Origin of the sequence: Streptomyces sp. NPDC000075 (assembly GCF_040301925.1) — a bacterium.
Classification (GTDB): domain Bacteria; phylum Actinomycetota; class Actinomycetes; order Streptomycetales; family Streptomycetaceae; genus Streptomyces; species Streptomyces polychromogenes.
In genome coordinates, this window is sequence record NZ_JBEPFL010000035.1 from 1 (window position 1) to 92,464 (window position 92,464).

Here is a 92,464-nt window from a genome sequence, read left to right on the forward strand (position 1 = left end):
GCGTCGCTTCGCGATCGCCTGCGGCGACCCTTGACAGACCGTCCCGCCACGGAAAAACGAAGACTGCCGGGAAACCCCCAAAGGAACGGGACGGACGTTCCTTGGGCATACGGCCGTGTCAGGGATCAGCCGGGCAGGCCGGGGGCCGCCTCGCCGGGCATCCGGCCCCCATCAAGCATTAAGCAGCAATCGGTGCCAGCCCACGCATCAGATCGCTACGCGCTGCCCATATTTCGGCGTCTGTCGGCCGTCTGGGGCCGCTACCTGCGGCAAAGGGCGACGGAAGCGTCCTCCGGTGCCGGGAGGCGCGGCAGATCGCTACGCGCTGCCCAGGTTGCGGCGTCCGGCGGCCGTCTGGGGCTGGTCATAGGCGGGCACGACGTTTTCGGCGGCGGTGGTGAATTCTCGGCCGGATGCGGCGCGGATGTAGGCGAGTTCCATCCAGCGCTCGTAGGTGTGGCAGTCCGAGACGTTCTCGTTGATGACGGCCATCAGCTCCCCCTCGGCACCGGAGGCGATGTCCCGGACGCGGCGGCGCAGGAGGCGGTGGGGGACGTACTCGTACTGCTCACTCATCGGGCGCTCCCTCGAAGGTGTCGAGGAAGCGCTCCCAGCCGGCCTGTGCCCGGTCGAGCAAGTCCGAGCTGGGTTGGAACGCCAGGGGCGCCCTTGCCGTAGGCATGCTGTGGCCATCTGTGCCTGCGCAAGGTGGGGCCGCAGGCTTTGAGGTCGATGGTCGGACGGGAGGGTGACTCATGCGCCCACTCCTCTATAGAGGCTGAACTCCATCACTCATGTATAGGAGTGATGCGAAGAAGAGTGCCTCACTCCTGCACATGAGTCAACCCACCGTGAAGGAGACCTCACGGTGGGTTGTCCTCGGGAGGTTCTCAGTTGGTTGCGGGGATGCGGAACTCGAAGACGAACTGGTCGGCTGCCATGAGGGTGTCGCAGACCTCCACGACGCGGCCCGAGGTCGTGACGGCATTCCTGAGGAGGTGTACCACCGTGGCTCCGGGGCTCAGTGCGAGCTCGGATGCCTCGGCCTTCGCGGCCGGGCGTGCCTGCAGGGTTTCCACGAACTCGTGGAAGACGTGACCGTGTTCCTCAAGGCGGGCGTAGATGCCGCCGTCTCCGGGGTTCTCGGCGAAGAGTTCGGGGATGTCGCGCACCACGTCCCAGGGCAGGTACGACGTCGCGGTCTCCACGGGTGTGCCGTTGCGGAAGTACAGGCGGCGCCGCGCCAGTACCTTGGTGCCGACATCTACGCCCAGGCGTTGGGCGATTGTCTCCGGAGCGTCGACCGGCCCGATGTGGATGACGCTGACCTTCGCCGTGGCGCCGGACTGCTCCGACTCGGCGAGGTAGGCGGCTTTGCCACCCTGCCTGAATGAGCGGCGGAAGCGGTCCGATGACCGGTGGCGCACCGGCGGCCGGGCCTTCACGAACGAGCCCTTGCCGTGCCGTGTGTCGACGAGGCCGCTGGCGCGGATCTCCAGCATGGCCTTGCGAACGGTCCCGCCCGAGACTCCATAGCGCTCGACCATTTCGGCTTCGCTCGGCACCTGGTCCCCGGGCTGCAAGACGCCGGTGCGGACCTGCTGAACGATGTCCTCGGCGATCTGCACGTACCGGGGCACGGCCCTGCCCTCTCCTACAGCTGCTCCCATGGTCCTTCGCTTCCTCCTATGCTCATGTACATGAGTAACAGCGCCTCGCCGAGCAGGTCAACGCCACGTCACTCCGTGTCGGTGGCCGGGGCCGTGGTGCGTGATGACGGCCGCCTGCTGGCAATCCGCCGAGCTGACAACGGCACCTGGGAGCTGCCAGGCGGAGTGCTGGAGCTGGCGGAAACACCCGAGGACGGCGTGCGGCGGGAAGTGCTGGAGGAGACAGGCATCCACGTCGAGGTGGACCAGCTCACCGGCGTGTACAAGAACATCACAGCAGGGGTGGTTGCCCTGGTGTTCCGCTGCAAGCCCTCGGGCGGCACGGAACGCCTTTCCGGTGAAAGCACAGCGGTGCGGTGGCTCACGCGAGACGAGGTCGCAGCTCTCATGTCCGAGGTCTACGCCGTCCGTCTCCTGGATGCCCTCGACGGGAATGGCCCCCACGTCCGGAGCCACGACGGACGGCAACTCCTCGCAGACCAGCCCCAGACGACCGCCGGACGCCGAGATCTGGGCAGCGCGTAGCGATCTGTGGCGCCGCCCGGTCCTGGAGGACGATCCCGTCGTCCTTTCCTGCAGGTATCAGCCCCAGACGGGTCGCGGCCGCCGAGAAAAGAGGAGCGCGTAGCGATCTGATGCGTGGGCCGGCCCCGATTGCCCCCGCCAGCGGCCCGGATATGTGGTCTGCCGTGTCCCGACCTCCCCGACTGATCCCTGACACGGCCGCATGTCCATCTCCGGTCCGTCCCGTTCCTTTGGGGGGTTCCCGGCAGTCTTCGGCATTTCGCGGCGGGTTGGCCTGTCAAGGGTGGCCGAAGGCCATCGCGAAGCGACGCGACGAAGGAGCGCCCTTGACAGGGCGGCCCGACGCGGAAGGACGATGAGACTGACGGGAAACCCCCAGGCCATCTCTGAGACCGCCCACCGGGACCCCGCCCTCCCGGTACCGGTCGGCTGTCCGGCCACCGCCCGGCGGGACACCGCCCCCGCCCCACCCGCCCGCACCCGGGGAGGCGGGTGGGCAAACACCGCCCAACCCCTGCCCCCTCGAGGGGGAGATGGCGGGCCCTCACGCCGCCGTGGCCGGCTCCGGCTCCGGCTCCGCCCGTACCCCCCGCACCCGGGTCCACCCCGCCGCCGCCTTTGCCGCCGAGCCCGCCGCCAGGCCCCAGGCGGCGCCCGTCACGCCCCACGCCGCGTAGCCGGCGAGCAGCAGGGCCACCGACAGCAGGGAGAAGACCACCTGGAGCGAGAGGGTCGCCTTCGGGTTCAGCACCCGCAGGGTCAGCAGCGCACACGTTCCCAGCCCCATCACCGCGTACTGGGCCCCCGTCGCCGGGAGCAGCGCCGAGGCCGCCGTCCAGGTGTCACCGAGCAGGTGCCGGCCCAGCCCGTCCGGCAGGGCGTACAGCACCGCCGCCCAGCCGGCGCCGAGCAGCGCGAGGGCCGCGCCCATCAGGGCCGTCAGCCGGACCACGCCCCGTTTGCCGGAGGCCCGGCCGACGATCGGCGGGCCGAAGGCGTTCGCCGAGTTGAACAGCACGTTCAGCGGCCCGAACAGGGTCGTCGCCCCGCGCAGCGCGCCCACCGCCAGCGGGGTCGCGAAGGCGCCCAGCCCGAGCACCGCGAGCTGGCTGGAGCCGTTGCCCACCGCGAACTCGACCACGAACCGCTGCCCGAGGTGCCCCCGGCGCAGGTACGGCCGGACGTCCGCACGCGTCCCTCGCACGTACGGCCGCAGCAGCCACAGGCCCAGCCCCAGCGCGGGCAGCGCGGACAGCCCCCAGACCAGCACCAGACGCCCGGCCGAAGCGCCCTGCGGCTGTACGGCCAGCGCCGCGACCACGCACACCAGCCGCAGCGTGTCCGCGGCCAGCGCCCGCTCGGGTGCCCGCAGGGCGGAGAAGCAGTACCGCAGCCCGTCCTGGACGAGGACGAGCGGCAGGACGAGCCCCAGTGCGAGGAAGGCCCACCCGGAGGGCATCACGAGCGACACCACCCCGAGCACCAGCCCGGCCACCACCGCCGCCCCGGCGGTGAACAGCACCGACGACCGGCAGGTCACCCCCAGCCGTCCGCCCGCCTCCTTCTCCAGCACCACCGTCTGGCCGACGTAGGCCATGTTCAGCCCGAGGAGCACGCTGAACGTCACGTACACCATCGAGAAGTCGGCGAAGCCCGACGCCGAGGACAGCCGGGCCGCCAGGACCAGCACCAGGATGTTGGTGGTGCTGGAGGCGGCCTGGTCCAGGACCGAGGAGACCGCGGCGAGGCCCCGTCGGCTCACCGCCGGCCCGAGCGGACCGTGCGCAGGGCGACGGTGTCGCCGCCCTCGCCCGGCAGTCGTCCGCCGTCCTCGCCCGGCGCAGGCGCCGGCGGCTGGACGGGGCCCGGCGCCGAGCCCTGCCGCTTCGATTTCTGCCCCGGCAGCGGGGAGTGGAGTACCGCGCCCAGCACCGTCCCGCCGGCCCCGCTGATCAGCTCGCGGATCCGGGACAGGTCGCTGCGGTGGACGGCGCGCGGGTCGCAGACCACCAGGACCCCGTCGACGCGGTCGACGAGCGCGAGCGCGTCGGCGTACGAGAGCACCGGCGGCGCGAGCACGACCACGGTGGAGTTGGGGGAGTCGGCCTCGGAGATCAGCCGGGTGGCGCGCGCGGAGGTCAGCGCGCGGGCCACGTTGCGCACCCGGTCGCCCGGGATCAGGTCGAAGGCGCCCGACTCCCCGGCGTCCACCACCAGCTGCCGCCCGTCCGGCCACTCGGACTCCCCGGCCCCGCCGCCGAACTCGCTCCCGAGACCGCCCGGCAGCTGGCTCCAGCGCGGCCGGCCGGCCGCGTCCGTGGGCAGCTGGCTGGCCAGGACCGGCGTGCGCAGGTCGGCCTCGATGAGCAGGACGTCCTTGCCGGTCTCGGCGAAGGACGCGGCGAGGTTCACGGCCACCGCGGCGGCCGTCTCGCTGCTGCCGCGCGGGGCGACGACCAGGAGCCGGCGCCGGTCGGCGAAGCGGGAGTCGTAGGCCAGCCGGAAGGCCACCGAGCGGTACTCCTCGGCGAGCCGGGGGTCGGCCTCACCGGCCGCGAGCAGGGGGCCGCCGCCCGTCTTGTCCCGGGGCAGGTAGCCGAGTACGGGTGCGCGCAGGGAGCGGGCCACGTCCCCCTCGGAGCGCGGCGCCGGGTCGAAGACCAGCCGCACCCAGGCGGCGAGCAGGCCGAGGGCCAGACCGGTGGCCGCGCCGAGCGCGAGCGACATGGGGATGCCCGGCCCGTCGGGCGCGGCGGGCGGGGTCGCGGGGCTGGTGACCCGGCCCGGGGTCATGTCCAGGGCCTGGAGCTTGGTGATGTTGTTGTTGAGGGTGTTGACCTTGCTCTGGAGGTCGGTCTTGGAGCCCAGCGCCGCGTCGCGTGCCGCGCCCGCCGGCATGGCGTTGATCTGCTTGGCGAGGTCGTCGAGCTGCTTGGCGACGGGGTCGCGCTGGCCCTCGTACCCCTTGACCATCTTGTCGCGGGTGACGTCGAGGGCCTCCTGCCGCTTGGACAGGTAGGCCTCGGCCATCCCGTTCGCCCGCTTGGCGGCCTCCTTGGGGGAGGAGGCGGTGTAGGTGAAGCGGAGCACCATCGTCTGCGGCGGGTTGGTCACCTGGAGGCCGCGGCGCAGTGCGGCGACGTCCTTGTCGGCGACCCCGAGCTTCTTCGCGGCCTGCTCGGCTATGGAGCTGGAGAGGGCGACCTGCCGCTCCGAGCCGATGTTGATCGCCTTGTCGGGCGCCAGGCTCGGGTTGAACGGGTCGTCGGTGGGGGCGCGCAGCACCACGTCCGCGACGGACACGTAGGTGTCCGCCGTGGAGATGCCGAGGTAGACGCCGCCCAGCAGACCGACGGCCAGGCCGGCGCCGAGCAGCCGGCGGTAGCGCAGCAGCTGCTTGAACTGGTCCCTGAGGAGGTCCGGTTCGTCCTCCCCCGGGGCCGCTGCCGGGCGGTTCGTCTCGGTCACGACTGGGGACCCCCAAGTGCTTCGTCGATCAGTGCGTCGATGCGGGCCAGGCCCGCCTCACGGCTCAGGTGGGCCGCCACGTGGACGGGACCGGCCGCGCCCAGCGCGTCCGCGCCCTCGGGGTCCTCCGCCAGGGCCCGGACGGCCCCCAGCAGGGCCTCGGGGTCCTCCGGCGGTACGAGCACCCCGGCGCCCGAACGTTCCACCTCCTGGGCGGTCCCGCCCAGCGCCGCGACGGAGGCGACGACGGGCCGGCCGGCCTGGAAGTAGGAGGTGAGTTTGGACGGAACGCTCATGTCCATGACGGCCGCGTGCTGCGTCACCGCGAGCACGTCCGCCGCGGCGAGGATATCCGGGAACTCTCCGTCGGCGGCAGGGGGGATGATGTCCAGGTTGGGGACGTCGGCGGCGAGGGCGGCGAGGGCCGCGCGCTGGCTGCCGTCGCCCATCAGGACGAAGCGGACGCGGGGGTCGAGCCGGGCGGCGCCGACGAGGACTTCGAGCCCCTGCTTGAGGCCCATGTTCCCGGAGTGCAGGACCACGGTCTGGTCCGGCGCCCAGCCGAGGTGGTGGCGGGTCTCCCCGCGCGGCTTGGTGGGGCCGGGCACATGTGACCAGTTGGGGACGACGCGGATCCGCTTCGGGTCCACGCCCATGCCGACGACCCGGTCCACGAAGGTCTCGTGGATGACGCCGACCAGGGCGGCCCGCTTGAGGGCGTAGGCCTCCGCCCGTCCGGCCAGCGCGGCCGCCTTGTCCCCGCCGCTGATCCCGCTCTGCGCGGCCGCGGCCCCCATCAGGTCCTGGACCACGGGGACGAACGGGACCTTCCAGCGGGCGGCGAGCCGTGCGGCCAGGACCCCGCCGGCCAGGCTGGGCATCTGGGCCATCACGGCGTGCGGGCGGGGCATCCGGGGCGGGGCCACGGCGCCGTGCAGCAGAATCGATCCTTCGAATAGGGCCCGCTTCACGGCGGTCTGGTGCGCCGGCACGGTGTGCGCGCGCCGGTGCACGGTGACCCCCGCGCGCCGTTCCGTACGCCGCAACGCCCCCTTGTACTCGGGTTCCAGGGACCAGGCCGGGTAGTGCGGCATGCCCGCCAGGACGTGGGTGTCGTGGCCCGAAGCCGCCCAGTGCTCCGCGATCTGGGTGGCGTACGGACCGATGCCCGCGTGCTCCGGCGCGTAGTTGGTGGAAACCAGCAGCAGTCGCCGGTGGCCGGATGTGGACACTGGACGTCCCCTTCTCCCCTGGATGATGCGCACGTCACCCTATGCGTTCACCGACGGGCTGTGGAACGTGCGCGCTATTGTCTGCTAATCCGCCGCGCCGGGGGGCGCGGCCTTGGGGGGTAACTGATGACGGAGCACCAGATGTCCGACGCCGCACCGGTGGCGCGCCGGCCGTACCGGGTCGGCTACGCCCCCGGTGCCTACGACCTGTTCCACATAGGCCACCTCAACATCCTGCGCCACGCCCGCAGCCAGTGCGACTACCTGGTGGCCGGAGTGGTCTCGGACGAGATGGCCGAGCTGGCCAAGGGTCGCCGCCCGATGATCCCGCTGGTCGAGCGGCTGGAGATCGTCCGCAGCGTCAAGTACGTGGACGCCGCCTTCGTCGAGACGGTCCCGGACAAGGTGGAGACCTGGAAGCAGGTCCGCTTCGACGTCATCTTCAAGGGCGACGACTGGCGCGGGACCCCCAAGGGGGACAAGCTGGAGCGGGACTTCGCCGCCCACGGGGTCGACGTCGTCTACTTCCCCTACACCGTGCACACCTCCAGCACCCAGCTGCGCCGCGCCCTGGACGCGCTCGCCCAGCCGCAGACCGTGCCCCTGCACCAGCCGCTGGCCGAGCCCCTCACCGCCGAACGGCGCTGAGCTCCCGGAACCACTTCGCCAGGAACGCCAGCAGGAACAGTGCGGCGACCGCGCCCAGCCCCGCGTACGCCCAGCGGAACAGCGTCCCGCCGCCCAGCAGCAGGAACACCAGGCAGAACACCCCGTAGTCCACGGGCAGGAGCGCCACCGCGCGCAGGGTGGACGGCGCGGCGGCGGGGCTGCCCGGGGCGGCCCTGGGCTTGAGCTTCTCGGTGAGCAGCCCGCCGAAGAAGGTCACCACCGCGGCGAACTGGAAGCCCAGCGGCACCAGCAGCCAGCCGTCCGATCCCGTGCCGTAGGCGTCGGGGAAGCGGAAGAAGGCGATGAGCACGCAGGCGTGCAGCGCGGTCAGCTTGGCGGCGTCCACGACGTGGTCCAGCCATTCGCCCGCCGCACTGCCGCCGCCGCGCAGCCGGGCCAGCTGCCCGTCGGCGGAGTCGAAGGCGAAGCCGAGCGCGAGCGCGGCCCACACGGCGAGGCCCAGCCCCCACGAGGGGGCGGCCAGGGCGACCGCCGCCACGGCGGCGAAGCTGAACGCGGCGCTGACCAGCGTGACCTGGTTGGGCGTCAGGCCCAGCCCGTACGAGACGGCGGCCAGGTACCGGCCGGCGGGCCGGTTCACGAACCGGGAGTAGAGCGACACGCCCTTCGCCGACTTCTGCGCCCCGCGCAGCTCCCGCAGCGCCGTCCCCACCCTCGCCATGCGTACTCCCGTTCGTGTGCCCATGTGTTCGTATGTTCACGGAAAGGGCACATCATCGCAGGGCGAACGGAGCCCTTCCCCGGGCCCGCCCCCTCAGCCCGCCCCCCTCAGCCCGCCACCCGCAGCAGCAGCACCGACCGGGCCGGCACCGTCACCGGCGTCCCGCCCCGGTACCGGGTCCCCGGCGCGGCCTCCTGCTCCTCCCGCGAGGTGTCCAGGACCAGCTCGTACTCCCCGGCCCACGGCGGACCCGGAAGCACCCACTCCACCGGCCGGTCCCCGGCGTGCAGCAGCGCCAGGAAGCTCTCGTCCGTCACCTGCCGGCCCCGCTCGTCGCGCCCCGGGATGTCCCGCCCCGACAGGTACATCCCCACCGCGGCCGCCGGCGCGTACCAGTCCCGCTCGGTCATCTCCGCCCCCGCCGGGGTGAACCAGGCCAGGTCCCGCAGCCCGTCCGCGCCCTGGGGCCGCCCCGAGAAGAAGGCCCGGCGGCGCAGCACCGGATGGGCCCGGCGCAGCGCGACCAGCCGCCGGGCCAGTGCGAACAGCCCGCTCCACGCCGGGTCGGACAGCAGCGACCAGTCCACCCAGCCCGTCTCGTTGTCCTGGCAGTACGCGTTGTTGTTGCCGCCCTGGGTCCGCCCGAACTCGTCCCCCGCCACCAGCATCGGCACGCCCGTCGACAGCAGGAGCGTGGTCAGCAGGTTGCGCAGCTGCCGCCGGCGCAGCGCGGCGATCCGCGGATCGTCCGTCTCGCCCTCGGCCCCGCCGTTCCAGGACCGGTTGTCGTTGGTGCCGTCCCGGTTGGCCTCCCCGTTCTCCTCGTTGTGCTTGCGTTCGTACGACACCAGGTCGCGCAGGGTGAAGCCGTCGTGCGCCGTCACGAAGTTCACCGAGGCGTACGGCCGCCGCCCGCCCCACGCGTACAGGTCGCTCGACCCCGACAGCCGGTAGCCCAGGTCCCGGACGTCCGGCAGCGCGCCCCGCCAGAAGTCCCGCACGGCGTCCCGGTAGCGGTCGTTCCACTCCGTCCACAGCGGCGGGAACGCCCCCACCTGGTAGCCGCCCGAGCCCACGTCCCACGGCTCGGCGATCAGCTTGACCCGCCGCAGCACCGGGTCCTGGGCGATCACCGCCAGGAACGGGGAGAGCATGTCCACGTCGTGCATCGACCGGGCCAGCGCCGCCGCCAGATCGAAGCGGAACCCGTCCACCCCCATCTCCGTGACCCAGTAGCGCAGCGAGTCGGTGATCAGGCGCAGCACGTGCGGCCGCCCGGCGTGCAGGGTGTTCCCGCAGCCCGTGTAGTCGGCGTAGCGGCGCGGGTCGGACTGGAGCCGGTAGTAGCCCCGGTTGTCGATCCCGCGCAGCGACAGGGTCGGGCCGAGCTCCCCGGCCTCCGCCGTGTGGTTGTAGACCACGTCGAGGATGACCTCGATCCCGGCGGCGTGCAGGGCCTTCACCATCCGCTTGAACTCGCCGACCTGCTGCCCGGCGGTCCCGCTCGCGGAGTACCCGGCGTGCGGGGCGAAGTAGCCGACCGAGTTGTAGCCCCAGTAGTTGCGCAGCCCCCGCCGCAGCAGGTGGTCCTCGTGCGCGAACTGGTGCACCGGCAGCAGCTCCACCGCCGTCACCCCCAGCCCGGTCAGGTGCTCCACCGCCGCCGGATGCGCCAGCCCCGCGTAGGTGCCGCGCAGCTCCGGGGGAACACCCGGATGGCGCATGGTGAACCCGCGCACGTGCAGCTCGTAGATCACCGAATCGGACCAGGGCGTCTTCGGCCGGACGTCGTCCGCCCAGTCGTCGTCATCGTGGACGACGACCCCCTTCGGTACGAACGGCGCCGAGTCCCGGTCGTCGCGCACGGTGTCCGCGATGTACTGCTGGGGCCAGTCCCGCACGTGCCCGTACACCTCCGGGGGCAGCGAGAAGTCCCCGTCCACGGCGCGCGCGTACGGGTCCAGCAGCAGCTTCGCCGGGTTGTACCGGGCCCCCGTCCAGGGGTCCCAGCGGCCGTGCACCCGGAACCCGTACCGCTGCCCGGGGCGTACGCCGGGCACGAAGCCGTGCCAGATCTCGTGCGTCAGCTCGGTCAGGGCGGCGCGGGTCTCCGTGCCCAGGGCGTCGAACAGGCACAGCTCCACCGCCTCCGCGCCCTGCGCCCACAGGGCGAAGTTGGTGCCCTCGACCCCGCCGGGGCCCGTGTGGAAGCGGGCCCCCAGCGGATGCGCGGAACCGGGCCACACCGGCGGCCCCGGGTGCGCGGCCGCCCGTAACACCCGGGCCTGGACCCGCTCCCGTACGGAGTCCATGTCGGGGCCGCCCCGTGGGGCGGCCCCGGTGGTATCGCTGGCGGCGGTATCCACCGCCTCTTGCTCGGCTGCGCTCGACACTGCCCGCCTCCACGGCTCCTGGGTACCGGCGGGGGAGCGCGGCCCGGCGTCCCGGCCGGGTCCCGCCCCCGTCTGGTCCTTCACACTGTTCTGCCCGGACTGCCGTACCCGGAACGTGTCCGGCCCTCACGTTTCCCCCGGAGGGCCCCCGTCGTTGGACGGGGCGTGACACTTCTGACGAGGCGGGCAGGGGCGGGCTTGGCCGCCGTGGCGGTGTGGGCGGGCCTGCTGGGCGGGCTCACCGGCTGCACCGGGGACGGCAAATCCCCGGTCGAGGTGCAGCTGCCCGGCAAACCCCGCTCGCCCGACGAGGCCATCCGCATCACCCCCGACGACAACGCCAAGGGGGTCCCGGCCGACGGGCCGCTGCGGGTCAACGTCCCCGAGGGCCGGCTGGAGCGGGTCACCGTCACCAAGGTCGAGGACGCCCAGCAGGAGCAGGTTCCCGGGTCGATCGCCGCCGACGGGCTGAGCTGGAGCCCCGACCCGGAGGCCGGGCGGCTCGCACTCGCGGCGAAGTACACCGTCGACGCGGTCGCCGTCGACGGGCACGACCGCCGCCAGGCCCGCCACACCACCTTCACCACCTACGTCCCCGAGGAGCGGTTCATCGGCTACTTCAAGCCCGAGAACCGCTCCACCGTCGGCACCGGCATGATCGTCTCCTTCAACTTCAGCCGGGCCGTCAAGAACCGCGCCGACGTCGAGCGGGCCATCACCGTCACCTCCGAGCCGGCCGTGCCCGTCGTCGGCCACTGGTTCGGCTCCGAGCGCCTGGACTTCCGGCCCAGGGAGTACTGGAAGGCCGGCACCCAGGTCACCGTGCGGATGAAGCTCCGCGACGTCCAGGGCGCGCCGGGGGCGTACGGCATCCAGGACAAGACCGTACGGTTCACCGTCGGCCGCTCCCAGGTCTCCACCGTCGACGCGGCCGCGCACACGATGGAGGTGCGGCGCGGCGGCGAGCTGCTGTCCACCATCCCCATCAGTGCGGGGGCGCCGAAGAACACCACCTACAACGGCAAGATGGTGGTGATGGAGATGTTCGACGTCACCCGGATGAACGGCGCCACCGTCGGCTTCACCAGCGAGGACGGCAAGGGCGAGTACGACATCCCCGACGTTCCGCACGCCATCCGCCTCACCGCCTCCGGCACCTTCCTGCACGGGAACTACTGGGCCAGCCCCGACACCTTCGGCACCACCAACACCAGCCACGGCTGCGTGGGCCTGCGCGACGACAAGGGCGGCGGCTCGGACACCCCGGCGGGCTGGTTCTTCGACCGCACGCTGATCGGGGACGTGGTGGAGGTTGTGAACTCCCAGGACAAGACCGTCGCCCCCAACAACGGACTGGGCGGCTGGAACATGTCCTGGGCCGACTGGGTCGCGGGCTCCGCCATCAGCTGACCCGCGCTGCAATCGAGTGATCGTCACACCGGAATGACGTAGCCGGGGAGTGTCGTCCGTCCGCCACGCCGGGGCCCGCCCGCAGCCTGGCAGGGCCATCAGCGCAGGCGATGGCCCGATTTCCTGGACGGAGCGTCATGTCAGCAAGGAACTGGACCCTCGGGCTGGCCGTGGGAGCCGTACTCGCGGCCACCGCCGGGGCCCCCTCGGCCCTCGCGGCCGGCCCCGGCAGCGTCCCGCCGGCACCCCGCGCCCTGCGGGCACCGCTGCCCGGCGGCCTCGGTCCGTGCATCCCCGGCGGCACCGGCCCGGGCCAGGGCTGCCCGCCCGTCTGGCCCGACCCCAACAACCTGCCCTTCACCGGCCGGGACAACGGCATCAACCTCTTCGTCGGCGGTGACATGCGGGTCCGCCGCGGAGCCGCCGAGGCCGAGGGCAAGGTCGTCGTCCTCGGGGACTTCGACATGAACAAGTCCGCCGGCGGCAACGTCTACAACGTGGGCATCGCCGGCGTCGGCTCCCGGGTCCCCCCGGCCGACGGGTCGGACTTCCTGACCACCGGCGACGACATCACCGTCGCCACCGGCCAGCGCCTCCTCGCCGACGGCGGGGTCGTCCGCTACGGGGGCACCCTCACCGGCACGGTCACCGGCACCCTCACCCACGACGCGAACGCCGCCGCCCCCTACACGGCCCTGCGCGGCCAGCTGACCGCGGCGAGCACCTGCTACGCCTACCCGCAGGGCGCCCCGCGCGCCGCCACCGGCCGCGCCGTGTGGAGCGCGCAGGAGACCGTCTTCACCGGCGACGGCGTCTCCATGCTCCAGGTCTTCAACGTGGACTTCGACCTCGCGGGCACCGGCACCGGCCAGCAGTCCATCCGCTTCGCGGGCATCCCGGCCGGCGCCACCGTCCTGGTCAACGTCACCGGCGAGGCCCGGACGCTGCGCGTCAACAACGTCATGCTGCCGCCCGGGCTGCGCGAGCGGCTGCTGTGGAACTTCCCCGACGCCTCGGCCGTCGGCCTGGCCGGCTCGGCCCAGCTCGGCGGCAGCGTCCTGATCGGCCAGGACGCCTCCCTCGCGACCGTCTCCGTCATCGGTCTCAACGGCCGCTTCTTCACCGCCGGCAGCGTCACCCACACCAGCCCCACCGAGACCACCGGCCTCGGCGCCGAGTTCCACGCCTACCCCTTCGACGGCGACCTGCCCGACTGCGCCCCCAACCCGCCGGTCACCGGGCGCGTCTCCGTGCTGAAGACGGACGGGGAGGGCCGGCCGCTGGACGGAGCCCGCTTCGAGCTGTGGCGCGAGACGAACGGCGTCCCGGGCCTCCAGACCGACGGGGCGAACCCCGACACCCGGGTCAGCGACTGCACCACCCCCGCCGACGGCACCTGCACCCGCGAGGAGGAGCTCGGCACCTACTACTGGCGCGAGACGGCCGCGCCTTCCGGGTACGACCTGCCGGTCAACCCGGTCTTCCAGCTGGTCCTGACGCGGGAGAACGCCGAACAGGGCGCACGGGTCGTCGCGGAGAACCGCCGCACCACGCCCCCCGAGCCCAGCGCCCGCGTGGTGCTGCGCAAGGTCGACCTGGAGAGCGGCGACCCCGTGCCCGGCGGCCGCTTCGAGCTGTGGCGCGAGACCAACGGCGTCCCGGACCTCCAGACGGGCGGCCAGGACCCCGACACCCGCCTCGGCGGCGTCTGCGTCACCGACACCCAGGGCACCTGCACGGTGGAACTGCCCGTCGGCGAGCGCTACTACTGGCGTGAGGTGGGCGTCCCCGACGGCTACGAGCGCCCCGCCGACCCCGTCACCGCCTTCGACCTGGACGAGGGCGACGTCGCCCAGGGCGCCGTCGTCACCATCCGCAACCAGCGCAAGGACGTCGAGCACCCCGGCTCCATCAAGGTCGTGAAGAAGGACGCCAAGACCCGCAAGCCCCTGGCCGGAGGGGTGTTCCAGCTGTGGAAGGAGACCAACAACACGGAGGGCCTGCAGACCGGGGGCCAGTACCCCGACGAGCGGATCGGTGAGCCCTGCACCACCGGCGGCAACGGGGCCTGCGCGTTCGACGGGCTGGTCCCGGGCTCGTACTACCTCCTGGAGACCGCGGCCCCCGAGGGCTACGCCCTGCCCGCCGACCACGTCACGGGGCCGCTGCTGGTCCGGGGCGGCGCCGATGAGGAGATCGTCGTCCCGGTCCTCAACAAGCGGGACAAGCACGGCAAGCCGGACCACCACAAGCCCGGCCACGACAAGCCGGGTCATGAGAAGCCGGGTCACGAGGAGCACGGCGAGCACGACGGTCCCCACGGGCCGGGCCACGACAAGCCGGGCCACGGCGAGCACGACGGCCCCGGCCTCCCGGGCCTCGGCGGCGACTGGACCGCCACCCGCGCCCGGAACTGACGCACCGGCCGGACGGGCGCCGACCTGCCCGTCCGGCCCTGCGGCCGGGCCGTCAGTTGGGACGGAACGGTGACATGAACGTTTCTATTCGTAATCTCCCCATGTGATTTCCTGTCGGCAAGCGCGCGACTGTCCGTGCGCGGGGGACATGGGGAGAACACGAGTGAACGTGCAGCCGATACGCGGCCGCGTCCGCACGGGCCTGCCGGCCCTGATGCTGGGTGCGGCCCTTCTGCTCACCACGGCGTGCGGTGGCGGCGGCAACGCCGGGGGCGGCGGCGGTGGCGACAACGGCAAGCCGGCGGCCGGGGGCAACGCGGCCAAGGCCAACACGGAGGCCTCGAAGGCCGTCGTCAGCGTCAAGCCGGACGACGGCGCCAAGGAGGTCGCGACCAGCGGCGTCCTGAAGGTCACCAGCACCGGCGGAAAGCTGACCACGGTCACGGTCGCCGACACCAAGGGCAACGCGGTCGAGGGCAAGCTGACCCCCGACGGCGCCGCCTGGGAGCCCGCCCGCAACCTCGCCGCCGCCACCGAGTACAAGGTGCACGCGGTCGCCAAGGACGAGGCCGGCCGGGAGTCCGCGAAGGACACCACCTTCACCACCCTCACCCCGCAGAACACCTTCGTCGGCCACTACACCCCCGAGGACGGCTCGACCGTCGGCGTGGGCATGCCGGTGTCGATCAACTTCACCCGCGGCATCACCAACACCGAGGCCGTCGAGAAGGCCATCCAGGTCACCGCCGAGCCCTCCGTGCCGATCGAGGGTCACTGGTTCGGCAACGACCGCCTCGACTTCCGCCCCGAGAAGTACTGGGCCGCCGGCACCAAGGTCACCGTGAAGCTCGCCCTCGACGGCGTCGAGGGCCGCCCCGGGGTCTACGGCAAGCAGACCCGCACGGTCACCTTCACCGTCGGCCGCTCCCAGGTCTCCACGGTCGACGCGACGGCGAAGACGATGGAGGTCGTCCGTGACGGCCAGGTCATCAAGAACCTCCCGATCACGGCCGGCGCCCCCGCGACGACGACCTACAACGGGCAGATGGTCATCAGCGAGAAGTACAAGGTGACCCGGATGAACGGCGCCACCGTCGGCTTCGGCGGCGAGTACGACATCTCGGACGTCCCGCACGCCATGCGCCTGTCGAACTCCGGCACCTTCGTCCACGGCAACTACTGGGCCTCCTCCAGCACCTTCGGCTCGGAGAACGTCAGCCACGGCTGCGTCGGCCTGGAGGACGAGCGCGGCGCCGGGGACCCCAACACCCCCGCCGCCTGGTTCTTCAACGAGTCCCTCATCGGCGACGTGGTGGTCGTGAAGAACTCCAAGGACAAGCAGATCGCCCCGGACAACGGCCTCAACGGCTGGAACATGGACTGGGCGGAGTGGAAGAAGTGAGCCGGTCGGCTCCCTGACCCGGTGGCCCGGTGCTGTGACCCACAGCACCGGGCCACTTCGCGTTAACCGCCGCTAACCTTCCCCGTATGACCATCTCTCTCGAAGTCTCCGAAGGCGTCGGCACCATCCGCCTGGACCGCCCGCCCATGAACGCCCTGGACATCGCCACCCAGGACCGGCTGCGCGAGCTCGCCGTGGAGGCGACCGACCGCGCCGACGTGCGCGCCGTCATCATCTACGGCGGGGAGAAGGTGTTCGCGGCCGGCGCGGACATCAAGGAGATGCAGACCATGGACCACGCGGGCATGGTCGCCCGGTCCCGTGCCCTGCAGGACGCCTTCACGGCCGTCGCCCGCATCCCCAAGCCCGTCGTCGCCGCCGTCACCGGCTACGCGCTCGGCGGCGGCTGCGAGCTCGCGCTGTGCGCCGACTACCGGATCGCCGCCGACAACGCCAAGCTGGGCCAGCCCGAGATCCTGCTCGGCCTGATCCCCGGCGCCGGCGGCACCCAGCGGCTGTCGCGGCTGATCGGTCCCTCCAGGGCCAAGGACCTCATCTTCACGGGCCGGATGGTCAAGGCCGACGAGGCCCTCACCCTCGGCCTCGTGGACCGGGTCGTGCCCGCCGCCGAGGTGTACGAGCAGGCGCACGCCTGGGCCGCCAAGCTCGCCCAGGGCCCGGCGATCGCCCTGCGCGCGGCGAAGGAGTGCGTGGACGCCGGTCTGGAGGCCGACATCGACACCGGCCTGACCATCGAGCGCAACTGGTTCGCGGGCCTGTTCGCCACCGAGGACCGCAAGCGCGGTATGCGCAGCTTCGTCGAAGAGGGGCCGGGCAAGGCCAAGTTCGTATGAGCGTGGTCGGTGAACCCTTGCGGGTGGATTAGCCAGGCCTTAAGGCAGCCTTAAGGCGAAACGGTTGGTCGACTCACGGTGATCACCGTGCAGCAGATCGTCACCGCAGGTCAACGTGGCCCGGTGGGCGGTCGGTTGCCCGTCGCATATGCCGGTACGCCCTCTCGGAATTCTTGATTCCGGGGGGCGTATTCGCGCGGAACGGCCCGGGCGGGCGCGGCGGCCGTCCATGATGGGTGCATGGCGGGCCTGGAGGGTGTGGAACAGCCGCGGCAGCGCGGCAGCGCTATGGCCGTACGGCTCACGGCGGCGGTCGAGGAGGAACAGGGCCTCAAGGCGCTGGAGTTGTACGGCAACCCGGCGGAGGTGGAGGTGACCCTCCCGTCCATGCCGGAGTCCGCGAGCACGGCCCGCCGTCTCACCCAGAGCGTGGTGATCCGCTACTGGGGCCTGTCGCCGCAGATCGCCGAGCACGCCGTCCTGCTGGTCTCCGAGCTCGTCGGCAACGCCGTGCGCCACACCGGGGCCCGCTCCTTCGGTTTACGGATGCTGCGCCGCCGCGGCTGGATCCGCGTGGAGGTGCGCGACCCCTCGCGCGGGCTGCCGTGCCTGATGCCGGTCCACGAGCTGGACACCACCGGCCGGGGGCTGTTCCTCGTCGACAAGCTGTCCGACCGCTGGGGTGCCGATCTGCTGCCGCGCGGCAAGATCACCTGGTTCGAGATGCGGGTCGCGGACCGCTGACCCCCCGGAAACGCCGGAAACCCCCTGTCGCCTGAGTGGGGCGCTGCGGGGGTTTCGTGGGCGCCGAGGACCGATGGGGTGTGTGGTCCTCGGCGGGTGGGCTTCGCTCGGGTCAATGGGAAGCCGTGGTTCCGACTATGGCAGACGAGGGCCCAAACGCCAAAAGTCCCTACTCGGACATAAGTGTGCATATCCTAAGAGTTTTCATCTAAATCTTAGGTGAGGTGGGCCACTCGCCTCGTAATCCATGAATGACTATCCACCGCTCTGCGTAATTCGTTGATCAGATAGCGGACGGCCGGGCCTCGATCCGCCACTACCGAAGGTCCCAAATTGGGTCAATCAATACCTTCGGGGACGTTAACCACTTAAATGGGCAGGTGCTCTGTTATCCAGACCGCCGTACCGCCCTGCGCGCCACGGCGGCGGTCGCCGCCGGCGCCCTCACCGCGGCCTGCGGCACGGGCGGCGGCCCGTCGGCGCCCCGGCCCGTCCAGGCCGCCCCCGCCAAGCCCGCCCCGGCGGCCGCCCCCGCCCCCCGCCGCTTCCCCGGGCAGCCCGTGGAGATCGCGCACGGCCCGCGCGAACGCGCCGCGGTCGCGCTCACCTTCCACGGCAACGGGGACCCCGCCACCGGCCGCGCCGTCCTCGCCGAGGCCGAGAAGGCGGGCGCGCGGATCACCGTCCTGGCCATCGGAACCTGGCTCGACGACCACCCCGACATGGCCCGCCGGATCCTCGACGGCGGCCACGAGCTCGGCAACCACACCCAGCGCCACCTCGCGATCAACTCCCTGCCCGAAGCGGAGGCCTACGCCGAGATCACCGGCTGCGCCCACCGCCTCAAGCGCCTCACCGGCTCCATCGGCACCTGGTTCCGCCCCTCGCAGACCCAGTACGCCAGCCCGCTCGTCCGGAAGCTCGCCCAGCGGGCCGGCTACCCGCACGTCCTCTCGTACGACGTGGACTCCCTCGACTTCACCTCGCCCGGCGCCGCGGCCGTCCTCCGCAACGTCACCGGGACGATCCACGGCGGATCGGTGGTGAGCCTGCACTTCGGCTACGCGGACACGGTCGACGCGATGCCCTCCCTCCTCGAAGAACTCGCGCGCCGCAAGCTGCGCGCGGTGACCACCACGGAGCTGCTGACCCCATGACGACCACCCGCCTTCCCCGGAAGGCCACCGTGCTGCTGGCCGGTCTGGTCCTCGCCGCCCTGGCCGGCTGCGGATCGGCCGATAAGGCGCCCGCCGAGGCGCTCGGCTCCAAGGGGCCGGCCGACCCCGTCAAAGCCGTGCCGGCCGTGCCGCCCGGGCTGGCCGGGATGCCCCCGGTGCTCGACCCGACCGACGTGTACGCGGCGGACCGGCCGAACAAGCTCTCCCCGGTGGTCAAGGACTTCCCGTCGCGGGTCTACGTCCCGAACACCAACTCCAACACGGTGTCCGTCATCGACCCGGCCACCTACAAGGTCATCGACACCATCCCCGTCGGCGTCCAGCCCCAGCACGTGGTGCCCTCGTGGGACATGAAGACCCTGTGGGTCAACAACAACCGCGGCCACACCCTCACCCCCATCAACCCGGCCACCGGCGAGGCGGGCGAGCCCGTCGAGGTCCACGACCCCTACAACCTCTACTTCACCCCCAACGGCAAGTACGCCGTCGTGATGGCCTCCATGGACCGCGAGCTGGTCTTCCGCGACCCGCACACCATGAACCGGGTCAAGACCGTCCCCGTGACCTGCTTCGGCGTCAACCACGCCGACTTCTCCCTCGACGGCCGCTACTTCATCGTCAGCTGCGAGTTCTCCGGGGAGCTGCTCAAGGTCGACACGGAGAAGATGGAGGTCATCGGCCAGCAGAAGCTGCCCTTCGAGGGCGCGATGCCGCAGGACGTGAAGGTCTCGCCGGACGGGAAGACCTTCTACGTCGCCGACATGATGGCCCACGGCATGTGGGTGCTCAGCGGCGACAAGTTCGACACCCCCAAACTGCTGCCCACCGGCAAGGGCTGCCACGGCCTCTACGTCAGCCGCGACTCCCGCGAGATGTACGTCTCCAACCGGGGCGAGGGCAGCATCTCGGTCTTCGACTTCAAGAAGAACCAGCTCACCAAGAAGTGGGAGCTGCCCGAGGGCGGCAGCCCCGACATGGGCGGGGTCTCCGCCGACGGCAAGGTGCTGTGGCTGTCCGGCCGCTACAACTCCGAGGTCTACGCCATCGACACCACCAGCGGCAAGGAGCTGGCGAAGATCCCCGTGGGCAGCGGCCCCCACGGCCTGGCCGTGTACCCGCAGCCCGGCCGCTACTCCCTCGGCCACACCGGCATCTTCCGGTAGGCGCCGCCCGCCCGCCGCGCCCGGACGCGACGGTCCCCGGGAGCCCGCACGGCTCCCGGGACCCGTGGGCGGGAGCCGCCCCCGGTACGGCTACCCTGAGCCGGTCAACAAGCACCAGGAAGGGGTGGCCCCAGTGGCGGACATCGACAAGGCACGCGAGACGTTCGACCGGTTCGACGCGAACGGCGACGGCGTCATCACGGCCGACGAGTACAGCGCGGCCATGAAGGCGATGGGGGACCACTTCGTCACCCCCGCGATCGCCGACGCGATCATCGCGGCGAAGGACCTCAACGGCGACAAGCTGCTGAGCTTCGACGAGTTCTGGGCCGACCTGAACAAGTAAGGCCCCGGCGAACGGGCGCCGCGCCCGCCTCCGTCCCGCCCGGCGGGGCGGGGGCGCGTCAGGCCTCCGTTGCGGCGGCCGTCATGTCCTCGACCTCGGCGAGGGCCTCCTCCAGCCAGCTCAGCCAGAAGCCCTCCAGGGCGATCCCCCCGTGCAGGACGAGCCGGCGCAGCCGGTCCGGGTCCGCGTTCCGCTCCGCCGGGAAGTCCTTCGCCTCGATGGCCTCGTACTCCGCGAGCTGCGCCCGGTGCAGCTCCAGGTGCCGCCGCAGCTCCGCGCCGAGCCCCTGCGGCCCCACCACCGCCGCCGCCCGGATCCGCAGCAGCAGCGCGTCCCGCATCGGCTTGGGATCCTGCCGCTCGTCCACCCAGCGGGCCAGCTCCGCGCTGCCGCCGGGCAGCACCTCGTACTGCTTCTTCTGCCCCCGTACGGGCACCTCGCTGGGCAGCGCCCGGATCAGCCCGGCCTCCTCCAGCCGCCCCAGCTCCCGGTAGATCTGCTGGTGCGTCGCCGACCAGAAGTAGCCGATCGACTTGTCGAACCGCCGCGTCAGCTCCAGCCCGGACGAGGGCTTCTCCATCAGGGCGGTGAGAATGGCATACGGCAACGACATGCGGCCATCCTAGGTGTGGGCAATCGTCCCGCAGGGCGGGACGGGTGGGCACACCGGGACACCCCGCCCCGCGGCTCCGACCCCGCCCCGGCCCCGCCCCCGACGCCGCTCAGCCCAGCGCGGCCAGCTCCTCCGGCGTGCGCGGCCCCGGCACCCCGTCCGGCAGCATCCCCTTGGCCCGCAGGAACGCCCCCACCACCGGCGCCCACGCCATCCGCAGCCCCGCCGACGCCAGCAGCTCGGGATCCGACAACAGGACGGGAGCGGCCCCCACCCGAACCCCGGAGGGCGTGAGCACCGCCGCATCGTCCGCCCACCGGACCGCCAGGTCCACGTCGTGGGTGGCCATCACCACCGTCGTGCCCGCCGCCCGCAGCCCCGCCAGGACGTCCAGCAGCCGCTCCTGCCCGTCCGGGTCGAGGCCCGCCGTCGGCTCGTCGAGGATCAGCACGCGGGGCGCCATCGCCACCGCCCCCGCGATCGCGGCCCGCTTGCGCTGCCCGTACGACAGCAGGTGCGTCGGGCGGTCGCGCAGCGCCGTGATGTCCAGCGCGGCCAGCGCGGAGTCCACCCGCGCGCGGACCTCCGCCTCCGGGAGGCCCAGGTTCATCGGGCCGAAGGAGACGTCCTGCTCCACCGAGGCCGCGAAGAGCTGGTCGTCGGGGTCCTGCACCACCAGCTGGACGGTGGTGCGCAGCCGGGTCAGCCCCCGCCGGTCGTACGCCACCTCCTCGCCCGCCAGCCGCAGCGCGCCCGACGCGGGCCGCAGGCCCCCGCTCAGCAGCCGCATCAGCGTGGTCTTGCCGCTGCCGTTGCGGCCCAGCAGCACCAGCGCCCGCCCCTCGGCGATGGCGAAGTCCACCCCCGACAGCACGGCCGGCCCGTCCTCGTACGCGTACCCCGCGCCGACCAGCTCCACCAACGGGGTCACAGCCCCAGCTCCTTCAGTACGAGGGTCCCCGCGACCAGGCCGGCCAGCAGGGCGGCGGCGGCCGCGAGGAACCGCCGCGAGAGCGCCGCGGGCGGGACCAGGACCCGCAGCGCGCCGTCGTAGCCGCGCCCCGCGAGCCCCTCCTGGAGCCGGGCGGCGCGGTCGAAGGCCCGGACGAACGAGGTCGCCGCGAGCCCCGCCACCGAACGCCACGCCGCCGCCCGCCCGGACTGCCCGAGCCGGGCCGCCTGGGCCCGGCGGACCTGCGCGAGGGAGTCCAGCAGCAGGAAGCCGATCCGGTACATGACCAGGGCCACGTCCACCACGGGCGCCGGCACCCCGGCCCGCACCAGCCGGGGCAGTACGTCCGAGACGGGTGTGGTGAAGGCGAACAGCAGCACCCCGAGGGAGGCGGCCGAGGTGCGCAGCAGCAGGTCCAGCGCGTGCCGGGGCCCGTCCGGGGCCGGCGCGAGGAACCCGTCCGGGCCGCCCACCGACACCAGCAGCGGCAGCGCCCCGGTGACGCAGAACCCCAGCGGGACACGGAAGGCCCGCCACAGCTGCCGCCCGGACACCCCGGCGGGCCCCAGCAGCACGGCCAGGGTGGCCGCGGCCACCAGCGGGCCGCCGGGCCACGGGGGCAGGCACACCGCGGTGAGGGTCAGTCCGAACCCCAGGAGGGCCTTCTCCAGCGGATGGCGGCCACGCCAGCGACTGGAGTGCGCCGCCACGTCGATGGGCAGCACCGGCTACGGCTCCCGCGTGGGCTCGGCGGGGGCCTGCGCCTGCGCGAGGGCCTGCGCCGCGCCCTGGCGGCGACCCTTGCGGACCCCGAAGTAGTACGCGAGCACGCCCGCGCCCAGGGCCGCCTGGAGGGCGAACAGCGCGGACTCGATCTCGCCCGACGGGGGCTCGTACAGCGGGGAGAACCAGGGCTTGTAGTCCGGCTTCAGCTCGGTGATGGCCGACTCCGCCTGGGCGTCGGCTCCCGCGAAGGGTTCCTCCTTGCCCTCGCCGAGCCCCAGCGCGAGCGGGAGGACGGCCAGCGCCGCCACCAGGAGCAGCAGCAGGGTGTTGATCTTGGCGTTCCTGGTCATCGGGCCGCCGCCTCCTCGGTCCGCTTCGTGCCGGTCAGCCTGGCGACCCCGAGCCGGACCAGGTCCGACTTGCTCGACTGCATCAGCAGCCGCATCACGAGCACCGTCAGCAGCCCCTCGCTGATCGCGAGCGGGATCTGGGTGACGGCGAAGATGCCGGCGAACTTCTCCAGGGAGCCCGGGAAGCCGCTCGCCGGGTCGGGGAAGGCCAGCGCCAGCTGGACCGAGGTCACGCAGTAGGTGACCAGGTCGGCGAAGAAGGCCCCGAAGAACACGGTGACCATCAGCGGGGCGCCGGAGCGGCTGAGCAGCTTGTACACCGCGTACCCGGCCCAGGGTCCGGCGATGGCCATCGAGAAGACGTTGGCGCCCAGGGTGGTGAGCCCGCCGTGCGCCAGCAGCAGGGCCTGGAACAGCAGGGTGATGGTGCCGAGCACCGCCATGATGGGCGGGCGGAAGAGGATGGCGCCGAGCCCGGTCCCGGTCGGGTGCGAGCAACTTCCCGTGACCGAGGGGATCTTCAGGGCGGACAGGACGAAAGTGAAGGCTCCGGACGCCCCCAGGAGCAGCGTGCTCTCCGGGTGGGACTTCACCTCGCGGGTCAGCGCGCGGACCCCGTGGAAGACGAACGGGGCGGACGCGGCGCCCCAGGCGGCCGCGTGCAGCGGGGGCAGGAACCCCTCGGCTATGTGCATGAGTTGGGAGACCTCTCCAGCACCTCGTGGATGGACGTACGCGCCCCGGCCGGTCTCCTGGCTGACGGGTACTGCCGCCCCGGCTCCGCCTTCCCGGGTCCGTACGGTCTCCCGCGCGGTCCCAGTGGCTCCCGCAAGGGGTGGAGCTGGACTTCCCGATCACAGTGGCGAGGGCCGCACCGGTTTTCCACCGGTTTCCCGAACACCAAGGCCAGCTGACCCTAGTCGCCCGCACGGACCGGTATCAACCCGGACCGATCCGGCCGATCGGATGGCCGAATTCCGTTTCACCCCCCCGGACGGGCCCCGAGCGGTGGCGGGGCCGGCGGCCGGCCCGCAGGGTGGGGGCGTGGCCGACTACGACTACTCCGACCTGTCCGCCGTCTTCGTCAACTGCACCCTCAAACGCTCTCCCGAGACCAGCAACACCGAAGGGCTGATCTCCAGGAGCCGGGCCGTCATGGAGTCGGCCGGGGCCCGCACCGAGCTGATCCGCGCCGTCGACCACGACATCGCCACCGGGGTCTGGCCGGACATGACCGACCACGGCTGGGAGAGCGACCAGTGGCCGGTGCTCTACAGCCGGATCATGGACGCCGACATCCTCGTGCTCTGCGGCCCGATCTGGCTCGGCGACAACAGCTCGGTCATGAAGCAGGTCATCGAGCGGCTCTACGCCTGCTCCTCGCTGCTGAACGACGCGGGCCAGTACGCCTACTACGGGCGCGTCGGCGGGGCGCTGATCACCGGTAACGAGGACGGCGTCAAACACTGCGCCATGAACGTCCTCTACAGCCTCCAGCACCTGGGCTACGCGATCCCGCCGCAGGCCGACGCGGGCTGGATCGGGGAGGCCGGGCCGGGCCCCTCCTACCTGGACCCGGGCTCCGGCGGTCCCGAGAACGACTTCACCAACCGCAATACGGCGTTCATGTCCTGGAACCTGATGCACCTCGCGGCGCTCCTCAAGCGCGCCGGCGGCATCCCCGCCCACGGCAACCAGCGCTCCCTGTGGGACGCCGGCTGCCGTTTCGACTTCCCGAACCCCGAACACCGCTAGGCGCCGGGGCCGGCGTCAGCAGGTGTTCGGGTGCGCGACGTCCACCACGAGCCGCTCGGGCGCGTGCAGGACGGAGGTGCTGTAGGCGGGCTGGGTGTCGAAGGCGGCGCCGAAGGTCACGTACCCCTCGTAGTCGCCGGTCAGGGCGAGGCCCTTGAGCTTGCTGAGGTTGATCTGCTGGAGCCTGGGCCCCTGGTAGACGTTGTTGCCCGCGTCGTCGTGACCGGCGGCGGGGTGCAGACGGATCTCCAGGAAGTACTTCCCGGGCAGCGGGACGGGCTTGCCCGACCCGTCGTAGACCAGCTGGGAGACGGGAGTGACCGTGAAGGGCGGAACGGAGCCCTGGAGGTCGATGACGATCCGGTCGTACGTGCAGTGACCGCCCCACCGGGCGTTGACGACGAGCGGGGTCGTGGAGCGGACGGCGGCCGGTGCGGCTGCCGAGGCCGGTGCGGCGAGCGCGAGCCCTGCGGTCAGCAGGGCGCCCGTGGCCAGGGCCACGATCCGGCGGCGGTGCGGGTGGTGACGCATGGCGTCCCCCCGATCCTCTGAGACGGGAACCGACTGTCATCCGGTAGGACACCCGTGGGGCCCCCGTGGTTGCACGGGCGGGCCCGGCGGGCCTCAGAAGGTCAGCAGGGCGCTCAGCTCGGCGTCCAGGTCGTAGTGGCGCCGCTCCTGCCCGCGCGGGACCAGTTCGATCATCCGCCGGCACAGTTCGCGCAGGTCCTTCGCCCGGGCGGAGACCACACAGCCGCGCTCTCCGTTGCTGAGGGCCAGCAGGACGCGGGGCTCGGTGCCGCTCCAGCGCGGCCACACCTGTATGTCGCCCTCGCCGGTGGCGCAGGTCTGCCCGTCGATCAGCAGCTCCCGCGAGAAGACCCAGCGGGCGATCCGCCTCCCGCCGCCCCGGAACTCCACGGCCACCTCGTAGGGCCGGTCCGTGCGGTAGACGAAGACGCCCTCCAGGGGGACCGGCAGCGGCGCGGCCTCCAGCCGCAGCGGCAGGACACGGTGTTCGGTGATGGCCATGGCGGCTGCCTCTCTTCGCGGGGTAACAGCGCCCCCCGCAGCACGCTAGTACACCGCCCGCCTCCCGCCGGGGGGCCGAAGGTCCCGACCCGGGCAGGCCGTGGGACCCCTCTTCGCCCACACGCGCAGGGGCCCGGCGCACCCGCGCCGGGCCCCTGCTCAGAGTGCTCGGATCAGCACTCGATGACGTTGACCGCGAGACCGCCGCGCGCGGTCTCCTTGTACTTGACCTTCATGTCGGCCCCGGTCTCCTTCATGGTCTTGATGACCTTGTCCAGGGAGACCTTGTGGCTGCCGTCGCCGCGCATCGCCATCCGCGCCGCCGTGACGGCCTTGACGGCCGCCATGCCGTTGCGCTCGATGCACGGGATCTGCACCAGGCCGCCGACCGGGTCGCAGGTCAGGCCCAGGTTGTGCTCCATGCCGATCTCGGCCGCGTTCTCCACCTGCTCCGGGGAGCCGCCCATCACCTCGGCCAGGGCGCCCGCCGCCATCGAGCAGGCGGAGCCGACCTCGCCCTGGCAGCCGACCTCGGCGCCCGAGATGGAGGCGTTCTCCTTGAAGAGCATGCCGATGGCGCCCGCGGCCAGCAGGAAGCGCACCACGCCGTCCTCGTCCGCGCCGGGCACGAAGTTCACGTAGTAGTGCAGGACGGCCGGCAGGACGCCCGCGGCGCCGTTGGTGGGCGCGGTGACGACCCGGCCGCCGGCGGCGTTCTCCTCGTTCACGGCCATCGCGTAGATCGTCGTCCACTCGCTGCGGTGCAGCAGCGGGTCGCCCTCGGTGCGCAGCTGGCGCGCCGTGGCGGCGGCCCGGCGCTTGACGCGCAGGCCGCCCGGGAGGATGCCCTCGCGGGACATGCCGCGCGAGACGCAGGACTGCATGACGCGCCAGATCTCCAGGAGGCCCTCGCGGATCTCCTCCTCCGTGCGCCAGGCCTTCTCGTTCTCCATCATCAGGGAGGAGATCGACAGGCCGGTCTCGTTCGCGAGGCGGAGCATCTCGTCGCCGGAGCGGAAGGGGTACTTCAGGACGGTGTCGTCGAGCTTGATCCGGTCCTGGCCGACCGCGTCCTCGTCCACGACGAAGCCGCCGCCGACCGAGTAGTAGGTCTTCTCCAGCAGCGGGGCGCCCGAGGCGTCGTAGGCGAAGAGGGTCATGCCGTTCGCGTGGTAGGGCAGCGAGCGGCGGCGGTGCAGGATCAGCTGGTTCGGCTCGTCGAAGTCGATCTCGTGCACGTCCCCTATCTCGGTGCCGAGCAGCCGCAGCTTCCCGGTCCGGCGGATCCGCTCGACCTCGTCGTCCGCGGTCTCCACGTCGACCGTGCGCGGGGAGTGGCCCTCCAGGCCCAGCAGGACCGCCTTGGGGGTGCCGTGGCCGTGGCCGGTGGCGCCGAGGGAGCCGAAGAGCTCGGCCCGGACGGACGCGGTCTGGGCGAGGACGCCGTCCTTCTTCAGGCGGGACACGAACATGCGCGCCGCGCGCATCGGGCCGACCGTGTGGGAGGAGGAGGGGCCGATACCGATGGAGAAGAGATCGAAGACGGAGATGGCCACTGGCGGACTCCCTTGTCGGCTCGTGGGGTGGAGAGAGGGCAGGGGTGTGGTGGAGCGGGGTGGTGCGCGGGGGATCTGCGGATTTTGTCCGGCAGACGAGCGTAACGCGTGGAGATGAACGTTTCTGCTCGCAGAAGGGTCCGGTGGACGTGAGTCAGCTCGCGTTCCGGTGCCCGGCGGGGGAGGGGGCCGGGGAAGAAGACAGAAAGGGGCCCGGCCCTGTGCGGAACAAGGCCGGGCCCCTCCTGGCCCGTGACTAGAGCGACGGGTAGAGCGGGAACTTCGCGGCGAGCGCGGAGACGCGCGCCTTGAGGTCGTCCGCGTCGAACGCCGGCTTCAGGGCCTGCGCGATGATCTCGGCGACCTCGCGGAAGTCCTCGGCGCCGAAGCCGCGGGTGGCCAGCGCCGGCGTACCGATGCGCAGACCAGAGGTGACCATCGGCGGGCGGGGGTCGTTCGGGATGGCGTTCCGGTTGACCGTGATGCCGATCTCGTGGAGCCGGTCCTCGGCCTGCTGGCCGTCCAGCTCGGAGTTGCGCAGGTCGACCAGGACCAGGTGCACGTCGGTGCCGCCGGAGAGGACGGAGACGCCCACCTCGGTGACGTCCGGCTGGACCAGGCGCTCGGCGATGATCTTCGCGCCCTCCAGGGTGCGCTCCTGGCGCTCCTTGAACTCGGGCGAGGCCGCGACCTTGAAGGAGACGGCCTTGGCCGCGATCACGTGCTCCAGCGGACCGCCCTGCTGGCCCGGGAAGACCGCGGAGTTGATCTTCTTGGCGAGCTCCTGCGTCGACAGGATGACACCGCCGCGCGGACCGCCGAGGGTCTTGTGCGTGGTGGTGGTGACCACGTGGGCGTGCGGCACCGGGTTCGGGTGCAGGCCCGCGGCGACCAGGCCCGCGAAGTGGGCCATGTCGACCATCAGGTACGCGCCGACCTCGTCCGCGATCCGGCGGAAGGCGGCGAAGTCCAGCTGGCGCGGGTAGGCGGACCAGCCGGCGACGATCAGCTGCGGCTTGGACTCCTTGGCGAGGCGCTCGACCTCGGCCATGTCGACCTGGCCGGACTCGTCGACGTGGTACGGGACCACGTTGTAGAGCTTGCCCGAGAAGTTGATCTTCATGCCGTGGGTCAGGTGACCGCCGTGGGCCAGGTTCAGGCCCATGATCGTGTCGCCCGGCTTCAGCAGCGCGAACATCGCGGCGGCGTTGGCCTGCGCACCGGAGTGCGGCTGGACGTTCGCGGCCTCGGCGCCGAAGAGCGCCTTGATGCGGTCGATCGCGATCTGCTCGACCACGTCGACGTGCTCGCAGCCGCCGTAGTAGCGGCGGCCCGGGTAGCCCTCGGCGTACTTGTTGGTCAGGACCGAGCCCTGGGCCTCCATGACGGCGACCGGAGCGAAGTTCTCCGACGCGATCATCTCGAGGGTGGACTGCTGGCGTACGAGCTCGGCGTCGACTGCGGCGGCGACGTCGGGGTCGAGCTCGTGGAGAGGGGTGTTCAGAACGGACATCAGGATCCCCTGGGGTGTCAGTTACCGGCGGTGAGGGCGGTGTACTCGTCGAAGGAGAGCGCGTCCTTGGGCTCCTCCGAGAGCTTCACCTTGAACAGCCAGCCACCCTCGAACGGGGCGGAGTTCACCAGCGCCGGGTCGTCCACGACGTCCTGGTTGAACTCGACGATCTCACCGGAGACGGGGGAGTACAGGTCGCTGACCGACTTGGTCGACTCCAGCTCGCCGCAGGTCTCGCCCTCGGTGACGGTGTCGCCGACCTCGGGGAGCTGGGCGTAGACGACGTCACCGAGTGCGTCGGCGGCGAAGGCCGTGATGCCGACCGTCGCGACGCCGTCGACGGCGTCCGACAGCCACTCGTGCTCCTTGGTGTAACGCAGCTGCTGGGGGTTGCTCATGACCTGATTCTCCTGGATGCGGTGCGGTGGATACGAACAGTGGTCTTGCGGAGTGAGACGGCCGGTACGGCGTACGGGCGCTACTTCTGCCGCTTGTAGAACGGCAGGGCCACGACCTCGTACGGCTCATGCGTACCGCGAATGTCCACGCCGACGCCGGAGGCGCCGGGCGCGGCGTACTCCGCGTCGACGTACGCCATCGCGATCGGCTTGCCCAGCGTCGGGGACGGGGCGCCGGAGGTGACCTCACCGATCACCTTGCCGTCGGCGACCACGGAGAACCCGGCGCGCGGGACGCGGCGGCCCTCGGCGACCAGACCGACCAGCTTGCGCGGGGCCTTGGTGGCGGCGCGCTCGGCGGCGGCCTCCAGGGCGGCGCGGCCGACGAAGTCGCCCTCCTTCTCGAACTTCACGACCCGGCCCAGCCCGGCGTCGAAGGGCGTGAGGGAGGTGGTGAGCTCGTGCCCGTACAGCGGCATGCCCGCCTCCAGGCGCAGGGTGTCGCGGCAGGACAGGCCGGCCGGGACCAGGCCGGCGCCCTCGCCCGCCTTCGTCAGCGCCTGCCACAGCTCCACGGCGTGCTCGGGGGAGACGAACAGCTCGAAGCCGTCCTCGCCCGTGTAGCCGGTGCGGGCGATCAGCGCGGGCATGCCCGCGACGGTGCCCGGCAGGCCGGCGTAGTACTTCAGGCCGTCCAGGTCGGCGTCGGTCAGCGAGGCGAGGATGCCGGGGGACTCGGGGCCCTGGACGGCGATCAGCGCGTACGCGTCACGGTCGTCGCGGACCTCGGTGTCGAAGCCGGCCGCGCGCTCGGTCAGCGCGTCCAGCACCACCTGGGCGTTGGAGGCGTTGGCGACGACCATGTACTCGGTCTCGCCGAGGCGGTAGACGATCAGGTCGTCCAGGATCCCGCCGTCCTCCTGACAGATGTGCGTGTAGCGGGCGCGGCCGACGCCGACGGTGGAGATGTTGCCGACGAGGGCGTAGTCCAGCGCCTTGACGGCCTCCGGGCCGGTCAGGGTGATCTCGCCCATGTGGGAGAGGTCGAAGAGGCCGGCCTTGGTCCGCACGGCGTTGTGCTCGTCGCGCTCACTGGCGTAGCGCAGCGGCATGTCCCAGCCCGCGAAGTCGGTCATGGTCGCACCGAGCGAACGGTGCAGCGCGTCGAGCGCGGTCAGGCGGGGGGCAGTGCTCATGGGTGTGGCTCCCGGGTCCCAGGGCATGACATGACGAGGACGATCCTCCCCATCTGTCATCGGAACCTGAGAGGTTCGCCGGGAGTTCCCGCGCGGGGAACGCCGACTTGCACCTTGGGTGGAGCTGCGGACAGCTCGCTTTTCAGATCTGCCTCATCCACGCGGTACGGGGCCTGAGAGATTCAAGGGAGGAACTTGCTCCTTCGGCGCCCGGGCGCGGCCTCGCGGCCTGCCGGGACTCTCCCGCGCGGATTCAAGCGGCCGGTATGCAGTTGGTGTCCAGATGGCGCACATCATTGCACGGGTCGGGCGGAAGCGGGCAGTGGGGCCCGGAAGAACGTGCGCAACGCCCGCGCCCCCCGGGCGCCGGCGGTCCCGGGTGGCGGACGGCCCGCCCGGAACCGGGCCGCCCGGATTACCGTCTCTTTACATTCAGCGGGCATGGGGCCCTCACGGCCCGACTCGGGGGGAGACGATCACGGTGCGGAGATTCGGAATGGCGACCGGTACGGGCACGGTGGACGAGGTCCGGGCGCGGCCTCTGGCGTCCCGCACCGCTCCGGCCGCCGGAACCGTCCGCGACCTGCGCGGACGGGTGGCCCGGGGCCCGCGCCGGCTGAACTTCACCGCCGGGGACATCGTGGTGGTGTCCGGTCTGCCCGGCGGCGGCAAGAGCACCCTCATCAAGCGGGCCGCGCCGGGTGGCGGCATCGACTCCCAGGACGTCCGCGAGCGCTGGGAGCGGCGCATGCCGGCGGCGCTGCCGTACGGGGCGTACCGCCCGCTGGTCCGCGTGTCCCATTACTGGACGCTCTGGCGCGAGCTGCGCTCCGGCGCCTCTCTGGTCGTCCACGACTGCGGCACCCAGACCTGGGTCCGGGCCCTCCTGGCGGCCTCCGCCCGGCGGCGCGGGCGCCGGCTCCACCTGCTCCTGCTGGACGCGACCCCGCAGGAGGCCCTCGCCGGGCAGGAGTCCCGCGGCCGCGGGGTCTCGGCGTACGCCTTCGCCCGCCACCGCGCGGCGGTGACCCGCCTGCTCTCGGCGGCCGAGTCGGGCCACTCCCCGAGGGGCTGCGCCTCGACCACCCTCCTGGACCGCCCGGCGGCGGCAACACTGACGGAGATCACCTTCACACCCTGACCCGCCACCGGCTGCCGCTGCGCGGGGCTGATCTCAGCCCCGCCGGCGTTTGAGGCGCGGGGGTCTGGGGGCGGAGCCCCCAGGGAACGGTGAAAGGGCGGGGCGGGGAGACGGCTCCGCGCAGCGGCAGCCCGCACCCGGCACCGGCCGACCGGCACCCCACCCCCGGCGGGCGACCGGATAGCCTCGGGGCGACATCGGCGGGACACGCACACAAAGGCAGGGGCACATGCACGGCAACGGCTGGCCGGCGAACGAGTTGGAGCAGGTGCTCGGAACGGCCCTGGGACAGCCCGACGCCGGCCCCCGCATCCTGGAGGTCCTCGGCCGCAGCCAGGTCTGGATCCCGCTTCCCCAGGGCGGCGGCCCCGACAGCACCTCCCTCGACCTCCCCACCATGCTGATCGCCGGCGAGGCGTACGTCCCCGTCTACAGCTCCGAGGCCCAGTTCCGCTTCGCCGCCGGCCCCGCCATGGACTTCGCGATCGCCCCCGCCGTGGAGTTCGCCCGCGGCCTGCCCCCGCAGCTCGGCATCGCCGTGAACCCCGAGGGCGCCGTCGGCGTCCCCCTGCCCCCCGCCGCCGTCGCGGCGCTCTGCCGCGCCGGCCGCACCGAGCTCGACGGCCCCGCCAGCGGCGCCCGCGTCCGGCTCTTCGAGCCCGACTGGCAGGACGACCCCGTCGACTTCCTCACCGCCGCCGCCGACGAGTTCCGCGCCACCGGAGTCGTCTCCGCCGCGCACCGCTGCCTGGCCAGCGTCGAGGGCAAGGACCCCGAGCTCTACATCGGTGTCCGGCTGGTGGGATGGGACTCCGGATCCCGGACCGCCCCGCTGGAGGCGCTCGGCCGCGCCCTGGCCCGCGTACCGGCCCCCTGGCCCGTGCAGTTGATCCTGCTGGAGGCCGCCGAGGACCCGGTCACGGACTGGATTCGTGAGCGCGTGCGCCCCTTCTACCTCGCGTAGCGACGCTTAAGCTGTTCGGGACGTGGAGACGACGGGCGGACGAAGACGAAGAGGGGTACCCGGGTGAGTGCGTCAGGCACGGCCGCGGCCGGGCAGGTCGAGCACATGCTGCGCCAGGTGACTCCCGGGCGCTATGAGAACTACGAGTCATTCCTGCACGCCCTCACCGAGGGCCGGCTGTGGATGCTGCTCTGGCAGGGGCAGCCGGGCTCACCGGACGCCCAGTACGGCGGCATGGAGGTCGACGGCCTCGGCTACGCGCCCTGCGTGACCTCCCCGCAGGAGCTGGCCGCCAGCGGCTGGAACCGCGGCTACGAGGTGGTGACCGGCCGGGACATCGCCCGCGCCCTCTACCCCGACCGCTGGGGCCTGTGGGTCAACCCGCACGCCCAGGGCGGCGGCCTCGGCATCCCCTGGGCGGACCTGCGCCGGGTCGCGACGGGCCTGGACCGGATGCCGGCGGGCCCGCTGCGGCTGTCCGAGCCCGCCCTGGAGCTCCCGCAGTTCTACGGCCTGCTGACCCAGCACGCGCACCGCACGCCCGCCGTCCGGTCGCTGCGCCGCGCCTGGGTGCAGCCCGCGCTGGGGTCGGCGTACCTCGCGGTGGGGCTCGACCTCTACGACGCCTCCGCGCCCGCGCTGGAGTCCGTCCGGGAGATGATGCGCCAGTCGGTCGGCGTGGTGCCCGAGGGCGTTCCGGTGTGCACGGTCGCACTGGCCGACGAGCACGACCCGGTGGCCATGTGGCTGCGCGCCCAGACCCGGCCCTTCTACGACCGCGAGGGGCAGGCGGCCGCCTACTGAGCCGCCGCCCACGGGGCCCGGGGCCGAACACCGACCTCGTTACAGGGACATTTCAGGGTATGCCCGCACCATGAGACGGGCCGTCCGAGACGACCTCCGGCCGTCGGGAACCATCGTTCCCGGCGGCCTTCGCCTTGTCCGGATCCGTACCGTCTTGGGCGTCCAATTGGCATGCTCCTCCGTAGAGTTGGGCGCCATGTCCGTTTGCGTACCGAACGGACGGTCTTGCTCCGCTGAGCCGCGAGCGGAGTCCGGATAACGGGAACTCAAGCCTCAGATCACGGTTGCGCATCCTTTCATCTGCGGGTCTGGCGGCTGGTCGAGCGCCCGATGAAGACTCCCCACCCAAGAGCCGGTCAGTCCTCCGGGACCCGGTTCGGTACGCGTACTCCGCTTGCCGTTCCGCACAGCACCGCCCGCACGTCCGCACGGCCGCAGTTCTCGCGTTCCCCGCGCGTCACCCTGCACTTCCCGCACCTCCCGCAGTTCTCGCAGTACTCACGCACATACCGGCGCATATCCGTCCGCGTTCCACCGTGTCCAGAGCACTCCGAGCGCCACTCCGCACCAACGCCGCCACAGCGGCGGGCATGGGCCGACCACCCGTCGGCCGAGAGGGGTCCCCACCACGATGACGGCACCACTGCACGACACGAGCGCGGAAACGCCCGCACCCGTGTCCGTAGCCGACGTCCCTGCCAAGGCCATCGAAGGCCGCTCGCCCGGACGCATCGCCTGGATGCGGCTCAAGCGCGACAAGGTCGCGCTGACCGGCGGTGTGGTCGTGATCTTCCTGATCCTGGTAGCGATCTTCGCGCCGCTGATCGTGAGCCTGCTGGGCCACGACCCCAACGAGTTCCACGAGGACCTGATCGACCCCGACCTGGGCACGCCGCTCGGCTCCTGGGGCGGCATCAGCGGCGACCACCTGCTGGGCGTCGAGCCGACCAACGGCCGCGACGTCTTCAGCCGGATCGTCTACGGCGCCCGCATCTCCCTGATCGTCGCCTTCCTGGCCGCCTTCGTCTCGGTGGTCCTCGGCAGCTTCCTGGGCGCCCTCGCCGGCTTCATCGGCGGCTGGGTCGACGGGGTCATCAGCCGCCTCATGGACCTGCTGCTGGCCTTCCCGCAGCTGCTGTTCACCATCGCCCTGGTCTCCGTCGTCCCCAACTCCGTCTGGGGCTTCGAGGGTTCGGGCGTGCGGATGGGCGTACTGATCCTCGTCATCGGCTTCTTCGGCTGGCCCTACATCGGACGCATCGTCCGCGGCCAGACGATCTCCCTGCGGGAGCGCGAGTACGTCGAGGCGGCGCGCAGTCTCGGCGCCGGCCGTGGCTACATCCTCGTCAAGGAGCTGATGCCGAACCTGGTCGCGCCGATCCTCGTCTACACCACGCTGATCATCCCGACCAACATCCTGACGGAAGCGGCCCTCAGCTTCCTGGGCGCCGGCGTCAAGCCCCCCACCTCGTCCTGGGGAAAGATGCTCTCCGACGCCGTCCCCATCTACCAGGACGACCCCATGTACATGGTGGTCCCCGGTATGACGATCTTCATCACCGTCCTGGCGTTCAACCTCTTCGGGGACGGGCTGCGTGACGCACTCGACCCCAAGGGCAGCTGAACCGCTTCTTCGATTCACCACCTATGGAGGTTGGACAACCGTGATCCGCAGAAAGCAGGCCCTCGCGATCGCCGCCGTGATCGCCGCCCTGTCGATGACCGCCGCGTGCGGTGGCGGCGGGGACAAGAAGGACGACAAGGCGGACGCCGCCGAGAGCGGCAAGGGCTACAGCGGTGCCGCGGAAGGCGTGATCAACGCCTCCGACGCCAAGGGCGGCGAGCTCAAGCTCTGGTCCCCCCAGGACGTCGACTACCTCGACCCGCAGCGCGCCTACTACGGCTTCGTCTGGGACATGCAGCGCCTGTACGTCCGCAGCCTGCTCGCCTACGACGCGAAGCCCGGCAAGGACGGCACCAAGGCCGTCCCGGACCTCGCCGAGGCCCTGCCGGTCGTCACCAACGACGGCAAGACGTACACCCTGAAGCTCAAGGACGGGGTGAAGTTCGAGGACGGCACGCCGATCACCTCGAAGGACGTCAAGTACGGCATCGAGCGCGTCTTCGCGCAGGACGTGCTGTCCGGCGGCCCGACCTACCTGATCGACGTCCTCGACCAGGGCCAGAAGTACCCCGGCCCGTACAAGGACACCGCCCCGGACAAGCTGGGCCTGCAGTCCGTCCAGACGCCGGACGACAAGACGATCGTCTTCAACCTGGCGAGCGCCAACGCCGACTTCAGCTACCTGCTGGCCATGCCGACCTCCTCGCCCGTCCAGGCGAGCAAGGACACGGGCGCCACCTACACCAACAAGCCGGTCTCCACCGGCCCGTACAAGGTGGAGAGCTTCACCGCCGGCAAGGGCGCGACCTTCGTCCGCAACGAGAACTGGGACCCGAAGACGGACCCGATCCGCAAGGGCCTGCCGGACAAGGTCTCCTTCACGGTGACCACCAACCCGGACGACATGGACCAGCGCCTGCTCTCCGGCGACATCGACCTCGCCATCGACGGCACCGGTGTGCAGCAGGCCGCCAAGAACAAGATCCTCAAGGACGCGAACCTCAAGAAGAACGCGGACAACCCCTTCACGGGCTACATCCGCTACTTCGCCTTCCCGACCACGGTCGCGCCGTTCGACAACATCGAGTGCCGCAAGGCCGTCATCTACGCGGCCGACCCGAAGTCCCTGCAGACCGCCCGCGGCGGCCCGACCAGCGGTGACCTCGGCGCGAACATGCTGCCGCCCGGCGTCCCCGGCTCGGACAAGAGCTACGACCCGTTCGGTCTGACGAAGGGCAAGCCGCAGGAGGCCAAGGCCAAGGAGGCCCTCAAGGCCTGTGGCAAGGAAGGCGGCTTCGAGACCACCATCGCGGTGCGCAACAACAAGGCGCCCGAGGTGAAGACGGCCGAGTCCCTCCAGGCCTCGCTCGCCAAGGTCGGCATCAAGGCGACGATCGACCAGTACGACGGCAAGCTCAACTCCTCCGTGATCGGTTCGCCCGAGAACGTGAAGAAGAAGAACTACGGCATCATCGTCATGGGCTGGGGCGCCGACTACAACTCCGGCTCGGGCTTCCTCCAGCCGCTGGTCGACGGATCGTTCATCCTGCCCAACGGCAACAACAACTACACGATGATCAACGACCCGGAGATCAACGGCCTCTTCAAGACGGCCGCCACCAAGTCTCCGGAAGAGGCCGCGCCCTTCTACACGCAGATCAACCAGAAGGTCATGGAGAAGGCGCTCTACCTCCCGATCAACTTCGACAAGGCGCTCGTGTACCACAACCCGCGCCTGACGAACGTCTACTTCAACGAGTCCTTCGGCAAGATCGACCTCGCCACCGTGGGCATCAAGCAGTAACACCGGCCGGCCCCCGGCCCGAGTCGTCACGTACCACGTAACACCACAGGCAAGTGCCTTCACCGCACATGCGCTAGTCCGAAGGGCAGGTGAAGGCCGCAGGCGGTGGCCGCCGACCCCCACGAGGGGCGGCGGCCACCCGCGCCGGGCGGCCGACTGCAGTGCTCGTCTACCTCATACGGCGGCTGTTCAACGTCGCCGCCACGCTGCTGGTGGTCTCCGTGGTCACCTTCGGCATCTTCTTCGCGGTCCCGAAGCTGACCGGCAGCGATCCCGCGCTCATGTACGCCGGACGCGAGACCAACGAGACCGCCCTGGCGGGCATCCGCGTGAAGATGGGCTTCGACAAGCCGATCTCCGAGCAGTACCTGCTCTTCGTCAAGGGAATCTTCGCCGGCCGTGACTACGACGGCGGCACGGGCGTCACGCACTGCGCGGCGCCGTGCTTCGGCTACTCCTTCAAGACCGAGGCGCCCGTCTGGCAGACCATGATGGACCGCATCCCCGTCACCCTCTCGCTCGCCCTCGGCGCGGCGGTCATCTGGGTGATCGCGGGCGTGGCCACCGGTGTCGTCTCGGCCCTCAAACGCAGGACCGCCGTCGACCGGACGGTCATGGTCGGTGCCCTCGCCGGCGTCTCCCTGCCGATCTTCTTCACCGGCATGGTCGCCCCCGCGATCTTCGTCTACAGCCTCGGCTGGCTGGACGTCTCCAACTACAAACCCCTGACCGAGGATCCGCTGGCCTGGCTCAACAGCCTGATCCTGCCCTGGGTCACCCTCGCCTTCCTCTTCGCCGCGACCTACGCCCGCATCACCCGGGCGACCATGCTGGAGGTCCTCGGCGAGGACTACATCCGCACCGCCCGCGCCAAGGGCCTCAAGGAGGGCGTGGTCATCCGCAAGCACGCCCTGCGCTCCACCCTCACGCCGATCGTCACCATGTTCGGCCTGGACCTCGGCGGCCTCCTCGGCGGCGCGGTGCTCACCGAGACCACGTTCAACTTCCAGGGCCTGGGAACGGCGGCCGTGGCCGCCATCAGCCAGGGCGACCTGCCCGTGATCATGGGCGTCACCCTGCTCGCCGCGCTCTTCGTGGTGCTGGCCAACCTGATCGTGGACCTGCTGTACGCCGTCATCGACCCGCGCGTGAGGCTGACGTGACCGAGAACCAGAACAACGGCGCGCCCGCCTTCGTGCCCGAGCAGGGGACCCCGCGCGACGGCGCCCCCTTCCTGTCCGTGCGCGACCTGAAGGTGCACTTCCCCACCGACGACGGCCTCGTGAAGTCCGTCGACGGCCTCTCCTTCGACCTCGAACGCGGCAAGACCCTCGGCATCGTGGGCGAGTCCGGCTCCGGCAAGTCCGTCACCTCGCTGGCCATCATGGGCCTGCACCGCACCGGCAACGCCCGCAGCCGCCCGCACATCTCGGGCGAGGTCGTCCTCGACGGCGAGGAGCTCGTCTCCGCCGACGCCGACCACGTCCGCCGGCTGCGCGGCCGCAAGATGGCGATGGTCTTCCAGGACCCGCTGTCCGCGATGCACCCGTACTACTCGGTCGGCAAGCAGATCGTCGAGGCGTACCGGACCCACCACGACGTCGACAAGAAGACGGCCCGCACCCGCGCCGTCGAGATGCTCGACCGCGTCGGCATCCCCGAGCCCCACCGGCGCGTGGACGCCTACCCGCACGAGTTCTCCGGCGGTATGCGCCAGCGCGCCATGATCGCGATGGCCCTGGTCAACAACCCCGAGCTGCTCATCGCGGACGAGCCGACCACCGCCCTCGACGTCACCGTCCAGGCGCAGATCCTCGACCTGATCCGCGACCTGCAGAAGGAGTTCGGCTCCGCGGTCATCATGATCACGCACGACCTCGGCGTGGTCGCCGAGATGGCCGACGACCTCCTCGTGATGTACGGCGGCCGCTGCGTCGAGCGCGGCTCCGCCGAGAAGGTCTTCTACGAGCCCCGGCACCCCTACACCTGGGGCCTGCTCGGCTCCATGCCGCGCATCGACCGCGACCAGACCGACCGGCTGATCCCGGTCAAGGGCTCGCCGCCCAGCCTCATCAACATCCCGAGCGGCTGCGCCTTCAACCCCCGGTGCCCCTACGCCGACGTGCCCAAGGGCGGCATCACCCGCACCCAGCGCCCCGAGCTGACCGAGGACGGCAGCCGGCACTGGTCCGCCTGCCACATGTCGCAGGAGGAGCGGACCCGGATCTGGACCGAAGAGATTGCGCCGAAGCTGTGACCGACATGAACAAGCCCTCCGGGGCGGAGACCCTCCTGAAGGTGTCCGGCCTGGTCAAGCACTTCCCCATCAACAAGGGGCTGCTGCGCCGCCAGACCGGGGCCGTCAAGGCCGTCGACGGGATCGACTTCGAGGTCCGGCGCGGTGAGACCCTCGGCGTCGTCGGCGAGTCCGGCTGCGGCAAGTCGACGATGGGCCGCCTCATCACCCGCCTGCTGGAGCCCACCGGCGGCCGCATCGAGTTCGAGGGCCAGGACATCACGCACCTGGGCGTCTCCCAGATGCGCCCGCTGCGCCGCGACGTGCAGATGATCTTCCAGGACCCGTACGGCTCCCTGAACCCCCGCCACACGGTCGGCGCGATCGTCTCGGCGCCCTTCAACCTCCAGGGGGTCACCCCGGAGGGCGGGGTCAAGGCGGAGGTCCAGCGCCTGCTGTCCCTGGTCGGCCTGAACCCGGAGCACTACAACCGCTACCCGCACGAGTTCTCGGGCGGCCAGCGCCAGCGCATCGGCATCGCCCGCGCCCTGGCCCTCAAGCCCAAGCTCGTCGTCGCGGACGAGCCGGTCTCGGCGCTGGACGTGTCGATCCAGGCCCAGGTGGTCAACCTGCTGGACGACCTCCAGCAGGAGCTGGGCCTCACGTACGTGATCATCGCGCACGACCTGTCGGTCATCCGGCACGTTTCGGACCGCATCGCGGTGATGTACCTCGGCAAGATCGTGGAGCTGGCCGACCGCAAGTCGCTGTACGAGTCCCCGATGCACCCGTACACGAACGCCCTGCTCTCCGCCGTCCCCGTCCCGGACCCGCGCCGGCGGGGGGCCAAGAGCGGCCGCATCCTGCTCAAGGGCGACGTCCCCTCCCCGATCTCCCCGCCGGCCGGCTGCCGCTTCCACACCCGCTGCTGGAAGGCGACGGAGATCTGCAAGACCCAGGACCCGCCCCTGGTCCCCCTGAAAACGGGCCACGAGGTCGCCTGCCACCACCCGGAGAACGCGGAGACGCCCACCCCGGCCACCTCCACCCCCACCGACGCCTGACCCCCAGGGTCTTTCAGCCCCGCCGGCGTTTGAGGCGAGAACGGATGAGGGCGGGGCGGGGAGACGGCTCCGCGCAGCGGAACCCCCGACCCCGCCCCGCCCGCCACCGGCGCGCGCAACCGCTGGCCGCAGGGCCCGACGCCCCAGGTGACAATGAGACGTGCTCCACGATCTCTTCCCGCCCGGCATCCAGCACGCCCTGGACCTCGCGGGCATCTTCGTCTTCGCCCTCGCCGGCGCCCTCCTCGCGGTCCGCAAGAACTTCGACGTCTTCGGCATCGCCGTACTCGCCCTCGTCACCGCCCTCGGCGGCGGCCTCTTCCGCGACCTCTGCATCGGCGCGGTACCGCCCGCCGCCTTCAGCGAGCTCAGCTTCTTCGTGACGCCCCTGCTCGCCGCCGCGCTCGTCTTCTTCCTCCACCCCGAGGTGCAGCGCATCAACCGGGCGATCAACGTCTGTGACGCCGCCGGCCTCGGCCTGTTCTGCGTGTCCGGCACCACCAAGGCCTACGAGTACGGACTCGGCCTGACCTCCTCCGCGGCCCTCGGCGTGGCCACCGCCGTCGGCGGCGGCGTCCTGCGCGACGTCCTCGCCAACGAGGTCCCCTCCCTGCTCCGCGACCGCGAGATGTACGCCGTCCCCGCCGTCGTGGGCGCCTCGATGATCGCCCTCTTCATCAGCTTCGACGTCCTCAACGCCCTGACGACCGCCCTCGCGATCGTCACCACCTTCGTCCTGCGCATCCTGGCGATGCAGTACCACTGGCGCGCCCCACTGGCCTGGAACCGCCGCTCCTCGGTGGCCGAAGAACCCTAGGCCCTCCCTCCCCAAAACAAAAGCTACCGCTTAGTAGCTTCCGCGGGTAACCTCGTTTCCATGTCACATGCAGCGGCCAAGGCATCCATCGGCGACAGCGAATTCGACCGCGACACCACCATCACGCCCCGCGCGGGCGAGCCCGGGGTGTACGACGCGGAGCTCTCCGCCGGCTGGACGATCATCACCGCCGTCAACGGCGGCTACCTGCTGGCCCTGGTCGGCCGGGCCCTGTCCGCGGCCCTGCCGCACCCGGACCCCTTCACCGTCTCCGCCCACTACCTGACCTCCTCCGTGCCCGGCCCCGCCGTGATCCGCACCGAGGTCGTCAGGGTCGGCCGCACCCTCTCCACCGGCCAGGCCTCGCTCTTCCAGTACGACGAGAGCGGCGCGGAGGTCGAGCGCATCCGCGTCCTCGCCTCGTACGGGGACCTCGCCGCGCTCCCCGACAGCGTCCACACGGTGGCCCGGCCGCCCGTGATGCCGGCCTACGAGGACTGCCTCGGCCCCGAGGCCGGCCCCGCCCCGATCCCGGGCAGCAACGCCATCGTCGACCGCCTCCGGCTGCGGCTGGACCCGGCCACGGCGGGCTGGGCCGTCGGAGCGCCGTCGGGCAAGGGGGAGATGCGGGCCTGGTTCGAGCTGGCCGACGGCCGCGACGCGGACCCCCTGTCCCTGCTCCTCGCGGTGGACGCCCTGCCCCCGACCGCCTTCGACCTCGGCCTCCTGGGCTGGGCCCCGACGGTCGAACTGACCACCCACATCCGCCACCGCCCGGCCCCCGGCCCGCTCCGCGTGGGCATCGTCACCCGCAACCTGGCGGGCGGCTTCCTGGAGGAGGACGCGGAGGTCTGGGACTCCGCCGACCGCCTGGTGGCCCAGTCCCGCCAGCTGGCGCGGGCCCCGCGCTAGGGGGTGTTGCGAAAGTCCCGCACGGCGCCCACGGCGCCCGGCACGCACTCTCGCCGCACCGGCCGAAGCCCCGAGTACGCCCAGTACGAGGGCCTTCGCCCGGCACGCCGAGAGCACGCACCGGACACCGCGGGCACCACACAGGACTTTCGCAACACCCCCTGACGCCGGGGGTCCGCCGTCCCCGGGGGGAGACGGCGGGCCCGCGCGGCGCCCCGGGGCCCGGCCTCGGTCCGCCAGAACCGGCCGGTAGCCGACCCGGACGGGACCCGCCGGTGGGGGTGGCTCGTAGAATCAAAAAATCATGGCCTACCTCGACCACGCCGCGACCACACCGATGCTCCCGGAAGCCGCCGCGGCGATGACCGCGCAGTTCGCCGCCACCGGTAACGCCTCCTCCCTGCACGCCGCCGGCCGCCGCGCCCGCCGCACCGTCGAGGAGGCCCGTGAGGCCCTCGCCGAAGCGCTCGGAGCCCGCCCCAGCGAGGTGGTCTTCACCGCGGGCGGCACCGAGGCCGACAACCTCGCCGTCAAGGGCCTCTACTGGGCCCGCCGCGACGCCGACCCGGCCCGCACCCGGATCCTCGCCAGCCCCGTCGAGCACCACGCCGTGCTCGACGCCGTCCACTGGCTCGCCGAGCACGAAGGGGCCGACGTCGAGTACCTCCCCGTCGACCACCACGGCCGCGTCCGCCCCGAGGTCTTCCGGGCGGCCGTCGAGCGCGACCCCGCCACCGTCGCCCTGGCCACCGTCATGTGGGCCAACAACGAGATCGGCACCGTCATGCCGGTCCGCGAACTCTCGGCCATCGCCCGGGAGCACGGCATCCCGCTGCACTCCGACGCCGTCCAGGCCGTCGGACAGCTCGACGTCCGCTTCGGCGACAGCGGCCTCGCCGCCATGACCCTCAGCGGCCACAAGATCGGCGGCCCCTACGGCATCGGCGCCCTGCTCCTCGGCCGCGACCAGACCCCCGTCCCCGTCCTGCACGGCGGCGGCCAGGAGCGGCACGTCCGCTCCGGCACCCTCGACGTGCCCGCCATCGCCGCCTTCTCGGTGGCGGCCGTGCTCGCCGCCGAGCGGCGCGAGCGGTTCGCCGCCGAGATCGGCGCGCTGCGCGACGAGCTGATCGCCGCCGTCCTCGCGGCCGTCCCCGACGCCGTCCTCGGCGGCGACCCCGAGGACCGGCTCCCGGCCAACGCCCACTTCAGCTTCCCCGGCTGCGAGGGGGACTCGCTGCTGCTGCTCCTGGACGCCCAGGGCATCGAGTGCTCGACCGGCTCCGCCTGCACCGCGGGCGTCGCCCAGCCCAGCCACGTCCTGCTCGCGACGGGGACCGACCCCCAGCTGGCCCGGGGCACCCTGCGCTTCTCCCTCGGGCACACCTCCACCAAGGAGGACGTCGCGGCGGTGGCGGCGGCCATCGGCCCGGCCGTCGCCAGGGCCCGCACGGCCGGCCTCAGCTAGACGGTCTTCTCCGGGGCGGTCCGGGAGAGCTCCTCCCGGACCATCCGCAGGTAGCGGTCCCAGTCCCAGTGCGGCCCCGGGTCGGTGTGGTCGGTGCCCGGGACCTCCGAGTGCCCCAGGAAGTGCTTGCGGTCCACGGGTATGCGGTACCTCCGGCTGACGTCCGCCGCCAGCCGCGCCGACGCCGCGTACATCGCGTCCGTGAAGTCCTGCGGCCGGTCGACGAACCCCTCGTGCTCGATGCCGACACTGCGCTCGTTCATGGAACGGTTCCCCGCGTGGAAGGCGACGTCCAGCTCGCGCACCATCTGCTCCACATGCCCGTCCCGGCGGACTATGTAGTGCGCCGACGCCTTGTGGAACGGGTTCTTGAACGCGTCCACCGACGAGGCGAAGTCCCCCTGTGTGACATGGACGACGATCCGGTCCACCCGGTAGTCGTCCGGCCGGTCCGCCATCCGCCAGTTCGCCGGGGACGCCGCCGTCCACCCCACCCCCGGGTGGTCCACCTCGCCCTCGCGGCGCGGCTTGCTCACCCCCGGCAGCAGCCACCAGGCCCGCCTGATCTCCTCCTGCGCCGCCAGCGCCCCCACCGCGAGCACCCCCAGCCCGCCGAAGAGCACCGCCCGCCGGGTCCGGCCCTTCCCCTTCTCGGTCATGTGATCCACCCCCCACCGCCGATAACGCGCTGTGACCCCGCGCGGTTCCCCGTACCCTGGAAGGCGCTATGACTGAGAACCTGCCGCGCACCGCCCGCCCCCTCCGCGTCCTCGCCGCCATGTCCGGCGGTGTGGACTCCGCCGTCGCCGCCGCGCGCGCGGTCGAGGCCGGGCACGACGTCACGGGCGTCCACCTGGCGCTCTCCGCGAACCCGCAGTCCTTCCGGACCGGCGCCCGCGGCTGCTGCACGATCGAGGACTCCCGCGACGCCCGCCGCGCCGCCGACGTCATCGGCATCCCCTTCTACTGCTGGGACCTCGCCGAGCGCTTCCGCGAGGACGTCGTCGAGGACTTCGTCGCCGAGTACGAGGCCGGGCGCACGCCCAACCCCTGCCTGCGCTGCAACGAGAAGATCAAGTTCGCGGCGCTGCTCGACAAGGCCCTCGCCCTCGGCTTCGACGCCGTCTGCACGGGCCACTACGCGACCATCGTGGAGAAGGAGGACGGCACCCGCGAGATGCACCGCGCCTCCGACATGGCCAAGGACCAGTCCTACGTCCTCGGCGTCCTCGACGAGAAGCAGCTGGCGCACGCCCTCTTCCCGCTCGGCGACACGGTCACCACCAAGGACGAGATCCGCGCCGAGGCCGAGCGCCGGGGCCTCGCGGTGGCGAAGAAGCCCGACAGCCACGACATCTGCTTCATCGCCGACGGCGACACCCAGGGCTTCCTCGCCAAGCGCCTCGGCAAGGCCGAGGGCGACATCGTCGACGAGGCCACGGGCGAGAAGGTCGGCACCCACGACGGGGCCTACGGCTTCACCATCGGCCAGCGCAAGGGCCTGCGCATCGGCCACCCCGCCCCCGACGGCAAGCCCCGCTACGTCCTCGACATCTCCCCGGTGAACAACACCGTCACCGTCGGCCCCGCCGAGGCCCTCGACGTCACCGCCCTCACCGCGATCCGCCCCCGCTGGTGCGGATCCACGCCCGCCCCCGCCGGCACCTACACCGCACAGCTGCGCGCCCACGGCGGCGAGACGGAGGTCTTCGCCGAGGTCGTGGACGGCGAGCTGCGCGTCCGCTTCAGCGAGCCGGTCCGGGGCGTCGCGCCCGGCCAGGCGATCGTGCTCTACGACGGCACCCGCGTGGTCGGCTCCGCCACCATCGCCACGACCACCCGGGCCACCGCCGCCACGGCCGCCGGCTGATCCGGCGTCCGGCGGCTCAGACCACCGACAGGACGATCTTGCCGGTGGTCCGGCCGCGCTCGCCGAGCTCGTGGGCCTCGGCGGCCCGCTCCAGCGGCAGCACCGCCTCCACGAGCGGCTTCAGCGCGCCGCCGTCGGCCAGTGCCGCGATCTCGCGCAGCCCCAGCCGGTCGGGCTCGACCAGCACCCAGTCCGCGCGGAAGCCGCGGGTGTCGGCCGGGACGTCGTCCGGGCCGGGCAGGGTGATCAGCCGGCCGCCCTCGCGGAGCACCGACAGGGAGCGCTCGGCGATCTCGCCGCCGAGGCCGTCCAGGACCACGTCCACGTCCGAGACGACGTCCTCGAAGGCCACCGCCCGGTAGTCCACGACCTCGTCCGCGCCGAGCGAGCGCAGCAGCTCGTGCTTGCCCGCGCTGGCCGTGCCGATCACGTACGCCCCGCGCGCCTTGGCGATCTGCACCGCCAGGTGCCCGACGCCGCCGGCGGCCGCGTGCACCAGGACCCGCTCGCCGGGGCGCACGTCCGCGGTGTCCACCAGCGCCTGCCAGGCGGTCAGCGCGGCCAGCGGCAGGGCCGCGGCCTCGACGTGGCTCAGCGAGGCGGGCTTCGCCGCCAGCTGCCGCGCCGGGGCGACCGCGTACTCGGCGTAGCCGCCCGCCTGGCGCGGGAAGTGCGGCATGCCGTACACCTCGTCACCGGGGGCGAAGAGGGTGACGCCGGGGTGGACCGCCTCGACGGTGCCGGACACGTCCCAGCCCACGATCGGGGTCTCGCCCCAGGCGATCAGGGCCCCGCTGGCCCGCGTCTTCCAGTCGACCGGGTTCACGCCGGCCGCGTGGACCCGGACGAGGACCTCGCCCGGACCGGGCTCGGGCCGGTCGATCTCCCGCTCGACCAGGTTCTCCGGGCCGCCCCACTCGTTCACGACGATCGCGCGCATGTCCGTCTGCCTCATTCCATCCGTTTACGTCTGCTTCCGGGCCGTTTCCCGGTGACGTGTCTCAGATTCGGGCACCGCGCACCTCCATGGTGTTGGCCGTTTGGCCACTATGTGACAGGATCTGGCCATGAGTGAGACACGGGAAGGCACCGGCGAGGGGACCCGCCCCGGCAGCGGCCCCGGCGGCAGGCACCTGGTCGCCGTACTGGCCCTGCCCGGCTTCCCCCCGTTCGAGCTGGGCATCCCCTCCCGGGTCTTCGGCAGCGCCGTGGACGACGAGGGCCGAGCCCTCTACGAGGTCGTCGTCTGCACCGCCGACGGCCTCCCCGTGCCCAGCGACTCCGGCTTCACCCTCCAGCCAGCCGCCGGGCCCGAAGCCCTCGCCGCCGCCGACACCGTGATCATCCCGCCCACCCACGCCATGCCCGAGCTGGCCCTCGGCGGGCCGCTGCCGCCCGCCGTCGCCGCGGCCATCGCGCGCATCCGCCCCGGCACCCGCCTGGTGTCCATCTGCACCGGCTCCTACGTGCTCGCCGCCGCCGGGCTCCTCGACGGCCGGCCCGCCACCACCCACTGGAACCTCGCCCGGGAGTTCCGCCGGGCCTACCCCGGGGTCCGCGTCGACGAGGACGTGCTCTTCGTCGACGACGGGGACGTCCTGACCTCCGCCGGAGTCTCCGCCGGCGTCGACCTGTGCCTGCACATGATCCGCCGCGACCACGGCGCCGCCGTCACCAACCGGGCCGCCCGCACCTGCGTCGTCCCGCCCTGGCGCGACGGCGGGCAGGCCCAGTACATCGACCGGCCCGTCCCCGAACCCACGGTCGCCACCACCACCGCCACCCGCGCCTGGGCCCTGGAACGCCTCGCCGAACCCGTCAGCCTCGCCGAACTCGCCGCCCACGCCCGGATGAGCCTGCGCACCTTCACCCGCCGCTTCCGCGACGAGGTCGGCATGACCCCGGTGCAGTGGCTCACCGCCCAGCGCCTCGAAGTCGCCCGCGACCTGCTGGAATCCAGCGACCTGCCCGTCGACCTGGTCGCCCACCGCGCGGGCTTCGGCACCGCCAACTCCCTGCGCCAGCACATGCGCGCCTCCCTCGGCGTCTCCCCGATCGCCTACCGCCGCACCTTCCGGCCCGCCGCCATGACCTCCGGGGTAATCGCCACGGCCGACGCCCGCTGACAGCATCGGCGCAACGGCCGGGACCGCCCCGGCGCACCGACAGGGGAGACCGACATGACCGCGTACGCCATCGCCCACCTGCGCCGGCCCACCGTCAACGAGGACGTCCTGCGCTACATCGAGGAGATCCAGGCGACCATGGACCCCTTCGGCGGCCGCTTCCTCGTCCACGGCAAGGAAGTCGAGGTCGTCGAGGGCCCCTTCCCCGGCACCGTCGTCGTCATCGGCTTCCCCGACATCGAGCGGGCCCGCGCCTGGTACGCCTCCCCGGCCTACCAGGCCATCCTCCCGCTGCGCACCGACCACATCCCCGGCGAGGCCTTCCTCGTCGAGGGCGTCCCCGCCGACTACGACGCCTCGGCGAAGGCCGCCGCCCTCCGCGAGACCGCCGGACTCTAGACCCCCGGCCGGGAGTGCCGCACCGAGGCGGCGGTGCGGGCCGGGCGGATGCGAGCATGGCCGTATGCCTACTCACCTGATCACCGGCGCCGGCTCCGGCATCGGCGCCGCCGTCGCCGCCCGCCTGCACGCCCGCGGCGACGACCTCGTCCTGCTCGCCCGCGACGCCGCCCGTGCCCGGCAGCTCGTCGAGCGCTACCCCGGCGCGCGGACCCTCGTCGGCGACCTCGCGGACCCCGACCGGCTCTCGTGGGCCTTCTCCAAGCAGCCCATGCCCGAGCGGATCGACTCCCTCCTGCACATCGCCGGGATCGTCGACCTCGGCCCCGTCGGCGAGCTGCGCCCCAAGACCTGGCACCAGCAGCTCAACGTCAACCTGATCGCCCCCGCCGAGGTCACCCGCCTCCTGCTGCCCACCCTGCGGGCCTCCAAGGCGACCGTCGTCTTCGTGAACTCCGGCGCCGGCCTCAACGCTCACGCCGAGTGGAGCGCCTACGCCGCCTCCAAGCACGGCCTCAAGGCCCTCGCCGACTCCCTGCGCTGGGAGGAGAAGGCCAACGGCATCCGCGTCACCTCCGTCTACCCCGGCCGCACCGCCAGCCCCATGCAGGCCAAGGTCCACTCCCAGGAGGGCAAGGAGTACGACCCCGCCGACTGGATCGACCCCGAGTCCGTGGCCACCACCATCGTCATGGCCGTCGACCTGCCGCGCGACGCCGAGGTCAACGACCTGAGCGTCAGGCCCGGCCGATGACGGCGGGCGCCACCGGCGTCGGCTCCCTGCCGGGCGCCGACGCCCGCGAGGCCGCCAAGACCGCGACGGGCTCCTTCGAGGACTTCCCGTACCTGCCCGAACTCCCCGCGCGCGGCCCCGGCGCCGACATGATCGGCCGCTCCCTCGGGCTGCTCGTCGACCTCTACGCCCACGTCGAGCCCAGCGGCTGGCGGGTCAGCGACCGGCCCGGCCGCGACACCCGGCGGGCCCGCTCCTGGCTCGGCGAGGACCTCGACGCCCTGGAGGAGTTCACCCAGGGGTACACCGGCCGGCTGAAGGTCCAGGCCGTCGGCCCCTGGACCCTGGCCTCCGCCCTCGAACTGCACGGCGGCGAGGCCGTCCTCCAGGACGCCGGAGCCTGCCGCGACCTGGCCGCCTCCCTCGCCGAGGGCCTGCGCGGCCACCTCGCAGACGTACGCAAGCGCGTGCCCGGCGCCGAGATCGTGCTCCAGTACGACGAGCCCTCGCTCACCGCCGTCCTGCGCGGCCGGGTCCGCTCCGCCAGCGGCTACCGCACCTACCGGGCCGTCGACCGGCAGGTCGTCGAGAGCGCCCTGCGCGACCTCTTCTCCGTCCACGACGGGGAGGTCGTCGTGCACTCCTGCGCCCCCGACGTCCCCTTCGCGCTGCTGCGCCGGGCCGGCGCGGCGGCCGTCTCGTTCGATTTCTCCCTGCTCACCGAGCGCGAGGACGACGCCATCGGCGAAGCCGTCGAGGGCGGCATGAAACTCTTCGCCGGAGTGGTGCCGGGCACCGACGGCCCGTTGTCGGACCCGGGCGGTAGCGTCATGGGTGTCAGGAAGCTTTGGCGCAGGCTGGGGCTGGCTCCGGGGACTCTCGCCGAGTCCGTCGTCGTCACCCCGTCGTGCGGTCTGGCGGGCGCCTCGCCCGCCTACGCCCGCGCGGTGCAGGCCCACTGCGTCAGGGCGGCGAGGTCCCTCGCGGACAACCCTGAGTGACGGTCGAGCACGGGCCACGGGAGGAAACGGCATGGCAGCCGAACAGCAGGACACGGCAGTACCGACGGCGGCGCGCGAGCAGCACCAGCTGCTCGCCGAGCAGGTCGAGGAGCACCGCTTCCGGTACTACGTGAACGACCAGCCGGTCGTCAGCGACGCCGAGTTCGACCAGCTGCTGCGCTCACTGGAGGCCCTGGAGGAGCAGTACCCGGAGCTGCGCACCCCCGACTCGCCCACCCAGAAGGTGGCCGGGGCGTACGAGACGGACTTCGCCTCGGTCGAGCACCGCGAGCGGATGCTCTCCCTCGACAACGCCTTCGACGACGAGGAGCTGGCCGCCTGGGCCGAGCGGGTCGCCCGGGACGTGAACACCCCGGACTACCACTACCTGTGCGAGCTCAAGGTGGACGGCCTCGCCGTCAACCTCACGTACGAGAACGGCCGCCTGACCCGTGCCGCCACCCGCGGCGACGGCCGCACCGGTGAGGACATCACGCCCAACGTCCGCACCATCGCCGAGATCCCGGACCGCCTCAAGGGGGACCGGGTCCCGGCCCTCGTCGAGATCCGCGGCGAGGTGTACTTCCCCATGGAGAAGTTCGAGGAGCTCAACGCCCGCCTCGTGGAGGCCGAGGGCAAGCCCTTCGCCAACCCGCGCAACGCGGCGGCCGGCTCGCTGCGGCAGAAGGACCCCAAGGTCACCGCCTCCCGCCCGCTGCACATGGTGGTGCACGGCATCGGCGCCCGCGAGGGCTTCGAGATCGAGCGCCAGTCCCAGGCGTACGAGCTGCTGCGCGAATGGGGCCTGCCCACCGCCCGGCACAACGCGGTGGTCTCCACCCTCGACGAGGTGCGCGCGTTCATCACCCGCTTCGGCGAGAACCGGCACTCCGTGGAGCACGAGATCGACGGCGTCGTCGTCAAGCTCGACGAGATCGCCCTCCAGGGCCGCCTCGGCTCCACCGCCCGCGCCCCGCGCTGGGCGATCGCCTGGAAGTACGCCCCCGAAGAGGTCAACACCAAGCTGATCGACATCAAGGTCGGCGTCGGCCGCACCGGGCGCGTCACCCCGTACGCGCAGGTCGAGCCGGTGACGGTGGCGGGCTCCGAGGTCGAGTTCGCGACCCTGCACAACCAGGAGGTCGTCAAGGCCAAGGGCGTCCTCATTGGGGACACCGTCGTGCTGCGCAAGGCGGGCGACGTCATCCCCGAGATCCTCGGGCCGGTGGTGGACCTGCGCGACGGCACCGAACGGGAGTTCGTGATGCCGGCGGAGTGCCCCGAGTGCGGGACGGCGCTGCGCCCGATGAAGGAGGGCGACATCGACGTCCGCTGCCCCAACGGGCAGACCTGCCCCGCCCAGCTGCGCGAGCGGATCTACTACCTCGCCGGCCGGCAGAGCCTGGACATCGAGAACTTCGGCATCGTCGCCGCCGCCGCCCTGACCGGCCCGCTGGAGCCGGCGCAGCCGCCCCTGCTGGACGAGGGCGACCTCTTCGACCTCACGATCGAGGACATCCTCCCCATCAAGGCGTACGTCCGCGACCCCGACAGCGGACTGCCCAAGCGGGACCCGAAGACCGGTGAGGAGAAGATCGTCACGGTCTTCGCCAACCAGAAGGGCGAGCCGAAGAAGAACGCCCTGGCCATGCTGGAGAACATCGCCGCCGCCAAGCAGCGGCCGCTGGCCCGCATCATCAACGGCCTGTCCATCCGGCACGTCGGACCGGTCGCCGCCGAGGCCCTCGCCCGCGAGTTCCGGTCGATCGACCGCATCGAACAGGCCACCGAGGAGGAGCTGACCGCGACCGAGGGCGTCGGCGCGATCATCGCCGCCTCCCTCAAGGAGTGGTTCGCCGTCGACTGGCACCAGGAGATCCTGCGCAAGTGGCGGGCGGCCGGGGTGCGCATGGAGGAGGAGGGCTCCGGCGAGGAGGAGGGCCCGCGCCCCCTGGAGGGCCTGACCGTCGTCGTCACGGGCACCCTCCAGAGCCACACCCGTGACGGCGCCAAGGAGGCCCTGCAGAGCCGGGGAGCCAAGGTGACCGGCTCGGTGTCGAAGAAGACCTCCTTCGTCGTCGTCGGTGACAACCCCGGCTCGAAGTACGACAAGGCCGTCCAGCTGAAGCTCCCCGTCCTCGACGACGCCGGCTTCGCCGTCCTGCTCGAACAGGGGCCCGACGCGGCCCGGGAAGCGGCGCTTCCGCTGGACGGCGCGGCCGCAGGGGAGTAGTACCGCGAACGGATGCGCGGCGTGCGGCCGTACGGGCGGGCGCACGCCCGGCGCGGCACCGGGTGGTAAACGGCCGGTACATGCCTGGTCCAAGGCCGGTGAGCTGTCGGATCATCGGAAGGGTGACGGGGGGGTCCTGGTCCAAACTCACCCGTTCGGCGGATACCGTACTGATGAGGATGGCTGGGTCGCATTCGGGCAACCACCGCCGACTGCTGCCCCTGGGAGCCTCTCCCGTCCTACTGTTGTGGGGTGCGCCTGTCGTGTGCGGCTGCCTGATGTGCCGTCCAGCCGTGATGGCATGACATCGGGGCCATCGCGCGACATCGGCATCGCCGGCTGTGAGAGGGACGGGCATGAAACCCACCGAAAGCGCCGACCCGTCACCTGAGTTCGGCGGGGAGCTCCCGCCCGTGCGGGCGGGCCGGCTGGGTGTCCTGGGTGCCAGGACACCGGATACCCGTCCCCTGGACACCGGAGCGGGACGGCAGCGCCGCACCGCGCTGCACGCGGTCGTCGTGGGCCTCGCCGCCGTGGTGCTCGCGGCCGGGGTCGCCGCCGCGCTGACCGCCCGTCAGTCCCTGTTCCCGGGCGGCGCGGTCGGCTGGGCCCTGGCCCTGCTCACCGGCATCATCGTCGGCCACCTCGTCGCCCTCGGCCGGGACCGCTGGTGGGGCGGTACGGGCTCGGGCGCCGCCCTCACCCTGGGCGTGCTCATCCTCTACGGCTGGGTCCCCGCCGGACTCGTCTCGCTGGCGGTGGTCTCCCTGGTCGGGGCCGCCCGCCGGCACCGCTGGCGGCAGGGGCTGCTGCACGGCTCCGTCGACATCCTCGGGATCGGCGCCGGGGCCCTCGTCCTGGCCGCCTTCGGCGACGCGCCGAGCGTGGAGTCCCCGTGGCTGCCCACCACCTGGAACCTGGCCGCCGCGCCCGAGGTGGCCCTCGTCGCCGTCTCCTACCTCCTCGTCACCCGCGTGCTGCTGTGGTTCGCGCTCACCCCGCCCGGCGGCGGCCTGCCCACGGTGGCCCGCACCGCCCTGCTGCGCCAGGCCCTGGTGGCGGCCGCCCTGCTCGGCATCGCCCCGCTGATCTGCGTGGTCGCCAGCACCCAGCCGGTCCTGCTGCCGCTGTTCGCCGTACCGCTCATCGCCCTGGACTCCACCCTGTGGATCGCCCGGGCCCGCGCCGAGGAGCAGCTGCGCGACCCGCTGACCGGGCTGCCGAACCGGCAGTGGCTGCTGGAGCGCACCTGGTCCGCGCTGGACGAGGCTGAACGTTTGGGCACCCGGTCAGCTCTTGTGCTGATCGACCTGGACCGCTTCCGCGCCGTCAACGACACCCTGGGCCACCTCGCGGGTGACCGCCTGCTGCTCCAGATCGCCGCCCGGCTGCGGCAGGCCCTCCCGGAAGAGGCGGAGGCGGCCCGCCTGGGCGGCGACGAGTTCGCGGTCCTGCTGCCCACCACCGACTCGACCACCAGCGCCCAGCGGGTCGCCCGCCACCTCGTCGCCGAGCTCAGCTCCCCCCTGGACCTGGACGGCCTCACCCTCGTCCTGGAGGCCAGCGCCGGCCTCGCGGTCTTCCCGGACCACGCCCTGGACGCGGAGGGCCTGCTGCGGCGGGCGGACGTGGCCATGTACCAGGCCAAGCGGGACCGCACGGGAGTGGAGGTCTACGAGTCGAAGCGCGACAGCAACACCCCCGACCGCCTGGGCCTGCTCGGCGACCTCCGCCGCGCCCTGGACGCCGGCGAAGTGGAACTCCACTACCAGCCGAAGGTCCGCTTCGACGGCCAGGTGGCCGGCCTGGAAGCCCTGGTCCGCTGGGTCCACCCGGAACGCGGCCGGGTCCCTCCCGACGAGTTCATCGCCATCGCCGAGACCTCGGGCCTGATGCCGCACCTGACCGAGTACGTCCTGGAGACCGCCCTGGCCCAGGTCGCCCGCTGGCGCGCCCAGGGCCTGAAGGTCCCGGTCGCGGTCAACGTCTCCCCGCGCGACGTCCACACCCCCGGCTTCGCGGGCGCCGTCGCCGCCCGCCTGGCCCGCCACGGGGTGCCGGCGAGCGGCCTCCAGCTGGAGATAACGGAACACGTCCTGCTGGAGGACCCGCAGCGCGCCGCCGACACCATGGCGGGCCTCACGGGCCACGGCGTGAAGATGTCCCTGGACGACTTCGGCACGGGCTACTCCTCCCTGGTCCACCTGCGGCGCCTGCCGGTGAGCGAGCTGAAGATCGACCGCTCGTTCGTCGCCCGCCTCGCCGTCGACGCCCAGGACGCGGAGATCGTCCGCTGCACGGTCGACCTCGCCCACTCCCTCGGCCTCCTGGTCGTCGCGGAGGGCGTCGAGGACGACGAGACGTGGGAACGCCTGCGGGACCTGGGCTGCGACGCCGTCCAGGGCTGGCTCGTCGCCGCCGCCATGCCCCCGCAGGAGGCCACGGCCTGGCTCCTGGCCCGGGGCGAACGCGGCTGGCGCCGCCCGGCGGACATCACGGCGGAACTGGCCGCCACCGCCGACACCCCGGCCCCGTAGGGTCCCCTGCGCCGGCGGGGCTATCCATAGCCCCGCCGGTGTTTGAGGCGCGGGTCCGGGCGGAGCCCGGGGAACGGTGGAAGGGCGGGCAGGGGACCGCTCCGCGCAGCGGCACACCCCCGCACCGCAGGCCTGCGGCAAACCGTTTACCGGGTCCGGGGCCGGGCCCCATAGGATTGGGACCGAAACTACACACTCACCACCCCCAGAGGATCGCTGCATGCCTGGCATCACGCGCGAGGAGGTCGCCCACCTCGCTCGGCTGGCACGTCTGGAACTGAAGAGCGAAGAGCTCGACCACTTCGCCGGACAGCTCGACGACATCATCGGCGCGGTCGCCCGCGTTTCCGAGGTCGCCGACCAAGACGTCCCGCCGACCTCCCACCCGCTCCCGCTGACGAACGTCATGCGCGCGGACGAGGTCCGTCCCTCGCTCACCCCCGAGCAGGCGCTTTCCGGCGCTCCCGCCCAGGAGCAGCAGCGTTTCAAGGTGCCGCAGATCCTGGGGGAGGACTAATCACCATGGCTGACACCAACATCATCAAGCTGACGGCCGCCCAGACCGCCGAGAAGATCGCCTCCGGCGAGCTCACGGCCGTCGAGGTCACCGAGGCCCACCTGGCCCGCATCGACGCGACCGACGAGAAGGTCCACGCCTTCCTCCACGTCGACCGCGAGGGCGCCCTCGCGCAGGCCCGCGCCGTCGACGCCAAGCGCGCCGCGGGCGAGAAGCTCGGCCCGCTGGCCGGCGTCCCGCTCGCCCTCAAGGACATCTTCACCACGGTCGGCGTTCCGACCACCGTCGGTTCGAAGATCCTCGAAGGCTGGATCCCGCCCTACGACGCCACCCTGACGCGCAAGCTCAAGGAAGCCGACGTCGTCATCCTCGGCAAGACCAACATGGACGAGTTCGCCATGGGGTCCTCCACCGAGAACAGCGCCTACGGCCCCACCGGCAACCCCTGGGACCTCACCAAGATCCCCGGTGGCTCCGGCGGTGGCTCCGCGGCCGCCCTGGCCGCCTTCCAGGCCCCCCTCGCCATCGGCACGGACACCGGCGGCTCCATCCGCCAGCCCGCCGCCGTCACCGGCACCGTCGGCGTGAAGCCCACCTACGGCGGTGTCTCCCGCTACGGCATGGTGGCCTTCTCCTCCTCCCTCGACCAGGGCGGCCCCTGCGCCCGTACGGTCCTGGACGCGGCCCTGCTCCACGAGGTCATCGGCGGGCACGACCCGCTCGACTCCACCTCCATCGACGCCCCGGTCCCGCCGGTCGTCGAGGCCGCCCGCAACGGCTCCGTCGCCGGCATGCGCGTCGGTGTGGTCAAGCAGTTCCGCGGCGAGGGCTTCCAGGCCGGCGTCACCCAGCGCTTCGACGAGTCGGTGGAGCTCCTCAAGGAGCTCGGCGCCGAGGTCGTCGAGGTGGACTGCCCGTCCTTCGACCTCGCGATGGCCGCGTACTACCTGATCGCGCCGTCCGAGTGCTCCTCGAACCTGGCCCGCTTCGACGCCATGCGCTACGGCCTGCGCGTCGGCGACGACGGTACGAAGTCCGCCGAGGAGGTCACCGCCCTCACCCGCGAGGCCGGCTTCGGCGACGAGGTCAAGCGCCGCATCATCCTCGGCACGTACGCGCTCAGCTCCGGCTACTACGACGCGTACTACGGCTCCGCCCAGAAGGTCCGCACGCTCATCACGAAGGACTTCGAGAAGGCCTTCGAGCAGGTCGACGTGATCGTCTCCCCGACGACCCCGACCACCGCCTTCGCCATCGGTGAGCGCACCGACGACCCGCTGGCGATGTACCTCGCGGACATTTGCACCATCCCGACCAACCTGGCCGGCAACTCCGCCATGTCGCTGCCCTGCGGCCTGGCCCCGGAGGACGGCCTGCCGGTCGGTCTGCAGATCATCGCCCCGGCGATGAAGGACGACCGTCTCTACAAGGTCGGCGCGGCCGTCGAGGCCGCCTTCGTCGAGCGCTGGGGCCACCCGCTGCTTGAGGAGGCTCCGTCGCTGTGAGTTCGAGTGCGCTGTCCAAGGCCAAGGGCTTCAAGAAGTCGAAGACCGGGACCTACCTGTCGATGGGCACCACCGCCTTCGGTGCCTTCAGTGTGATCAAGCAGGTGCGCAAGGCCCGCACCGAGCACGACACGCTCCAGCTCGTCGACGCCGTCGTGTCCGCCGCCGCCATCGTCACCGGCCTCGCGATCCTGTACCGCGAGCTGAAGCGCCTGGGCGACGACGACGTCCTGCTGGGCTGAGAGGGAAAGTTTCACCGTGACCACCTTCACCGAACTGCTGTCGTACGAAGACGCCCTCGCGTCGTACGACCCCGTCATGGGCCTTGAGGTCCATGTCGAGCTCGGCACCAAGACCAAGATGTTCTGCGGCTGCTCCACCGAGCTGGGCGCCGAGCCCAACTCGCAGACCTGCCCGACCTGCCTCGGTCTGCCCGGCTCGCTGCCGGTCGTCAACGCGATCGGCGTCGAGTCCGCCGTCAAGATCGGCCTCGCGCTGAACTGCGAGATCGCCGAGTGGTGCCGCTTCGCCCGGAAGAACTACTTCTATCCGGACATGCCGAAGAACTTCCAGACCTCCCAGTACGACGAGCCCATCGCCTTCAACGGCTACCTGGACGTCCAGCTGGAGGACGGCGAGATCTTCCGCGTGGAGATCGAGCGCGCCCACATGGAGGAGGACACCGGCAAGTCGCTGCACGTCGGCGGCGCCACCGGCCGTATCCACGGCGCGTCCCACTCCCTGCTGGACTACAACCGCGCCGGCATCCCCCTCATCGAGATCGTCACCAAGCCGATCGAGGGCGCCGGCGAGCGGGCCCCCGAGGTCGCCAAGGCGTACGTGGCCGAGCTGCGCGAGGTCATCAAGGCCCTCGGCGTCTCCGAGGCCCGGATGGACAAGGGCCAGATGCGCTGCGACGTCAACCTGTCGCTGCGCCCGAACGGGACGAAGGAATTCGGCACCCGCTCGGAGACGAAGAACGTCAACTCGCTGCGCTCCGTCGAGCGCGCGGCCCGCTTCGAGATCCAGCGCCACGCGGCGGTGCTCTCGTCGGGCGGCTCCATCGTGCAGGAGACCCGGCACTTCCACGAGGAGGACGGCTCCACCACGGCCGGCCGCATCAAGGACAACGCCGAGGACTACCGGTACTTCCCGGAGCCCGACCTGGTCCCCGTCGCCCCGGCCCGCGCCTGGGTCGAGGAGCTGCGTGAGGCCCTGCCGGAGATGCCGCGCCTGCGCCGCAACCGCCTCCGCGAGGAGTGGGGCGTCAGCGAGCACGACATGCAGTCCATCCTCAACGCGGGCGCGGTGGACTCCATCGTCGCCACGATCGAGGAGGGCGCCGACTCGGCGGCCGCCCGCAAGTGGTGGATGGGCGAGCTCGCCCGCAACGCCAACGAGCAGGGCGTCTCGGTCGACGAGCTGCCGATCACCCCGGCCCAGGTGGCCCGGATCGCGGCCCTGGTCGCGGCCGGCGACCTGAACGACAAGCTGGCCCGCCAGGTCATCGAGGGCGTCCTCGCCGGCGAGGGCACCCCGGACGAGGTCGTCGAGAAGCGCGGCCTTAAGGTCGTCTCGGACGAGGGCGCGCTCGGCGCGGCCGTGGACGAGGCCATCGCGGGCAACGCGGCCATCGCCGACAAGATCCGCGGCGGCAAGATCGCCGCCGTCGGCGCCCTGGTCGGCGCGGTCATGAAGACCACCCGCGGCCAGGCCGACGCGGCCCGCGTCAAGGAGCTCATCCTGGAGAAGCTCGGCGTCTCCGAGTAGGTTCAGGCGGCTGTGAGCCGGCGGCCTGTACCCGATCGACCCGATCGGTACGGGCCGCCGGTCTGTGGGGAGGGGGACGGGATGGAGATCGGGGCGATGGTCGTCGCCGTCGTGGGTGTGGCGGGGACACTGGGCGCCTCGCTGCTCACGCAGCGGGGCGCGGAGCGGACGAAGCGGCGGGAGATAGAGCTCGTGCGCGCGCACGAGGACGTACGGGAGAACCTGGTCCTGCGGCGCACCTGCTACGCGGCTCTCAACCGGGACTCGCGCCAGTACACCACCGCCCTCAACCGCCACCTGCACGTGATGCGGGAGCGCGAGGTGGAGGAGGCGGACCGGGAGGCCCTCGACGCGGCGAAGTCCGCGCACCGCGACACGTACTCCGAGGCGCAGATGATCGCCCCGGACGATGTCCTCGGCCCCGCGACCACCGTCAACCACGCCCTGACCCTGGTCTACGGGCAGGTCAAACGGCTGGAGCGGGGCGCCCCCGAGGAGGGCGAGACGATGGCGGCCGTCTCCCAGGCGCAGCAGGAGATCTGGGACCTGCTCCGGGAGATGCGGGCGGCCATGCGGGCGGACCTCGGGGTGTCGTCGGCCGACTGAAGCCGCCGCCCCGCTACTTCCTCAGGGTGGGCGTGCCCAGGACGAGCCGGCCCATTCCGCAGGTGTTCCCCGGGTCGACGTAGGAGATGTCCAGGCGGCGGCCGTTCGCCACGTCGAGCGACAGGGGTTTCGGGGACCCGACCCGCAGGGTCCCGCTCCACACGGGCTTCCCGTCCACCTCCACGCTGACGCGCGCGTTCGCGTGCGTCGAGGCGTCGTCGACGCCGGCGACCATGGTCAGGGTCTTCCAGCCGCCGCCCAGGTCGTAGGAGGCCGCCCCGTCGCAGATCTTGTACGGTCCGGCGGCCACCAGGGCGGTGTCGTAGCGCTGGGAACCGAGCGTGCCGTCGCCCGCCTCGAACCAGGCGTACTCGCTCTTGGCGACCGGCTGGAGGGTGGTCAGGGAGACCCCGCCCGCCTCGGACGCGGCAGGGGGCGGAGAGGACGAGCGGGAGGCGGACGGGGCCGTCGGCTCCGTACCTCCCGCGCGGTCCGGGCTGCCGTCGCTCTCGTCCCCGAACAGCTTCAGGCCGGTGATGACCGCGGTCGCCAGGAGTACCGCGCAGGCGGCCGCGACCAGTACCCGGCTGCGCCGCCGCGCCGTCGGCGGCGGTGCCGGTGGTGCCGGCCGCGCGTCCTGGACCTCGCCCTGCGGAACGGAGGTCACCGCCTGGCGGACGTCCCGCATCCAGCCGGCCAGGCTCAGCGGCCGCTGCTCCGGGTCGACGGCGCAGAGCGCCGCGATCCGGGCCCGCCGCTCGTGGTCCAGCGCCGCGACCTGCGGCAGCTCCGCCATCGCCTCGGCCAGCAGGCCCGGGGTGCGGGGCGGAGAGTCCCCGCTCAACAGGAAGTACGCGAGGGCCCCGAAGGCGTACCGGTCCGTGGCAGGGGTGCGGCGGCCGTCGAAGACCTCGGGGGCCGCGTAGCCGGGGGTGAACCAGATCTCCGCCGTGCGGTGTTCGGCGGTCAGCTTGCTGAGCCCGAAGTCGACCAGCGTGGCCTGCCCGTCGGCGTCGACCATCACATTGCCGGGGGAGAGGTCACCGTGGACCACCTGACGCCCGGACGGGGTGGCCTTCCCCGAGTGCAGCCAGTCCAGTACCTCGGCCAGCTGTTCCAGCGTCCGCAGTACCTCGTGCCGTCCGGCGGGGGTGGAGAGGTCCCGCTCGGCCCGCCAGTCGCGCAGGTCGACGCCGTTCACATGGTTCATGACCAGCACCAGGGACCGCCCGGACAGGCCGGAGGCCTCACCGGCCCGGTGGATCGGCGGGCCCTCGAAGTGCTCCCGTACGCCGACGACCCCGGGGCGGTGGACGAAGCGCAGCAGCTCGGCCTGCTCGTTCCACTTCCCGCTGATCCGGGCGAACTCCTCGGACGTGATCGTCGTCTTGGAGTCGAGCACCTTGACGACGACGGGCTCGGCCCCGCCCGCCAGCTCCAGCTCCGCGAGATGGATCACGGCCTCGCCACCACGCCCGATGGACCGCAGCAGCCGGTACCGGTCGGGTGCCGAGTCCGGCCCGATGTACAGATTCTGGCTGGTCAATCCGCCCCCCGAACCAGTCAGTTGAATGGAGATCAGCTTGGCTGGCCGGGGCGGGTGGGGTCAATGGGAAACGGCGGTCCCGAGGAACGCGGACCAGGCGGTGGGGGCGACGGTGAGGACGGGGCCGTCGGTCACCTTGGAGTCGCGGACGTGCACGGCGGCGGGGTGGGCGGCGACCTCGACGCAGTTGCCGCCGGCGTCGCTGCTGTACGTCGACTTCTGCCAGTCGTAGGCAACCTCAAGGCACTCGCCGCCTTGGCTGCCGCTGTAGCTCGACTTGAACCAGGCCAGTTGGTGCGTCATGACTCTCCTAGCAGGTCGTCCAGCAGGCTCTTGCTGTCCTCCACGGACAGGGCCTGAGAACGCAGCATCCCATACAGGAGATGGAGCGGATGGACCTCATCGGGGTCGTCTAGCAGAAAGCTGACGCGCTGGCCTTCCACGTAGGCCAGTTGATCGTGATCAGGCGTCTCCAGCAGAATCATCGGACCATCGAGGCCCGCGTGTGTCTCCAGTCCGCTGGGCATGATCTGGAGGCCGACGAACGGCAGTTCGGCCATCGCGCGGAGGTGGCGCAACTGTCCGTTCAGGACGCCTTGGCCACCAATGGCTCGCTCCAGGACGTACTGCTCGATGATGAAGTGCATGACCGGTGGGTTCGGCTTGCGCTGGAGCAGGACTTGTCGAGCGATCCGGTCCTCGGTCTGCTGGGCGATCTGGTCGGCGGGGAACGGCGGGTAGAAGCTGGCGAACACGGCTGCGGCGTACTCCGGAGTCTGGAGCATGCCGGGGACTGACGTGTTCTGGTAGGAGAGCAGGCTGAGGGCCTCCTCCTCGTGTTCGATGTACTCGCGCAGGAACGCCGGATACCGCTCGCGGCGTGGGATCGCGTCTGCCGCGTCGCGCAGGACCCCCTTCGAGTCCAGGTGGTTGTCGAAGATGTCGGCCAACTTCGCGGACAGGGGTCGCCGTCCCTGTTCCACCGAGGCGATGGACTCCACGTCGCAGTGGGCCAGTTCGGCCAGCCTGGCCTGGGTGAGAAGGGCGCGCTTGCGCTGATGGGCCAGCAGGACGCCGACGACCTTCCAAGAGGCGTTGCGCTGGGGCCTGTTGCTCTGGGGCATGCCGGACACTTTTCCCCCTCCCGGCCCGGCTGACCCGCGAACCGCACGTACGCCACCCGTACAAAACCTGTGTACGGGCTATTTCTGTAGCGCTCGTTAGTGAATCTATGTATCGTTCAATCCGTAACGACCGCTACAGAAATGCCGAGGGGACCGCCATGTCCGTCATCACGACCGCCACCGCCGCCTACGCCCGCACCGTCCGCAAGGAGAGCGGCGGTCCCGGCCTGCTGCTCGCCCACGGCGGGGGAGGGGCCGTCGAGAGCAACTTCGGGGCGATCCTCGACCAGCTCGCCGCCGAGCACAGCGTCGTCGGCGTCGACTACCCCGGGACCGGCGGGACCCCGAAGTCCGACGAGCCGCTCCGGCTGGACGAGCTGGCCGATCAGCTGGTGGCCGCCGCCGACGCCGAGGGGCTGGAGACCTTCGCGGTGCTCGGGTACTCGCTCGGGGGGAACGTGGCGCTGCGGATCGCCGCCCGCTACCCCGAGCGGGTGACCGCGCTCGTCCTCACCGCCACCTTCGTGCGCGCCGGGAACCGGCTGAAGCTGGTCGGGGACCTGTGGTCGGGGCTCGCGGCGCGGGGTGAGAACGAGCTGCTGGCGCGGCTGCTGGTGCCGCTGGCGGTGAACCCGGCGGTGCTGGAGGGGCTGACGCCCGAGCAGGCCGAGGACGTGGTGCTGGCGACCGCCGCCTCCATCCCGCCGGGCGCGGGGGACCACGTCGACCTGATCAAGGGAGCCGACCTGAGCGCGGAGGCCGCGGGGGTGTCCGTACCGGCCCTGGTGATCGCGACCACCGAGGACCGGCTCGTACCCCTGGAGCTCCAGAAGGAGCTGGCCGGCGCCGTGCCGGGCGCCCGGTACGCGGAGCTGCCCACCGGGCACCTCCCCTTCGCCGAGCGCCCGGCCGAATGGGCCGCGCTGATCACGGAGTTCCTCAGCGAGCAGCGGCCTGCCGGGTGAGGAAGGCCAGGCGGGCGGGCTTGGCCGGGAGGTAGACCTCGGGGAGGTCGATCTCCGGGAGTTCCACCTCCGGGCCGAGCGCGAAGCCGGAACGTTCCAGCAGGGCGATGGCCTTGGCGTTGCGGGCGTCGGGCTCGCCGACCACGCGCGCGGCGCCGCCGTCGGTGAACAGGTAGGCGATGAACGCCTCTATCAGGGCTCCCGTGAAGCCGTGCCGGGCGGCGCCCTTCGTGGGGCCGATCAGCAGGTGCACGCCGACGTCCCCGGGCTGGACCTCGTAGCACTCGCTGACCCGGTCCTCGGCGCAGTCGTACGTCTGGAACAGCGCGACCTGCTCCCCGTCCAGGGCGACCATGAACGCGTGGTGGGTGGTGCGGCGGTCCACGTCCTCGTAGATCTCCTGAACCAGCTCGCGGCTGGCCTCGCCCATGCCCCAGAAGCGCGCCCGCTCCTCGGTGACCCAGCTGTGGATCAGCGCGGAGTCGGCGGCGGGGTCGACGGGGGTGAAGGAGACCGTGCCGAAGCCCTCGACGGGGTGGGTGTAGACGGCGGTGCGGGTCATGGGCGTTCCTTGGTGAGGCGGGTCCAGTCGGTGACGACGGGGACGAGTTCGCAGCGCGCCCAGAACGGGAGCTGGTCGCGGTGGTGGGGGGAGCCGGTGACCCCGTCGGCGCCGAGGGGGACCGCCCAGAGGCTGTTCTCGCGGTCTGCCAGGTCCCACACGTAGCGGGCGGCCGAGGCGCGGGCGACGGTGTCGGTGACGCCGGGGACGGAGGAGGTGGCGTTGACGCAGTCGTGGTCGCCGCCCAGGCCGGGCCACCGGGCCTCCGGGTCCGGGACGGCCTGCCAGGGGGTCAGCCGGTGCGACTGGGACCAGGGGGCTTCGGGGGCGCCGGCCGTCGCGGTCTCCTCCAGGGCGGCGCGGACGTGCGCGGCGCGGTCCAGGCCGGGGAGGAGGGGCGTGGTGAGGAGGCCCTCCAGGGCGTAGCCGACCCGGGGGACCAGGTAGAGCCAGGGGTGGAACACCTCCGGGCCGCCGGGGGCGCCGGCCAGGTCCGCGAAGACGGGGTCGGCCGCGAGGCGGCGTACGACGGCAGTGCGGAAGGCGGCGAAGACGGTGGCGTCGGTGCTGTCGGCCTCCATGTGCCGGTCCCAGCCCAGTAGCCGGTCGCGGAGCGCGGCGGCCTCGGGGGAGAGGGCGTCGAGCCCGGGCAGCAGGGCGAGCAGCGGCCCGGCGGAGGCCAGGTGGGTGTCGCGGTGGACCTCGGCCATGGCCTTCGGGGACCAGTCGGCCGAACCACCGAGCAGGGCGCGGATCCGCTCCGCGCGGTGCGGCGGCGCGAACTCCACCCCGAGGGGGGACGCGATCCCGCGCGCGTTCGCCATCACGGCGACGCCCCGCACCGGCTCGGCGGGGGCCTCGGCCCAGCCCCGCCAGGCGTGGCGGGCGTCCCAGGCGGGCACGGGACGCAGCCGGTTCGCGGCCTCGCGCAGCGGCACGGCGCCCGCGACACGGTGCAGCAGGCCGCCTTCGGAGTCGGCGGCGTGCACGACGTTGACGGGCTCGGCCCAGCCGTCGAGGGCGCGGTCGACGTCGGCGACGGTGCGGGCGCGCAGCAGGGCGGGCAAGGCGGCGAAGCCGAGGTCGGAGCGGACGCGGGGCGGGTAGCGCAGGGAGAGGGTGGCGGAGTCGTCGTTGACGATCACCGGGCCCCGGGCGGTCTCCAGGATCTCGACCTCGACGTCCTCGCCGCCCGCGACCGTGACGGTCTCGGTGTGGCGGGCGACCGGCTCCCAGTCGCCGTCCGGGCCCAGGGCCTCGATGCCGTAGGCCGCGGGGCGCAGCCGCTCGGTGTACAGGTCCTGGTAGTCGGCCATGGCGTTGGTGATGGCCCAGGCGACGGAGCCGGCATGGCCGAAGTGGGCGAGGCCCGGGACGCCGGGGACGGCCAGGCCCAGGACGTCGTACTCCGGGCAGGCCAGGCGGATCTGCTGGTAGACGCCCGGGTCCTCGATGAACCGGTGCGGGTCGCCGGCGATGATCGCCGCGCCGGTGGCGGTGCGGTCGCCGGGGACCAGCCAGCCGTTGCTGCCGGCGGTGCCGGGGCCGTCGGTGGCGAAGAGGGTGGTGGCCGCGTCGCCGAGGACGCGGGCGACGCGGTCGCGCCACAGCTTGGTGGCGAAGCCCGCGAAGAGGATGTGGGTGCCGATCCAGATGGAGAGCGGGACCCACGGCTGCCAGGGGGCGGGGGAGTGGCCCGCGGCTGCGAAGCGGTCGTCGCGGGCCGCACCCTCGGCCAGGCCCGCGTTGACCCCGTCGACGTAGGCGGTGACCCAGGCGGCGGTGTCCGCGTCCAGGGCCTCGAAGCACCGGCGGGCGGTGTCGTCGAGGCGGGCCTGGCGGGCGAAGCGGTCCCAGGGCACGCAGTCGGCCCCGAGGAAGGAGGCGCTGGAGCCCTGGGCGCGGTGCCGCTCCACCTCCAGCTGCCAGGCCCGGTCCCGGGCGGTGGTCCGGCCCTGGGCGTAGGAGAGGCGGAGCGGGTCGGACGCGCGCAGGTGCGGGATGCCCCAGCTGTCGCGGTAGACCTCGTAGGCCTCGGTGGTCACAGCGCTCACGCTCTTCCCCCGGTGTCTTAGGTTAGGCTGGCCTAACTATAAGGGGGTCTGGGTGCGTGGCTGCCGCCGGGGCCGTTCAGGCGCCGGTGGTGCCGTCGACGGCCTCCCGGAGGAAGTCCGCGTGGCCGTTGTGGCGGGCGTACTCGTGGATCATGTGCAGCATCACCAGCCGCAGTGAGACGTCCTCCTCCCACTTCGGCACGTACGCCGTCACGTCCAGCGACTCGGCGGCCGCCTCCACCGCGCGGGAGTGCGCCACCTCCGCCTCCCAGGCGGCGAAGGCCTCGGCGCGGGTCGCGCCGGAGGCGTCGTAGGCGGCCTGGAAGTCGCGGCTGTCCGACCACAGGTGGGGGACGTCGGTGTCCCCGCCGATCGTGCGGCGGAACCACTGGCGCTCCACCTCGGCCATGTGCCGCACCAGGCCGAGCAGCGAGAGGGTGGAGGGCGGGGAGGCCTGGCGGCGCAGCTCCTCGTCGGTGAGTCCGTCGCACTTCCAGGCGAGGGTGGCCCGGTGGAAGTCGAGGAAGGCCCGGAGGGTTTCGCGTTCGTCCCCGGTCAGGGGCGGGCCGATGCGTTCGGTGATGTCCATGGGCGCGATCCTGCCGCTTCTCCGGCGGCCCGGGAAGCGATTTCGCGGCCTGGCGGGCGGCCCGCCGGCCGCCGTAGGTCCCCTCAGCCCTGCCAGATGTAGGGGACGGTGACGCCGAGCACCCCGAAGCCCAGCCGCTCCAGGATCGGCCGGCTGTCGTCCGAGGCGTCGACCTGGAGGTACGGGATCCCCCGCTCGGCCGCGATCCGGGCGCGGTGCGCCACCAGCAGGCGGTAGATGCCCCGGCCCCGCCAGCCGGGGTCCGTGCCGCCGCCCCACAGGCCGGCGAAGGCGCTGCCCTCCTGGATCTCCATCCGTGCCGAGCTGACCGGTACCTCCCCGGCCATCGCCACCACGACCTCGAGGGAGTCGGGGTCCTCCCGCAGCTGGGCGAGCACCGCTTCCTTGATCCGGGGCCGCTCGACCCCGAAGGCCCGGTCGTGCGCGGCCATCATCAGGTCCACGCCCGCCTCGTCGGTCACCCGCAGCAGGGTGATCCCCGCCGGCGGTTCCACCGGCAGGGCGGCCAGGTCGGCGGTCCGGCCCACCATCAGGGTCTCGGCCGGCTCCGGCACGAACCCCGCCGCGCTCAGCCGGCCGGCCAGATCGGCCGGATGGTCATGGGTGTACAGCTTCCACTCGAACACCGCCCCGCCCGGCGCCTGCCCGCCCGCGCCGAAGTGCGCCACCTGCGCCGCGATCTCCGCGTCCGCGGTGTCCTCGTCGAGGTCCGACCACACCACACCGTTCCAGCCGGGCAGGCTCATCCGCACGACCCGGCCCGCCCGCTCCACGTGCGGACCCTCCGCACCGCGCCGCACCTCGGTGTCGTAGCGGTCGCGCACCTTCAGCAGTTCATCAAGATCCATCGTCATGCGCGCACCTCATCAGCTGATCCTCGGCGCCCACAAGTCCATTAGCCTCGACCCGTGAACGACGACCGCACCATCTACACCGGCAAGGCCACCCCCGACGCCGCCGCCGACCGGGGCTGGCTCCTGGGGCACTTCAAGGAGCCGGGCGACCCGCGCCACAGCGAGGACGTCGAGATCAAGTGGGGGGTCCACCCCAAGGGCGAGGCGCGCGAGCGCTGGGTCACCGGGGAACGGCGCACCGCCCTCCAGGTGCTGATCAGCGGCCGCTTCCGGCTCGAGTTCCCCGGGCGCACCGTCGTCCTCGCCGAACAGGGCGACTACGTCGTCTGGGGCCGGGGCGTCGACCACTCCTGGTACGCCGAGGAGGACACCGTCGTCCTCACCGTCCGCTGGCCCTCCGTCCCGGGCTACCGGGCCGAAGGACCCGCCGAAGGTCAGGCCTGTGACGATGCACACGAAAGCGGCCAACGATCACGAAACGCTGCGATCGTGTCGACCGAGGTGTAAACCCACACACCCTGGCCGCCCGCGGCCGCACCTTTCACAAGTTCACGACTCACCCGTCACGACTTCACGAGTTCAAGCGTTCTTTGCGTCGGGCCGACTCCCGCTGAAGATCCGAACCACCAGGGAGCACGTCCGTTGGCAGCAATCGCACGGTGGTGCATGCGACACCGGCTGGTCACCGTCCTGATCTGGCTGCTGGCCCTCGGCGGGACCGCCACGGCGGCCGCGACCGCCGGAACGGCGTTCTCCAACGACTACGAGGTCCCCGGCACCGAGTCCAACAAGGCCAACGTCCTCCTGCGCGAGGGCTTCCACGGCCAGGGCGGCGACACCGACACCATCGTGTGGCGGACCCCGGACCACCAGACCGTGCGGACACCCGACGTCGAACGGCGGATGACGCGCGCCCTGGACGCCGTCGCCGCCCTCCCCGGTGTCGGCTCGGTCAGTAGCCCCTACGGACCAGGCCCCGCCGGCGCCGCCCAGATCAGCCCCGACGGCCGTACCGCCTACGCCGTGGTCACCTTCGACCGGCAGGCCGACTCCGTACCCAAGGCCCAGGCCAAGGCCGTCGTCGACGCCGCGAAGAACCCCGCCACCGAGACCGACGGCCTCCAGGTCGAACTCGGCGGCCGCGCCATCGGCCTGACCGAAGCACCCAGCCCCCACCTCGCAGAGGTCATCGGCGTGGCCATCGCCGCCGTCGTCCTCTTCCTCGCCTTCGGCTCCCTCGCCGCCAGCCTGCTGCCCATCGCCACCGCCCTCGTCAGCGTCGGCAGCGCCTACTTCGGCATCACCCTCCTCGGCCACACCATGGCCGTCGCCGACTTCGCCCCGATGCTCGGCACCCTCGTCGGCCTCGGGGTCGGCATCGACTACGCCCTCTTCATCGTCACCCGGCACCGCAAGGGCCTGGCCCGCGGCCTCACCGTCGAGGAGGCCGGCGAGAACGCCGTCGCCACCACCGGCCGGGCCGTCGTCTTCGCCGGGGCCACCGTCTGCATCGCCCTGCTCGGCATGCTCGTGCTGCGCCTGGGCTTCCTCAACGGCGTCGCGATAGCCGCCTCCCTCACCGTGGTGCTGACCGTGGCGGCCTCCGTCACCCTGCTCCCCGCCCTCCTCTCCTGCATCGGCATACGGGCCCTGTCCCGCCGCGAACGCCGCAAGCTCGCCGCCGAGGGCCCCCGGACCGAGGCCCCCACCGGGTTCGCGGCCCGCTGGTCGGCCTTCGTCGAACGCCACCCCAAGCTCCTCGGCCTGGTCGCCGCCCTCGTCATGGCGGTCGTCGCACTGCCCACCCTCTCCCTCCACCTCGGCACCTCCGACCAGGGCAACAACCCGGCCACCGCCACCACCCGCAAGGCCTACGACCTGCTCGCCGACGGCTTCGGCCCCGGCGTGAACGGCCCGCTCACGGTCGTCGCCCGCCTCGACGGCGCCGCCGACCGCGTCGCCGTCCAGCGGCTGGCCGACGCCCTGCGCACCACCGAAGGCGTCGCCTCCGCCGGCCCGGCCGTGTTCAACCGCAGCGGCGACACCGCCCTCCTGACGGTCGTCCCGGACTCCGCCCCGCAGTCCCGGGCCACGAGCGAGCTGGTCGACCGCCTCCGCCAGGACGTCATCCCGCGCGCCGGACACGGCAGCTCGATGCGGGCCCACGTCGGCGGGGTCACCGCCGGCTACGACGACTTCGCCGACGTGATCGTCGGCAAGCTGCCGCTCTTCGTCGGCGTGGTCATCACCCTCGGCTGCCTGCTCCTGCTGCTGGCCTTCCGCTCCATCGGCATCCCGCTCAAGGCGGCCGCCATGAACGTCGCCGCCGTGGCCTCCTCCTTCGGCGTCGTCGTCGCGATCTTCCAGTGGGGCTGGGGGAGCGAGCTGCTGGGCCTGGGCAGCGCGGGCCCCATCGAGCCCTTCCTGCCGGTGATCATGGTGTCCGTGCTGTTCGGGCTCTCCATGGACTACCAGGTCTTCCTCGTCAGCCGGATGTACGAGGAGTGGCTGGAGACCGGCGACAACCGGCGGGCCGTGCGCGTGGGCCTCGCCGAGACGAGCCGGGTGATCAACTCGGCGGCCGTCATCATGATCTCGGTCTTCCTGGCCTTCGTCCTCAGCGGAGACCGGATCATCGCCATGTTCGGCATCGCACTGGCCGCCGCCGTCGCCCTCGACGCCTTCGTCCTGCGCACCCTGCTCGTCCCCGCGCTCATGCACCTGCTCGGCGGGGCCAACTGGTGGATCCCCGCCTGGCTGGACCGGCGGATGCCCAGGATCAGTATCGAACCCCCGGAGTGCCGCCCCCGTGCGGTGCTCCCGGCCCAGCGGCCGGACGCGGACCACGCGCAGCCGGCCGAGACCTCCCGCTGACCGGCCACGAGCCGTAAGGAAACACGCATGTTCGCGATAGACCTGTCCGAGGACGCCCAGCTCTTCCCCCTGGAGGTCTGGCACGCCGAGGAGTTCCTCGCGCACATGGACCGCGGCCGGGAGTTCATCGGGCGGTTCATCGGCTTCCCCGACCGCGTCACCGACCTGGAATCGGCCCGGGGGCTCCTGCGCTCCAACGCCGAGCAGTCCGCCGCCGACGGCCGCCGCCTCTACGGCATCCGGGCCGGCGGCACCCTCGTCGGCGGGGTCCTCTTCGCGAACTTCGACGCCGCCGCCGGCAACTGCGAGGTCGGCTGCTGGATGGAACCCGCGGGCACCGGCCGGGGCCTGGTCACCCAGGCCTGCCGGGTGCTCATCGACTGGGCCTTCGACACCCGGGGCATGCACCGCGTCGAATGGCACGTCGCCGGCGGCAACGAGAAGAGCATCGCCGTCGCCCGGCGCCTCGGCCTCACCCGCGAGGGCGTCCTGCGCCAGAGCCACCTCCACCGAGGCGTCCGCCAGGACATCGAGATCTGGTCGCTCCTCGCCCACGAACGGGCCGCCGCCCGCGCCGCGTAGCCACCGCCGCCGCCGCCGGCCCCGCCCAGGGCCCGGGGGCCGGCCGGAGCGGCGGGCCGCGAACCCTCTCAGGAGCCTCTCAGAAACGCCGCCTACGGTGCCCGCCATGGACACCACCAAGACCGCCGCCCCCACCGCCCCCGAGGCGGACGCCGCCGAGGACAAGCCGGACACCGCCGCCCCGGCCGCCCCCGAGGACACCACCGCCCCCGCCGCCGGGCCCGGCACGGACGCCTCCGCCGAGGCCGGCGAAGCCTCCGGCGAAGGGCCCGGCGAGGACCTCGACGCGGACGACGCCGACGCCTTCCCCGAGCGCCCCACCGGTGTCGGCTCCGCGGCCTCCGCCGTCACCGCCGCCGGCCTGGGCCTCGTCGCCCTCAGCGGCAGCTGGGTGGCCCGCGTGATCGGCGAACGCCAGACCCTCATCGGCCAGATCGAGTCGGCCAACGCCACCACCGCCAAGGAGAAGATCGCCGCCCTGTACGGCGACGCCTGGCACATGACCGCCCTGGTCAACGGCCTCCTCGCCGCCCTCGCCCTCCTCCTCGCCGCCCTCGTCCTCGCGGCCCCCGCCTTCGGCGCCCCCGGCCGGGTCCACCCCACCTGGGTCCGCTCCGTCTCCTGGGCCGCCGTCGCCCTCGGCGCCCTCGGCGTCCTGCTCTTCGGACTCATGTACTTCGACCTCCTCGTCCCCCTGCCGACGGCCGCCGAATAGGCACCGCCTTACCCCCCGTCTTAGGCCGCCCCCGGGCGGCTCCAGGCCCCCTCAGGCCCCCGGGCCCCCGGCCTAAGGCCCCCGGGGCCCCACAGATGCGGCATGAGCCCCATGTGCCGCACCCCTCTGGGACGCGAATCTTGGATCACACCGAACGAGGTGCCCGAGAAGAACGACCAGGGAGAACGAGATGTTCGAGTACGAGATCGCCACCGCCCGCCGCGCCGACCTCATCCGCGAGGCCGACCTGTACCGGATGGCCCGGGAGGCCAAGAAGGCCCCCCGCGGCTCTCGCGGCCAGGAACGCGAGAGGACGGTGAGTCGCCACCGCGGCCTCTTCACCCGCGCCGCGTAACCCGCGCCGCGCACCCCGTGGACTGACGCGAGATGACGAGCGCACCGATAACGAGTGCCGCCCGACCGGACCCGTGTGCGATGCTCGGCGGCGTGGAAACCAGATCCGTCAGCCCGGTGTTCGTCGGCCGAGCCGACGAACTGGCCGTACTCGTAGACGCCCTGGCCCGCGCGGCGGACCAGGAGCCGCAGGCCCTCCTCATCGGAGGTGAGGCCGGAGTCGGCAAGACCCGGCTGACCGAGGAGTTCCTCGGCGAGGCCGCCCGCCGCGGAGCCGTGGTGGCCGTCGGAGGCTGTGTGGAGATCGGGGCTGAGGGCCTTCCCTTCGCCCCCTTCTCGACGGCCCTGCGCACCCTGCTCCGCCTGCTGCCCGTCGAACTCGCCGCCGCTGCCGCCGGCCAGGAGGACGAACTCGCCCGCATCCTCCCCGAACTCGGCGAGACCCCCCGCGGCCCCCACGACGAGGAGAGCACCGCCCGCCTCTTCGAACTGACGGCCCGGATGCTGGAACGCCTCGCCGCCGACCGCACCGTCGTCCTCGTCCTGGAGGACCTGCACTGGGCGGACACCTCCACCCGCCACCTGCTCGCCTACCTCTTCCGCAGCCTCGGCCGGGGCCGGCTCGTCCTCGTCGCCACCTACCGGGCCGACGACATCCACCGCCGCCACCCGCTGCGCCCCCTGCTCGCCGAACTCGACCGGCTCCGCACCGTCCAGCGCATCGAACTGCCCCGCTTCAACCGGGGCGAAGTGCGCCGCCAGCTCGCCGGGATCCTCGCCTCGCGGCCCGACGAGGCCTTCGTCGACTCCGTCTTCGACCGCTCCGACGGCAACGCCTTCTTCGTCGAGGAACTCGTCGCCTCCCACGAGAGCGGCTGCCGCACCGGACTCACCGAATCCCTGCGCGACCTCCTCCTCGTCCGCGTCGAGGTCCTGCCCGACGCCGCCCAGCGCGTCGTCCGCATCGTCGCCGAGGGCGGATCCACCGTCGAGTACCCCCTGCTGCTCGCCGTCTCCCGGCTCGGCGAGGACGAGCTGATCGAGGCCCTGCGCGCCGCCGTCGGCGCCAACATCCTCCTCGCCACCCCCGACGGCGACGGCTACCGCTTCCGCCACTCCCTGGTCCGCGAAGCCGTCAGCGACGACCTGCTCCCCGGCGAACGCGCCCGCGTCAACCGGCGCTACGCCGAGGCCGTGGAGGCCGACGAGACCCTCATACGCGCCGAGGAGCGGGTCATCCGGCTCGCCAACTACTGGTACGCCGCCAACGACCCCGCCAAGGCCCTGCCCGCCATCCTCGCCGCCTCCGTCACCGCCCGCCGCCGGCACGCCTACTCCGAGCAGCTCGGCCTCCTCGAACGCGCCATGGACCTGTGGGAGAGCGTCCCCGACGAGGTACGGGACGCACTGCGCCCCGCCGACTACACCGAGGTCTACCCGCCCTGCGGCTGCGACCCGGCCACCACCCCCCTCCAGCGCATCGACCTCCTGGCCGAGGCCACCGTCGCCGCCCGCTACGGCGGCGAGCGCGAACGGGCCCTGAAGCTCACCAAACTGGCCCTGCGCATCCTCGACGAGGACGGAGGCGACCCGCTGCGCGCCGCCTGGTTCTGGACCGAGCGCTCCCGGCTCATCGCCAACCTCGGCCGGGGCGACGGCTGGCAGGAGATCGCCACCGCCCAGGAACTGGTCAAGGGGCTGCCCCCGTCCCAGGTGCACGCCGACGTCCTCGTCCGGGTCGCGGGCTGGGGCATGCTCCACAACCCCGGCCCCGGCAACCTCGAAGCCGCCGAACGCGCCGTCGAATACGCCCGCATGATCGGCGCCGAGGAGACCGAGCTCAACGCCCGGATCACCTACGGCTGCCTGCTCATGGACTCCGGCGACACGGACACCGGCCTCGCCGAACTCCACACGGTCAAGGACCGCGCCACCGAACTCGGACACACCGTCGTAGCGGGCCGCGCCCATATCAACATCACCTCCCAGCTCGAATCGATGGGCCGCTCCCGCGAAGCCGTGGAACTGGCCGAACAAGGGGTCGAACTCGTCCGCGGCGCCCGGCTCCTGGACACCGAGGCCTGGGTCCGCGGGAACATGGCCGAGAGCCTGTACAGCCTCGGCCGCTGGGACGAGGCCGCCGAAGCCGCCCGGCGCACCCTGCACGTCGGCCACGGCGCCGCCCCGCGCGGCTCCGCCTCCGCACGCCTGGCCTACCTGGCGCTGGCCCGGGGCGAACTCGCCGAGGCCACCGCCCAGCTCGCCGCCGCCCACGCCCACTTCGGCACCCACGACAGCCAGCCCCAGCACCGGATCCCGCTCTTCCGGCTGGCCGTCGGCGTGGCCGAGGGCGAGGGCCGCCTCGCCGACGTCCGCACCGAGACGGCCCAGGCCATCGCCTACGGCTTCCCACTCGGCCAGCACCGCTACGCCTGGCCCCTCCTGCTGGCCTCCGCCACCGCCGAAGCCGACGCCCGGGGCCTGCCCGGCACCGACGAGGGCCGCGCCGCCGCCCTGGAGGCCCTGCGCACCGCCGCCCGCTCCCTGGCCACCCCCGCACCCCTGTGGAGCGCCCACGCCGAGTACCTCAGGGCCGAGCTGCTGCGCGCCGAGGGCCGCGACACCGTCGCCGACTGGACGGCCGTCGAAGCCGCCGTCAGCCCCCTGGAGCGCCCCTTCCTGCTGGCCCGCGCCCGCCACCGGCTCGCCGAGGCGCTCCTCGGCTCCGGCGGAGACCGTGAGACGGCGGCCGGCCTGCTCCGCGACGCCCACGCCACCGCCGACCGGCTGGGCTCCCGGCGGCTCCGCGAGGACCTGGCCCTGCTCGCCCAGCGCGCCCGCATCCCGCTGACCCCCGACGAGACCCCGGCCGCACCGGCCCCGGACGCCGACCCGATCGAGGCCCTGGGACTCACCAGCCGCGAACGGGACGTCCTGCGCCTGGTCGCGACGGGCAGCACCAACCGCCGGATCGCGGAGGAACTGTTCATCTCCCCCAAGACGGCCAGCGTGCACGTCTCGAACATCCTGGCCAAGCTGGGCGTCGCGAGCCGGGGGGAGGCCGCCGCGCTCGCCCACCGGCTGCGCCTGTTCACCCCCCTGACTCCGCAGCCCTAAGGAGTCCGCTCCGCCTCCTCGTCAGCGTCCGCCGCATCCGCCGCATCCGCCCCGGCCGCCGCATCCGCCCCGGCCGCCGCATCCGCCCCGGCCGCCGAGCCGTCCGCTTGCGGCGGCCGGCTCGCGGCCGGGCGTATGAGCACCGAGCCGGAGTCGAGGTCTATCGGCCCCCGTCCCGGATCGCCGTCGCCGACGTCGGTCCGGGACAGTTCGAGGCGCTTCTTCTCCTCGTCCGTGTGCCGCCGGCCCGGGTTGAACAACTCCTCGATCATGTTGAACACCGTGCTCACCGTGCCTTCCGCCCCCCACCGGGGCTCCGTCGGTCACCGCACCGTCAGACCCAGGATCCTGTCGTCGCCCGCCTGGGGCGACCCGCGCCCGTCCGTCTCGCTCGTGACCAGCAGCAATCTGTCCCCGCCGAGCGGCACCACCGTCCGCAGCCGGCCGTACTGCCCGGTCAGGAAGGCCTCCGGCTCCGCGGCCTCCGCAGCCCCCTTCAGGGGGATCCGCCACAGCCGCTCGCCCTTCAGCGAGGCCATCCAGATCGACCCCTCCGCCCAGGCGATCCCGCTCGGCGAGGCCTCGTCCGTCTTCCAGACGGCCACCGGATCCCGGAAACCCGCCTTGCCCCCCTTCCCCTCCACCGCCGGCCAGCCGTAATCGCCGCCCGGCACGATGAGGTTCAGCTCGTCCCAGGTGTGCTGCCCGAACTCGGAGGCCCACAGCCGCTTGTCCGCGTCCCAGGCGAGCCCCTGCACATTGCGGTGCCCCCAGGAGTAGACGACCGAGTCCGGCTCGGGATTCCCGTGGACCGGCTTCCCGTCGGGGGTCATCCGCAGGATCTTGCCGCCCAGCGACTTCCGGTCCTGCGCCAGCGCCGTGTTCCCGGTCTCGCCCGTCCCGGCGTAGAGCATCCCGTCCGGCCCGAAGGCGATCCGCCCGCCGTTGTGGATGAGCCCCTTGGGGATGCCCCTCAGCACCGTGTCCGGCGCGCCCAGCTGCTGCCCGGGCGGTCTCTGCTCGTCGTAGCGCATCCGGGCGACGCGGTTGTCGGACTCCGTGGTGAAGTACGCGTACACCAGCCGGTCGGAGGCGAAGTGCGGGGACAGCGCGAGCCCCAGCAGTCCGCCCTCCCCGCCGGGCGCCACCCCGGGCACCCGGCCGATCGGCGTCACCTCGCCCGTGTCCGTCCGGACCCTGCTGACCGTGCCCTTGTCCCGCGAGGCGACGAGCAGGTCCCCGCCGGGCAGCGGGGCCACCCCCCACGGGGAGTCCAGCCCCTTCGCCACCTCGCCCGTGACCGTCACGGAGCCCTTGGCCGGCGGCGCCGAGGCCGCCACCCCCGCCGTGCCGCCCGCCGAGGCCGACGGCGGAGCCCCGGGCGAGGAGCCCCCGGCGCCGGGCGGAGCCCCGCCCGGCGGTGAGCATCCCGCCGCCAGCAGCGCCCCGCACCCCGCCAGGGCAACCCCCGCCAGCACCCGCCGCCGCGCGCCCCCGGCTCCGCGCACACCCGCTCCGGCACGCCCCGCCCCGAAAAGCCCGCCCCACACCTCGTACCGCATCGTCCCGCTCCCCTCCGGCCGATCCTCCGGTCCTGCCCTTCACAAGACTCAACAGATCCGGCGGGTGCCCGGGTTCCACCACTCGTACACCCGATCGAGTGGTTGTCGCGGTCGTCCCGGGAAGGTCAGTCCCAGGCCCCCACCGCCGCCGGCAGCGCCGCGAACCCCGCCAGCTCCCCGGCCGTCAGCCGCACCTCCGCCGCCCGCGCGTTCTCCGCCGCCCAGTGCGCCCGGTCCGCCCCCGGCACCGGCACCACGTGCGGCCCCTGCGCCAGCACCCACGCCAGCGCCACCTGCGCCGCCGTCACCTCCGGCCCGTGCCTGCGGGCCACCCGCCGCAGCTCCGCCACCAGCACCTGGTTCGAGGCCATCGCGTGCGCCGTGAACCGCGGATGGCGGGCCCGTACGTCCGCCTCCTCGAACCCCTGCCCCGGCGTCAGCGTCCCCGTCAGGAACCCGCTGCCCAGCGGCATCGCCGCCAGCATCCCCACCCCCCGCGCCGCACACCACGGCAGCAGCTGCCACGCCGCCTCCGGCGACCACACCGACAGCTCCGCCTGCACCGCCGTCACCGGGAACACCTGCTGCACCCGCTCCAGGTGCCGCAGCGTCGACCGGTACCCCCGGTCCCCGCGCCGCCCCGCACCCGGCCCGGCCCCCGCGCCCAGCGCGCAGAACCCCAGCGCCCGCACCTTCCCCGCCTGCACCAGCTCCGCCATGGCCCCCCAGGTCTCCTCCACCGGGACCTCGGGGTCCACCCGGTGCAGCTGGTACAGGTCTATGACGTCGGTCCGCAGCCGCCGCAGCGAGGCGTCGCACGCCCGCCGCACGTACTCCGGCCGCCCGTCCGCCACCACGTGCCCCTCGCCGGCCCGCAGCCCCACCTTGGCCGACACGAAGGCCTCGGCCCGCCGCTCGCGCAGCACCCGCCCGACCGCCAGCTCATTGGTGAACGGCCCGTAGAGATCGGCCGTGTCCAGCAGGTTCGCCCCGAGGTCCAGGGCCGTGTGCAGGGTGCGCAGCGACTCCTCGCCCCGACGGCGCGAGGGCGCGTAGGCCCAGCTCATCGGCATGCAGCCGAGCCCGATGGCCCCCACCGTCAGCGGTCCCGACCCGATCGACCTGCGCTCCACCCCTGCGTCCCCCCTCCCGGCCCTGTCCCGGTCCGGCCCTCAAACTAACGGCTTGATCACGTGCGCTTCGCATAGCCTCGGGATCATGACTGCAACGACCGCGGACGTCTGGCTCCCCTTCCCGCCCGGGGAGATCGACGGCCTCCCCGACTCCTTCCGCTACCGACGGTGGGACGGTGAGGACGAGTTCCCGGCCGACCCCGCCGACTGCGTCTTCTACGTCACCCCGTACATGAAGTCCCAGGCCGTGACCCTGCGTCCGCTCCCGGCCATGCCCGCCCTGCGCGTCGTGCAGACCCTCACCGCCGGCATCGACCACGTCCTGCCCGGCCTGGGCCACCTGCGCCCCGGCGTCCGGCTGTGCAACGCGCGCGGCGTCCACGAGGCCAGCACCGCCGAGCTCGCCCTGACCCTCACCCTCGCCTCCCTGCGCGGCATCCCCGGCATGGTGCGCGGCCAGGACCGCGAGGAATGGCGCGGCGGCTTCTACGAGGCCCTCGCCGACAAGTCCGTGCTGATCGTCGGCTACGGGGCCATCGGCGCGGCCGTCGAGGACCGGCTCCTGCCCTTCGAGTGCGGCCGGATCACCCGCGTCGCCCGTTCGGCCCGCACCGCCCCGCACGGGCCGGTGCACGCCCTCGGCGACCTGCACACTCTCCTCCCGGACGCGGACGTGGTCATCCTCTCCACCCCGCTCACCGAGGACACCCGGGGCCTGGCCGGGGCCTCCTTCCTCGGCCGGATGAAGGACGGGGCCCTGCTGGTGAACGTCTCGCGCGGCCCCGTGGCCGACACGAAGGCCCTGCTGGCCGAACTGGAGTCCGGACGGCTGCGCGCCGCCCTCGACGTCACCGACCCGGAGCCGCTGCCCCCGGGCCACCCGCTGTGGCACGCCCCGAACGTCCTGATCACGCCTCACGTGGGAGGCAGCAGCTCGGCGTTCGAGCCCCGGGCGAAGCGTCTCGTCGCCCGTCAGCTGGCCCGGTTCGCCGCCGGAGAGGCCGTCGAGAACACCGTTCTGATCACGGACTGAACCACCACGCGCACTCTCCGCGTCCATATGTATGCGAGCAGTTGCCACACGCCTCCCCGTGGTGACGGAGAGTAGAGAAGCTATGTCACTGAGTGACGAAAGTGGTGTATCGTCCGGAACAAGGGGCTGCGCCACGTACGTCTGGCGCTGGGGTGAACGGACACTTTGGGGGGCGACGGGCGATGCACGGCCAATGGACGAAGGATCCGATGCGGCAGGGCCGCCGGAGGCGGCGCCGCCGCGCCGGGGCCGCGCCGGGACCAGCCGGCGAGGGGCTCCGGTGAGCGCCCCGGGGGCGGCGCTCCTGACCCGGCCACCGGTCACCGGCGGCGGGCGCAGGGGGCTGGGAGGGCAACTCCTCCTCGCGGTGGTCTGCGGCGGATACGCCGTCGGCGCCGCCCTCGGCTGGGGCTCGAAGGAAGTCGCCCTCATCATGGGCGACTTCGGCCTCAGTTCCGCGGGATTACTGGCCGCCCTCTCCTGCTACCACTACGCCCGCACGGTCGACCGGCGCGAACGCCCCACCTGGCTGATGTTCGCGTTCTCCTCGCTCATGGGGGCCCTGGGGAACGGCGTCTGGGGCTGGTACGAGGTGATCCTCCACCAGAAACTGCCCTTCCCCTCCCTCGCGGACTTCGCCTTCCTCTGCTTCGCCCCGTCCGCCATCGTCGGCCTGCTCGTCCTCGCCAAGCGCCCCGTCACCCGGGCCGGCTGGGTCTGCCTCGCGCTCGACTCCTGGCTCATCGCCGGCTCCCTGCTGACCTTCGCCTGGAGCCTGGCCCTCGCCGGCCACGCGCGCCCGGCGCAGTCCGGGGCCGAGGTCAGCGTCCCGCGCACCGCGCTCTCCCTCGCCTACCCGCTCCTCGACATCGCGCTGGTCTCGATGGTCCTGGTCCTGCACTTCCGGCGCTCGGCCGCCAACCGCTCGGCCATCAACGGGGCCATCGCGGCCCTCGCCCTGACCGTCCTGTGCGACGCGCTGTTCACCTCGCCGCTGCTCAGCACCACCTACCGCTCGGGCGACATCCTCGACGCCGGCTGGTTCGCGGGCTCCCTGCTGTTCGCCTACGCCCCCTGGAGCGCCCGCCGCCCGGACCCCGTCCCGCGGCCCGCGCCCCCGCGCGCCGGCCGGCCCCACAGCCGGCCCATCACCGGCTCCCTGCCCGCCCTGGCGCCCTACCTGGCGGCCGCGGTCTGCACGATCGGGCTCCTCTACAACGTGCCGGACGGCGGGAAGCTCAACCGGGTGGTGATCTTCATGGGCTGCAGCGTCGTGCTCGCCCTCGTCGTCCGGCAGGGCATCATGCTCCTCGACAACATCGCGCTGACCCAGGAACTGGCCCAGAAGGAGAACCACTTCCGCTCCCTGGTCCAGGGTTCCAGCGACGTCATCATGATCGCCGCACCCACCGGGACCCTGCGCTACGTCAGCCCCGCCGCCGCGGGCGTCTACGGCCGCGAGGCGGAGGAGCTGGTCGGCACCGAACTCGCCGCCCTCATCCACCCCGAGGACCTCGGCCGCGTGGTCCACGAGGTGCGCCGCTTCCTGGCCACGCCGCCCGCCGAGGAACCCACCACCCGCATCGAATGCCGGTTCAAATCGGGCGGCGGGGAATGGCTCAACGTGGAGTCCACCGTCAACCGGCACCAGGGCGGACTCATCCTCAACAGCCGGGACGTCACCGAGCGGGTCCGTCTCCAGGCCCAGCTCCAGCACAGCGCCGAGCACGACCCGCTCACCGACCTGCCCAACCGGGCCCTGTTCACCCGCCGCGTCCGCCAGGCCCTCACCGGCCGCCGCGCCGGAGACCACAGCACCGCCGTGCTCTTCATCGACCTCGACGGCTTCAAGGCCGTCAACGACACCATCGGCCACCAGGCGGGCGACGAACTGCTGATCGAGGCCGCCCGCCGCCTCCAGGACGCCGTCCGGGCCGGGGACACCGCCGCCCGCCTCGGCGGCGACGAGTTCGCGGCGCTCATCCTCGGCGACGGCAGCCGGGACCGCAGCGCCCGCGAGTACCAGGTCCACGAGATCGCCGACCGGCTGCGCGCCACCCTCTCCCAGCCCTACCGCATCGCCGGCAGCGAAGTCCGGGTCGCCGCCAGCATCGGCGTGGCCTTCGCCGACCCCGGCATCACCCCTTCGGACCTGATGCGCAACGCCGACCTCGCCATGTACCGGGCGAAGGCGGCCGGCAAGGACCGCGTCGAGCTGTACGCCCCGCAGATGCAGGCCGAGGTCGTCCGCAAGGCCGAACTGGCCGGGAAGCTGCGCACCGCGCTGCACGAGGGCGAGTTCGCCCTGCTGCACCAGCCCGTGGTCTGCCTGGCCGACGGCGAGGTCGCCGCGGTGGCGGCGCAGGCCCGCTGGCGCTCCGCCCAGGGGATCCTGTTCACCCCGGCGGAGTTCCTCCGGGTGGCCGAACACAGCGAGGGCGGGCCGGGCGGCGTACCGGACCCCTCCCGCGCCGCCGAGCTGAGCCGATGGCTCCTCGAAGAGGCGGTGGCCGAGGCCGCCGAGCGCCATCTCGCGGGGCACGACGTACCAGTGGTCGTACGGATGACCGCCCAGCGGCTCCTCGACCGCTCGGTGCCCGGCGGCTCCGTGGAGGCCCTGCTCGGCCGGCACGGGCTGCCCTCCGGAGGCCTCGTCCTGGAACTGGCCGCCTCCGACCCCAGGGTGCCCTTCGACGAGCTGGAGCGCCGTCTGACGGCCCTGCACCGGCTCGGCGTACGGATCGCCCTCGACGGGTTCGGCAGCGGCTACGCGGCCATCAGCGCCCTCCGCCGCCTCCCCGTGGACCTGCTCAAGCTGGACAGGGGCCTGGTCGAGGGCGTCGTCGAGTCCGCGCGCCTGCACAAGATCACCGCCGGATTGTTGCGCATCGCAAACGATCTGGGCATGCAGTCCGTGGCCGACGGGGTCGACCTCCCCGAGCAGGTGGCGGCGCTGCGCGCCATGGGCTGCACCCACGGCCAGGGAATGGCGTTTTCCGGCCCGCTCGACGAATACAGGCTGCGCCGCGCGCTCGTGAGAGGTACGTTCCCAGTACCGGGCGGTACGGTCCAGCCCGCCTTGGCCGGGGGCTCGTCCGGTGGCTCGATGGTCATCCGTAGAGGCTCAAATAATGAGACGCCCGTCCCACCCGCTTGACATCGACCTCCCGCCGGAGGGAGGGTCAATGCCATGCGCACCCGAATTCTCGTACTTGGAAAGCGCGTCGGCTGAAGCCGGGACCTGCATGTCCCCGCTCCACACCGCCGACGCGCTCCCCTCGCTTGCCACCTGGCACGAGGGGTTTTTTGTTGCACTGGCACACGCACCCGGACGAGAACCGGGGCACCCCCGCTCCTCGTAAAACCCTCAGCTTCGAGAAGAGAATGCCGATGACCGAGCAGGCCTCCGGGGCCCACCATCCGCAGCCGCGGCCCCGTACGGGTGGGCACCAGCCCACCGCAGTTGAGCACGTCACGGGCGCGCAGTCCCTCATCCGCTCTCTCGAAGAGGTGGGGTGCGACACCGTCTTCGGCATCCCGGGGGGCTGCATCCTCCCGGCGTACGACCCGATGATGGACAGCAAGAAGGTCCGTCACATCCTGGTCCGCCACGAGCAGGGGGCCGGCCACGCCGCCACCGGTTACGCCCAGGCCACCGGCAAGGTCGGCGTGTGCATGGCCACCTCCGGCCCGGGCGCCACCAACCTCGTCACCCCGATCGCCGACGCCCACATGGACTCCGTCCCGCTGGTCGCGATCACCGGCCAGGTCTCCTCCAAGGCGATCGGCACCGACGCCTTCCAGGAGGCGGACATCGTCGGCATCACGATGCCGATCACCAAGCACAACTTCCTGGTCACCAAGGCCGAGGACATCGCGAAGACCATCGCCGAGGCCTTCCACATCGCCTCCAGCGGCCGCCCCGGCCCGGTCCTGGTCGACATCGCCAAGGACGCCCTCCAGGCCAAGACCACCTTCTCCTGGCCGCCCGCCCTGGACCTGCCCGGCTACCGGCCGGTCACCAAGCCGCACGCCAAGCAGATCCGCGAGGCCGCCAAGCTCATCGTCCAGGCCAAGCGCCCGGTCCTGTACGTCGGCGGCGGCGTCATGAAGTCCGGCGCCACGGCCGAACTCAAGGTCCTCGCCGAGCTGACCGGCGTCCCGGTCTGTACCACCCTGATGGCCCTGGGCTCCTTCCCCGACAGCCACCCGCTGCACGTCGGCATGCCGGGCATGCACGGCTCCGTCACCGGTGTCACCGCGCTCCAGAAGTCGGACCTGCTGATCGCGCTCGGCACCCGCTTCGACGACCGCGTCACCGGCAAGCTGGACAGCTTCGCCCCCTTCGCCAAGGTCATCCACGCGGACATCGACCCGGCCGAGATCGGCAAGAACCGCGAGGTCGACGTCCCGATCGTGGGCGACGCCCGCGAGGTCATCGCCGACCTCGTCCAGGCCGTCCAGGCCGAGCACAACGAAGGCCACACGGGCGACTACACCGCCTGGTGGAAGGACCTCAACCGCTGGCGCGAGACCTACCCGCTGGGCTACGACCTGCCCGAGGACGGCTCGCTCTCCCCGCAGCAGGTCATCGAGCGGATCGGCGCGCTCGCGCCGCAGGGCACGATCTTCACCGCCGGCGTCGGCCAGCACCAGATGTGGGCCTCCCACTTCGTCAAGTACGAGGAGCCCCGCACCTGGCTGAACTCCGGCGGCGCCGGAACCATGGGCTACGCGGTCCCCGCCGCGATGGGCGCCAAGGTCGGCATGCCGGACCGCGCGGTCTGGGCGATCGACGGCGACGGCTGCTTCCAGATGACCAATCAGGAACTGGCCACCTGCGCCCTGAACAACATCCCGATCAAGGTCGCCATCATCAACAACGGCGCCCTCGGCATGGTCCGCCAGTGGCAGACGCTGTTCTACAACCAGCGCTACTCCAACACCGTCCTGCACGCCGACGAGACCGGCCACGACACGGTCGGCTCCCAGCTCGGCGAGTCCGCCGCCCCCCGCCAGGGCACCCGCGTCCCGGACTTCGTCAAGCTGTCCGAGGCCATGGGCTGCGTCGCGCTGCGCTGCGAGGACCCGGCGGACCTGGACAAGGTCATCGCCGAGGCCAACGCGATCAACGACCGCACGGTCGTGATCGACTTCATCGTCCACGAGGACGCCATGGTGTGGCCGATGGTCGCCGCCGGCACCTCCAACGACGAGGTCATGGCAGCCCGGGGTGTCCGCCCCGACTTCGGCGACAACGAAGACGACTGAGCCGAGAGAGCCTGAGAGAGAGAACGACTCACATGTCCAAGCACACGCTCTCGGTCCTGGTCGAGAACACCCCCGGCATCCTCGCCCGGATCGCCGCCCTGTTCTCCCGCCGCGGCTTCAACATCGACTCCCTCGCGGTCGGTGTCACCGAGCACCCCGACATCTCCCGCATCACCATCGTCGTGAACGTGGAGGACCTCCCGCTGGAGCAGGTGACCAAGCAGCTCAACAAGCTGGTCAACGTGCTCAAGATCGTCGAGCTGGAGCCGTCGAACGCCATCGAACGCGAACTCGTTCTGGTGAAGGTCCGCGCCGACAACGAGACGCGCTCGCAGATCGTCGAGATCGTCCAGCTGTTCCGCGCCAAGACCGTCGACGTCTCCCCGGAGGCCGTCACCATCGAGGCCACCGGCGGCAGCGACAAGCTCAGCGCCATGCTCAAGATGCTGGAGCCCTTCGGCATCAAGGAACTGGTGCAGTCCGGCACCATCGCCATAGGGCGCGGCGGCCGGTCCATCACGGACCGCAGCCTGCGCTCCCTCGAGCGCAGCGCCTGACGGGCGCCCCACGCGCCTGACGCCACGCCTGGACCGGGCGGGACACGCCCGGTTCGCATGGCGAGACCGACAAACTCTTATTCCGTTCCCCGCCGTACGGTGGGTGCAACATCAGCGCACCAAGGAGATATCCCAGTGGCCGAGCTGTTCTACGAGAACGACGCCGACCTGTCCATCATCCAGGGCCGCAAGGTCGCGGTCATCGGTTACGGCAGCCAGGGCCACGCCCACGCGCTGTCGCTCCGTGACTCCGGCGTCGACGTCGTCGTCGGCCTCAAGGAGGGCTCGAAGTCGAAGGCCAAGGCCGAGGAGCAGGGCCTGAAGGTCCTCCCCGTGGCGGAAGCCGCCGAGTGGGCGAACGTCATCATGATCCTGACCCCGGACCCGCTCCAGGCCGAGATCTACGAGGAGTCCATCAAGCAGCACCTGCAGGAGGGCGACGCGCTCTTCTTCGGCCACGGCTTCAACGTCCGCTACGGCTTCATCAAGCCCCCGGCCAACGTGGACGTCGCCCTGGTCGCCCCCAAGGGCCCGGGCCACCTGGTCCGCCGCCAGTACGAGGAGGGCCGCGGCGTTCCGTGTATCGCCGCCGTCGAGCAGGACTTCTCGGGCAACGCCTTCGCCCTGGCCCTGTCGTACGCGGCCGGCATCGGCGGCACCCGCGCCGGCGTCATCAAGACCACCTTCACCGAGGAGACCGAGACCGACCTGTTCGGTGAGCAGGCCGTCCTCTGCGGTGGCGCCTCCGCCCTGGTCAAGGCCGGTTTCGAGACCCTGACCGAGGCCGGCTACCAGCCGGAGATCGCGTACTTCGAGTGCCTGCACGAGCTGAAGCTCATCGTCGACCTCATGTACGAGGGCGGCCTGGAGAAGATGCGCTGGTCGGTCTCCGAGACCGCCGAGTGGGGCGACTACATCACCGGCCCCCGCGTCATCACCGACGCCACCAAGGCCGAGATGAAGAAGGTCCTGGAGGAGATCCAGAGCGGCAAGTTCGCCGAGGAGTGGATGGCCGAGTACAAGGCCGGTCTGCCGAAGTACAACGAGTACAAGAAGGCCGACTCGGAGCACCTGCTCGAGACCACCGGCAAGAAGCTGCGCAAGCTGATGAGCTGGGTCGACAGCGACGAGAGCTGATCTCGTGCGCGGCGGGGCCGGGACACGCGTCCCGGCCCCGCCGCGCATCCGCGCCCGGCCGGCCCCCTCCGTCGAGGACCGGCCGGAAATCGACGGAATGTAGACCCCGGATCGTGCGGATTGTCCACCCCGGCCAATCACGGACGGGTGATCCTTCCGTACAGGCGGAATTCCGCGGCGGAACCGCCACTACACTGCTCAACACAACGCGTCAGGCCCACAGTGTCGTGCGTCTTCCACGCGGCTACCCCCTCCACCGCATGCGGCCGTCGGGACGGCCGTCCGCACTGGACTTGTGAGGACCCACGTGAGCTCGAAACCTGTCGTACTCATCGCCGAAGAGCTGTCGCCCGCCACGGTGGACGCGCTCGGCCCGGACTTCGAGATCCGGCACGTCAACGGCGCGGACCGGGCGGAGCTGCTGCCCGCGATCGTCGACGTCGACGCCATCCTCGTCCGCTCCGCCACCAAGGTGGACGCCGAGGCCATCGCGGCCGCCAAGAAGCTGAAGGTCGTCGCCCGCGCCGGTGTGGGCCTCGACAACGTGGACGTCTCCGCCGCCACCAAGGCCGGCGTGATGGTCGTGAACGCCCCGACCTCCAACATCGTCACCGCCGCCGAGCTCGCCTGCGGCCTGCTCGTCGCCACCGCCCGCAACATCGCGCAGGCCAACACCGCGCTGAAGAACGGCGAGTGGAAGCGCAACAAGTACACGGGCGTCGAGCTCAGCGAGAAGACCCTCGGCGTCGTCGGCCTCGGCCGCATCGGCGTCCTGGTCGCCCAGCGCATGTCGGCCTTCGGCATGAAGGTCGTCGCCTACGACCCCTACGTGCAGCCCGCGCGCGCCGCCCAGATGGGCGTCAAGATGCTGACGCTCGACGAGCTGCTCGAGGTCGCCGACTTCATCACCGTGCACCTGCCCAAGACCCCGGAGACCGTCGGTCTCATCGGGGACGAGGCCCTGCACAAGGTCAAGCCGTCCGTCCGCATCGTCAACGCCGCCCGCGGCGGGATCGTCGACGAGGCCGCGCTGTACTCGGCCATCAAGGAGGGCCGCGTCGCCGGCGCCGGCCTCGACGTGTACGCGAAGGAGCCCTGCACGGACTCCCCGCTCTTCGAGCTCGACCAGGTCGTCTGCACCCCGCACCTCGGCGCGTCCACGGACGAGGCCCAGGAGAAGGCCGGTATCGCCGTCGCCAAGTCGGTGCGCCTGGCCCTCGCCGGTGAGCTCGTACCGGACGCGGTGAACGTCCAGGGCGGTGTCATCGCCGAGGACGTGCGCCCCGGTCTGCCGCTCGCCGAGAAGCTGGGCCGCATCTTCACCGCCCTCGCGGGCGAGGTGGCGGTCCGCCTCGACGTCGAGGTCTGCGGCGAGATCACCCAGCACGACGTCAAGGTGCTCGAACTCTCCGCCCTCAAGGGCGTCTTCGAGGACGTCGTCGACGAGACGGTCTCCTACGTCAACGCCCCGCTGTTCGCGCAGGAGCGCGGTGTCGAGGTGCGCCTGACGACGAGCTCGGAGTCCCCCGACCACCGCAACGTGGTGACCGTCCGCGGCACCCTGTCGGACGGCCAGGAGGTGTCGGTCTCCGGCACGCTCGTGGGCCCGAAGAACCTTCAGAAGATCGTGGGCGTCGGCGAGTACGACGTGGACCTGGCCCTGGCCGACCACATGATCGTGCTCCGCTACACCGACCGCCCGGGCGTGGTCGGCAAGGTCGGCCTGCTGCTCGGCGAGGCCGGCCTGAACATCGCGGGCATGCAGGTGGCCCGTGCCTCGGAGGGCGGCGAGGCGCTCGTCGTCCTCACCGTCGACGCGGAGGTCCCGGTGGACGTCCTCGCGGCCATCGCGGAGGAGATCGGCGCCGTGTCGGCCCGTACGGTCAACCTCGGCTGACCGTCGCGCACGCTGTGGGAAGGGCCCGGGGGCGACCCCCGGGCCCTTCCCCGTATGCGCGGGCCGTCGGGTCATACATCCGTATGGGACGGCCGTATGGGGCTTGCTACCGTGTCGGTATGGGACACCGTGAAGATCTGCTCGAAGGCGCCAAGAAGTGCCTGGCCGAGAAGGGGTTCGTGCGCACCACCGCGCGCGACATCGTCAGCGCCTCCGGGACCAACCTGGCGTCCATCGGCTACCACTACGGCTCCAAGGACGCGCTGCTCACCAAGGCGTTCATCGCCCTGATCGAGGAGTGGGGCGAGGGCCGGCAGGCCGGGCTCGAAGGGGCCGGGGGCTCCCTGGAACGGCTGCGGGCGCTGTGGGACGGGGTCGTCGCCGAGCACGAGACGGCCGGCCCGGTCTGGGCGGCCAGCCTGGAGGTCGCGCTGAGCCGGGACCAGAAGCCGGAGCTGAAGTCCATGCTGGCGGCCTCGCAGCTGGAGGGGCGCCGGGGCCTGGTCTCGATGATGACCGGCACCCCGGAGGAGGCGCTGACCGAGCGCGACGAGCGCACCCTCGGGGCGGTCTACCAGGCACTGCTCAACGGCCTGATGATCCAGTGGCTCTTCGACCCCGCCAGCGCCCCGTCGGGCGAGGAGTTCGCGGAGGGGCTGCGGCGGCTGGCGCAGGGGTTCTCGGACGCGGAACGGGCGGCGGGGTAGCCGGCCGCCGGTCCCGGCCGGGGCGGCCGGGTCGGCTGGTGGGGGGCGGTCAGTCGTCAGCCGTCAGCCGGTCAGGCGGGCGGCCTTGAGGGCCATGTGCAGGAGCAGCCGGTCCTCGCCCGCGTCCAGGTCCAGTCCGGTCAGCTGCTCCACCCGGCCCAGCCGGTAGTACAGGGTCTGGCGGTGGACGCCCAGGGCCGCCGCCGCGCGCCCGGCCTGTCCCGCGCAGTCGAGGAACACCTCGGCGGTGCGGGCCAGTTCCCGGTGGGCCGGGCTCAGCAGGGCCCGGGTCGCGGGATCGTCCACGGGCCCGGCGGCCAGGGCGGCCAGCATCCGGTACGGGCCGATCTCGGCCCACTGCGCCACCGGCCCGAGCCGCGGCTGTGCGGCGGCCGCCCGCGCCGAGGCGACGGCCTGCCCCCAGGCGGCGGGCAGCTCGCCGAGCCCGCGCACCGGATCGGACACTCCGGCGGTCACCCCGTACGCCCCGCCGCTCCCGGCACCCGTCGCCGCCCCGGCCACTGCGGCCGCCTCGCCGGAGGAGGCCCGCGCGGCCCCCGCGCCCCCGGGCGTGCCCGCCGGGCCGGCCGTACGCGCGGACCGTGCCGTCGCCGTGGGCCCGGGGGTGCCCGGGGCCTGCGCCGTCACCCGGCCGGCCCGTGCCGGGCTGGCGGCGGCCGAGACGCGCGCCGGTCCGGCCGTGCCCGGAGCCGCGGCGGCGCCGGCCGAACCCTGTGCCCCGGCTGAGGGCGGCGTCCGTGTGGTGCCGCCGCCCCCCGCCGGCCCGCTCGCCGCCGACCCTGCCGCCCCCGGCGCCCGCGCGGCCCCGGCGCCCGCGCCGCTCGTCGGCGGCTGTCCGGCCGTCGCCGCGCGTGGCAGCAGACGGCCCAGGGCCGTCAGGGCCGGGGCCAGCGCGTCGGGGGAGCGCAGGCGCAGGAGGACCGCCAGGCGGGCCGGGCCCGCCCCGTCCGCCGTGCCGGCCGGTACGACGCACACCGCCGCGGCCCCCGGCACCGACGAGGGCGCCTCCCCGGCCCACGGGGCCACGCACACCGCCGCGTGCAGCCCCTCCGCCCCCGCCCCCAGGGCCAGCCGCAGCGAGGCCACCGCCATGTCCTGCTGCCACCCCCGTCCGGCGGTGAGCACCGCGAGGAACTCCCGGGAGAGGTCGGCGCCCGCCTTGGCCTCCTCGGCCAGCAGCACCCCGATGCGCTGGGCCACCTCCATGGCCGCCTCCAGGGCCTCCGGCCCCGGCCCCGGATCCCGGTCGAGCAGCCACACGTAGCCCTGGACGATGCCCCGGTACCGCACGGGCAGGCAGATCCGCCCCCGGAAGACCCCCGCGTCCGGCGCCGCCGGGATCCGTACCGGGCCGGTCGCCCGGGCGATGCCGAAGCCCTCGAACCAGGACCGCACGGCCGCCGTGGACTGCCGGGTCAGGATCGAGCGCGTGCGCACGGGGTCCATCGCGAGGTCGTCCTCGCTGTCGTGCGCACCGAAGGCGATCAGGCGGAAGTCCCGGTTCTCCAGCGTCGCCGGGGCGCCGAGCAGCGCCGAGATCTCGTCCACCAGGTCCTGGTAATCGCCCTTCACGAGCACATTCTCCCACCCCCGCGCCGCCCCTTCAGACAGATGTATGAGATCCGGGACACGGATGCGTGACAGCTGTCGATGGCAGAGGATCGTGGAGATCCATAGGTTTCACGGTGGTTTTACTTGCGTTTTCCTTACGGCCGCAGCACACCCTCGCGGCGCCCGTATGCCCGCTTCTGCCACCCGTTGGAGGTGCCCCGTGCTGGGTCCCGCGATCCTCGCCGCTTCGCGCAGCGACAAGATGCGCCGAATCGTCTCTGCCGCCCCCGTGACCAAGCCGGTGGTCAACCGCTTCATCCCCGGTGAGACGGTCGACCAGGTCATCCCGATCGTCGAGGAGCTCACCCGCAAGGGCCTTGAGGTCACCCTCGACGTCGTCGGCGAGGACATCACCGCCGTGGAGCAGTCGTACGCCGCCCGGGACGCCTACCTGGAGCTCATCGAGCGCCTCAAGGAGCTGGAGCTGGGCGAGTCGGTCGAGATGTCCGTGAAGCTGTCGATGTTCGGCCAGGCGCTGGAGGGCGGCCACGAGCTCGCCCTCGCCAACGTCCGCCCGGTCGTCGAGGCCGCCGCCGCCATCGGCACCACCGTGACGCTCGACGCCGAGGACCACACCACCCTCGACTCGATGTTCGCCATCCACGAGGAGCTGCGCCGGGACTTCCCGCAGACCGGCTGCGTCATCCAGGCCTACCTCTTCCGCACCGAGGCCGACGCCCGCCGCCTGGCCGCCGCCGGCAGCCGCGTCCGGATCGTGAAGGGCGCCTACAAGGAGCCCGCCGAGGTCGCGTACCAGGACAAGGCCGAGATCGACAAGGCGTACGTCCGGATCATGCGGATCCTCATGGAGGGCGACGGCTACCCGATGATCGGGTCGCACGACCCGCGCCTGATCTCCATCGCGCAGGAGCTCGCCCGGCAGGCCGGGCGCAAACTGGACGAGTACGAGTTCCAGATGCTCTACGGCATCCGCAGCGAGGAGCACCTCCGGCTCGCCTCCGAGGGTCATCGAATGCGGGTCTACACGGCCTATGGCACGGACTGGTACGGCTACTTCATGCGCCGCCTCGCGGAGAAGCCGGCCAACCTGCTGTTCTTCCTCCGCTCGATGATCACCAAGAACTAGCCAAGAACCAGGTCAAGGAGTTATCGCCCCATGGATGCTGTGACCCAGGTCCCCGCGCCGGTCAACGAGCCGGTCCACTCGTACGCCCCGGGCAGCGCGGAGCGCGCGCGCCTCGAGATCCAGCTCAAGCAGCTGTCCGAGAACCCGATCGACCTCCCGATGACGATCAACGGCGTCAAGCGGATGGGCGGCGGCGAGCGCTTCGACGTCGTCCAGCCGCACGACCACAAGTCGGTCATCGGCACGTACGCGAACGCCACCCAGGCCGACGCCCAGGAGGCCGTCGACGCCGCCCTGGCCGCCGCCCCGGCCTGGCGCGCGATGTCCTTCGACGACCGCGCCGCGATCATCCTGCGCGCCGCCGAGCTGCTGGCCGGCCCGTGGCGCGAGAAGCTGGCCGCCTCCACGATGCTGGGCCAGTCGAAGACCGCGCAGCAGGCCGAGATCGACACCCCGTGCGAGCTCGTCGACTTCTGGCGCTTCAACGTCCACTTCGCCCGCCAGATCCTGGCCGAGCAGCCGGCCGCGAACTCCGCCGGCGTGTGGAACCGCAGCGACCACCGTCCGCTCGAGGGCTTCGTCTACGCGATCACCCCGTTCAACTTCACGGCCATCGCCGGCAACCTGCCGACCGCCCCGGCCCTGATGGGCAACGTGGTCGTCTGGAAGCCGTCCCCGACGCAGACCCACTCCGCGGTCCTCCTCATGGAGCTCCTGGAGGCGGCCGGCCTGCCCAAGGGCGTCATCAACCTGGTGACCGGCGACGGCATCGCCGTCTCCGAGGTGGCGCTGAACCACCCCGAGCTGGCCGGCATCCACTTCACCGGCTCGACCAAGACCTTCCAGTACCTGTGGAAGACGGTCGGCAACAACATCGAGAAGTACCGCTCGTACCCGCGCCTGGTCGGCGAGACGGGCGGCAAGGACTTCGTCGTCGCGCACCCGTCCGCGGACCGCGCGATCCTGAAGACCGCCCTGACCCGCGGTTCCTTCGAGTTCCAGGGCCAGAAGTGCTCCGCCTCCTCGCGCGCCTACGTCCCGGCCTCGATCTGGAACGACGGCTTCAAGGAGCAGTTCGCGGCCGAGGTCGACGGCATCACCATGGGTGACGTCCGCGACCTGTCGAACTTCATCGGCGCGGTCATCGACGAGCGCTCCTTCGCGAAGAACAAGGCCGCGATCGACCGTGCGAAGGCCGACCCGACCTGCACGATCGTCGCGGGCGGCACGTACGACGACTCCGAGGGCTACTTCGTCCGCCCGACCGTCATCGAGTGCACCGACCCGGAGAACGAGGTCTTCACGACCGAGTACTTCGGCCCGATCCTCGCGATCCACGTGTACGAGGACGACAAGTACGACGAGATGCTCGCGCAGATGGAGAACGTCTCGGCCTACGCCCTGACCGGCTCCGTCATCGCCCAGGACCGCTACGCGGCGGCCGACACGATGGAGAAGCTCCGCTTCGCGGCGGGCAACTTCTACATCAACGACAAGTCGACCGGCGCCGTCGTCGGCCAGCAGCCCTTCGGTGGCGGCCGCGCCTCGGGCACCAACGACAAGGCGGGCGCGGCGTCCAACCTGCTCCGCTGGACCTCGACCCGCTCCATCAAGGAGACCCTGGTCCCGCCGACCGAGTACGGCTACCCCCACATGGGCTGACCCCGGCCCCCAGCAGAACCCCGCCCCCGCTCCGGTACCCCCAAGTCCGGAGCGGGGGCGGTCCCGGTTGCGGGGGCGTGCGGGTCAGACCTCCACCAGGACCTGGTCCAGGGATTTGCGGATCAGGGCCGGGACCTCGCAGTCTTCCGACGGGTAGCCGACCGGGATGACCGCGAAGGCCTTCTCGTTCTCCGGGCGGCCCAGGACGTGGCTCAGGAAGCGCATCGGGCTCGGGGTGTGGATGAGGGCGGCCAGGCCCGAGAGGTGGAGGGCCGACAGGAGCATGCCGACCGCGATGCCGACCGACTCGTCCACGTAGTAGTGCTTGCGCTTCTCGCCGTCCGGGCCGAGCCAGTAGCGCTGCTGGAAGACCACGATCAGGGCCGGGGCGTCCGTGAGGTGGGTCTTCACGGCGTCGGTGCCGATGGGCCGCAGGGCCGCCAGCCATTCGTCGCCGAGGCGGCCGTCGTAGGAGATCTGCTCCTCCTGTTCGGCGGCGGCGCGGATCTGCCGGCGGATCGCGGGGTCCTTGACCAGGACGAAGGTCCACGGCTGCTGGTGCGCCCCCGACGGGGCGGTGGCGGCGCAGGCGATGGCGTCGCGGACGGCCTGCTCGGGGACGGGGTCGGGGGAGAAGTGGCGTACGGTGCGCCGTTCGTCCATCCGGGCCCGCAACTCCGCCGCGCGCGCGAGGGATTCGGGCGCGGGCATGCGCGCGGGACGGTAGGCGACGGGCCGGTAGGGCCGGCCATGGGTGGGGGTCCACTGCTGGGTCTCTGGCGACATGCGTAGATCTTCCAGCGGAGGGATGCGTGAGGCCAGGGCGAGGCGGTGCGGCGATGTCCGTTGTGTACGGACAGGGGGTTTATGGCCGTGTCGAACGTCGGTCGATTCGGGGCCCGGGGGAGGCCCGTTCCCGCGCCCGCGGCCCGGGCGGCCCCGGCGGCCGGGGAGCGCCGGGGACCGGGCAGCCGTACGGGCGCACCCCCCGGCGGGGCCGCCGCCCGGCGGTGGACCACGCCGGCCGGCCGGGGGGCGGGGAGCCCCCGCGACC

General features: G+C 72.3%; 82 protein-coding genes and 2 riboswitches. Of the genes, 50 read left to right on the forward strand and 32 right to left on the reverse strand.

What is annotated here, in order from left to right:
* Window positions 1-318 precede the first annotated feature (318 nt).
* Together ABT403_RS31010 and ABT403_RS31015 are read right to left on the reverse strand one after the other, a co-directional pair.
* Entirely contained in the window at window positions 319-576 is a 258-nt protein-coding gene (locus tag ABT403_RS31010; protein WP_344165465.1) for a hypothetical protein, read from the reverse strand.
* A gap of 314 nt (window positions 577-890) precedes the next feature.
* Window positions 891-1,670, reverse strand: a complete 780-nt coding sequence (locus tag ABT403_RS31015) for a GntR family transcriptional regulator (RefSeq protein ID WP_344165468.1) — start codon at window positions 1,668-1,670, stop codon at window positions 891-893.
* 18 nt (window positions 1,671-1,688) lie between these two features.
* Between ABT403_RS31015 and ABT403_RS31020 the strand changes: the two genes are divergently transcribed.
* Window positions 1,689-2,195, forward strand: a complete 507-nt coding sequence (locus tag ABT403_RS31020) for an NUDIX hydrolase (RefSeq protein ID WP_344165471.1) — start codon at window positions 1,689-1,691, stop codon at window positions 2,193-2,195.
* Window positions 2,196-2,739: 544 nt separating this feature from the next.
* On the opposite strand, the gene ABT403_RS31025 is transcribed toward ABT403_RS31020, so the two are convergent.
* From ABT403_RS31025 to ABT403_RS31035, 3 genes are read right to left on the reverse strand one after another with little or no spacing between them, the layout of a single operon-like run.
* Window positions 2,740-3,957 carry an MATE family efflux transporter gene (locus ABT403_RS31025; protein WP_344165474.1) on the reverse strand — a complete coding sequence of 406 codons (1,218 nt, stop codon included), beginning with the start codon at window positions 3,955-3,957 and terminating at the stop codon, window positions 2,740-2,742.
* On the reverse strand, window positions 3,954-5,663 hold the full coding sequence (locus ABT403_RS31030) for a lipopolysaccharide biosynthesis protein (protein ID WP_344165477.1): 1,710 nt from the start codon (window positions 5,661-5,663) through the stop codon (window positions 3,954-3,956). Before ABT403_RS31030 ends, ABT403_RS31025 begins: the two co-directional genes overlap by 4 nt.
* Window positions 5,660-6,865: a glycosyltransferase family 4 protein gene (locus tag ABT403_RS31035; protein WP_344165895.1), complete on the reverse strand. Its 1,206-nt coding sequence runs from the start codon at window positions 6,863-6,865 to the stop codon at window positions 5,660-5,662. Before ABT403_RS31035 ends, ABT403_RS31030 begins: the two co-directional genes overlap by 4 nt.
* A gap of 156 nt (window positions 6,866-7,021) precedes the next feature.
* Between ABT403_RS31035 and ABT403_RS31040 the strand changes: the two genes are divergently transcribed.
* A complete protein-coding gene (locus ABT403_RS31040) occupies window positions 7,022-7,543 on the forward strand; it encodes an FAD synthase family protein (protein ID WP_344165480.1) in 522 nt (173 codons plus the stop codon).
* Here the strand turns inward: ABT403_RS31040 and ABT403_RS31045 are convergent.
* Complete coding sequence (locus tag ABT403_RS31045) at window positions 7,524-8,246, reverse strand: CDP-alcohol phosphatidyltransferase family protein (protein ID WP_344165483.1); 723 nt, start codon at window positions 8,244-8,246, stop codon at window positions 7,524-7,526. The two genes, ABT403_RS31040 and ABT403_RS31045, sit on opposite strands and share 20 nt — an antisense overlap.
* Before the next feature lie 107 nt (window positions 8,247-8,353).
* Window positions 8,354-10,639 (reverse strand): glycogen debranching protein GlgX, encoded by a 2,286-nt coding sequence (gene glgX / locus ABT403_RS31050; protein ID WP_425580262.1) that lies wholly within the window; start codon window positions 10,637-10,639, stop codon window positions 8,354-8,356.
* 198 nt (window positions 10,640-10,837) lie between these two features.
* On the opposite strand from glgX, the gene ABT403_RS31055 reads away from it, so the two are divergent.
* The 8 genes from ABT403_RS31055 (at window position 10,838) to ABT403_RS31090 (ending at window position 20,153) form a co-directional block, all read left to right on the forward strand.
* Window positions 10,838-12,049 (forward strand): L,D-transpeptidase, encoded by a 1,212-nt coding sequence (locus tag ABT403_RS31055; RefSeq protein ID WP_344165486.1) that lies wholly within the window; start codon window positions 10,838-10,840, stop codon window positions 12,047-12,049.
* 137 nt (window positions 12,050-12,186) lie between these two features.
* Window positions 12,187-14,466, forward strand: a complete 2,280-nt coding sequence (locus tag ABT403_RS31060) for a choice-of-anchor A family protein (RefSeq protein WP_344165490.1) — start codon at window positions 12,187-12,189, stop codon at window positions 14,464-14,466.
* A 214-nt stretch (window positions 14,467-14,680) separates the two neighbouring features.
* Window positions 14,681-15,868, forward strand: coding sequence for a L,D-transpeptidase (locus ABT403_RS31065; RefSeq protein WP_344165900.1), 1,188 nt, complete (start codon window positions 14,681-14,683; stop codon window positions 15,866-15,868).
* Window positions 15,869-15,954: 86 nt separating this feature from the next.
* On the forward strand, window positions 15,955-16,722 hold the full coding sequence (locus ABT403_RS31070) for an enoyl-CoA hydratase/isomerase family protein (RefSeq protein ID WP_344165493.1): 768 nt from the start codon (window positions 15,955-15,957) through the stop codon (window positions 16,720-16,722).
* 240 nt (window positions 16,723-16,962) lie between these two features.
* Window positions 16,963-17,466, forward strand: a complete 504-nt coding sequence (locus tag ABT403_RS31075; protein ID WP_344165496.1) for an ATP-binding protein — start codon at window positions 16,963-16,965, stop codon at window positions 17,464-17,466.
* Between the two features lie 380 nt (window positions 17,467-17,846).
* Complete coding sequence (locus tag ABT403_RS31080; protein ID WP_344165499.1) at window positions 17,847-18,623, forward strand: polysaccharide deacetylase family protein; 777 nt, start codon at window positions 17,847-17,849, stop codon at window positions 18,621-18,623.
* Window positions 18,620-19,807, forward strand: a complete 1,188-nt coding sequence (locus ABT403_RS31085) for a YncE family protein (protein ID WP_344165502.1) — start codon at window positions 18,620-18,622, stop codon at window positions 19,805-19,807. The genes ABT403_RS31080 and ABT403_RS31085 overlap by 4 nt, the downstream gene beginning before the upstream one ends.
* Window positions 19,808-19,940: 133 nt before the next feature.
* The gene (locus tag ABT403_RS31090; RefSeq protein WP_045947719.1) at window positions 19,941-20,153 is read left to right on the forward strand and encodes an EF-hand domain-containing protein; all 213 of its coding nucleotides are present in this window, start codon (window positions 19,941-19,943) and stop codon (window positions 20,151-20,153) included.
* 58 nt (window positions 20,154-20,211) lie between these two features.
* Here ABT403_RS31090 and ABT403_RS31095 read toward each other — a convergent pair whose 3' ends face one another.
* The 5 genes from ABT403_RS31095 to ABT403_RS31115 form a co-directional block, all read right to left on the reverse strand.
* Complete coding sequence (locus ABT403_RS31095; protein WP_344165507.1) at window positions 20,212-20,766, reverse strand: PadR family transcriptional regulator; 555 nt, start codon at window positions 20,764-20,766, stop codon at window positions 20,212-20,214.
* Between the two features lie 109 nt (window positions 20,767-20,875).
* Window positions 20,876-21,697, reverse strand: coding sequence for an ATP-binding cassette domain-containing protein (locus tag ABT403_RS31100; protein ID WP_344165510.1), 822 nt, complete (start codon window positions 21,695-21,697; stop codon window positions 20,876-20,878).
* Window positions 21,694-22,443, reverse strand: coding sequence for a cobalt ECF transporter T component CbiQ (cbiQ, locus tag ABT403_RS31105; RefSeq protein ID WP_344165513.1), 750 nt, complete (start codon window positions 22,441-22,443; stop codon window positions 21,694-21,696). The genes ABT403_RS31100 and cbiQ overlap by 4 nt, the downstream gene beginning before the upstream one ends.
* Before the next feature lie 3 nt (window positions 22,444-22,446).
* Window positions 22,447-22,794 (reverse strand): energy-coupling factor ABC transporter substrate-binding protein, encoded by a 348-nt coding sequence (locus ABT403_RS31110; RefSeq protein WP_344165516.1) that lies wholly within the window; start codon window positions 22,792-22,794, stop codon window positions 22,447-22,449.
* Window positions 22,791-23,489 carry an energy-coupling factor ABC transporter permease gene (locus ABT403_RS31115; RefSeq protein ID WP_344165519.1) on the reverse strand — a complete coding sequence of 233 codons (699 nt, stop codon included), beginning with the start codon at window positions 23,487-23,489 and terminating at the stop codon, window positions 22,791-22,793. Before ABT403_RS31115 ends, ABT403_RS31110 begins: the two co-directional genes overlap by 4 nt.
* A gap of 30 nt (window positions 23,490-23,519) precedes the next feature.
* Window positions 23,520-23,714: riboswitch (cobalamin riboswitch) on the reverse strand.
* A 124-nt stretch (window positions 23,715-23,838) separates the two neighbouring features.
* Between ABT403_RS31115 and ABT403_RS31120 the strand changes: the two genes are divergently transcribed.
* Window positions 23,839-24,549: a flavodoxin family protein gene (locus ABT403_RS31120; RefSeq protein ID WP_344165522.1), complete on the forward strand. Its 711-nt coding sequence runs from the start codon at window positions 23,839-23,841 to the stop codon at window positions 24,547-24,549.
* Between the two features lie 15 nt (window positions 24,550-24,564).
* On the opposite strand, the gene ABT403_RS31125 is transcribed toward ABT403_RS31120, so the two are convergent.
* The 6 genes from ABT403_RS31125 to gcvT form a co-directional block, all read right to left on the reverse strand.
* Window positions 24,565-25,080, reverse strand: a complete 516-nt coding sequence (locus tag ABT403_RS31125; protein ID WP_344165525.1) for an AMIN-like domain-containing (lipo)protein — start codon at window positions 25,078-25,080, stop codon at window positions 24,565-24,567.
* Window positions 25,081-25,173: 93 nt separating this feature from the next.
* The gene (locus ABT403_RS31130; RefSeq protein WP_344165528.1) at window positions 25,174-25,581 is read right to left on the reverse strand and encodes an SsgA family sporulation/cell division regulator; all 408 of its coding nucleotides are present in this window, start codon (window positions 25,579-25,581) and stop codon (window positions 25,174-25,176) included.
* A 173-nt stretch (window positions 25,582-25,754) separates the two neighbouring features.
* Complete coding sequence (locus ABT403_RS31135; protein WP_344165531.1) at window positions 25,755-27,137, reverse strand: L-serine ammonia-lyase; 1,383 nt, start codon at window positions 27,135-27,137, stop codon at window positions 25,755-25,757.
* 256 nt (window positions 27,138-27,393) lie between these two features.
* Complete coding sequence (glyA, locus tag ABT403_RS31140; RefSeq protein WP_042811644.1) at window positions 27,394-28,650, reverse strand: serine hydroxymethyltransferase; 1,257 nt, start codon at window positions 28,648-28,650, stop codon at window positions 27,394-27,396.
* Window positions 28,651-28,667: 17 nt separating this feature from the next.
* Entirely contained in the window at window positions 28,668-29,048 is a 381-nt protein-coding gene (gene gcvH / locus ABT403_RS31145; RefSeq protein ID WP_045949756.1) for a glycine cleavage system protein GcvH, read from the reverse strand.
* An 80-nt stretch (window positions 29,049-29,128) separates the two neighbouring features.
* A complete protein-coding gene (gene gcvT, locus ABT403_RS31150) occupies window positions 29,129-30,244 on the reverse strand; it encodes a glycine cleavage system aminomethyltransferase GcvT (RefSeq protein WP_344165539.1) in 1,116 nt (371 codons plus the stop codon).
* A gap of 152 nt (window positions 30,245-30,396) precedes the next feature.
* A riboswitch (glycine riboswitch) is annotated at window positions 30,397-30,500 on the reverse strand.
* A gap of 240 nt (window positions 30,501-30,740) precedes the next feature.
* Here gcvT and ABT403_RS31155 point away from each other — a divergent pair.
* The 11 genes from ABT403_RS31155 (at window position 30,741) to ABT403_RS31205 (ending at window position 43,078) form a co-directional block, all read left to right on the forward strand.
* Entirely contained in the window at window positions 30,741-31,385 is a 645-nt protein-coding gene (locus tag ABT403_RS31155; RefSeq protein WP_344165542.1) for an AAA family ATPase, read from the forward strand.
* Window positions 31,386-31,614: 229 nt separating this feature from the next.
* Complete coding sequence (locus tag ABT403_RS31160; protein ID WP_344165545.1) at window positions 31,615-32,349, forward strand: enhanced serine sensitivity protein SseB; 735 nt, start codon at window positions 31,615-31,617, stop codon at window positions 32,347-32,349.
* Between the two features lie 63 nt (window positions 32,350-32,412).
* Complete coding sequence (locus tag ABT403_RS31165; protein WP_344165548.1) at window positions 32,413-33,153, forward strand: enhanced serine sensitivity protein SseB C-terminal domain-containing protein; 741 nt, start codon at window positions 32,413-32,415, stop codon at window positions 33,151-33,153.
* A 631-nt stretch (window positions 33,154-33,784) separates the two neighbouring features.
* The gene (locus tag ABT403_RS31170) at window positions 33,785-34,777 is read left to right on the forward strand and encodes an ABC transporter permease (RefSeq protein WP_344165551.1); all 993 of its coding nucleotides are present in this window, start codon (window positions 33,785-33,787) and stop codon (window positions 34,775-34,777) included.
* Window positions 34,778-34,871: 94 nt separating this feature from the next.
* Window positions 34,872-36,581 (forward strand): ABC transporter substrate-binding protein, encoded by a 1,710-nt coding sequence (locus tag ABT403_RS31175; RefSeq protein ID WP_344165902.1) that lies wholly within the window; start codon window positions 34,872-34,874, stop codon window positions 36,579-36,581.
* 161 nt (window positions 36,582-36,742) lie between these two features.
* Window positions 36,743-37,744, forward strand: a complete 1,002-nt coding sequence (locus ABT403_RS31180) for an ABC transporter permease (RefSeq protein ID WP_344165554.1) — start codon at window positions 36,743-36,745, stop codon at window positions 37,742-37,744.
* A 32-nt stretch (window positions 37,745-37,776) separates the two neighbouring features.
* Window positions 37,777-38,838 carry an ABC transporter ATP-binding protein gene (locus tag ABT403_RS31185; RefSeq protein WP_344165904.1) on the forward strand — a complete coding sequence of 354 codons (1,062 nt, stop codon included), beginning with the start codon at window positions 37,777-37,779 and terminating at the stop codon, window positions 38,836-38,838.
* 5 nt (window positions 38,839-38,843) lie between these two features.
* Entirely contained in the window at window positions 38,844-39,881 is a 1,038-nt protein-coding gene (locus ABT403_RS31190) for an ABC transporter ATP-binding protein (RefSeq protein ID WP_344165557.1), read from the forward strand.
* A gap of 160 nt (window positions 39,882-40,041) precedes the next feature.
* Entirely contained in the window at window positions 40,042-40,698 is a 657-nt protein-coding gene (locus tag ABT403_RS31195) for a trimeric intracellular cation channel family protein (protein WP_344165560.1), read from the forward strand.
* Window positions 40,699-40,758: 60 nt separating this feature from the next.
* The gene (locus tag ABT403_RS31200) at window positions 40,759-41,610 is read left to right on the forward strand and encodes a thioesterase family protein (protein ID WP_344165563.1); all 852 of its coding nucleotides are present in this window, start codon (window positions 40,759-40,761) and stop codon (window positions 41,608-41,610) included.
* A 304-nt stretch (window positions 41,611-41,914) separates the two neighbouring features.
* Complete coding sequence (locus ABT403_RS31205) at window positions 41,915-43,078, forward strand: cysteine desulfurase family protein (protein ID WP_344165566.1); 1,164 nt, start codon at window positions 41,915-41,917, stop codon at window positions 43,076-43,078.
* Here ABT403_RS31205 and ABT403_RS31210 read toward each other — a convergent pair.
* On the reverse strand, window positions 43,075-43,737 hold the full coding sequence (locus ABT403_RS31210) for an N-acetylmuramoyl-L-alanine amidase (protein ID WP_344165569.1): 663 nt from the start codon (window positions 43,735-43,737) through the stop codon (window positions 43,075-43,077). The genes ABT403_RS31205 and ABT403_RS31210 overlap by 4 nt on opposite strands.
* Before the next feature lie 68 nt (window positions 43,738-43,805).
* Here ABT403_RS31210 and mnmA point away from each other — a divergent pair, with 68 nt between their 5' ends.
* On the forward strand, window positions 43,806-44,948 hold the full coding sequence (gene mnmA, locus ABT403_RS31215) for a tRNA 2-thiouridine(34) synthase MnmA (RefSeq protein ID WP_344165572.1): 1,143 nt from the start codon (window positions 43,806-43,808) through the stop codon (window positions 44,946-44,948).
* Window positions 44,949-44,964: 16 nt separating this feature from the next.
* Here the strand turns inward: mnmA and ABT403_RS31220 are convergent, their stop codons facing one another.
* Window positions 44,965-45,903 (reverse strand): NADP-dependent oxidoreductase, encoded by a 939-nt coding sequence (locus ABT403_RS31220; protein ID WP_425580263.1) that lies wholly within the window; start codon window positions 45,901-45,903, stop codon window positions 44,965-44,967.
* Window positions 45,904-46,015: 112 nt separating this feature from the next.
* Between ABT403_RS31220 and ABT403_RS31225 the strand changes: the two genes are divergently transcribed.
* The 11 genes from ABT403_RS31225 (at window position 46,016) to ABT403_RS31275 (ending at window position 58,375) form a co-directional block, all read left to right on the forward strand.
* Window positions 46,016-47,074, forward strand: a complete 1,059-nt coding sequence (locus ABT403_RS31225) for a GlxA family transcriptional regulator (protein WP_344165575.1) — start codon at window positions 46,016-46,018, stop codon at window positions 47,072-47,074.
* A gap of 54 nt (window positions 47,075-47,128) precedes the next feature.
* Complete coding sequence (locus ABT403_RS31230) at window positions 47,129-47,473, forward strand: DUF1330 domain-containing protein (protein ID WP_344165578.1); 345 nt, start codon at window positions 47,129-47,131, stop codon at window positions 47,471-47,473.
* A 64-nt stretch (window positions 47,474-47,537) separates the two neighbouring features.
* The gene (locus tag ABT403_RS31235) at window positions 47,538-48,227 is read left to right on the forward strand and encodes an SDR family oxidoreductase (RefSeq protein WP_344165582.1); all 690 of its coding nucleotides are present in this window, start codon (window positions 47,538-47,540) and stop codon (window positions 48,225-48,227) included.
* Entirely contained in the window at window positions 48,224-49,207 is a 984-nt protein-coding gene (locus ABT403_RS31240) for a methionine synthase (protein WP_344165584.1), read from the forward strand. The genes ABT403_RS31235 and ABT403_RS31240 overlap by 4 nt, the downstream gene beginning before the upstream one ends.
* Before the next feature lie 31 nt (window positions 49,208-49,238).
* Window positions 49,239-51,440, forward strand: coding sequence for an NAD-dependent DNA ligase LigA (ligA, locus tag ABT403_RS31245; RefSeq protein ID WP_344165587.1), 2,202 nt, complete (start codon window positions 49,239-49,241; stop codon window positions 51,438-51,440).
* A gap of 356 nt (window positions 51,441-51,796) precedes the next feature.
* A complete protein-coding gene (locus ABT403_RS31250) occupies window positions 51,797-53,977 on the forward strand; it encodes a putative bifunctional diguanylate cyclase/phosphodiesterase (protein ID WP_344165590.1) in 2,181 nt (726 codons plus the stop codon).
* A gap of 220 nt (window positions 53,978-54,197) precedes the next feature.
* Window positions 54,198-54,494, forward strand: a complete 297-nt coding sequence (gene gatC / locus ABT403_RS31255) for an Asp-tRNA(Asn)/Glu-tRNA(Gln) amidotransferase subunit GatC (RefSeq protein ID WP_007266718.1) — start codon at window positions 54,198-54,200, stop codon at window positions 54,492-54,494.
* Window positions 54,495-54,499: 5 nt separating this feature from the next.
* Window positions 54,500-55,999 (forward strand): Asp-tRNA(Asn)/Glu-tRNA(Gln) amidotransferase subunit GatA, encoded by a 1,500-nt coding sequence (gatA, locus tag ABT403_RS31260; RefSeq protein WP_425580264.1) that lies wholly within the window; start codon window positions 54,500-54,502, stop codon window positions 55,997-55,999.
* A gap of 62 nt (window positions 56,000-56,061) precedes the next feature.
* Entirely contained in the window at window positions 56,062-56,241 is a 180-nt protein-coding gene (locus ABT403_RS31265; protein WP_344165909.1) for a hypothetical protein, read from the forward strand.
* 16 nt (window positions 56,242-56,257) lie between these two features.
* On the forward strand, window positions 56,258-57,769 hold the full coding sequence (gene gatB, locus ABT403_RS31270; protein WP_344165593.1) for an Asp-tRNA(Asn)/Glu-tRNA(Gln) amidotransferase subunit GatB: 1,512 nt from the start codon (window positions 56,258-56,260) through the stop codon (window positions 57,767-57,769).
* Window positions 57,770-57,850: 81 nt separating this feature from the next.
* Window positions 57,851-58,375 carry a hypothetical protein gene (locus ABT403_RS31275; RefSeq protein ID WP_344165595.1) on the forward strand — a complete coding sequence of 175 codons (525 nt, stop codon included), beginning with the start codon at window positions 57,851-57,853 and terminating at the stop codon, window positions 58,373-58,375.
* A 13-nt stretch (window positions 58,376-58,388) separates the two neighbouring features.
* Here the strand turns inward: ABT403_RS31275 and ABT403_RS31280 are convergent, their stop codons facing one another.
* The 3 genes from ABT403_RS31280 to ABT403_RS31290 are packed head-to-tail and all read right to left on the reverse strand — an operon-like array spanning window position 58,389 to window position 61,045.
* Window positions 58,389-59,921, reverse strand: coding sequence for a serine/threonine protein kinase (locus tag ABT403_RS31280; RefSeq protein ID WP_344165597.1), 1,533 nt, complete (start codon window positions 59,919-59,921; stop codon window positions 58,389-58,391).
* Between the two features lie 60 nt (window positions 59,922-59,981).
* A complete protein-coding gene (locus ABT403_RS31285) occupies window positions 59,982-60,224 on the reverse strand; it encodes a DUF397 domain-containing protein (protein ID WP_344165600.1) in 243 nt (80 codons plus the stop codon).
* Window positions 60,221-61,045 (reverse strand): helix-turn-helix domain-containing protein, encoded by an 825-nt coding sequence (locus ABT403_RS31290; RefSeq protein ID WP_344165603.1) that lies wholly within the window; start codon window positions 61,043-61,045, stop codon window positions 60,221-60,223. Before ABT403_RS31290 ends, ABT403_RS31285 begins: the two co-directional genes overlap by 4 nt.
* Window positions 61,046-61,203: 158 nt before the next feature.
* Here ABT403_RS31290 and ABT403_RS31295 point away from each other — a divergent pair, with 158 nt between their 5' ends.
* Complete coding sequence (locus tag ABT403_RS31295) at window positions 61,204-62,010, forward strand: alpha/beta fold hydrolase (RefSeq protein ID WP_344165606.1); 807 nt, start codon at window positions 61,204-61,206, stop codon at window positions 62,008-62,010.
* Here ABT403_RS31295 and ABT403_RS31300 read toward each other — a convergent pair.
* The 4 genes from ABT403_RS31300 to ABT403_RS31315 form a co-directional block, all read right to left on the reverse strand.
* Window positions 61,985-62,572, reverse strand: coding sequence for a GNAT family N-acetyltransferase (locus tag ABT403_RS31300; RefSeq protein ID WP_344165609.1), 588 nt, complete (start codon window positions 62,570-62,572; stop codon window positions 61,985-61,987). The two genes, ABT403_RS31295 and ABT403_RS31300, sit on opposite strands and share 26 nt — an antisense overlap.
* Complete coding sequence (locus tag ABT403_RS31305) at window positions 62,569-64,626, reverse strand: penicillin acylase family protein (protein WP_425580265.1); 2,058 nt, start codon at window positions 64,624-64,626, stop codon at window positions 62,569-62,571. The genes ABT403_RS31300 and ABT403_RS31305 overlap by 4 nt, the downstream gene beginning before the upstream one ends.
* Before the next feature lie 76 nt (window positions 64,627-64,702).
* Window positions 64,703-65,215, reverse strand: coding sequence for a DinB family protein (locus ABT403_RS31310; RefSeq protein ID WP_344165612.1), 513 nt, complete (start codon window positions 65,213-65,215; stop codon window positions 64,703-64,705).
* A gap of 83 nt (window positions 65,216-65,298) precedes the next feature.
* Window positions 65,299-66,084 carry a GNAT family N-acetyltransferase gene (locus tag ABT403_RS31315; RefSeq protein ID WP_344165913.1) on the reverse strand — a complete coding sequence of 262 codons (786 nt, stop codon included), beginning with the start codon at window positions 66,082-66,084 and terminating at the stop codon, window positions 65,299-65,301.
* Window positions 66,085-66,144: 60 nt separating this feature from the next.
* Between ABT403_RS31315 and ABT403_RS31320 the strand changes: the two genes are divergently transcribed.
* From ABT403_RS31320 to ABT403_RS31345, 6 genes are all read left to right on the forward strand, one after another.
* A complete protein-coding gene (locus ABT403_RS31320; RefSeq protein WP_344165614.1) occupies window positions 66,145-66,597 on the forward strand; it encodes a cupin domain-containing protein in 453 nt (150 codons plus the stop codon).
* Window positions 66,598-66,732: 135 nt separating this feature from the next.
* Window positions 66,733-68,964 (forward strand): MMPL family transporter, encoded by a 2,232-nt coding sequence (locus ABT403_RS31325; RefSeq protein ID WP_344165617.1) that lies wholly within the window; start codon window positions 66,733-66,735, stop codon window positions 68,962-68,964.
* A 27-nt stretch (window positions 68,965-68,991) separates the two neighbouring features.
* Window positions 68,992-69,546 (forward strand): GNAT family N-acetyltransferase, encoded by a 555-nt coding sequence (locus ABT403_RS31330; protein WP_344165620.1) that lies wholly within the window; start codon window positions 68,992-68,994, stop codon window positions 69,544-69,546.
* A 106-nt stretch (window positions 69,547-69,652) separates the two neighbouring features.
* On the forward strand, window positions 69,653-70,261 hold the full coding sequence (locus tag ABT403_RS31335) for a hypothetical protein (RefSeq protein WP_344165623.1): 609 nt from the start codon (window positions 69,653-69,655) through the stop codon (window positions 70,259-70,261).
* 190 nt (window positions 70,262-70,451) lie between these two features.
* Window positions 70,452-70,616: a hypothetical protein gene (locus ABT403_RS31340; RefSeq protein WP_344165626.1), complete on the forward strand. Its 165-nt coding sequence runs from the start codon at window positions 70,452-70,454 to the stop codon at window positions 70,614-70,616.
* 80 nt (window positions 70,617-70,696) lie between these two features.
* The gene (locus ABT403_RS31345) at window positions 70,697-73,732 is read left to right on the forward strand and encodes a helix-turn-helix transcriptional regulator (protein ID WP_344165630.1); all 3,036 of its coding nucleotides are present in this window, start codon (window positions 70,697-70,699) and stop codon (window positions 73,730-73,732) included.
* Here the strand turns inward: ABT403_RS31345 and ABT403_RS31350 are convergent.
* The 3 genes from ABT403_RS31350 to ABT403_RS31360 form a co-directional block, all read right to left on the reverse strand.
* Window positions 73,729-74,022: a DUF6191 domain-containing protein gene (locus tag ABT403_RS31350; protein ID WP_344165633.1), complete on the reverse strand. Its 294-nt coding sequence runs from the start codon at window positions 74,020-74,022 to the stop codon at window positions 73,729-73,731. The genes ABT403_RS31345 and ABT403_RS31350 overlap by 4 nt on opposite strands.
* Window positions 74,023-74,055: 33 nt before the next feature.
* A complete protein-coding gene (locus ABT403_RS31355) occupies window positions 74,056-75,294 on the reverse strand; it encodes a PQQ-dependent sugar dehydrogenase (protein ID WP_344165636.1) in 1,239 nt (412 codons plus the stop codon).
* Between the two features lie 125 nt (window positions 75,295-75,419).
* The gene (locus ABT403_RS31360; RefSeq protein WP_344165639.1) at window positions 75,420-76,427 is read right to left on the reverse strand and encodes an aldo/keto reductase; all 1,008 of its coding nucleotides are present in this window, start codon (window positions 76,425-76,427) and stop codon (window positions 75,420-75,422) included.
* 85 nt (window positions 76,428-76,512) lie between these two features.
* Between ABT403_RS31360 and ABT403_RS31365 the strand changes: the two genes are divergently transcribed.
* From ABT403_RS31365 to ABT403_RS31395, 7 genes are all read left to right on the forward strand, one after another.
* Window positions 76,513-77,460 carry a 2-hydroxyacid dehydrogenase gene (locus ABT403_RS31365; protein WP_344165642.1) on the forward strand — a complete coding sequence of 316 codons (948 nt, stop codon included), beginning with the start codon at window positions 76,513-76,515 and terminating at the stop codon, window positions 77,458-77,460.
* A 280-nt stretch (window positions 77,461-77,740) separates the two neighbouring features.
* Window positions 77,741-80,617: a putative bifunctional diguanylate cyclase/phosphodiesterase gene (locus ABT403_RS31370; protein WP_344165645.1), complete on the forward strand. Its 2,877-nt coding sequence runs from the start codon at window positions 77,741-77,743 to the stop codon at window positions 80,615-80,617.
* 227 nt (window positions 80,618-80,844) lie between these two features.
* Window positions 80,845-82,731 carry an acetolactate synthase large subunit gene (locus ABT403_RS31375; RefSeq protein WP_344165649.1) on the forward strand — a complete coding sequence of 629 codons (1,887 nt, stop codon included), beginning with the start codon at window positions 80,845-80,847 and terminating at the stop codon, window positions 82,729-82,731.
* Window positions 82,732-82,763: 32 nt separating this feature from the next.
* Entirely contained in the window at window positions 82,764-83,288 is a 525-nt protein-coding gene (gene ilvN, locus ABT403_RS31380; RefSeq protein WP_042816067.1) for an acetolactate synthase small subunit, read from the forward strand.
* Between the two features lie 135 nt (window positions 83,289-83,423).
* A complete protein-coding gene (ilvC, locus tag ABT403_RS31385) occupies window positions 83,424-84,425 on the forward strand; it encodes a ketol-acid reductoisomerase (protein WP_344165654.1) in 1,002 nt (333 codons plus the stop codon).
* Between the two features lie 307 nt (window positions 84,426-84,732).
* Window positions 84,733-86,322, forward strand: a complete 1,590-nt coding sequence (gene serA / locus ABT403_RS31390; protein WP_344165657.1) for a phosphoglycerate dehydrogenase — start codon at window positions 84,733-84,735, stop codon at window positions 86,320-86,322.
* Between the two features lie 119 nt (window positions 86,323-86,441).
* Window positions 86,442-87,029 (forward strand): TetR/AcrR family transcriptional regulator, encoded by a 588-nt coding sequence (locus ABT403_RS31395; protein WP_344165660.1) that lies wholly within the window; start codon window positions 86,442-86,444, stop codon window positions 87,027-87,029.
* A gap of 63 nt (window positions 87,030-87,092) precedes the next feature.
* Here the strand turns inward: ABT403_RS31395 and ABT403_RS31400 are convergent, their stop codons facing one another.
* The gene (locus ABT403_RS31400) at window positions 87,093-88,622 is read right to left on the reverse strand and encodes a PucR family transcriptional regulator (protein ID WP_344165663.1); all 1,530 of its coding nucleotides are present in this window, start codon (window positions 88,620-88,622) and stop codon (window positions 87,093-87,095) included.
* Window positions 88,623-88,821: 199 nt separating this feature from the next.
* Between ABT403_RS31400 and ABT403_RS31405 the strand changes: the two genes are divergently transcribed.
* Together ABT403_RS31405 and pruA are read left to right on the forward strand one after the other, a co-directional pair.
* Window positions 88,822-89,748 carry a proline dehydrogenase family protein gene (locus tag ABT403_RS31405; RefSeq protein ID WP_344165666.1) on the forward strand — a complete coding sequence of 309 codons (927 nt, stop codon included), beginning with the start codon at window positions 88,822-88,824 and terminating at the stop codon, window positions 89,746-89,748.
* Between the two features lie 30 nt (window positions 89,749-89,778).
* Window positions 89,779-91,410, forward strand: coding sequence for an L-glutamate gamma-semialdehyde dehydrogenase (gene pruA / locus ABT403_RS31410; protein ID WP_344165669.1), 1,632 nt, complete (start codon window positions 89,779-89,781; stop codon window positions 91,408-91,410).
* An 84-nt stretch (window positions 91,411-91,494) separates the two neighbouring features.
* On the opposite strand, the gene ABT403_RS31415 is transcribed toward pruA, so the two are convergent.
* Complete coding sequence (locus ABT403_RS31415; RefSeq protein ID WP_344165672.1) at window positions 91,495-92,196, reverse strand: nitroreductase family protein; 702 nt, start codon at window positions 92,194-92,196, stop codon at window positions 91,495-91,497.
* Window positions 92,197-92,464: the final 268 nt, after the last annotated feature.

Bases quoted from the DNA above. Each gene is read 5' to 3' on its own strand.
- ABT403_RS31235 (WP_344165582.1), top strand. From the start codon at position 47,538: ATGCCTACTCACCTGATCACCGGCGCCGGCTCCGGCATCGGCGCCGCC.
- pruA (WP_344165669.1), top strand. From the start codon at position 89,779: ATGGATGCTGTGACCCAGGTCCCCGCGCCGGTCAACGAGCCGGTCCAC.
- ABT403_RS31375 (WP_344165649.1), top strand. From the start codon at position 80,845: ATGCCGATGACCGAGCAGGCCTCCGGGGCCCACCATCCGCAGCCGCGG.
- ABT403_RS31015 (WP_344165468.1), bottom strand. From the start codon at position 1,670: ATGGGAGCAGCTGTAGGAGAGGGCAGGGCCGTGCCCCGGTACGTGCAG.
- gcvH (WP_045949756.1), bottom strand. From the start codon at position 29,048: ATGAGCAACCCCCAGCAGCTGCGTTACACCAAGGAGCACGAGTGGCTG.
- ABT403_RS31310 (WP_344165612.1), bottom strand. From the start codon at position 65,215: ATGGACATCACCGAACGCATCGGCCCGCCCCTGACCGGGGACGAACGC.
- ABT403_RS31170 (WP_344165551.1), top strand. From the start codon at position 33,785: ATGACGGCACCACTGCACGACACGAGCGCGGAAACGCCCGCACCCGTG.
- ABT403_RS31060 (WP_344165490.1), top strand. From the start codon at position 12,187: ATGTCAGCAAGGAACTGGACCCTCGGGCTGGCCGTGGGAGCCGTACTC.
- ABT403_RS31065 (WP_344165900.1), top strand. From the start codon at position 14,681: ATGCTGGGTGCGGCCCTTCTGCTCACCACGGCGTGCGGTGGCGGCGGC.
- ABT403_RS31115 (WP_344165519.1), bottom strand. From the start codon at position 23,489: ATGCACATAGCCGAGGGGTTCCTGCCCCCGCTGCACGCGGCCGCCTGG.
- ABT403_RS31415 (WP_344165672.1), bottom strand. From the start codon at position 92,196: ATGTCGCCAGAGACCCAGCAGTGGACCCCCACCCATGGCCGGCCCTAC.
- glyA (WP_042811644.1), bottom strand. From the start codon at position 28,650: ATGTCCGTTCTGAACACCCCTCTCCACGAGCTCGACCCCGACGTCGCC.
- ABT403_RS31130 (WP_344165528.1), bottom strand. From the start codon at position 25,581: ATGGCCATCACCGAACACCGTGTCCTGCCGCTGCGGCTGGAGGCCGCG.
- gcvT (WP_344165539.1), bottom strand. From the start codon at position 30,244: ATGAGCACTGCCCCCCGCCTGACCGCGCTCGACGCGCTGCACCGTTCG.
- ABT403_RS31010 (WP_344165465.1), bottom strand. From the start codon at position 576: ATGAGTGAGCAGTACGAGTACGTCCCCCACCGCCTCCTGCGCCGCCGC.
- gatC (WP_007266718.1), top strand. From the start codon at position 54,198: ATGCCTGGCATCACGCGCGAGGAGGTCGCCCACCTCGCTCGGCTGGCA.
- ABT403_RS31295 (WP_344165606.1), top strand. From the start codon at position 61,204: ATGTCCGTCATCACGACCGCCACCGCCGCCTACGCCCGCACCGTCCGC.
- ABT403_RS31300 (WP_344165609.1), bottom strand. From the start codon at position 62,572: ATGACCCGCACCGCCGTCTACACCCACCCCGTCGAGGGCTTCGGCACG.
- ABT403_RS31285 (WP_344165600.1), bottom strand. From the start codon at position 60,224: ATGACGCACCAACTGGCCTGGTTCAAGTCGAGCTACAGCGGCAGCCAA.
- ABT403_RS31345 (WP_344165630.1), top strand. From the start codon at position 70,697: ATGCTCGGCGGCGTGGAAACCAGATCCGTCAGCCCGGTGTTCGTCGGC.
- ABT403_RS31205 (WP_344165566.1), top strand. From the start codon at position 41,915: ATGGCCTACCTCGACCACGCCGCGACCACACCGATGCTCCCGGAAGCC.
- ABT403_RS31075 (WP_344165496.1), top strand. From the start codon at position 16,963: ATGGCGGGCCTGGAGGGTGTGGAACAGCCGCGGCAGCGCGGCAGCGCT.
- ABT403_RS31315 (WP_344165913.1), bottom strand. From the start codon at position 66,084: ATGGATCTTGATGAACTGCTGAAGGTGCGCGACCGCTACGACACCGAG.
- ABT403_RS31175 (WP_344165902.1), top strand. From the start codon at position 34,872: ATGACCGCCGCGTGCGGTGGCGGCGGGGACAAGAAGGACGACAAGGCG.
- ABT403_RS31240 (WP_344165584.1), top strand. From the start codon at position 48,224: ATGACGGCGGGCGCCACCGGCGTCGGCTCCCTGCCGGGCGCCGACGCC.
- ABT403_RS31155 (WP_344165542.1), top strand. From the start codon at position 30,741: ATGGCGACCGGTACGGGCACGGTGGACGAGGTCCGGGCGCGGCCTCTG.
- ABT403_RS31070 (WP_344165493.1), top strand. From the start codon at position 15,955: ATGACCATCTCTCTCGAAGTCTCCGAAGGCGTCGGCACCATCCGCCTG.
- ABT403_RS31250 (WP_344165590.1), top strand. From the start codon at position 51,797: ATGAAACCCACCGAAAGCGCCGACCCGTCACCTGAGTTCGGCGGGGAG.
- ABT403_RS31210 (WP_344165569.1), bottom strand. From the start codon at position 43,737: ATGACCGAGAAGGGGAAGGGCCGGACCCGGCGGGCGGTGCTCTTCGGC.
- ABT403_RS31395 (WP_344165660.1), top strand. From the start codon at position 86,442: ATGGGACACCGTGAAGATCTGCTCGAAGGCGCCAAGAAGTGCCTGGCC.
- ABT403_RS31365 (WP_344165642.1), top strand. From the start codon at position 76,513: ATGACTGCAACGACCGCGGACGTCTGGCTCCCCTTCCCGCCCGGGGAG.
- ilvN (WP_042816067.1), top strand. From the start codon at position 82,764: ATGTCCAAGCACACGCTCTCGGTCCTGGTCGAGAACACCCCCGGCATC.
- ABT403_RS31045 (WP_344165483.1), bottom strand. From the start codon at position 8,246: ATGGCGAGGGTGGGGACGGCGCTGCGGGAGCTGCGCGGGGCGCAGAAG.
- ABT403_RS31220 (WP_425580263.1), bottom strand. From the start codon at position 45,903: ATGAGGCAGACGGACATGCGCGCGATCGTCGTGAACGAGTGGGGCGGC.
- mnmA (WP_344165572.1), top strand. From the start codon at position 43,806: ATGACTGAGAACCTGCCGCGCACCGCCCGCCCCCTCCGCGTCCTCGCC.
- ABT403_RS31225 (WP_344165575.1), top strand. From the start codon at position 46,016: ATGAGTGAGACACGGGAAGGCACCGGCGAGGGGACCCGCCCCGGCAGC.
- ABT403_RS31020 (WP_344165471.1), top strand. From the start codon at position 1,689: ATGCTCATGTACATGAGTAACAGCGCCTCGCCGAGCAGGTCAACGCCA.
- ABT403_RS31085 (WP_344165502.1), top strand. From the start codon at position 18,620: ATGACGACCACCCGCCTTCCCCGGAAGGCCACCGTGCTGCTGGCCGGT.
- ligA (WP_344165587.1), top strand. From the start codon at position 49,239: ATGGCAGCCGAACAGCAGGACACGGCAGTACCGACGGCGGCGCGCGAG.
- ABT403_RS31095 (WP_344165507.1), bottom strand. From the start codon at position 20,766: ATGTCGTTGCCGTATGCCATTCTCACCGCCCTGATGGAGAAGCCCTCG.
- ABT403_RS31330 (WP_344165620.1), top strand. From the start codon at position 68,992: ATGTTCGCGATAGACCTGTCCGAGGACGCCCAGCTCTTCCCCCTGGAG.
- ABT403_RS31160 (WP_344165545.1), top strand. From the start codon at position 31,615: ATGCACGGCAACGGCTGGCCGGCGAACGAGTTGGAGCAGGTGCTCGGA.
- ABT403_RS31275 (WP_344165595.1), top strand. From the start codon at position 57,851: ATGGAGATCGGGGCGATGGTCGTCGCCGTCGTGGGTGTGGCGGGGACA.
- ABT403_RS31335 (WP_344165623.1), top strand. From the start codon at position 69,653: ATGGACACCACCAAGACCGCCGCCCCCACCGCCCCCGAGGCGGACGCC.
- ABT403_RS31230 (WP_344165578.1), top strand. From the start codon at position 47,129: ATGACCGCGTACGCCATCGCCCACCTGCGCCGGCCCACCGTCAACGAG.
- ABT403_RS31340 (WP_344165626.1), top strand. From the start codon at position 70,452: ATGTTCGAGTACGAGATCGCCACCGCCCGCCGCGCCGACCTCATCCGC.
- ABT403_RS31110 (WP_344165516.1), bottom strand. From the start codon at position 22,794: ATGACCAGGAACGCCAAGATCAACACCCTGCTGCTGCTCCTGGTGGCG.
- ABT403_RS31355 (WP_344165636.1), bottom strand. From the start codon at position 75,294: ATGCGGTACGAGGTGTGGGGCGGGCTTTTCGGGGCGGGGCGTGCCGGA.
- ABT403_RS31290 (WP_344165603.1), bottom strand. From the start codon at position 61,045: ATGCCCCAGAGCAACAGGCCCCAGCGCAACGCCTCTTGGAAGGTCGTC.
- ABT403_RS31200 (WP_344165563.1), top strand. From the start codon at position 40,759: ATGTCACATGCAGCGGCCAAGGCATCCATCGGCGACAGCGAATTCGAC.
- ABT403_RS31125 (WP_344165525.1), bottom strand. From the start codon at position 25,080: ATGCGTCACCACCCGCACCGCCGCCGGATCGTGGCCCTGGCCACGGGC.
- ABT403_RS31190 (WP_344165557.1), top strand. From the start codon at position 38,844: ATGAACAAGCCCTCCGGGGCGGAGACCCTCCTGAAGGTGTCCGGCCTG.
- gatA (WP_425580264.1), top strand. From the start codon at position 54,500: ATGGCTGACACCAACATCATCAAGCTGACGGCCGCCCAGACCGCCGAG.
- ABT403_RS31040 (WP_344165480.1), top strand. From the start codon at position 7,022: ATGACGGAGCACCAGATGTCCGACGCCGCACCGGTGGCGCGCCGGCCG.
- ABT403_RS31265 (WP_344165909.1), top strand. From the start codon at position 56,062: ATGGGCACCACCGCCTTCGGTGCCTTCAGTGTGATCAAGCAGGTGCGC.